We start from the raw sequence: 113,629 nt of genomic DNA on the forward strand, positions 1-113,629 counted from the left end.
CAGCAGATTATGGAAGCGGACCCGCTCCTGCGGGTCGAGGCCGGCCGTCGGCTCGTCGACGATGATCAGTTTCGGGTCGCCCAGCAGGGCTTGCGCGATGCCGAAGCGCTGGCGCATGCCGCCGGAAAAGCTGCCCAGGCGCTGGTGGCGCACGTCGAACAAATTGGTTTGCTGCAACAGGCCATCGACGACTTCGCGCCGGCGCGCCCGCTGCGACAGCCCTTTCAAGGTGGCGAAGTGGTCGAGCAGCTCGTAGGCCGTCACTTTCGGGTACAGGCCGAAGTCCTGCGGCAGGTAGCCCAGCATGCGGCGGATCTCGTCCTTGTCGTCGAGCACGTCGTAGTCGCCGAAGAAGATGGAGCCGGAATCGCATTCCTGCAGGGTGGCCAGGGTGCGCATCAGGGTCGACTTGCCGGCGCCGTTCGGGCCCAGCAAGCCGAACATCCCGGGCGGTATCGTCAGCGACACGTTATCCAGCGCTACCACGCCATTCGCGTAGGTTTTCGACAATTTGCGAATCTGCAATTCCATACAACTCCTGACTCATGCGTTGCAGCCCGATGGTGCAGGGCTTCTCTATGCTGGCATTGTATTGAATTTAAGACGTACTGGGCAGTTGCATGCGATACACGGCATTTTCGCGTGGCCAGAGTGCAATTGGCGGGAGTGGACGGCGCGCCGGAGGTGCTGTTTCCGGCGCGTCCTGCGAGTATCAGTTGCGGAACAATACCGATTCCCGGTTAAACCACCAGCGGCACAGCATCAGCAGCGCGCCAGCGATGACCGTGGTCGAGGCCAGGATGACGCCGAACATGCGGTAATCCATGGTGCCTTTCACGAGTTCCTTCATGGCCAGCGACACGTTGGTCAGCGGCACCATGGCCCACATCCAGTTCAGTTCGACGCCGGGCAGCATGGCCGCCACGGTGGGCAGGATGACGAACAGCATCAATGGCGTGATCATGCCGGCCGCTTCCTTGTAGCTTTTCGCGTAGATCGAGATCGACAGCAGCAGCGAGGCGAAGATGGCGGCCGTCGGCACCAGCATCAGGGTCACCATGGCCAGGTCGGGCAAGCCGATGCTGCGCACCATGACGGCCATGTTGCCTTCCAGCGAACTGCCGAAGATGGCCAGCAGGGCACCCATGCTGCCCACCATCAGCACGGCCGAAGTCATGCCGACGGTAAACAGCACGAGGAATTTGGCCAGTACGATGGCGCTGCGCGGCACGGGCGCCAGCAGCAGGGTTTCCAGCGTGCCCCGCTCCTTTTCGCCGGCGCCCAGGTCGATGGCCGGGTACATGGCCGCCGTCAGGCACACCATCAGCAGCAGATACGGCAGCATGCCGCCGACGATGGCGCCCATCTGCTCGCGCTCGTTGGCCGTCGATTGCTTGTCGAGCACGATGGGATTGAGGGCAAAGGCCAGCTGGGCCGGACTCAGGTTCAGGGCCGACAGCGCCCCTTCGCGCAGGCTGGCGTTATAGGTGTCGACGATCTCGCGCACCCGCTGCTGGGTCACGTCGACCGTGCTGGCGCTGTTGTAGTGCAGTACCACCTTGGCCTGTTGCCGTTGCTGCAGCGCCTCTTCAAAGCGGGGCGGGATGACGACGGCAAACTTGATGGTGTCGTCGCCGATGGCGCGGCGGATCTCCCCCTCGCTGGCCAGCGGCACTTCGCGCAGGTTGTGCTGCTGGGCAAAACGCGTGCTCAAGCCCGGCGAATGGTCCTTGCCGAACAGGGCGTAGCGCATTTCCGCCGTCTTGGCGTTCTTGAACATATTGTTCGAGACATAGGCAAAGCCGCCAAAGATCAGCGGCATGGCAAAGATGGGGATCAGAATGGTGAAGATCAGCGTCTTGCGGTCGCGCGTGAGCTCCAGCAACTCTTTCAGATAAATGGTCCACATGGCTCAGGTTCCCCGGTTGATGACGCTGACGAAGGCGTCGTACAAGTCTGCGCTGCCGCCCAGGTGGCGCAGCTCGTCGACGGTGCCGTTGAAGGCGGTGGTGCCGCGGTTGATGATGCAGACGCGGTCGCACAGCTTTTCCACCTCGTGCAGGTGGTGCGTGGAAAAGATCAGCGGCACGCGCAGCGCCTTGTAGCTGGCGATGAAGTCGAGCAGGATCTTGGCCGACATCACGTCCAGGCCCGTCGTCGGCTCGTCGAGGATGACCACCTGCGGCTCGTGCACGACGGTGCGGGCGATCGCACACTTCTGTTTCATGCCCGTCGACAACTGATCGGCCCGTTTGCCGCCGTATTCCTCCATCTGCAGCAGGGAAAACAGCTCGTCGCAGCGGCGTTTCAGCTTGTCGGCCGGCATGCCGTGCAGTCGGCCAAAGTATTCCACGTTCTCGCGCGCCGTCAGGCGGCCATACAAGCCTGTCGAGCCGGACAGGAAACCGATGCTTTGGCGCGCCACCAGCGGTTGCTGCAGCACGTCGACGCCGTTGACGAGGGCGCTGCCCGCGTCCGCCTGCAAGGCCGTCGACAGCAGGCGCAGGGTGGTCGTCTTGCCGGCGCCATTCGGGCCCAGCAGGCCCAGCACTTCGCCGGGCGCGCAGCTGAAACTGACGTCGCGCACGGCATGAAACCAGCCCTCGTGTTCGCGCGGATCGCTGACGTGCACGCCCTTGCCCTTGTGGGGCGGCATGCGGAAACGTTTTGCCAGGTGCTTGACCTCTATCATGTGCTTCATCCATTCAACGGTGAAGAAACAAGAGTAGCATGCAAAAAATGTAACTTGCAAGGTGGAAATATCGTTTGGTCTATTGAAAAAAACAGCATCTTCATGCAAGCTGGCCCGGTGGGCGCCGGCGGACGGCGCGGGAGAGCGCAATGCAAACGATCGATCAGGCGATGCAGGACAAGGTATTGGCCGTGGCCCGCGCCGGCATGACCAGCGCCGAAGCCATCGGTTTCTTCCGCGTCAGCCTGGGCCTGTACTACCTGGCCGGCCTGATGACGGAAGAAACCCTCGATTTCAAGCAGATCGACGCGCAATACAACCGTTTTATCTATCACTCGATAGGCGGCGGGCACAGCATCGCCAGCGTGCTGCAATTCATGAGCGGCGAGAAAGTCTTGCGTGTCTTGCAATCGGAGCGTTTTCGCGCCGCGTTTGCCGAATATTGCCCGGACATCCCCGTCGACAGCATTTCCTTCCTGATTTCATTGAACCTGGGCGTGGCGAAAAGCCTGTCCGGCCTCGATGCCGTCGGCCCCGTGGTGGACTGGATCGAGCAGGAAAAAGCGCGCACAAGTCAATAAAGCCCCGTTCGCCCTGCGCGCGGCGTGGGTACGGCCGGCCCTGATCGTCCTATAATTCATGTTTTACTACTCATGAGCATAGCCACGATGACCGCGAACCGCCATTTTGACCCCCTGGATCGTTTGATTGTCGGCGCCGACAAGGCCTTGCGCGTGATCGCGGGCGTGGCCTCGGCCTCGCGCCCCACGCCTGCCGCGCACGCGCCCGATGCGCAACTGAGCCCGGCTGAGCAGCGCCACAGCGCCGGCTTGATGCGCGTCAACCATGTGGGCGAAGTCTGCGCGCAAGCCTTGTACAACTCGCAGGCCCGCTATGCGCACAGCCCGGCCATCCGCGCCCAGTTCGACGAGGCGGGCCGCGAAGAGGAAGACCACCTGGCCTGGACGGCGCAGCGCCTGACGGAGCTGGGCTCGCGTCTGAGCCTGCTCAATCCCCTGTGGTATGCGGGTTCGTTTGCGCTGGGCACCATCGCCGCGCGCATGGGCGACGGCCGCAGCCTGGGTTTTGTGGTGGAAACGGAACGCCAGGTGGAAGCGCACCTGGCCAGCCATTTGCAGGAATTGCCCCCGCAGGACGCCAAATCGCGCGCCATCGTCAAGCAGATGGCCATCGACGAGGTGGAACACGGCGCCGCCGCCCAGCGACTGGGCGCCATCGATACCCCGGCGCCCGTGAAGGCGTTGATGGGCATCATGGGGAAAGTGATGACAAAAACGGCGTATTATATTTAAAACAAAGGCGCTCCGAAGAGCGCCTTTTTCATGCATGCCTGAGACGTGAAACGCCAGGCAAAACCGTAGCGAGCGGAAGGGAGAGGTGGTCGAGAAGCGCAACCGTGCTGGAGCACGGTGAGCATCGCAGGCCGCCTATACCGACGCGCAGTAGGTTTGGTCAGGCGCTTTCTTCGATGATCTCGAAGGAATGCGTAATTTCCGCGGTCTTGGCCAGCATGATCGACGCCGAGCAATATTTGTCATGCGACAAGGCCACGGCCCGTTCGACTGCGGTGGGTTTCAGGGCCTTGCCCCGCACGGTGAAGTGGAAGTGGATCTTGGTAAACACTTTCGGATCGGTATCGGCGCGTTCGGCCTTCAGGGTTACTTCGCAGCCATTGACGGCTTCGCGGCCCCGTTTCAGGATCAGCACCACGTCATAGGCGGTGCAGCCGCCCGTGCCCAGCAAGACCATCTCCATGGGGCGTGGCGCCAGGTTGTGGCCGCCGCCTTCGGGCGCGCCATCCATGCTCACCATGTGGCCGGAACCGGTTTCTGCCCGAAAACTCATGCCCGACGGGCCATTCCAGCTGACTTTGCATTCCATCGTACTCTCCGAAAATTGTAAGCGTTATTGTATTGTAATAGAGGAATGCCCGTCCATGTGCTGGCCGCCAGCCCGCAGCGGGTCTGCATTGCGGCTTGACGCGGCAGGGCAAAGCCGCTTATACTTGTCGGCTTTCCGTTCGCTCAGGAAAAGTAAATAAGGCAGAGTCCGCACAGCAACATCGGCGGAACCACCATTTGAGCGTGTAATCTATTAGGAAGTCAACATGAAAACATTTTCCGCTAAAGGACATGAAGTCCAGCGCGATTGGTTCGTGGTTGACGCGACGGACAAAGTCCTCGGACGTGTTGCCAGCGAAGTGGCACTCCGACTGCGCGGCAAACACAAACCAGAATTTACTCCTCACGTCGATACCGGCGACTTCATCGTCGTCATCAACGCAGGCAAACTGCGTGTGACCGGTACCAAAGCTACTGAGAAAATTTACTACCGTCACTCTGGTTATCCAGGCGGCATCTACGAAACCAACTTCCAGAAAATGCAACAGCGTTTTCCAGGTCGCGCGCTTGAGAAAGCGGTCAAGGGCATGCTGCCTAAAGGCCCACTCGGCTACGCAATGATCAAGAAGCTGAAAGTGTACGCGGAAGGTTCCCATCCGCACGCTGCTCAGCAACCTAAAGCACTTGTTCTCTAAGGAACTGACATGATCGGTAATTACAATTATGGAACCGGCCGTCGCAAAAGTGCAGTGGCTCGGGTTTTTATCAAAGTTGGCACAGGCTTGATCGTTGTTAACGGCAAACCAGCAAACGAATACTTTTCGCGCGAAACGGGTCTGATGGTCATCCGTCAACCTCTGGAACTGACCGGCAATGTCGAGCGTTTCGACATCAAAGTCAACGTCCATGGCGGCGGTGAGTCGGGCCAGGCTGGTGCAGTTCGTCACGGCATCACCCGCGCTCTGATCGACTACGATGCAGCGCTGAAACCGGAACTGGCGAAAGCCGGCTTCGTGACCCGCGATGCACGTGAAGTCGAGCGTAAAAAAGTTGGTCTGCGCAAAGCACGTCGCGCAAAGCAATTCTCGAAGCGTTAATTTCTACGCTACAGCGCCTTCCGGGGTGCTGGTCGAAAAGCCGCTGGACTTCGGTCCCGCGGCTTTTTTGCATTTCAGCGTGACTCTGCGTTGCGCTGTAAAATACGCGGAAAACCCGCAGGGGGAGCGTTTCCCTTCATCTTTATGCAATCTATACACAAGGAAAGAACATGATCAAAGTTGGCATCGTCGGCGGCACTGGATACACGGGCGTGGAGTTGCTGCGCTTGCTGGCTACCCATCCAGATGTCGAGTTGACGGCGATTACCTCGCGCAAGGAAGATGGCTTGCCCGTTGCTGACATGTATCCTTCCCTGCGCGGCCACGTGAAACTGGCATTTTCCTCGCCGGACAAGGCGAATCTGGAACAATGCGATGTGGTCTTCTTTGCCACCCCGCATGGTGTTGCGATGGCGCAAGCTCCAGCCCTGCTGGCCGCTGGCGTGAAAGTCATCGATCTGGCCGCCGACTTCCGCCTGAAAGACCAGGCCAAGTTCGAGCAGTGGTACAAGATTCCCCACACGGCACCCGAGCTGATCGAGCAGGCCGTGTACGGCTTGCCGGAACTGAACCGCGAAGACATCAAGCAGGCGAAGCTGATCGCCAATCCAGGCTGCTACCCGACCACCATGCAGCTGGGCTTCTATCCGCTGCTGAAGGCGGGCCTGGTCAACGCGGGCGGCTTGATCGCCGACTGCAAGTCGGGCGTGTCCGGCGCCGGCCGCAAGGCGGAAATCGGCATCCTGTTCTCGGAAAGCAGCGACAGCTTCAAGGCCTATGGCGTGGCTGGTCACCGCCACTTGCCGGAAACGACGGCGCAGCTGCAGCGTTTCACGGACGACAAGGTGGCGCTGACCTTCACGCCGCACCTGGTGCCGATGATTCGCGGCATGCATTCGACCCTGTACGCGCAGCTGAACAAGGACGTCAGCAATGAAGAATTGCAAGCCTTGTTCGAAGCGCAATACAAGGACGAGCCTTTCGTCGACGTGATGCCGTTCGGTTCGCACCCGGAAACCCGCTCCACGCGCGGCTCGAACATGCTGCGCCTGGCCTTGCACCGTCCCGAAGGCGGCAATACCGTCATCGTGCTGGTGGTGCAGGACAACCTGGTCAAGGGCGCTTCGGGCCAGGCCGTGCAATGCATGAACTTGATGTTTGGCTTGAAAGAAACGGCCGGTTTGCAACATATCGCCCTGCTGCCGTAAAAATAGGCACCAAGCTTGCGCAGGTCCGGCACCTTTTTGCCGGACCTGTGCTAAATTGGACTGCCACGTACACCGACAGGATGACGTTCATGTTCGAGCGCAACACGAAAAACCCCATCGACACCCTGATCGGCGCTTCCACGCGGATCGAGGGCGATTTGCTGTTTTGCGGCGGCTTGCGCATCGATGGCCATGTGCGCGGCAACGTCACGGGCGAGCCGGGCGACCCCACTTATGTGGTGCTGGGCGAGGCAGGGCGTCGATCGATGGCGAAGTGCGCTGCTCCAGCCTGGTCGTCAGCGGCGAGATCAATGGCCCCGTGTACGTGTCCGAAATGCTTGAAATCCAGCCAAAAGCCCGCATTGTAGGAGAGGTCTATTACAAGGTGCTGGAAATGCACAGCGGCGCCTTGGTGCAAGGCAAGCTCAGTCGCCACGACAGCGCCGACCCCGTGCTGCACCTGGCCGTGTCGGAAATGTGATCCGGAACAACAGTGGCGGCTGGCGGCGAGGGCTGGCAGAGCGAGAGTTGCGCCAACAGTCTATAATGACCGAATGTTTTCTGAGGAGTGCCTGATATGAATGCCGTCGCTGAAATGCAAGATGTGATCCCTTCCCCTATTATCTTTACCGATAGCGCCGCTGAAAAAGTCGCGCAGCTGATCGAAGAAGAAGGCAATCCCGACCTGAAATTGCGCGTCTTCGTGCAGGGCGGCGGCTGTTCCGGCTTCCAGTACGGCTTTACGTTCGACGAAAATCGTCAACGAAGATGACACCACCATGGTCAAGAACGGCGTCCAGCTGTTGATCGATTCCATGAGCTACCAGTATCTGGTCGGCGCGGAAATCGACTACAAGGATGACCTGGAAGGCGCGCAGTTCGTGATCAAGAATCCGACAGCGACGTCTACCTGCGGCTGCGGTTCGTCCTTCTCCGTCTAAGCTGGCACATCTGAGAAAACGTCCATGGCGGCGTTGCATTGCCTCGCCGTACTATTCGTACTGTCTTCGGCAATGCGCCTTGCCCTGAACGTTTTTCAGACGCGCCGGATTACAGGCGCAATATAAAAATAGCGGATCATCGATCCGCTATTTGTGTTTCTGGAGCAATTGTTTCATATCAACGTGGGTACAGCGCGCCCAGTACCCGTAAACCCTGCGCTCCCGTCACGGCCGGCAAGTTGCCCGGCTTGCGCTGCGTAAAGCGCCATGCCAGCCAGGCAAACGCCAGCGCTTCGACCTGGCTGGGCGCCACGCCCAGCGCTGCCGTCGATGCCACCGCCATGCCCGGCAATGCAGCGGCCAGGGCTGCCATCAGCGTGGCGTTCTGCGCGCCGCCGCCACATACATATACCGTTTCCGCCTGCGCCCCGTCGCGCGCGATGGCGTGCGCCAGGCTGGCGGCCGTCAGCTGCGTCAGGGTCGCCTGCACGTCGGCTGGCCGGGCGCCAAGGTGATTCGCCAGCTTGCCTTGCAGCCAGTCGGCGTGGAACAGGTCGCGCCCCGTGCTTTTTGGCGCCGGCAAGTCAAAATACGGATCAATGAGCAAATCCGCCAGCAGGGCAGGCAAGACCTGGCCCGTGGCGGCCCAGGCGCCGTTGGCGTCGTAGGGCTGGCCCAGGTGCCGCAAGACCCAGCCATCCATCAGCGCATTGCCGGGCCCCGTGTCGTAGCCAGTCACCGCGCCGTCCGCATGCAGCACGCTGATGTTGCTGATGCCGCCGATATTGGCCAGCACGCGCGTGTGGCCGGGCAAATTGAAGATGGCCTGGTGAAAAGCGGGCACCAGCGGCGCGCCCTGGCCGCCGGCCGCCACGTCGCGGCTGCGCAAGTCGGCGATGACGTCGATACCCGTCAGTTCCGCCAGCAGGGCCGGATTGTTCAACTGGCGCGTAAAGCCCAGTTCAGGGCGGTGGCGGATGGTCTGGCCGTGCGCGCCGATGGCGGCGATGGCGTCCGGGCCGATGCCCGCGTCGCTCAATAGCCGGGCGACGCAGTCGGCGTAATGGCGCACGAGTTGATTGGCCGCCAGTGCTTCGCGTTCGATTTCATTCTGGCCGGCACTTTGCAAGGCCATCAGGTCATCGCGCAGGCTGGCGGGAAAGGCAATGTAGGCATCGCCCAGGCTGCGCGTGCCGCCATCGTCGGCAAAGTCGACCAGCGCGCCGTCAACGCCGTCCAGGCTGGTGCCCGACATCAAACCGATATACAGCATGGGTGTTTCCTCGCGTGCGTAAGTGATGAATGCATTGTGCCGTATTTTCTCGTGCACATAAAACAAAGGCACCGGCCATCTGCATGGGCGGTGCCTTTATGTGTTGCCCGAAGGCAGTGTTGCTTAGCGCGAAGCCAGTGCCGTGTCGTTCGGACGCAGCAGGGTGAAGCGGTGCATCATGTCAGCGGAGACCATGCGGAAGCGGCTCAGCTCGGCTGCCGTCAGCGGCGCCTGGGCTTGGACGTTCAGCTTGCTTGGATCTTGCGCCACGCCGCCGACGCGGAATTCATAGTGCAAATGGGCGCCCGTGGACCAGCCGGTGGTGCCGACGTAGCCGATCACATCGCCCTGGCTTACTTTTTGACCTTTTTTCAGGCCCGAAGCGAAGCGGCTCATGTGCGCGTAGGCGGTGGTGTAGTTGGCCCAGTGTTTCAGAACAACAACATTACCGTAGCCGTTCTGGCTGCCGACGGAATCGACCACGCCGTCGCCGGAAGCGCGGATAGGCGTGCCCGTTGCCGCGGCAAAATCGATGCCCTTGTGCGCTTCCAGTTGCCGGAAATCGGGTGCACGCGCATGGAGAAGCCGGACGAGATGCGGGAGAATTCGAGGGGGGATTTCAGGAAGGCTTTTTTGAGGGACTTGCCGTCGAAACTGTAGTAACCGCCGCCTTGCTTGCTGGCTGGGTCTTCGAACCAAACGGACTGGTAAGTCGTGCCGCGGTTGGTGAATTCACCGGCCAGGATGCGGCCCGCTCGGACAAATTCGCCATCTTGCCAGAACGTTTCGTAGACCACATTAAACGAGTCGCCGCGTTTCAGGTCGGAACGGAAGTCGATATTGGTGGAGAACATTTCCACGATTTGCGCGGAAATCGAGTCTGGCAGGCGGGTGCCGTCCAGGCTGGAGTCGGTGGCGGCGAACAGGGTGGAAGTAATCTTGCGCGCATGCATTTCAACGCGGCGTTCCAGCTGGGCTGCCACTTCCGTGGCCACGAACTTGTCGCCCTTGCGGGTGATCAGGATGTTCTTGACCGATTTGTCGTTGCTGTCGACGAGGGTGGCGCGCATCCAGTTGAGTTCGCCAGTTTCGGACGTTTGCGCTTGCACGCGCTTGCCCGATTTCAGCAACATCACGCCGCGTGCGATCTTGTCGGTTTTGATGAAATTGGCAGCCGCCGTATCATCCACGCCGAGACGGGTCAGCAAGGTGGCGAGGGTATCGCCAGCGCGGACTTTTTCTTCGTGGGTGAAATTCTGGTCTACCTGTTCCATCGCGGAAATTTGCGAGGCAAGATCAGGCATTTCCAGGTTCTGGGCGATGGACGTGACCGGGAGGTCGGACGCATCGGGTGCCATGGGCGACACAGCGACCGCGCCGAAGGCGGCCACGGCGAGCAGCACTGCGGACGCGCCGATAATGCGTGCCTTGCGTGTCGTCGTCAGCTGTGTGTACAAGCGTGAGCCTGTGATTTTATGTATAGGGTTCATGCAATCAGTTAAAATTTGCCCTTGAACGATTCGTGAACTAGTGCTCTTTGTTATTGTTATTTTGGTTCGCTCATACGGCAAGATTGATGGGATCGAGCATTATAACAAACTCCGCAAACCTACTACCATTTTGAGATTTATAGTCAAATTTTATGGAAATCAACACCACCGCATCGCCTACAAAGGCTAACGCCGCTCAGACCGCGCTTGTGCTGTCGGACAGAGTACAAGAAGCCCTCGCGATTACCAAGCGTGGCGTCGACGAACTCTTGATCGAAAGCGAATTTGCGCAAAAATTAGCGCGTTCCGAGAAAACCGGTGTTCCACTGCGCATCAAACTGGGCCTGGACCCGACTGCACCCGACTTGCATCTGGGCCACACTGTCGTGTTGAACAAGATGCGCCAGCTGCAAAACCTGGGCCATCAAGTCATTTTCCTCATCGGCGACTTTACTTCCATGATCGGCGACCCTTCGGGCCGCAACGTCACGCGTCCGCCGCTGACGAAGGAACAGATCGAGATTAACGCGATGACGTATTTCGCGCAAGCATCTTTAGTGCTGGACGCCAGCAAGACGGAAATCCGCTATAACTCCGAATGGTGCGATCCGCTGGGCGCGCGCGGCATCATCCAGCTCGCTTCCCACTACACGGTGGCGCGCATGATCGAGCGCGACGACTTCACCAAGCGCTTCCAGGGCGGCATTCCTATTTCCGTCCACGAATTCCTGTACCCGCTGATGCAGGGTTACGACTCGGTGGCCCTGAAATCGGACCTGGAACTGGGCGGCACGGATCAGAAGTTCAACCTGCTGGTGGGCCGCGAACTGCAAAAGCAGTATGGACAGGAGCAGCAGTGTATTTTGACCATGCCGCTGCTGGAAGGTTTGGACGGCGTGGAAAAAATGTCCAAGTCGAAGAATAACTACATCGGCATCACGGAACCGGGCAACACCATGTTCGCCAAGCTGATGAGCATTTCCGACGTGATGATGTGGCGCTACTACGAGCTGCTGTCGTGGCGCTCGATCGCCGAACTGGCCCAGCTGAAGCGCGAAGTCGAAGAAGGCCGCAATCCGCGCGACGCCAAGGTTGCGCTGGCGCAAGAAATCGTCGCCCGCTTCCATTCGCAGCAGGCGGCCGAAGATGCGCTGGCCGACTTCGTCAACCGCTCGAAGGGCGGCATTCCCGACGATATCCCGGCAGTGACCCTGGCTGGCGCCCCTCTGGGCATCCCGCAATTGCTGAAACAGGCTGGCCTGTGCCCGTCGACGTCGGAAGCCATGCGCATGATCGAGCAGGGCGGCGTGCGCATCGACGGCACCGTCATCAGCGACAAGGGCCTGCAAGTGGCGGCTGGCGAATTCGTGTTGCAAGTTGGCAAGCGCAAATTTGCGCGCGTCACCTTGACGGCATGATCGCGCTGCTGCAGCGCGTTACCCAGGCGAAAGTCGACGTCGCCGGCGCCACCATCGGCGCCATCGACGCCGGCCTGATGGTGCTCGTGTGCGCCGAGCGGGGCGATACGGAGAAGGAAGCCGATGCTCTGCTGGCCAAGCTGCTTGGCTACCGTGTGTTTGCCGACGAGGCGGGCAAGATGAACCGCAGCGTGACGGACGTGGCCGGCGGCTTGCTGCTGGTGCCGCAGTTTACGCTGGCGGCCGACACCAAGTCCGGCACGCGTCCGTCGTTTACGCCGGCCGCCGCGCCGCAGGACGGCTTGCGCCTGTTCACGCATTTCGTGGACCAGGCGCGCAGCCGCCACGCGACCGTGCAAACGGGGCAGTTCGGCGCCGACATGCAGGTGTCGCTGACGAACGACGGGCCCGTCACCTTCTGGCTGCAAGTAAACGCAAAGCAATAACTAAAAAATATAAAGAGGAGCAAGCGATGAAATTGTGGAGCGAGACGTTTCGTGATGGCGGCCTGATGCCGGCCGACCATGCCTTTGCCGAGATCGATCCGGCCAGCCGCGTGCGCCTCGCCGGCAACCGCAATCCTCATCTGGCCTGGGACGAGGTACCGAACGGCACCGAGTCGCTGGCCCTGTTCTGCATCGACCCCGATGCGCCGCAGGACGCCAGCCTGGTCAATGTTGAAGGCCAGGTCTTGCCGCTGGCGGCGCCGCGCGGCGATTTTTATCACTGGAGCTTGCTCGACGTGCCGCCCGCCATGCGTTCCATTGCCGCCGGGGAATTTTCCAGCGGCATCACGGCACGCGGCAAGGCGGCCGCTACTGGGCTGCGCCAGGGCCTCAACGACTACATGGGCTGGTTTGCCAGCGATGCCGCCATGGCCGGCGATTATTACGGCTATGATGGCCCATGCCCGCCGTGGAACGACGAGCGCATCCACCATTACATTTTCCGCCTGTATGCGCTCGACGTGGCGCGCCTGGAGCTACCCGAGCGTTTTACGGGGCAGCAAGCGCATGCCGCTCTCTACGGCCACATCCTCGACGAAGCCCAGCTCGTCGTCGCCTACTCGCTCAACCCCGAGCTGGCACTTACCCTGAAGAAATAACGCATGAGCACCACGATTTTACTGATACGCCATGGCGAGACGGCCTGGAATGCGGGCCGCCGCCTGCAGGGCCATATCGACATCGCCCTCAACGAGGCGGGCCTGGCGCAAGCGGCCGCGCTGGGGCAGGCGCTGGCGGACGAGCCGCTGGCCGCCATCCTCGCCAGCGATCTGCAACGCGCGCAGCAGACGGCGCAAGCCGTTGCTAAATTGAAAGATTTGCCCGTGCAAACGGATCCCTTGCTGCGCGAGCGCTGCTATGGCGCCTTCGAAGGCTTGCTGTATGCGGATATCGCCGCGCGCTATCCGCACGAGTATGCGCAGTGGCAATCGCGCCAGATCGACGCCGTGATGCCGTCGGGCGAGCGCCAGGCCGAGAGCTTCCGCCAGTTCTATGCGCGCGCGAATGGCGCCATCGCCCGCTGGGCCGAACGCTATGATGGCCAGACGATCGCCATCGTGGCGCACGGCGGCGTGCTCGAGTGCGCCTACCGCGAGGCGGTCGGCATGACGCTCGACAGTCCGCGTGACTTCCAGGTCAAAAATGCCAGCGTCAACCGTTTTTCTTACGCCGACGGCAAACTGCATTTAGTGCACTGGGGAAATATCGAACACCTGAGCGCGCCCGCGATGGACGAGCTGGGCTAAGCGGCCCCATTGTCACTCTGACGCACTGATCCAAAAAAATAGTGCTTATTAATTAGGCAGGGAATCGGTTAAAATAGCAGGTTCCTCCGTCCATTCCAGGTTCTTCAGTGCAAATCGGCCCTCACATTCTGCGCAACAACGTTTTCGTCGCTCCCATGGCGGGCGTGACGGATCGGCCTTTCCGCCAGTTGTGCAAGCAGCTGGGTGCCGGCTACGCCGTGTCGGAGATGGCGGCGTCGAATCCGCGCCTGTGGGCGACGGAAAAAAGTTCGCGCCGCACGGACCACGCAGGCGAAATGGAGCCCAAAGCCGTGCAGATCGCCGGCGCCGACCCGCAAGACCTGGCCGACTGCGCCAGGTTCAACGTGGACCGGGGCGCGCAGATCATCGACATCAACATGGGCTGCCCCGTCAAAAAGGTGTGCAACAGCTGGTGCGGTTCGGCCCTGCTGCAAAACGAAAGCCTGGTCGAAAAGATTTTGCACGCCGTCGTCAATGCCGTCGACGTGCCCGTCACCCTGAAATTTCGCACGGGCTGGAACCGCGAAAACAAGAATGCCCTGAAAATCGCCCGCATCGCCGAGCAGGCGGGCATCCAGATGCTGACCTTGCACGGCCGCACGCGCGCCGATGGCTACAAGGGCGATGCCGAATATGAAACCATTGCCGCCGTGAAAGCATCGGTGGCCATCCCCGTGGTGGCCAATGGCGACATTACCAGTCCTGAGAAGGCCCGCTTTGTGCTGGATCAAACAGGCGCCGATGCCGTCATGATCGGCCGCGCGGCGCAGGGCCGGCCGTGGATTTGCCGCGAGATCGACCATTTCTTGCGCACCGGCACCTTGTTGCCGGCGCCCTACGTGGATGAAGTGCGTACCCTGATGGACGAGCATTTGCGCGCCCATTACGCGTTTTACGGGGAATTCCTCGGCGTGCGCACGGCGCGCAAGCACATCGGCTGGTATGTGAAGGATCTGGAAGGCGGCGAGGCGTTCCGCCAGGAAATGAACTTGCTGGAGTCGACGGATGCGCAATTGCTGGCCGTCGATCAATTTTTTGAGTCGCAATGGAAATTTGGCGAACGGTTACAATACCGCCTCTCCGAATCCAGTGAAAGTGGCCTAATAGAAACGGCCACGGCAGCATGAGCAGATAGCAACAAGCAGGGTAAATCAGTTAGCAGCAGTACAAGGGCGAGCGCCTATACAGAGCGTCATGCAATATTAATTACAACACCGAGGCAAGAGGGCAGCACGCGGACCGCATGAGCGGCGCGGCCCCGGATGGCCAGGTGTTCAGCCGGTTGAAGCATAAAAATGAGCAAAGAAAGCATTCAGGAAGTCGTACAGAAAAGTCTAGAAGATTACTTCAATGACCTGGGCGAACAGCAAGCATCGAATATCTACGACATGGTCGTACTGACCGTGGAAAAGCCCATCCTGGAAGTCGTGATGACACGCGCCGATGGCAACCAGTCGCACGCCGCGCAGATGCTGGGCATCAACCGCAATACCCTGCGCAAGAAATTGCAGGAGCACGGTTTGCTGTAATGCCGGCATGCAAGTGACGCCAAGATTTGAATCCGCCGCAGCGGGCCCAGCCTGATAGCTGACCGCTGCGCCATTCGCCAAGAACACTTAACCACCTAGCCACAGCCATGATCAAACAAGCTCTCCTCTCCGTTTCCGACAAGACCGGCGTTCTCGAATTCGCCCGCGCCCTGTCCGCCCTCGGCGTCAACCTCCTGTCCACCGGCGGCACTGCCAAATTGCTGGCAGACAACGGTGTTCCCGTCACGGAAGTTGCCGATTACACGGGTTTCCCGGAGATGCTCGATGGCCGTGTGAAGACCCTGCACCCGAAAGTGCACGGCGGTATCCTGGCGCGCCGCGATTTCCCTGAGCACATGTCGAAACTGGTCGAGCACGACATGCCGACCATCGACATGGTGGTGGTCAACCTGTACCCGTTCCAGGGCACGGTCGCCAAGGCCGATTGCACCCTGGAAGACGCGATCGAAAACATCGATATCGGCGGCCCGACCATGCTGCGTTCGGCGGCCAAGAATCACAAGGACGTGGTCGTCATCTGCGACCCGACCGACTACGACGCGGTGCTGGCGGAAATCCGCTCGGCCGACGGCAAGGCCGGCGACGTCAGCTATGACACCAAGTTCATGCTGGCGAAAAAAGTCTTTGCGCACACGGCGCAATACGATGGCGCCATCACCAACTACCTGACCAGCCTGGGCCCGACGAAGGTGCACGCCGAGCGCGGCGCCTATCCGCAAATCCTGAACGTTGCATTTGAGAAAGTGCAAGACATGCGTTACGGCGAGAATCCGCACCAGAGCGCCGCCTTCTACCGCGATCTCGTCACCACCGAAGGCGCGCTGGCCAACTACCGCCAGCTGCAGGGCAAGGAATTGTCGTACAACAACATCGCCGATGCCGATGCGGCCTGGGAATGCGTGAAGAGCCTGGGCGGCTTCGAGCAGAGCGCCGCTTGCGTCATCGTCAAGCACGCGAACCCATGCGGCGTCGCGCTGGGCAAGAATGCGGCCGAAGCGTACGCGCGCGCCCTGCAGACGGACCCGACCTCGGCATTCGGCGGCATCATCGCGTTTAATACCGAACTGGACGGCGCCACCGCCGGCGAAATCGCCAAGCTGTTTGTCGAAGTGCTGATCGCCCCGTCGTTCTCCGCCGAAGCGAAACAAATTCTGTCGAGCAAGCAAAACGTGCGCATGCTGGAAATTCCGCTGGGCAATGGCGTCAACGCCATGGACTTCAAGCGCGTCGGCGGCGGTCTGCTGGTGCAATCGCCGGACGCGAAAAACGTCGGTATCGGCGACTTGCGCGTGGTCAGCAAGCTGCAGCCTACGCCGCAGCAATTGTCCGACCTGATGTTCGCCTGGAAAGTGGCGAAATTCGTCAAGTCGAACGCCATCGTCTTCTGCGGCAATAACATGACCCTGGGCGTGGGCGCAGGCCAGATGAGCCGTATCGATTCGGCCCGCATCGCCTCGATCAAGGCGCAGAATGCGGGCCTGTCGCTGACCGGTTCCGTGGTGGCGTCGGACGCCTTCTTCCCGTTCCGCGACGGCCTCGACGTCGTCGTCGACGCGGGCGCGACCTGCGTGATCCACCCGGGCGGCTCCATGCGCGACCAGGAAGTGATCGATGCGGCGGACGAGCGCGGCGTTGTCATGTTGTATACCGGAACGCGTCACTTCCGTCATTGATATGGAACAGGCCGGGATTCAATACCCGGCCGGCAGTAACTCAGCGGCAGGCACCGGTTATTCACCGGTGCCTGCCGTATTCATTATAGAATCTGGCGATGATTATTCTTGGCATCGATCCTGCCTGCCTGCGCACGACCGGCTTTGGGGTCATTGAAAAACACGGCAACAAGCTGCGCTATATCGCGTCGGGAACCGTCAAGACGGGTTCCGAAGGGGAATTGCCGCCGCGCCTGAAGATCATCTTGCAGGGCGTGAGCGAAATCGTCGGCACCTACCAGCCCGATTGCGCGGCTATCGAAAAAGTGTTTGTCAACGTCAATCCCCAATCGACCTTGCTGCTGGGCCAGGCGCGCGGCGCGGCCATTTGCGCGCTCGTCCACGCCGACCTGTCGGTGGCCGAATACACGGCGCTGCAGGTAAAGCAGGCCGTCACGGGCCACGGCAAGGCGGCCAAGGAGCAGGTGCAGGAGATGGTGTCCCGGCTGTTGTCACTGCCCGGCTTGCCCGGCACGGATGCGGCCGATGCCCTGGGCGTGGCCATTTGCCACGCCAACAGCATCGATGCACTGGCCATGATCGGCGCGCTGGCGCCCCAGCTGCAGGGCTTGCGCATGAAGCGCGGCCGCCTGGTCGGATCGGATAAACACTCTGAAATTTAACATTAGGAACACGCGATGATAGGCCGTCTCTCCGGTATTTTGCTTGAAAAGAATCCGCCACAATTGCTGGTCGATTGCCAGGGCGTCGGCTATGAAGTCGACGTGCCGATGAGCACCTTTTACAACTTGCCCCACGTGGGCGAAAAAGTCGTGCTGTTCACGCACCAGGCCATCCGCGAAGATGCGCACCTGCTGTTTGGTTTCGGCAATGCGGCCGAGCGTGCCGTGTTCCGCCAGTTGATCAAGATCACGGGCGTGGGCGCGCGCATGGCGCTGTCGATCCTGTCCGGCATGACGATTGCCGACCTGGCGCAGGCGATCACGTTGCAGGATTCGGGCCGTCTGGTCAAAGTACCGGGCATCGGCAAGAAGACGGCGGAACGTTTATTACTGGAATTGAAGGGCAAGCTGGGAGCCGATATCGGCGCCGGCGGCGCGCATGCGGCGCCCGATGCGCAATCGGACATCCTCAATGCGCTGGTCGCGCTCGGTTATTCGGACAAGGAAGCGTTGGCGGCCGTGAAAAACGTGCCGGCCGGCAGCGGCGTGTCGGATGGCATCAAACTGGCGCTGAAAGCGCTGTCGAAAGGCTGATAGGGCATGAGCATTCAGACCGACAGCTTCACGGAACAGCGCATCATCGACGCGGCGCCCATCTCGCACAACGAAGAAGCGATCGAACGGGCCTTGCGCCCCAAGCAGCTCGACGAGTACGTGGGGCAGGAAAAGATCCGCGACCAGCTGGAAATCTTCATCACGGCCGCGCGCCAGCGCAAGGAAGCGCTCGACCATACTTTGCTGTTCGGCCCGCCTGGCCTGGGCAAGACGACCCTGGCGCACATCATCGCGCGCGAAATGGGAGTCAATCTGCGCCAGACCTCCGGCCCCGTGCTCGAACGCCCGGGCGACCTGGCGGCGATTTTGACGAACCTGGAAGCGAACGACGTCCTGTTCATCGATGAAATCCACCGCCTGTCGCCCGTGGTGGAAGAGATTCTGTATCCGGCGCTTGAGGATTATCAAATCGACATCATGATCGGCGAAGGCCCGGCCGCCCGTTCCGTGAAACTCGATCTGCAACCGTTTACATTAGTGGGCGCCACCACGCGCGCCGGCATGCTGACCAATCCGCTGCGCGACCGCTTCGGCATCGTGGCCCGGCTGGAGTTCTACAACACGGGCGAATTGACGAAGATCGTCACGCGCAGCGCCGCCTTGCTGAAGGCACCGATCGACCCGGAAGGCGCGCATGAAATCGCCCAGCGCGCCCGTGGCACGCCCCGCATCGCCAACCGCCTGTTGCGCCGCGTGCGCGATTTCGCGGAAGTCAAAAGCAATGGCGAGATCACCAAGGTGGTGGCCGACCGCGCGCTGGCCATGCTCGATGTCGATTCCGCCGGTTTCGACGTGATGGACCGTAAACTGCTCGAAGCCGTGCTGTTCAAGTTCGGCGGCGGCCCCGTCGGCATCGGCAACCTGGCCGCCGCCATCGGCGAAGCGGCCGATACCATCGAAGACGTGCTGGAACCTTACCTGATCCAGCAAGGCTTTTTGCAGCGCACGCCGCGTGGCCGTGTCGCCACGCCGGCCGCCTACCTGCACTTCGGCGTCAGCGCGCCGCGCATGGGCCCGGGCGGCGAAGCGTGGGAGCTGTGATGGCGGAAGGCAGCCAGCAGGCCATGCCCGGCATGCAGATCTGGATCGACGCCGATGCCTGTCCCGTCGTCATCAAGGAAATTTTGTACAGAGTCGCCGACCGCCTGGAGTTGCCGCTCACCCTGGTAGCCAACCAGGGTTTGAGGGTGCCGCCGTCGCGTTTTATCCGTACCGTGCAAGTACCATCGGGCGCCGACGTGGCCGACCAGGAAATCGTGCGCTTGCTCAATCCCGGCGACCTCGTCATCACGGGCGACATCCCGCTGGCTGCCGACGTGCTCACCAAGGGCGGTTTTGCGCTGAACCCGCGTGGCGAGTTTTATACGAAAGACAATATCGCCCAGCAACTGACGATGCGCGCCTTCATGGAAGAACTGCGCAGCGGCGGCGTCGACACGGGCGGCCCGGCCGCCTTCAGCCAATCCGACCGGCAACAGTTCGCCAACAGCCTGGACCGGCATCTGAGCAAGCATCACCGCAAGCCGGCAGCGCCGCAGACGTAAAAAAACCGGCTAACAAGCCGGTTTTTTTCCGCGCCAGTTTGATCTAGCGCATGACTTTGCGTGTCCCCACGACTTCCACCGTCACGCGGCGGTTCTTGGCGCGGCCGGCTGCACTCGTGTTGTCGGCCACGGGCTGCGTTTCTCCCTTGCCTTCCGTGTAGACGCGGCTCGTTTCCACGCCTTGCGCCACCAGGTAAGCCTTGACGGCTTCGGCGCGGCGCTGCGACAGTTTCTGGTTGTAGGCGTCGGAACCGACGGCATCCGTATGGCCGACCGTGACGATCACTTCCAGGTCCATGCCGGTCAGCTGGCCGACCAACTGGTCCAGCGCCGCCTTGCCTTGCGGCTTGAGCGTCGATTGATCGAAATCAAACAGCGCTTCGGAAGCAAACGACACTTTTTCCGAGACGGGCGCCGGCTTCACCTCGGCCGCAGGGGCCGGCATGGTTTCGCTGATGGGTGGCAATGCCACCGGCGCCGGCTGGTAGGCTGGCGTGGCGCTGGCCGGGCGGCCCAGTTTATACACGAGGCTGACGGAATACAGGTCCGCATCGCCGCGGTTGCCGACGGCGTCGTTCAGGCGGTAGCGCTCGACTTCGCCGCGCAGGGCCAGCGCTTCGCTGAACTTGTATTCGAGGCCCAGGCCCAGCTTGGCGTTGAGCTTGCGCTCGCTGGCATGCGTATTGGTCGAGCCCAGCAGGCGGTTGCCGCTGAATTCCGTGTTGGTCTTGGTGTAATGCATGCCGACACGGCCCAGCAGGGACAAACGCTGCGACAGCGGCAGCTGGCCCAGCAAGTCCAGGTTCACGCCGCGAAAGCCCGCTTCGCCGTTGAGTACGCCGTTGCCGCTGGTGGTCGACTTGAAGTCGAACTTGCCCAGGTCAAAGTAACCCCCTTCCACGGCGAAATACTGGTTCAGTTGCCGGCCAACAAACAATTTATAGCCGGTGTCGCGCTGGTCCTTGCTGAAACCGGTGACCGTTTCGCCGTTGGCGGCAAGGCTGGCGCGCAGGCGCGGCTCGTCGATGTTGGCGCGCGACTGGCCCACGCCCGCGCCGATGTACCAGGCGCTGTTGGCCCAGTCCGGGTTGATGAAGGTGTTGTCCTGCGCCTGTGCCGATTGTGCCGCCAGCAAGGCGCCGGCCATCACGCTCAGCGCGCCCAGTGTGTGTGCGATAGTCATGGTCATGTCCCGTTTATTTGGTGATCTGGTTGTTGCGCAGGGTGACGGCAGCAGCCGTCAGCACGCGGCCATTGAGCAGGGTCGTGTTGTCGCCCACCGTGATGGCGGCGGACTGGCCCAGGATATTGCCCTTGAAGACGCTGTTCGCGGCCAGGGTGGTCGGGCCGACGGGCAGCCAGCTGACGTTGTCGGCCGTGGCGCCATTGTTCAGGGCCACCACCGAATTGACGGTCGAATCGAGCGTCAACGCCGTGCGGAAGATGTACACGCCGGGACCGTTCAGGGTCAGGGTACCGGTGATGCTGATGGCGCCCGCATAGCAATACACGCCGGGACCGAAGGTCTGGCCGCCCAGGTCGATGCCGCCGGCAAAGCTGACGTCGCAAGTCCGGCTATTGCCGTCCGTGATCGCCGCTTGCAAATCCGTCATGGCGCCGGCCAGGATGGCGCCCGACTTGTAATTGGTAAAACCGGCCGCCTGGGTCGGATCGACCGTTTGCGATGGCGCACCGACGTCGCCCGTGATCAGGGTGGTGCCGCCCGAATTGTTGGTGATCGAGGTGCCGGCCAGCACGCCGAACGGCGCCGCGCGGCCCAGATTGATCGGGTTGAGGACGGGCGGGATGGCCACTGCCGTGACGGTCAACAGCGCGCGCTGCCTGACTGGCCGCCGGCCGTGGCCGTGATGCTGCTGGTGCCGGCGGCAACACCGGTGGCGATGCCCGTGTTCAGTACCGTGGCGTTGGCGACGCTGCCCGAAGTCCAGCTGGCGCTGTTGGTGATGATGGCATTCGAGCTGTCCGAATAGGTTGCCGTGGCAACGAATTGCTGCTGGGCACCGATAGCGACGCTGGCGGTGGCTGGCGTGACGGCGATGCTGACCAGGGTAAGGGCAGGGACTGTGACGGTGGTGCCGGCCGTCTTGCCGTTGAAGCTGGCGTTCATGGCACTGCTGCCGGCTGCAACGCCGGTGACCAGGCCGCCGCTGGCGACGGTGGCGAAAGCGGGCGTGGCGGCAAGGAAGCTGCTGCCGGCCGTGACGTCAGCCGTGCTGTTGTCCGAGTAGGTGGCAATGACGGCCAGCTGGCGCGTCGCGGCGACAGGGATGATCGGGTTTTGCGGCGTGACGGCGATCGACAGCAAGGTCGCCGGCGAGACGGTCAACTGGGCCGCCGCGCTCTTGCCGCCGAATGCGGCGCTGATGTTGCTGTTGCCGGCAACGATGCCGGTGCTCAAGCCCGTGGCGGCGTTGACGCTCGCGCTGGCCGGCGTGGCCGACGTCCAGGCCGCCTTGGCGCTGACGTCTTGCGAAGAACCGTCGCTATACGTGGCGATGGCCGTGAATTGCTGGCCAGCGCCGATGGCGACCGTTGCCGTGGCTGGCGTGACGGCCAGGCTGGACAAGGTGGCGGCCGGCAGGCCGAGGATGGGATCGCGTCCCTGGTCGCCGCCGCCGCAACCGGCAAGGGCCGCCATGGCCAGCAAACCGGCCGGGATGAGCAGCGGGCTCAAAAATCGCTTGAAGAGATTCATATAGTTCCTTTGTGCATGGCAATCATTGCCGGGCATCCGCGGATGAGGTCATCCGGCAGAGCCATGCCGCCCTTCGCTACAGGGCGATGGCGTCACAGGCATGCACTACTTTCATTTAGGAAACTTCAAGTATGTTCGGTGGCGCGCATAGGCTGCTGGCGCTTGCAGATAGGTTCAAAAGGGAGCGATTCGGCCTGAAAAACAACAGCAGGGCGGGCTTGCGGACGCAAAAAAGCCGGCGCATGGCCGGCTTCATCAGGGCAGGGCGTGCGTTGATTACTCTTCGCGCACCCACGTTTGCGAGCGGCCAAACATCGGCACGCCGACATAGCCGCGCACTTGCAGCTTGGTGCCGCCTTCAATCAGTTCGGCCTTGCTCTTGTAGACCTTGCCGCTGGCCGGGTCCGTGATTTCGCCGCCCGTCCATTCCTTGCCGTCATATTTCAGGCCGGACAGGATCACCAGGCCGATGATGGGCTGGTCCTTGTTGGCGCCCGTGCACTTGTCGCACTTGGGATTTTGCTCTTCGTTCGGGCCACGGAACAGCTTGTCGATCTTGCCTTGCAAGACGCCATTGTTTTCCGTGATGACGACGAGGGATTTCGGCTTGCCGCTGGCGTCGCGTCGTCGATGGTTTTCCACGTGCCGACAGGAGTGTAGTTGCCGTCGCGCGCGGCGGCGCTGCCGGCGATGGCCAGGGCGGCCATCATGATGCTTGCTGTGACGCTTGCTTTGAAAATTTTATGCATTGCTAGTCTCCAATGGTTTTTTTGATCGGGTCACGAACAGTTATATACCAAGGCAAGACCAGCGGTGCTGCGCGGCGTCACGGATGACGCCGCGCAATCCTTCCAAACCTGCCTTATGCGCTGGCTAGTTTAGCAAACTGTTCGCGCAGTTTTTCAATTGTCGCCGAAAAACTGAGCAAACGCTCGTTTTCTTGCGCAACGATGGCAGCCGGAGCGCGCGCGACGAAGCTTTCATTGCCCAACTTGCTGTTGACCTTGGCAATTTCCGCTTCGATGCGGGCGATTTCCTTGCCCAGGCGCTCGCGTTCGGCGGCCACGTCGATTTCCACTTTCAGCATCAGCTTGGTGGTGCCGACGATGGCGACGGCCGCAGGCGAGTCCGGCAGCGCATCGACGATCTGCACGTCGGCCAGCTTGCCCAGCGACTGGATGTACGGCGCGTACGAGGCCAGCGCGGCCTTTTCCGCCGCATTGCCCGCTTCGACGATCAGCGGCACGCGCACGGATGGCGAAATCTGCATTTCGCCGCGCAGGTTGCGCGTCGCATCCGTCAAGGCTTTCAGCTGCTGCATCCACGCTTCGGCCGATTCGTCGATCTTGCTGGTGTCAGCGATCGGATACGGCTGCATCATGATCGAATCACCTTCCGGCTTGAGCGTCTTGCCGGCCAAAGGCGCCACCGTCTGCCACAGCGCTTCCGTGACAAATGGGATGATCGGATGGGCCAGGCGCAGCACCACTTCCAGCACGCGCAGCAGGGTGTGGCGGGTGGCGCGCTGCTGGCCTTCCGTGCCTTGCTGTACTTGCACCTTGGCTACTTCCAGGTACCAGTCGCAATACTCGTCCCACACGAATTTGTAGATCGATGCGGCGATATTGTCGAAACGGAAGTCTTCAAAGCCCTTGGCCACGTCCAGTTCCGCCTTTTGCAGCAGCGAGATAATCCACTTGTCCGCTTGCGACAGATCAACATCGTTCGCCGTGCAATCCTTGCCTTCCGTGTTCATCATGACGAAACGGGTGGCGTTCCACATCTTGTTGCAGAAGTTGCGGTAGCCTTCGCAGCGGCCCAGGTCGAAATTGATGTTGCGGCCCAAGGACGCATAGCTGGCCATGGTGAAGCGCACGGCGTCCGTGCCGTAGGCCGAAATGCCGTCCGGGAATTCCTTGCGCGTCGCCTTGGTGATCTTTTCCGCGTCGCGCGGGTTCATCAGGCCCGTGGTGCGCTTGACGATCAAGCCTTCCAGGTCGATGCCGTCGATCAGGTCGATCGGGTCCAGGGTGTTGCCCTTCGACTTGGACATTTTTTGCCCCGTCGAGTCGCGCACCAGGCCGTGCACGTAGACGGTTTCAAACGGCACCTTGCCGTGAAGTGCGCCGTCATCATGACCATGCGCGCGACCCAGAAGAAGATGATGTCGAAACCCGTGACCAGCACGGACGAGGGCAGGAAAGCCTTCATGTCCGGCGTTTCTTCAGGCCAACCCATCGTCGAGAACGGCACCAGGGCCGACGAGAACCACGTGTCGAGCACGTCGTCGTCGCGCTTCAAGGGACCCGTGCTGCCGGCGGCCAGGGCCTTGGCTTCCGCTTCGGCTTGCGTTTTCGCAACAAAGATATTGCCCGCGTCGTCGTACCACGCCGGGATTTGATGGCCCCACCACAGCTGGCGCGAGATGCACCAGTCCTGGATGTTGTTGAGCCACTGGTTGTAGGTGGTGCTCCAGTTTTCCGGCACGAACTTGATTTCGCCGTTGGCGACCTTGTCCAGCGCCGTTTCCGCGATCGACTTGCCGGGGAAGAAAGTGCCTTCCGGGGCCGGCTTGCTCATGGCGACGAACCACTGGTCGGTCAGCATCGGCTCGATGACGACGCCCGTGCGGTCGCCGCGCGGCACCATCAGTTTATGCGGCTTGACCTGTTCCAGCAAGCCTTGCGCGTCGAGGTCGGCGACGATCTGCTTGCGGGCGGCAAAGCGGTCCATGCCGCGATACGCTTCGGGTGCGTCGTCCGTGATCTTCGCGTCCAGGGTCAGGATGACGATCTGCGCCAGTTTGTGGCGCTGGCCGACGGCGTAATCGTTCATGTCGTGCGCCGGGGTAATCTTGACGCAGCCCGTGCCGAATTCCTTGTCGACGTATTCGTCGGCGATGATGGGGATTTCGCGGTCCGTCAACGGCAATTTCAGCATCTTGCCCACCAGCGCCGTGTAGCGCTCGTCCGTCGGATCGACGGCCACGGCCACGTCGCCCAGCATGGTTTCAGGACGGGTCGTCGCCACCGTCAGGAAACCGCTGCCGTCGGCCAGCGGGTATTTGATGTACCACATGGAACCGTCTTCCTCCTCGGACACCACTTCCAGGTCGGACACGGCCGTGCCCAGCACGGGGTCCCAGTTGACCAGGCGCTTGCCGCGGTAGATCAGGCCTTGCTCGAACAGGCGCACGAAGACGTCGGTGACGACTTTCGAGCGCGGCTCGTCCATCGTGAAGTATTCGCGCTGCCAGTCGGCCGAGGCGCCCAGGCGGCGCATTTGCCCGGTGATGATGGAACCGGATTTTTCTTTCCATTCCCACACTTTTTCCACGAATTTCTCGCGGCCCAGGTCATGGCGCGAAATCTTTTGCGCGTCCAGCTGGCGCTGCACGACGATTTGCGTGGCGATGCCCGCATGGTCGGTGCCCGGTATCCAGGCCGTGTTGTGGCCCAGCATGCGGTGGTAGCGGGTCAGGCCATCCATGATGGTCTGGTTGAACGCATGGCCCATGTGCAGGGTGCCGGTGACGTTCGGCGGCGGCAACTGGATGCTGAAGGAAGGTTTTCCCGCATCGAGGGTGGCGGTAAAGTAACCGCGCTGTTCCCACTCGGTGCGCCAGAATTGTTCAATGTCGGCGGGCTCGAAAGACTTGGCTAATTCCATGATTTGGCGTGTGATTGGCAAAAGGAACCATTATAAGGGGTGCATAAAGCATGCGCAGCAAATAGCGGGCCTGGATGGCCCGAAAAGCCGCGCACGATTGCGCAATATTGCCTCATTGTATTTTTTTCAAGCTATCATCTTTGCAATATTATTTAAATATTCAGGCGATCATGAAAAAATTGTGGCAATTGGCCGTGTTCGGCGCAGGATTGGCTGCCGGAGGCGCGTGCGCCGGCGTTCCGGAGGGGATGGAGGCTCTGCAGGATGGGCGCTGCAGCAAGGCCGTGGCGCAATTGCGCGGACCGGCGCAGGGTGGCAATGTGGAGGCGCAGAAAGTCCTCGGCGATATCTACGGGGGCCGGAGCGAATGCCGGGACGTGGAGCGCAGCGAGGCTGAAGCGGAGCGCTGGTATCTGCTGGCGGCCAAGGGCGGCGATCGCGCCGCGCAGGAGGCGCTGGTTTTCATGTATGCATACGCGCCGGGCCGCATGCGCAATCCATCGCGCGCGCGGCCCTGGTTGGGCGTCATGGCGGCGCAGGGTGAAGGCAAGCCCCTGCAGGATCTGGCACAAATGCATGAACGGGGCGAAGGCGGGCCGGCCGACCGGGTGCTGTCATATGCACTCAACCTGCTGGCGCAGCAAGACAAGGAGTGGAGCGGCGCGGCCGCGATGGAGAAGTCCCTGCCGGCGCAGCGTGGCAGGATGTCGCCGGACCAGGTCGATGAAGCCGTGCGCCTGGCTGCCAGCTGGAAGCGGGGCGCGCCCCTGCCGACGACGTCGCTGACGGGACAGCGTTCGCCGCAGGACTGGTACCGCCGCGCCGCCGAGGCCGGCGACATGGAAGCCGCCTACCAGCTGGGCTTGCTGTGCTGGAAAGGCACGGGCGGCCTGGATGAAAAGCAGGCCGCCCGCTGGCTGCGCAAGGCCGCAGAAAGCGGCATTGCCAAGGCCCAGCTGCTGCTGGCCGTGCTGTATGGCGAGGAGGCGGGCGTGCCGCAGGACTATGTGCTCGCTTCCATGCTGAGCCAGTTGGCGGCGGCGGGCGGCGCTGCGGAGGCCGGCGACGCCGTGGCCCGCTGGGCAAAGAAACTGAATGCGGCGCAACAGGCCGAGGCGGATCAGCTGGCGCGGGCATGGAAGGTGGGCATGCCGTTGCCGCAGGTCTCCGTGCACGGCATGGAACGCTTGATCAATTATGTGCACGAGGCACGCAACAAGCTGCCGCCGACGCCAGAGGTGACGGCGCTGTTCAATGCTGCCAGAGAGGGCGATGAAGCGGCTTTCGGCAAGCTGCTTGCCGGCGTTGCCGAGCCGGGCAACTATGCGCTCGACAGGCTTCCCTTGCTGAACTATTTGATCTTGCCTCCATCCAGCATGTTCGAAGCCGAAGCGGCATGGCTGAAGGCGCAAACGTGGCGGGACGACGATCAGGAGCGACTGGCGCAGGCCTCGCAGCCGGCTCGCCGCCAGGCGCTGCGTGAGCGGCACGCCGCGCTGTTGCCCACCAAGCTGCGCATGATGACGCTGCTGTTGCAACGCGGCGTGCCGCTCGGCGAAGGCGATACGCTGTACCACGCCGCGCCCCTGCACCTGGCTGCCCTGTATGGCAATGCCGCGATGGTGCGCCTGTTGCTGGCGCATGGCGCCGATGTGCGGCAATACGGCGGCGAAAACCAAACGATGGCGCCGCTGGAATACGCCTTGCAGCAAGAGGATGCGGGCATCTTGCCGGAATTGATAGACGCGAATGAACGGACGGCCAGCATGATCGCCATGCTCGACGCAGGCGCGGGCCGGCCATATTTGCTGGTAGACCAGTATCTGGCAGAGAAAAAAGCCAAGAAAGGCGGGGCTGCGCAGCCAGCCGAACGGCCGCTGGCCGATTCGTTGATATGGGGGCGCTTGCTGCGCCTGACGCGCGGCACCGAAGTGCTCGATAAAATGCTGGCCACCGGCACCACGCCGAATGTTGATGAGCAGGACAAGTCGCTGTACGCCTATGCCGCCGAAGCGGGCAACGCCGGCGCGCTCGATTGGCTCAAGCAGCGCGTGCCCCGGCATGATGCAAAGGGAGAGGATCGCTGGCTCGACGCGGCGATGCGCGCCATGTACAACCATCAGCCGGCGTCCGACGACGTGCTGCGCCAGCTGGTGGTGCCCGGCATGCCATGGCAGCAAGTCGGCCCCGCCGCCGAAGTGTCTTACCAGGGACAGCAGGCGGCGCTCGATTCGCGGCGTCTGGAAAAGGAGACGCTGCTGTGGCATGCGGTGCGCAGCCAGCGGCACGACTGGGTCGCCCGCCTGGCCGCGATGGGCGCGCCTATCGTCAACGACGGTTATCGTCCGCCCTTGCTGGCGGCCGTCGAAAATAGCGACGCGGCGATGGTCAAGCTGTTGCTGAGCCTGGGCGCCGATCCGCAGGGCGGGGAATTTTCCGTGTTGAAGATGGCGCAGGAACGGGCGTCGACACCGGAAAGCAAGGCCGTGCTGGCCTTGCTGAAGGCGGCAGCCAAGGCGCGCTAGATTCCGGCAGCCGCACCGCCCTGCAAGGATCAGGGCAAGGCCGCCGGCCTGGCGCTGCCGCAGTGTTGGCCTGGACGGCATGCGCCATCTTGCGCGGCGGAATGGCCGTGTTTTGGCGGCCTGGCGAGTCGTTTTCCTGCAACAGAACGGGAATAAGGGCGCTGCCGATGCTACAATGCCGGCCTCGGCGCCTCCTGCCCCACCCTTGCGGACGGCGCCTGCAGACGCGGTTGTATAACGTTTCATATCCAGCACTCGTCCGCGTCTCAAGGCCAGCGCATCAGCGATGCCAGCCACCTTCAGAGCGTCCCCTCCGGGCCGGGCGCCTGAGCCACGCGCACCGCCAGCGGTGCACCATTCACGGCGGAATCAAAGCGGCGCCTCCATTGCACGCCGCTGCCGCCACAGCTTAGCCAGGATCTGTTGTCCGGCGCGTCGTCTTTTGATACGGCATCCCCCGCATGGCGCCTTGCCGCCTGTGGCCTTGCCGTGGCCGCCGCTTTCCTGGTGTCGCTTTTACAAGGAAATCATCATGAAAAAAATCGCCATCGTTGCCGGCCTTGCCACCACCCTGGGCGCCTTGCCTGCCGCCCACGCCCAGTCGTCTGTTGAAGTGTATGGCCTGATGGATGCGGGCCTGGTGCAGGAAGGCGGCGTCAGCAAGCTCACCAGCGGCATCTCGGCCGGTTCGCGCCTGGGCTTGCGCGGCACGGAAGCGCTGGGCAATGGCTTGCAAGCCGTGTTCACCCTGGAAGCGGGCGTCCTGAGCGACACGGGCCGCTCGGACCAGGCGGGCCAATTGTTCGGCCGCCAGGCCTTTGTCGGCCTCAATAGCCCGCTGGGCATGCTGACCGTGGGCCGCCAGTACAACCTGCAAAGCCAGGCGCTGACGGACGTGGCCGACCCCTTCGAAGGCGGCTTTGCCGGCGCGGCGACCAACCTGGCCGGCTACTCGGCCACGCGCATCGACAATACCGTGCGCTACACCTCGCCCGAGCTGCGCGGCGTGACGGGCACCGTCATGTATGGCGCCGGCGAACACACGGGTGTGGCGGCGGATCAGCGTTCGCTGGGCCTGTCCCTGGGCTATGTCAACGGTCCTTTGACCCTGCGCCTGGCGCGCCAGAGCCGTGCCGGCGAGCCGGGCAAGGCCGACGCGAACAACACCATTCTGGCGGGTAACTACAACTTCGGCGTGGCCACGGCGTTTGCCGGCTATGGCCGCAACACGGGCGAGGGCAGCTCGATGTTCTTCGCGGAAAACCCATATGGCGCGGCGCAGGCGCCCACCGCGTCGAACGACAGCCGCGATGCCATTGTCGGCGTGTCCGTGCCGCTCGGCGCGACGACCTTGCTGGCCTCGTATGTGCGCAAGGATGACCGCGATGCGGCCAACCGCGACGCGCAGCAGCTGGCCATCGGCGCCACGTACGCCTTGTCCAAGCGCAGCAAGGTATATGTTGCTTACGCGCACATCCGCAACCGCAACGATGCCGCCTACATGGTGGGCAACGCCACGGAAGTGGGCACGGGCAACCGCGCCTTCAACGTCGGCTTGCGCCACGCGTTTTAAGGCCTGCTCAACCCATCGCCAGGGCAGGCAAGGTGCTGCCCTGGCGTAATAATTCTTCGAAGGCGGGCGCGGCCAGCGGACGGCAGAACAGATAGCCCTGCATCTGGTCGCAGCCGTGCTGGCGCAGGAAGGCCAGCTGCTGCGCCGTTTCCACGCCTTCGGCAATCACTTTCAGGCGCAGGCTGTGCGCCAGCGCGATGATGGCTTGCACGATGGCCGCGTCGTCGTCGCTGTGCGTGAGGTCGCTGACGAAGGATTTGTCGATTTTTAATACGTCGATGGGGAAGCGGCGCAGGTAGGCCAGGCTGGAATAGCCGGTGCCGAAGTCGTCGATCGACAGCTGCAAGCCCAGCGCCTTGAGCTTGTCCATGGTGGCGATCGCCTGTTCCACATCCTGCATCATCATGCTTTCCGTCAATTCCAGCTCCAGGAAACGCGCTTCCAGGCCCGTCACGGCCAGTATCTCCCGCACCGATTGCAGCAAGCCGCTTTGCCGGAATTGCCGCGCAGACAAATTGACGGCCAGGCGCAAGCCGCCCAGTCCCTCCCGTTGCCACGCCCTTGCTTGCGCGCACGCCGTGTGCAGCACCCAGGCGCCGATGGGCACGATCAAGCCCATTTCTTCGGCCAGGTGGATGAATTCGCCGGGCGCGATGGCGCCCAGGGTGGGGTGGCGCCAGCGCAGCAGCGCTTCCATGCCGACGATCTTGCCGCTGTCGAGCTCCACCTGCGGCTGGTACACGAGGTGGAACTGGCCACGCTCGAGCGCATGGCGCAACTCGCTTTCCAGGTTCAGCCGGGCCAGCATGCTGGCATTCATGGCCGGCGCGTAGCTTTGCCAGTGGTTGCGGCCTTGCTCCTTGGCCCGGTACATGGCGATGTCGGCATGCTTGATCAGGGTTTCCGCGCTGTCGCCATCGTCGGGATAGGTGGCCACGCCCATGCTGCACGTGAGAAAGAATTCATGGCCGCCCACCAGCAGCGGCTGGGCCACGGCGTCCAGCACGCGCTGCAGGATGAGCTGGCCCGGGTCGCTGTTGGCGTGTTGCGGCAGCAGCAGGACGAATTCGTCGCCGCCGAGTCGCGCCACCGTATCGACTTCGCGCGTGGCGGCGCGCAGGCGGTCGGCGATCAGTTTCAGCAGGGTATCGCCCGCGTCGTGGCCCAGGGTGTCGTTGACGAATTTAAAGCGGTCGAGGTCGATGAAGACCACCCACAGGGGCAGGGTGCTGCGGCGCGCCACGGCCATCGCCTGTTCCAGCCGCTCGCGCAGCAATAAACGGTTGGCCAGGCCCGTGAGGATATCGTGGCGCGACTGGAATTCCAGTTCCTGCTCGAAGCGCGCATGACGGTGCTGATGTCGTATTGCGCTACGACAAAGTGGCTGACGGCGCCATCGCCATCGTCGCGCACGGGCGCGACAAACAGCTCGCTCCAGTACGTGCTGCCATCCTTGCGGAAATTGCGCACGATGGCCTTGCCTTCGCGCTGTTCGTTCAAGGCCGCGCTGATGGCATGCATGTCCTGGCGCGCATGTTCCGGCCCCTGCAAGTCTTCCAGTCGCTGTCCGATGACTTCGCCGGCCGCATAGCCGGTGATGCGCTCGAAGGCGGGATTGACGTATTCGATCAGGTAGCCTGGCGCGTCGGCGCTGCACAGGATGATGGCATTGGCCGACACTTCGATGATGCGTTCGCGCAAACGCAGCGACTTTTCATTGCGCATGCGCGCGGCGATATCCTCGGACAGGCGTAAATTGGCAAACTGCAAGGCTGCCGTGCGTTCGCCCGTGATGCGGGCAATCACGGAATTGCGCGACACCAGCTGGTACACATAGGCCGTGGCCAGCAGGCTCGATAATATTCCACCCAGCAACACGTACAGCGAGCCGCGGCGGTTCGCATCCAGGGTCAGCCCATGCGCGGGCAGCATGGCCGCACTCAGCGCATGGCCGCTGGCGTGGTATTGCAGCAGCACCCTGGCGCTTTCCGCTTCGATCTGCCGCGCCGAGACATAGCACAGCGCCGTCAGGCACAGGCCGACCGCCAGGGTGATCAGGGCCGAGGTGGAGACGGAAATGGAGATGCGCTTGAAGAATGATTGCATGATGGCGTCCGGTAAGCAGCGCCGGCACCGATCCGTGATCGGGCAGCCCTGGCAGTGATTGACTGTAGGGCGCGCAGCGATTCAGCGTCCGTTCGCTACCGAACGGACATTCATGCCAGCAAGAAATATAGTCGGTCCACCGTGCAAGCAGTGTGTTACGCTGCACACCATGGCGACCCTCGTTCGGACGCCTTTCATACACCCCCTAGCTGACGACTGGAAACCAGGAAACCTGCCCATGTCGAGTCCGCATGCCCAGCTGCACAACCCGAATCAAAACCATTTGCTCGCCGCCATGCTCGACGCCGATTTCGCGCGCCTGGCTCCCCATCTGGAGCAAGTCTCCATGCTGCTGGGCGACGTGATCTACGACTCGGGCGACAAGCTGCTGCATGTGTACTTCCCCACCACGGCCATCGTTTCCATCCATTACCTGCTGGAAAACGGCAGCTCGTCGGAAATTGCCGGCGTCGGCAACGAGGGCATCGTGGGCGTGTCGCTATTTATGGGCGGCAACTCGACGCCGAGCCGCGCCGTCGTGCAGACGGGCGGCGTCGGCTACCGGCTCAAGGCCCATCTGCTGATGGAAGAATTCGACCGCGCCGGCCCCGTCATGCGCTTGCTGCTGCGCTATACGCAAGCCCTGATCACGCAAATGTCGCAGACGGCAGTATGCAACCGCCACCATACGGTGGAACAGCAATTGTGCCGCTGGCTGCTGCTGACCATGGACCGCCTGCCAACCGCGAGCTGACCATGACGCAGGAACTGATCGCCAACATGCTGGGCGTGCGCCGCGAAGGCGTGACGGAAGCGGCGGGGCGCCTGCAGCAGCGCGGCCTCATCAGTTATCGGCGCGGCCATATCACGGTGCAGGACCGCGCCGGCCTCGAAGGCAATGTGTGCGAATGCTATGGCGTGGTGAAGAAGGAATTCGCGCGCCTGCTGTCGGACGTGCGCCAGCGCCAAGGCCGCTAGGCGCCGCATTTCCGTCTCCTTTATTGTTGTCATAGCCCAGGCTACCCATGCACTCAGTTGAAAATAACCCTAACCGCGCCCCGTCGCGCTGGCCCATGGCATTGGCGTTTTCGTTCAGCGCCATCGCCCTGCTGGCCGTCGGCGCGCTGGCCTGGCGCGCGCCGTTCGAGACGGCCTGCGTCATCGACGCACTGGTCTTCCTGCTGCTGATGCTGCTCGTGGCGCTGTACCGGCGCACCGTGGCGGCCAGCCTGCCGCGCCAGCTGCTCAAGGCGGGCGCCCTGCAGGATGCCATCTTTAACAGCGCCAATTTCTCGTGCATCGCCACCGATGCGCAGGGCGTGATCCAGATTTTCAACGTGGGCGCCGAACGCATGCTCGGCTATGCGGCCAGCGACGTGGTGGACAAGCTGACGCCGGCCGGTATTTCCGACGCGCAAGAAATCGTCGCCCGCGCGGCCGCCCTCAGCGCCGAACTCGACACGCCCATCACGCCGGGCGTGGAAGCGCTCGTGTTCAAGGCCACGCGCGGCATCGAAGACATTTATGAACTGACGTATATCCGCAACGATGGCAGCCGTTTCCCCGCCATCGTTTCCGTGACGGCCTTGCGCGATGCGCAGAGCAAGGTCATCGGCTATCTGCTGATCGGCACCGATAACACGGTGCGCAAGCAGGTCGAGGCGGAACAGGCGCTGCTGGACCAGCGCCTGCGCGAACAGCAGGCGTATACGCGCTCGCTGGTCGAGACCAATAATGCCGAGCTGAAGAAGGCGCGCCTGGTGGCGGAAAAGGCCAACCGCGCCAAGTCCGAATTCCTCTCGAGCATGAGCCATGAATTGCGCACGCCCCTGAACGCCGTGCTGGGTTTCGCCCAGCTGATGGCGTCCGACGTGCCGCCGCCGAGCCCGCCGCAGCAGCGCTCGATCGAGCAAATCCTCAAGGGCGGCTGGTATCTCTTGCGTTTGATCAATGAAATCCTCGACCTGGCCATGATCGAATCGGGCAAGGTCACCCTGTCGCAGGAAGCGATGTCGCTGCTCGACGTGCTGCAGGATTGCCAGGCCATGATCGCGCCGCAGGCGGAAAAGCGCGGCATCCGCATGCATTTCCCCCGCTGCGGCAAGGCCTTTTATGTGCATGCGGACCGCACGCGCGTGAAACAGGTGATGATCAACCTGCTGTCGAACGCCATCAAGTACAACCAGGGCGGCGGCGCCGTCACCGTCGAATGCAGCGGGCATGGCGACAAGGTGCGCGTGAGCGTGCGCGACAGCGGCGCCGGCCTCGACGCGGCCCAGGTGGCGCAGCTGTTCCAGCCGTTTAATCGCCTGGGACAGGAAAACAGCACGGAAGAGGGCACGGGCATCGGCCTCGTCGTTACCAAGCAACTGGTCGAATTGATGGGCGGCACCATCGGCGTCGACAGTGCCGTCGGCGTGGGCACCACGTTCTGGTTCGAGCTGGCCGCCAGCAGTGCGCCGAAACTGGTGCTGGGCGACGGCGACGCGCTGCCGCAGGTGCAGGAGCCGCAGGAAAGCCTGCGCACCTTGCTCTACGTGGAAGACAATCCCGCCAACCTGGCGCTGGTCGAGCAATTGATCGCCCGCCGCAGCGACTTGAAGTTGCTGACGGCCATCGATGCGCACCTGGGCATCGACCTGGCGCGCACCTACCAGCCGGACGTGATCTTGATGGATATCAACTTGCCCGGCATCAGCGGCTACGGCGCGCTGCACATCCTGCATGATGATCCCCTCACCAGCCACATTCCCGTCATGGCCCTGTCGGCCAACGCCGTGCCGCGCGACATCGAAAAAGGCTTGCAAGCGGGCTTCTTCCGCTATCTGACCAAGCCGATCAAGGTCGTCGAATTCATGGACGCGCTCGACGTGGCCCTGCACCATGCAGCCGCGCACGGCCTGGCCGACGACACTCACGCAATACGCTAATTCAGCACTCAATTTTAGGAATACCGCCATGCTTCAAGCCACCGAGATCCTGAACGCCAGCATCCTCATCGTCGATGACCAGGAGGCCAACGTCATGCTGCTGGAACAGGTGCTGCGCAATGCCGGCTACACGCGCATCACGTCCACCATGGACCCGCAAGCCGTGCGCGCGCTGCACCAGCAGCACCGCTACGACCTGATCCTGCTCGACTTGCAGATGCCGGAAATGGATGGTTTCGAAGTCATGGAAGGCTTGCGCGACCTCGAGGCGGGCAGCTACCTGCCCGTGCTGGTGATTACGGCCCAGCCCGGCGGCCACAAGCTGCGCGCCCTGCAGGCGGGCGCCAAGGATTTCGTCAGCAAGCCCTTCGACCTGGTGGAAGTCAAGACGCGCATCCACAACATGCTGGAAGTGCGCTTGCTGTACCAGAAGCTGGCCGAATACAACAAGTCGCTGGAACAGATGGTGGAAGACCGCACGGCGGAATTGCGCGAAAGCGAAGCGCGCTTCCAGCGCTTCACGGAACTGTCGTCCGACTGGTACTGGGAGCAGGATGCGCAGGGCAATTTGACGCGCTTTTCCGGCCCCGTGGCTGAAATGCTGGGCATCGGCAGCGAAGAAGAGCCGCAGCGCTGGAACGCCGCCGAGCGCGCCTTGCTCGACGCCAAGATCGCCGCGCGCGAACCGTTTCTCGATTTCATCTACAGCCGCGCCAACCTGGACGGCAGCACGCAGTATCTGCAGGTCAGCGGCGAACCGATGTTCGACAATGGCAGCCGCTTCATCGGCTACCGCGGCATCGGCCTCGATGTCACGGAGCGCCATCGCAGCGCCTGATTTATACTTGGTGCCATCGATACAGACCAGGAAAAATCATGACTGACAAATCTCCCTCCTACTGGTTCCCCGCCAAGACCTATGGCTGGGGCTGGGGCTTGCCCATCACCTGGCAGGGCTGGCTGGTGTTCCTGGCCGCGCTGGCGCTGTTCGCCTGCGGCGCCTTCCTGTTCCCGCCGCAAACCATGCTGGTCGCTTACATCGTGTATGAAGCGGCCATCGTTGCCGTGCTCATTTTCATCTGCCAGCGCAAGGGCGAACCGACCAGCTGGCGCTGGGGCAAGAAGAAATAAGCGTGACGCCGTCTGCTGCATTGCAGCAGATGCGCAAACACGACACCGGCAAGAAATCATCTGGCCACGCGGCGCGAACCGCGTATAATTGGCTCGCTGCCGCAAGGCGGCAAACGCTAGGGGTCCTGCCTTTCGCTGTGGAAACACAGTGCAAGCGCGGGTGAGAAATACCCTCCGAACCTGATCTGGATAATGCCAGCGAAGGGAAGCTTTAGGATGACTGCACCCCGCTTTTCCGCGTGCGTAATTCCGAACCTCCTTAGCTGGCTCCAGGCTTAAAAATAGTCTAGCCAAGGAGCCAAAATGAACGCCAACCCGAAATTCCTCTCCGCCACCGCCACGGTCGACGAAGCCGCCATCGCGCCGCTGCCCAATTCGCGCAAGATCTACGTCGAAGGCAGCCGTCCCGACATCCGCGTGCCCATGCGCGAAATCAGCCAGTCCGACACGGAAGCGTCGTTCGGCGGCGAAAAGAATCCGCCGATCTACGTCTACGACACCTCCGGCCCGTACACGGATCCGGACGTGAACATCGACATCCGCTCGGGCCTCGATACGCCGCGCCTGCCATGGATCATGGAGCGGGCCGACACGGAAGAATTGCCCGGCCCCACCTCCGACTATGGCATCGCCCGCCTGGCGGACCCGAAGCTGGCCGAACTGCGTTTCAACTTGCACCGCAAGCCGCGCCGCGCCATTGCCGGCAAGAACGTGACGCAAATGCATTACGCGCGCCAAGGCATCATCACGCCGGAAATGGAATTCGTCGCCATCCGTGAAAACATGCGCCGTCAGGAGTATTTGCGCGAACTCAAGGCTTCCGGCCCCATGGGCGAACGCCTGGCCGACCTGATGGGCCGCCAGCATCCGGGCCAGTCGTTCGGCGCCAGCATCCCGGCCGAGATCACGCCGGAATTCGTGCGCGAGGAAATCGCCCGCGGCCGCGCCATCATTCCTGCCAACATCAATCACCCGGAAGTCGAACCGATGATTATCGGCCGCAATTTCCTCGTGAAAATCAACGCAAACATCGGCAATTCCGCCGTGACGTCTTCCATCGGCGAGGAAGTGGAAAAGATGACCTGGGCCATCCGCTGGGGCGGCGATAACGTGATGGACTTGTCCACCGGCAAGCACATCCACGAAACGCGCGAATGGATCGTGCGCAACACCCCGTACCGATCGGCACCGTGCCCATCTACCAGGCGCTGGAAAAGGTCAACGGCAAGGCCGAAGATTTAACTTGGGAAATCTTCCGCGACACCCTCATTGAACAGGCCGAGCAGGGCGTCGATTACTTCACCATCCACGCGGGCGTCTTGCTGCGCTACGTGCCGATGACGGCCAAGCGCCTGACGGGCATCGTTTCGCGCGGCGGCTCCATCATGGCGAAATGGTGTTTGGCGCACCACCAGGAATCGTTCCTGTACACGCATTTCGAAGAAATCTGCGAAATCATGAAGGCCTACGACGTGTCGTTCTCGCTGGGCGACGGCTTGCGCCCCGGCTCCATCTACGACGCCAATGACGAAGCGCAGCTGGGCGAACTGAAGACCCTGGGCGAGCTGACGCAGGTTGCCTGGAAGCACGATGTACAGGTAATGATCGAAGGCCCGGGCCATGTACCCATGCAACTCATTAAAGAAAACATGGACTTGCAGCTGGAACAGTGCGGCGAAGCACCGTTCTACACCCTGGGACCGTTGACCACCGACATCGCGCCCGGCTACGACCACATCACTTCGGGCATCGGCGCGGCCATGATAGGCTGGTACGGCACGGCCATGCTGTGCTACGTGACGCCGAAGGAACACCTGGGCTTGCCCAACAAGGCGGACGTCAAGGATGGCATCATCACCTACAAGATTGCGGCGCATGCGGCCGACCTGGCGAAAGGCCATCCGGGCGCGCAGATCCGCGACAACGCCCTGTCTAAAGCCCGCTTCGAATTCCGCTGGGACGACCAGTTCAACATCGGCCTGGACCCGGACAAGGCGCGCGAATTCCACGATGAAACCTTGCCCAAGGATTCGGCCAAGGTGGCGCATTTCTGCTCCATGTGCGGCCCCCATTTCTGTTCGATGAAGATCACGCAGGAAGTGCGCGAATATGCGGCCGGCATGGGCATCGCGGAAGACAAGGCGCTCAAGCAGGGCATGGAAATCAAGGGCCATCGAATTCATCAAGAACGGCGCCGAGCTGTACCGCAAGGTCTGAAGGAGAGCGTGATGCCTGCATTGATATCCATCACGCTCAACGGCGCGCCGCACCAGGTGCCGCCGGGGCAAACCCTCGATCAACTGATCGCCGCGCTGTCGCTAGAAAACCAGGCGCTGGCGCTGGCCGTCAACCGCAACGTCGTGCCGCGCAAGGCGTGGCCGGGACAGGTCTTGCAAACGCAAGACCAAGTGGAAATTGTACGCGCCATCGGCGGTGGCTGAGAACGTCCAAGCAAACCTACTGCGCGTCGCGCTTTGCGGCCTGTGATGCTCACCGTGCTCTAGCACGGTTGCGCGTCTCGGCCACAAATCATCGTCGCTCGCTACGGTTTTCTTCGGACGTTTAAAAACTTAAGGAAAAGCACATGAATACCGCAACACATGACGACCTGCTGACCATCGCAGGCAAACAGTATCAATCGCGCTTGCTGGTGGGCAGCGGCAAGTACAAGGACTTGCCGCAGACGCGCGAAGCGACGGATGCGGCCGAGGCGCAGATCATCACGGTGGCGATTCGCCGGGTCAACATTGGCCAGGACCCGAACGCGCCCAGCCTGCTCGACTTCGTACCGCCGGACCAGTACACGATTTTGCCGAACACGGCCGGCTGCTACAACGCAAAAGATGCCGTCTACACGCTGCAGCTGGCGCGCGAGCTGCTGGGCGGGCGCAATCTGGTGAAACTGGAAGTGCTGGGCGATGAAAAGACCCTGTTCCCGCACATGCCGGAAACGTTAATTGCGGCCGAGGCGCTGGTCAAGGATGGCTTTGACGTGATGGTCTACTGCAGCGACGACCCCATCCAGGCGAAAATCCTGGAAGACATCGGCTGCGTGGCCGTCATGCCGCTGGCCTCGCTGATCGGCTCGGGCATGGGCATCCTGAATCCGTGGAATCTGTCGCTGATCATCGACCAGGCCAAGGTGCCCGTGCTCGTCGACGCGGGCGGCGTGGGCACGGCGTCGGATGCGGCCATCGCCATGGAACTCGGTTGCGATGGCGTGCTGATGAATACGGCTATCGCCGGCGCGGGCGACCCCGTGCGCATGGCGCGTGCCATGAAACTGGCCGTGCGGGCCGGGCGCGAAGCGTTTCTGGCGGGCCGCATGCCGCGCAAATTTGCCGCTTCCCCATCGTCGCCGATGGCGGGCCGCCTGGCGTGATGGTGCCAACGTTGCCGACAGTGCTGGTGTTTGCCGGCGTCGATCCTTCGGGCGGCGCCGGCATCGCCGCCGATATTGTCGCCATTGCGGCGCAGGGCGCGCATGCGCTGCCCGTCGTGACGGCGCTGACGGTGCAGGACAATGACCGCGTGTTTGCTGTCGAGCCTGTGGCGCCGGAATTGCTGCGCCGCCAGGCGCAGGCGCTGATCGACAAGATGGCGATTCATGCCGTGAAAATCGGCATTCCCGGCAGCGCCGCGAACGCGGCCGTCATCGCGCAACTGATCGCGCAAAATTGCGCCAAACCCGGCCGGACTTGCCCGTCGTGCTCGATCCCGTGCTGGCCAGTGGCCATGGCGACGTGCTCAGCCGGGACGACGCCGTGCTGGCGCTGGCGCCCTTGCTGCCGGTGACGACCGTGATGGTGCCGAACGGGCCGGAAGCGGCGGCCCTCGGTGGAGCAGACAACCTGCTTGCGCAAGGCTGCCGGCACGTGCTGGTGACGGGCGGCCATGGCGAAGGCGCGACGGTCGTCAACCGCTGGTTTGACGCCGGTGGCGGCGAGCGCGAGTGGCGCTGGCCCCGGCTGCCCGGCGAGTTTCACGGCAGCGGCTGCACCCTGGCCTCCGCCATCGCGGCGCAACTGGCGCTGGGGCAGGCGCTGCCGGAAGCGCTTGATCTGGCGCAAGCCTATTGCCATGCGGCCTTGTCCCATGCGTATGCGATTGCGCCCGGTCAACGCATGCCGCAACGATTCATTCAATAAGGAAAACATCATGCGTGGACTGTATCTGGTCACCCCGAACTGGGACGACACCGACCGCCTGCTCGACATCACGGAACAGGCCTTGCACGGCGGCGTGGCCCTGCTGCAATACCGCCACAAGAGCGCCGACGCGGAGCAGCGGCGCGAGCAGGCGGGCGCCCTGCTGGCCCTGGCGCGCAAGTATGGCGTGCCCTTCATCATCAACGATTTTATCGCGCTGTGCGAAGAGCTCGACGCGGACGGCGTGCACGTGGGCGGCACGGATGCGTCCGTGGCGCAGGTGCGCGCCCGGCTGGGCAAGGACAAGATCGTCGGCGCTTCCTGCTATGGCGACATGGCCCTGGCACGGACGGCCGAGGCCGGCGGCGCCAGCTACGTGGCCTTCGGCGGCTTTTATCCCTCGCTGGTGAAAAAGTATCCGGTTACGACACCTTTGGACATCGTGCTGCAGGCCAAACGCGAGATCGTTTTGCCCTGCGTGGTGATCGGCGGCATGACGCCGGACAACGCGGCGCCGCTGGTGGCGCGCGGCGCCGACATGGTGGCGGCCATCAGCAGCGTATTTAACAATGGATACGAGGCAGATGATGTGAATATTGCAGTGCAGCAATTCAATCAATTATTTGCGGCGTGAGCATGGGAGTGCGGGGCTGATTTGGGGCAATAATCGGCATATAATAAGAGCATCATTCATTACCGAGGTCCCCCACCCATGAGTCAGCCAGCCGCCGCGAAACGCCTTATCCTGATCGTTGACGATGACCAGCTGCTGTTGGAATTCCTCGGCGAAGTCCTGCGCCATGCCGGCTACGAGACGGCCCTGGCCCATTCGGCCGAAGTGGCGCTGCAGCTGATCGCCCAGCGCGAGCCGGACCTGGCCTTGCTCGACATCCACATGCCCGGCATGTCCGGCCTGGAATTGGCCAAGCGCCTGCATGGCGAGACGGGCGTGCCCTTCATGTTCCTGTCCGGCAGCGGCGACAGCGAATCGGGCAAGCAGGCGGCCGCCTATGGCGCCGTCGGCTACGTGGTAAAACCCGTCGATGAAGGCCGTTTGATGCCCGCCTTCGAAGCGGGCCTGGCGCGTGCGGACGAGATCCGCCAGCTGCGGCGCACCGAGCTGAACCTGAACGCGGCCCTGGCCGCCGGCCGCGAAACGAGTTTGGCCGTCGGTTTGCTGATGGGCAAGTTCCAGACGGACCGCAACACGGCGTTCGAAGTGTTGCGCGACCACGCCCGTTCCAGCCGCCGCAAGATCAATGAAATCGCCAGCCAGCTGCTGCTGGCCGAGGAAACCCTGAACGGCCTGCACGGTGCATTTTTGAACCGGGCAAAGAAGAACGTCTGAGAAAATCTACTGCGCGGTGCGATTTGCGGCCGGCGATGCTCACTGTGCATGCGCACAGCTGCGCTTCTCGGCCACAACTCACATCCGCTCGCTACGATTTTGTCAGACGTCGTGGCGTTCCGAACGGGCGTGCACTCGTCATCGGCGAATTGTCTTGCTATCATGGTTAATGCTGGCGCGCTGTAGCGCACCTTAAAATTTTGACAGGACACACATGAAAACCAAAGCAGCGATTGCCTGGAAGGCGGGCGCCCCGTTGACCATTGAAGAAGTCGACCTGGCCGGCCCGCGCGAGGGCGAGGTCTTGGTCGAGATCAAGGCCACGGGTATTTGCCATACCGATTACTACACCTTGTCGGGCGCCGATCCGGAAGGCATCTTCCCGTCCATTCTGGGACATGAAGGCGCCGGCATCGTCGTCGACGTGGGCCCGGGCGTGAAAAGCCTGAAGAAGGATGACCACGTCATCCCCCTGTACACGCCGGAATGCCGCCAGTGCAAATTCTGCCTGTCGCAAAAAACGAACTTGTGCCAGTCGATCCGCTCCACGCAGGGGCGCGGCCTGATGCCGGACGCCACCTCGCGCTTCTCCATCGACGGCAAGCCCATCTTCCACTACATGGGCACCTCCACCTTCTCGAACTACATCGTCGTGCCGGAAATCGCCCTGGCGAAGATCGCGCGAAGACGCACCGTTCGATAAGGTCTGCTACATCGGCTGCGGCGTCACCACCGGCGTGGGCGCCGTGTTGTTTACGGCCAAGGTCGAGGCGGGCGCGAATGTCGTCGTGTTCGGCCTGGGCGGCATCGGCCTGAACGTGATCCAGGCGGCGAAGATGGTCGGCGCAGATAAAATCATCGGCGTCGACATCAACCCGGCGCGCCAGGCCATCGCGCGCAAGTTCGGCATGACGCATTTTGTCAACGCCAACGAAGTGGAAAACGTTGTCGACACCATCGTGCAGCTGACGGACGGCGGCGCCGACTATTCGTTCGAATGCATAGGCAACACCACCACCATGCGCCAGTCGCTCGAGTGCTGCCACAAGGGCTGGGGCCAGTCCATCATCATCGGCGTGGCGGCGGCCGGCCAGGAAATTTCCACCCGTCCATTCCAGCTGGTGACGGGGCGCGTGTGGAAGGGTTCCGCCTTCGGCGGCGCGCGCGGCCGCACGGACGTACCGAAGATCGTCGACTGGTATATGGAAGGCAAGCTCAATATCGACGATTTGATCACACACAGGCTGAAGCTCGATGATATCAATCAAGGTTTCGATCTGATGAAGAGCGGCGAATCGATCCGCTCCGTCGTGCTGTACTAATAAATTACGAATTACGCCGTACCACGGCGTTTTTGCGGAGGCTTAGGCCTCCGTTTTTTTGCCCGCTTGCCATCCATCGCCCATGTTTGCCATCCAGTCGGGTCTTTTTGCAGCCTGTCGCAGCGCGCTGGAGGCCAGGTCCGGTTGCCGCTACAGTCAACGCTCCACTACTTTTGCGACGAGGCAGCCATGTCCACTTCCCACCGTTTGATCCTCAGCCTGGCCGGTATCCTGCTTGGCGGCAGCGCGCTGGCCGTACAGCCGCCGCAGCCTCCTGCGCCACCGGCCCCGCCTGCCGCGCCCAGCGTGCAGGTCAGCCGTTCGCTCGACAAGGGCGAAAGCTATGCGCTGGTCGACACGGCACCAGGGATGGCGAGGGTGTCATCGTCGTCGACAGCGATATGCACTCGCAACAGGTGGAAAAGCTCAAGCGCACGATCAAGGGGCCATTCCTGTGGTTCCGCGACCAGGGGCAGGCCTACGTGCTGCAGGATGCTGACTTGCTGGGCAAGGTGCGGGCGGCATGGCAGCCCTCGAAACAGCTCGGCAAGCAGATGGGCGCGCTCGGCGATCAAATGGGCGCGCATGGCAAGGCCATGGGCGAAATGGGCCGCAAGATGGGCGCCCGCAGCCTGGCGAACGGTAATTCGCGCGAGTCGGAACAGCTGCGCGTGCTGGGGCGCCAGCAGCAGGAGCTGGGCCGCAAGCTCGGTGACGCCTCGCGCCGCCAGGCGCTGGCCACGAGCGACACGGCGCGCCGCTCGGCCGAGCGCGATGTGGAACGCCTGCAGCAGCAGATGGAAGATGCGCAGGAAGAGATGGAAGAGGTCAACGACCGCATCGCCGACGTGCATGAGCGCGAGGCGGAGAAAATGGAGCAGATATCGCGCCAGATGGAGCAGCGCAGCAAGCCGATGGATGCGCTGGGCAAGCAGATGGGCGACCTGGGCCGCCAGCAGGAAGCCGTCGTCAAGATCGCCGACAAGACCACGCGCCAGGTGATCGCCCAGGCGCTCAGCGAAGGCAAGGCAAAACTGGTGCGCTAGGATCCGTGCCAGGCGGCAGCCACGGCGCGGTATTGTGCCGGCAGCTGCTCCCTGGCCTCGTCTTCGCCGGCATACACCTCGTCCTGCAGCGTTTCCCATTGCGCATCGCAGCTGAAACGGTAGACTTGCGCCTCGTCGCCGTAGCGGCACACGGCCAGGCCGTGGATGGCGACGGGGCCGGCGCCATGCGCATCGGTGACGTGGCCGAAGGGCAGGTCGGACCAGGCCCAGGCCAGTACGCGGGCGCCGTCGAGGTGGCTGGGAGGTGTCATGGGCGTTGTTTCCATCGGCTGTGCAGTGATGCCGATTGTAGCGCGCACGCGGCGAATCCGGCGCGACCGCTGGACAAATGCACAGTATTTTTAGCCATGCCGGTATAATCACGGGATGCAAAATCTTCTTCACAACCTCAATCCCGAACAATTGGCCGCCGTCACCTTGCCGGCGCAGCATGCGCTGATCCTGGCCGGCGCCGGTTCGGGCAAGACCCGCGTGCTGACCACCCGCATCGCGTGGCTGATCCAGACCCAGCAGGTATCGCCGCCCGGCATCCTGGCCGTGACGTTTACCAATAAAGCCGCCAAGGAAATGCTCACGCGCCTGTCGGCCATGCTGCCGATCAATACGCGCGGCATGTGGATCGGCACCTTCCACGGCCTGTGCAACCGCTTGCTGCGCACGCACTACCGCGACGCGGCCCTGCCGCAGACGTTCCAGATCCTCGATTCGCAGGATCAGCTATCCGTGATCAAGCGCTTGTTGAAGGCGAACAATATTGATGATGAGAAATTCCCGCCGAAGACGGTGATGTATTTCATCAACAACGCCAAGGACCAGGGCTTGCGCGCCACGGACGTGGAAGCGTACGACGCGCACGAGCGCAAGATGGTCGAGCTGTACCAGCTGTACGACGACCAATGCCAGCGCGAAGGCGTCGTCGATTTTGCGGAACTGCTGCTGCGTACGTATGAATTGCTGAGCCGCAACCAACCGTTGCGCGAGCATTACCAGGCGCGCTTCCGCCACATCCTCGTGGACGAGTTCCAGGATACGAACAACCTGCAATACAACTGGCTTAAATTGCTGGCCGGCCACGGCAGCCGCGATGGCGGCGCCCTGTTTGCCGTCGGCGACGATGACCAGAGCATCTACGCGTTCCGCGGTGCGAATGTCGGCAATATGAGCGCCTTCGAGCATGAGTTCCAGGTCAAGAACTTGATCAAGCTGGAGCAGAACTACCGCTCGCACGGCCACATCCTCGACAGCGCCAACGTGTTGATCGCGAACAATAGCAAGCGCCTGGGCAAGAATCTGCGCACGGATGCGGGCCATGGCGAACAGGTGCGCGTGTACGAAGCCAGTTCCGACTTGCAGGAAGCGCAGTGGATCATCGACGAGGCGAAGAGCCTGATCGCCGATGGCGCCTCGCGCAGCGAAATCGCGATTCTGTACCGTTCGAACGCGCAGTCGCGCGTGATCGAGCACGCGCTGTTTTCAGCCAGCATTCCGTACCACGTGTATGGCGGCCAGCGCTACTTCCAGCGCGCCGAGGTCAAGCATGCGATTGCTTATTTGCAACTGATGGACAATCCGCACAACGATTCCGCTTTCTTGCGCGTCGTCAACTTCCCCACGCGCGGCATCGGCATGCGCTCGATCGAGCAATTGCAGGCTGCGTCGGAACAGTACGGCATTTCGCTGTACGCGTCCGTGCCCTACGTGGCGGGCAAGGCGGGCAGCGTGCTGGCCGGCTTCGTCAAGCTGATAGAGGGCGTGCGCTTTGAAACCCAGCAATTGTCTCTGCCGGAATGGTCAGAGTCGTGCTGGAAGCGAGTACCTTGCTCCAGCATTATCAGAATGAAAAGGAAGGCGCCGACCGCATCGAGAATCTGGAGCAGATGGTCAGCGCGGCCAGCCAGTTCATTTCCGAGGAAGGTTTTGGACAGGGCGCACCGGCCCACCTGGGCCCAAGCGCCCAGGCGCAGTCGGGCGCACCCGTCGTCAACCAGGATGGCATCGAAATTCTGGATGCCGACGCGCCGCTGCCGGCCGTGATGTCGCCGCTCTCCGCATTTTTATCGCACGCATCGCTGGAAGCGGGCGACAACCAGGCGCAGGCGGGCCAGGATGCGCTGCAGATGATGACGGTGCACTCGGCCAAGGGCCTGGAATTCGACAACGTCTTCATTACGGGCCTGGAAGAGGGCCTGTTCCCGCACGAAAGCAGTTCGAAGGAAGACAATGGCGTGGAAGAGGAACGCCGGCTGATGTACGTGGCCATCACGCGCGCGCGCAAGCGCTTATATATGAGCTTTTCGCAGACGCGCATGCTGCACGGCCAGACGCGCTACAACATGAAGTCGCGCTTCTTCGACGAATTGCCGGAAGAATCGCTGAAATGGCTGTCGCCGAAGGTGCAGGCGAACTGGTTCGGCAACCGCAAGTCGGCCTGGGACGAGGCCCCCAAGGTGGCCAGCCTCGGTTTGGACAATGCTATAGCGCAAAAGATCGCGCAAAAAGCCACGGGCGGCGGCTGGCGCATCGGCGAATCCGTGGCGCACGCCAAGTTCGGCGAAGGCGTGATCGTCAATATCGAAGGCGGCGGCGGCAATGCGCGCGCGCAGATCAACTTCGGCCAGCACGGCATGAAGGTGCTGGATCTGGGCATCGCCAAATTGGAACGCTTGGGCCGCTAGTTTGCTGAGCAGCAATAAGAAAGGGCAGCCTGCGCAGGCTGCCCTTTTTTTGTGCAGAATCGAAATCAGTCGTTCGGCTTATCCAGCGACACCGTCTTGCTTTCATCGGCGGGCACGCCGAAGATCTGGCGGTAGGCGGCGTAGAACGAGCAATGCATGATGATGGTCAATATCATCGACAGGGGCATCATCATCTGCATCATCAGCGGCGTGCGGCCAAAGATGACGGCCAGCAACTGGCTGGTGACGACGCTGATGGCGAACCAGGTGGCGGCGAAGACGATGAAGGCCGACAGCGAGCGCCAGACGGCGAAAAAGCTGAAGAACAGCGCCTTGCCCAGGCCGGTTTGGCGCCAGTAGATCAGCGGCGCGGCAAAGCAGAAGGCCATGGCTGCCGGCACGTACAGCGCGATGGCCAGCAGGATGCCCAGACCCAGGCGCGATTCGGGGATGGCGGCGCGCGCCGCTTCTTCCGTCAGCTGGCCCGTGACAAGCTGCCACAGCAAGCCATCATCGACCAGGGTCGAGGCGCCGATGGCAACGATGGCCATCAGGATGTACAGTACGCCCAGGCCGAACAGGGACGGAAAGGCCGGCTTGCGGAAGCCCGAAATCAAGAGGCTGGGCAAGACGCGCTTGCCCTGGTCGATATTCAGGCAGCCTTGCACGAAGGCGACGGAAAACACGGGCACCAGGATGACGGGCAGCATTTGGCCCAGCACGGGCACGATGCTGACGGCCAGCATGCAGAACATATAGCCGAGAAACAGCATCGACATGCCGCCAGGTTGCTGGCGAAACAGGGAAAATCCCTGTTTCACCCATTGCCAACCTGTACTTGCAGGTAATTTTTCCATGTTTAAAACAGTTCCGGGGCAGGTGTGGCGATACGTTCGCGCAGAATGCGTTCGAAATGCGTGGGATCGTGCGGGGTCAGCATTTCCGCTTCGCGCGGCTGGTAATAATCGTACAGGCGCGACAGCCAGAAGCGCAGCGCGGCAGCGCGCAGCATCGGTTGCCATGCCGTCTGTTCTTCATGCGTAAACGGACGCACGGCCCGGTAGGCGTCGAGCAGGGCGCGCACTCTTTCCTTGTCGAGCACGCCCGTGGCCAGGTCCACGCACCAGTCGTTGATGGTGACGGCCACGTCGAACAGCCAGGTATCGCAGCCGGCAAAGTAAAAGTCGAAAAAGCCCGTCAGGCGCTCGCCGTCAAACATGACGTTGTTGCGGAACAAGTCGGCATGCACGGGACCGCGCGGGATGGCTTTATAGGTATCGCAGGCAGCAAAGGCGTCCTGGAAATGGATTTCCGCGCGCAGCAAATGCGCTTTGGCATCGTCGAGGTGGTGCAAGACCAGCGGCGTGGTGCTGTTCCACCAGTCCAGGCCCCGCAAATTCGGCTGCTGCAGGGGGAAGTCCTGCGCCGCCAGGTGCATTTTCGCCAGCATGGCGCCCACGGCCGCGCAATGCACGGCTTGCGGCGCCATCTGCGAGCTGCCGTCGAGTTTGCTGACGATGGCGGCCGGCTTGCCTTGCAGGGCCGTCACCAGTTCGCCGTCCGCATTGGCGATCGGCGCGGGCACCAGCACGCCCCGGTCCGCCAAATGGCGCATCAGTTGCAGATAGAACGGCAATTGCTCGAAGCTGAGGTTTTCAAAGATCGTCAGCACATACTCGCCGCGCTCCGTGCTCAGGAAGAAATTGCTGTTTTCGATGCCGGACGCGATGCCCTTGAGCGCCAGAGGTTTGCCGAGTGGAAACTGCGTGATCCACTGGCCGATATCGTCCAGGTGTAGCGCGGTAAAAACTGCCATGGGAAAGAGGGGAATGGTCTAAAAGGTCAAAAAAAGCCGGCTGCCCCCGCGCATGGCCGGGGCAGGGCAGAAGAGAGTGGCTGCTTACTTCGCTGGTGCGGGCGGCGCTGGCGCGTCCGCGGCCTCTTCGTCGCGTTGCTTCTGTTTCTTCTTGCCCAGATCAAATTCCAGCACTTTCCATTGCGGGCCGCGCAGGGCGCCGCCGTGGGCCTGGTCGGCGCCGGCGGCAGGCTTCATGTAATAGGTGCTGCCGCCGCTGGTGACTTTCACCTCGCTGGTGACGCCCGCTTCGCGTTTTTCGGTAATCTGCTGCTTGGCGGCGGCCGGCGCCACGGTGATGGGCGCTTCGCCCATTTCCTCGATACGTTCGAGCTGGGGTGGCGCGTCGCTCGGTTTGGCCGGCGTCTGGGCGCTGGCAATGGCTGAACATGCCAGCAGGGGCAGGGCGAGGAATGTCCAGAGTGTCGATGTACGCATCATGATGGGTTCGCTTCCATGTGTGGGACTGCAGCGCGTGCAGTGGTGTAATGCCGTCAATTTATCTATAAGGCATTGTAACAAACTGGTAGGCAATGCTGCTTAATACGGCTGATTAAATGCGGCGAAATGGCTGGCAGCGGCTGCCCGCGCGCCCGCACGGGGCCGCCAGGGTGGCAAAAACAGCAAGAACGGCGCGCGTTGCGGCCGGTGGCGCGGCCCTAAACTCTGCGATAATTGGGCGAACTTCCACCCGCCCGCCGCTCTGCTCCCTGGGCGGGCGCGCTCACCTTATTTTATTGGCATTATGCAAAACACCCTGCTGCTGTTAGTCGACGGTTCCAGTTACCTTTATCGCGCCTTCCATGCGCTGCCCGACCTGCGCAGCCCGGACGGCTATCCCACGGGCGCCATGCACGGCATGGTCAACATGCTGCGCCGCCTGCGCGCCGATTACCCGGCCGCCTACATCGCCTGCGTCTTCGATGCCAAGGGTAAAACTTTCCGCGATGACATGTATCCTGAATACAAGGCCACGCGCGCCTCGATGCCGGACGATCTGCGCCTGCAGATCGAACCGATCCACGAAGCCGTGCGCGCCATGGGTTGGCCGATTCTGATGGTCGACGGCGTCGAAGCGGACGACGTGATCGGCACCCTGGCCGTGCAGGCGGCCGCCGCCGGCATGAACGTGGTGGTGTCGACGGGCGACAAGGATCTGGCGCAGCTGGTCAACAGCCAGGTGACCCTGATCAATACCATGAGCAACGAAAAGCTCGACGAGGCGGCCGTGCTGGTCAAGTTCGGCGTGCCGCCCAACCGCATCATCGATTATCTGTCGCTGATCGGCGATACGGTCGACAACGTGCCCGGCGTGTCGAAATGCGGCCCGAAGACGGCCGTCAAATGGCTGACCCTGTACGACAGCCTGGAAGGCGTGATGGAAAACGCGGCCAATGTGGGCGGCGCCGTGGGGGAAAACCTGCGCACGGCCCTGCCATGGCTGCCGCAGGCGCGCGCCTTGATCACCGTCAAGACCGATTGTGATTTGTCGCAACACATGACGACCATCGCCGACTCGCTGGTGGCGAAGCACGAAGACAAGGAAGCCTTGCTGGCCTTTTTCCAGCGCTACGGCTTCAAGGCCCTGCTGCGCGAACTGGGCGCCACGCCGCCGCCGATGTCGCCCGTTGGCGCACCGCCTGCCGCCGGCGTTTCCGCCGTCAACACGACGGGCGACATGTTCGCCGACGCGGCCCCAGCAGTCGAGGCCGTGTATGAAACCGTGTTGACGGATGAACAGCTCGATAAATGGATCGCCCTGATCGATGCCGCTGCCCTGACGGCCGTCGACACGGAAACCACCTCGCTGGAACCGATGACGGCGCAAATGGTCGGCATTTCCCTTTCGGTCGCCGAACACAGCGCCTGCTACATCCCGCTGGCGCACGACTACGCGGGCGCGCCCGAGCAGTTGACGCGCGAACACGTGCTGGCGAAATTGCGCCCGTGGCTGGAAGACGCGAACAAGCCCAAGCTGGGCCAGAACCTCAAGTATGACAGCCACATCTTCGCCAACCATGGCGTGACCCTGCGCGGCATCGCCCACGATACCTTGCTCGAATCGTATGTGTTCGAGTCGCACAAGAAACACGACATGGACAGCCTGGCCCTGCGCCACCTGAACTACACGACGATCCCGTTCGAGGACGTGTGCGGCAAGGGCGCCAAGCAGATCACGTTCAATCAGGTCGAGGTGGAGCAGGCGGCGAAATACGCGGCCGAGGATGCCGACGTGACCTTGCGTTTGCACAATGCCATGTGGGGCAATGTGGCCAATGATGAGAAGCTGACCTTCATCTATGAAAAGATCGAGATGCCGACGGCCGTGGTCTTGCAAAAGATCGAGCGCAACGGCGTGCTGATCGATGACGAATTGCTCAACATCCAGTCGGCCGAGCTGGCCGTCAAAATCCTGGAGCTGGAAAAGAAGGCGTATGAACTGGCCGAGCAGCCGTTTAATTTAGGCTCGCCCAAGCAGATCGGCGAAATCTTCTTTGAAAAGCTGAAGTTGCCAGTGGTCAAGAAAACCCCGACGGGCGCGCCGTCGACGGACGAGGAAGTGCTGCAAAAGCTGGCCGAGGATTATCCGCTGCCGAAAGTGCTGCTGGAATACAGGGGCATGGCCAAGCTGAAGTCGACCTACACGGACAAATTGCCGAAGATGATCAACGTCACCACGGGCCGCGTGCACACGAACTATGCGCAAGCCGTGGCCGTGACGGGGCGCCTGGCGTCGAACGACCCGAACTTGCAGAACATTCCCATCCGCAGCGCGGAAGGCCGCCGCATCCGCGAAGCCTTCATTGCGCCGCCGGGCAGCCACATCGTTTCGGCCGACTATTCACAGATCGAATTGCGCATCATGGCGCATATCTCGGGCGATGAAGCCATGCTGCGCGCGTTTGCCGACGGCATCGACATTCACCGCGCCACGGCCGCCGAGATCTTCGGCGTGCCGGCCGCGGAAGTGCAGAGCGAACAGCGCCGCTATGCCAAAGTGATCAACTTTGGTTTGATCTACGGCATGAGCGCATTCGGCCTGGCCGGTAATCTGGGCGTGGACCGCACGGCCGCGCAAAGCTATATCGACCGCTACTTTGCCCGTTTTTCCGGCGTGAAACAGTACATGGAAGACACGCGCCAGCAAGCGAAGGCGCGCGGCTACGTGGAAACCGTGTTCGGCCGCCGTTTGTGGTTGCCGGAAATCAATTCGCCGAACGGCCCGCGCCGCCAGGGCGCGGAACGGGCGGCGATCAACGCGCCGATGCAGGGCACGGCCGCCGACCTGATCAAGCTGGCCATGATCGCCGTGCAAGGCTGGCTGGAAACGGATGGCTTGCAAACGAAGATGATCATGCAGGTGCACGACGAACTGGTGCTGGAAGTGCCGGACGCGGAGCTGGAACTGGTCAAGCGCAAGCTGCCGGAACTGATGGCGGGCGTGGCCGCGCTGAAAGTGCCGTTGACGGCCGAGGTGGGAGTAGGACGCAACTGGGACGAAGCGCACTAATTTATAAACGCAACATTTTCAGGAGAAGCGCATGAGCGACATGATCACCGATTGTGAAAGTTTGCTGGGCCAGAGCAGCGTGTCCGGGCCGGACGGCCGGCGTGGTTTCCTGAAGGTGGCGCTGGGGGCGGGCTTTGCCGTGGCCGTGCTGCCCGTGGCGGCGCAAAACGTCATCAAGACGGATTCCGCCGGCCTCGTCACGGGCACCATGTCGGTGATGGTCGATGGCCAGGCCGTGCCCGTGTACGCGGCCCAGCCGGAAGGCAAGACGGGTTTGCCCGTGGTATTGGTCATTTCGGAAATCTTTGGCGTGCATGAACATATCGCCGATATGGCGCGCCGCTTCGCCAAGCAGGGCTACCTGGCGCTGGCGCCCGACCTGTTCGTGCGCCAGGGCGATCCCACCAAGGTGGCCAGCATTCCGGAATTGATGAAAAGCATCATCGCCCGGACGCCGGACGCGCAAGTGATGGCGGACCTCGATGCGGTTGTTGCGTGGGCGAAACAGAATGGCGGCGATACGAGCCGCCTGGGCATCACGGGTTTTTGCTGGGGCGGCCGCATCACGTGGCTGTACGCGGCGCACAATCCGGCCGTCAAGGCGGGCGTGGCCTGGTATGGCCGCCTCGTGGGCGAACCGACTCCCTTGCAGCCGAGCAACCCCATCGACGTCGCCGGCACCTTGAAGGTCCCTGTGCTGGGCTTGTATGGCGGCAAGGATACGGGCATTACGCAGGAATCGATCGGCAAGATGAAAGACGCGCTGGCCAAGGGCGGCAACAAGTCGGAATTCGTCGTCTATCCCGATGCGGGCCACGCCTTCAATGCCGATTACCGCCCCAGCTACGTGGCGGCCGATGCGAAAGACGGCTATGCGCGCTGCCTGACCTGGTTCAAGGCACACGGCGTGGCGTAATACCGCAACAGAAAATACCTGCATTTTCCAGAAGTTGCCGCGAAAAGCGCACCGGGCTGTAAAATGCCCGGTTCGAGTAAATGCAGTACAATTGCATCTTCATCGCGCTACGCTGCCGCCAGACGCGCAAATGTAAATAATAAGCAATAGTCATCAGGCCAGACGCCAGCATCGCGGGCGCCCATGACCCGGCGCCATTTTGAGGTAAGAAAATCATCGATCCCGTCCTTTTATCCATTTTGCTCGCGACCACGATCGCGGGCGTGTTGAGCATTACCGCGGCGGCGATCTTTTCGTTTGCATTCCTGTCCAAGGTGGTCGAGCGCATGGTCAGCTTGTCCGTCGGCATCATGTTGTCGACGTCCTTGCTGCACGCCTTGCCGGAAGCGTTCGAGTCCCAGGCGGATCCGCGCAGCCTGTTCGCCACCCTGCTGGCGGGCTTGCTGGCCTTTTTCATGCTGGAAAAGTTCGCGATTTTGCGCCATTCGCACCACCACGAAGGCGATGGCCACCACCATGCGCACGGCCACGACAAGCACGAGGCGGGCAAGGCCGGCTGGATGATCCTGGTCGGCGACGGCATGCACAACTTTACGGACGGCATTTTGATCGCGGCCGCCTTCCTGGCCGACCCGAAACTGGGCCTGGTAACGGGCCTGGCCATCATCGCGCATGAAATCCCGCAGGAAATCGGCGACTTCATCGTGCTGCTCAACGCCGGTTTTTCGCGCCTGCGCGCCTATGTGTTCAACTTGCTGTGCAGCATGATGGCGGTGGCGGGCGGCCTGCTCGGCTATTTCACCCTGGACCGCGCCAGCAATCTGATTCCTTACGTGCTCGTGTTCGCCTCGTCCGGCTTCATCTATATTGCCCTGTCCGACCTGATGCCGCAGATGCAGCGCCGCGCCACCTTGCGTGAAACCATCCCGCAAGTGCTGCTGATCGCGCTGGGCGTGTGCATCGTGCTGTTTTTGACGCACAAGCGCCACGGCGGTTGATACGCCGTTCTGTCGGCGCAGTGCCACCTATGCTATATTGCCTTTCTGACTAACTTGCCCAGAAAGGAGGAAAATATAATGGAAGAAAACTTGTTGCTCGCCTTGTGGCGCGCACGCTCATTTAGCGCATTTGCCAGCTCTTGCCCACGTTCTATCGCGCTGCGATAACCTGGCCAGAGCAAAGTTACCCTCCTCTACGAGTCCTTTCCTGGTACTCCGTTGTCGTTAGCGCTCCTGTTAACGCGGATGCTTGCATCCCGAACAAAGACAAGAGCCATGACTACCCTTATCTCGACACAAGCTTTACAACTGGATACCCACGACGGTTTCCTCTTCAATGAACTCGCCTTTACCTTGCGCCAGGGCGACCGCATCGGCCTGATCGGCCACAATGGCTGCGGCAAATCCACCTTGCTGGGCTTGCTCAGCGGCACGCGGGAAGCCACTGCCGGCACCATCCACTATTCTCGTGCCTGCCGCTTGCAGCACGTGGAGCAACACTTGCCGCCGGAACTTGCCAAGCTGAGCCTGTACGACGCCTTGCTGGCGCCCGTGCTGGACCAGCCCGAGCTGCATTGGCGCGTCGACAGCCTGCTGGCCGAGCTGGGCTTCGAGCACGAGACGGCGCAAGTGCCCGTGCATTCCCTGTCCGGCGGCCAGCACACGCGGCTGCTGCTGGGGCGCGCCCTGCTGCAGGAGCCGAACGTGCTGCTGCTCGATGAACCGAGCAATCACCTGGATTTGCCGTCGCTGCTGTGGCTGGAGCAATTCCTGCTGCGCTGGCGCGGCGCCTTCATCCTCGTCTCGCACGACCAGCGCCTGCTCGACAACGTGGCCACGCGCAGCTGGATCTTGCGCGATAGCCGCCTGTACGACTTCGACTTGCCGTGCGGCCCCGCGCTGGCGGCGCTGGCCGAAGCCGATGTGGCCGCTGCCGCCCGGCATGCGGCGGAACAGAAGGAAATCGACCGCCTGGCCGTCAGCAGCACCCGCCTGGCGCTGTGGGGCAAGATCTACGATAACGTCGGCATGGCGCGCAAGGCCAAAAGCATGCAGCGGCGCATCGACAAGCTGCAGGACGAGCAATCGTTCGTCAGCGATGGCGCACCCTGGCGTTTGAGCCTGCGCGGCAAGGCGCTGGCGGCCGACCAGCTGCTGGCGCTCGACGGGCTGGACGTGCGCGCCGTGCCCGCTTCTCCCGTGCTGTTCCAGGCCGGCCAGCTGTGGCTGAAGCCGGGCGACCGGGTCGCCTTGCTGGGCGCCAACGGCAGCGGCAAGTCGTCGCTGCTGCGCCTGTGCTGGCAAGCGATCCAGGCGCAGGAGGAGCGCAGCGACTTGCGCTACCACAAGGCGGCCAATATCGGCTATTACGACCAGTCGCTCAGGCAACTGGCCGATACGGCCGATTTGTCCGACGCGCTGTACCCGTTTGCCGTGCAAAACGAAGCTGCGCGCAGCCAGGTGGCGCGCAAGCAAGCCTTGATTGCGGCCGGTTTCCCGTATGCGCGCCATGGCCAGACGGTGGCGACCCTGAGCGGCGGCGAGCGGGCGCGGCTGCTGTTCCTGGGGCTGTCGCTGGCCAGCTATCATTTATTGTTGCTCGATGAACCCAGCAACCACCTGGACATGCAGGGCAAGGCGGAGCTGGGGCAAGCCTTGCGCGGCTTTGCAGGCGGCTGTCTGCTGGTGTCGCACGACCGCGACCTGATCGAAACGGCTTGCAACCGTTACTGGGTGGTGGCCGATGGCCAGCTGGAAGAGTGGCCGGACGCGGCCAGCGCGTATGCACGGCTGAGTGTGGAAGATGGGCAAGCGTTGACGCCAGTGGCGCGCGTGGAGCATGCGTCCGTGGTACTGACGGACATCGACCTGCAGCTGGAACGCTTGTGCGAACTGGAGCAATTGCTGGCGGAAGACCTGGCGCGAAAACCGCGCCACCAGAAGCCGGCCAGCCAGCAGGCGTGGCAGGCGGAGCTGGAGCAGTTGAATCAATCGCTGGGGATAACGTCATAGTTATCCACCGGGCATGAAAAAGCGGACCGAGGTCCGCTTTTTTTTTTTTAGTCGCCCGTCGCCACCGGCCGCGCCGGATCGGCGCACCACTCGCTCCACGAGCCAGGATACAGGGACGCGCCTTTCAAACCGGCCACTTCCAGGGCCAGCAGGTTGTGGCACGCCGTCACGCCGGAGCCGCATTGCATGACGGCCGCTTGCGGTGCATCAAACAGGGCGCCGAAGTCGCGCCGCAGTTCTTCCGCGCTTTTAAAGCGGCCATCCGCTTGCAGGTTATCCTTGAAGAAACGGTTTTTCGCGCCGGGGATATGGCCGCCCACACGGGGTCGATGGTTTCGTTCTCTCCCCGGTAGCGGTCGGGGGCGCGCGCGTCGATCACGGTCAAGGCCTGGGTTTCCAGGTTGGCAACGACGTCTTGCACGCTGACCGTGCGCACCAGGCTGGCTTTTTCCGTCAGCTTGCCGACAGGGCGCGGTGCCACGGGCGTAACCAAGGGTAAACCTTGCGCCTGCCAGGCGGCCAGGCCGCCGTCGAGCACGGCCACATTCGGGTGGCCGAGCCAGCGCAACAGCCACCACAAACGGGCGGCGAACATGCCGCCCTGGCCATCGTACGCCACCACTTGCGTATCGTCATCGATGCCCCAGCCGCGCAGGGCGGCCAGCAGGACGTTGCGGTCGGGCAATGGATGCCGGCCCGTAAATGCCGGGCCGCGCGCCGTCTTGGGGCCGGACAGGGCCGTATCGATATCGGCAAACTGCGCATTCTGGATGTGGCCGGCGGCAAACGCATCGCTGCCGGCTGTCGGGTTGAGCAAAGTCGTGGCGGCAATCGAGGATGACCCAGTTGCTGTCATTCAGGTGGCTGGACAAATCATTGCTGTTGATCAAGGTCGTATACAAGGTCATGACTCCTTACACTTCGCTGGCGATGGGATCCGTGCGCGCAATGGCCGCGCCACGGGCCGTGTTGCGGGTATTGTAATAGGTTGCCGCGATGCCCGAGGCGAGAATGATGCCGATGCCGGTCCAGCCATGCCAGTCGAACAAGTCGCCAAAGATCACCACGCCCCAGAAGCTGGAAAAGACGATGCCTGTGTATTGCAAATTAGCAACAACGAGGGTCTTGCCCAGGCGATAGGCGCGCGTCATGGCCATCTGCGCCATGGTGGCGCACAGGCCGATGGCGGCCAGCAAGCCAATGCCGTAGGCGCTCGTGTGTGCATGCCAGACGACGGGGCCGCCGCCGGCGCTGGCCACGTGGCCAATCACGCCGGCCAGGAAATTGACGACCGAGAAATAGAACACGACCCGGTATTCGGGTTCGCCCAGCAAGCCCAGTTTGCGTACCTGCAGGTAGGCGAGGGCGGACAGCATGCCGGAAATCAAGGCCGTGATGGCGCCGGCCGCCTGCTCCGTCTCAAACACGGGTTGCAGCAGCAGGGTCACGCCGACAAAGCTCATGGCAATCGCCGCCACCAGCGGCCACTCGACCTGTTTCATGCCTTTCCACCAGCCGCCGGCGAGCAGGATCACGGCGATCCAGATGGGCGCCATGTAATTGAGCGTCATGGCCGTGGCCAGCGGCAGGATGGCGATCGCATAAAACCACAGCCATAGGGCGATCACGCCCACCACGCCGCGCCACAGATGCTGGCCCGGCATCGTGGTCTTAAAGCTGCCGCCCTGGTACAGAATCGTGCAGCTCATGACGAGCATGCCGATGATGCCGCGGTACATGACGATTTCGGAGGTCGAATACAGATCCGACGCCAGCTTCACGCACACGCCCATGATGGCGAACATAAAACTTGCAAAAAGCATCCACAACGATTGCATTGGATTCCTGAAAAAATGAGAGGATAAAAAAAGGGCCGCGCAATGCGGCCCTTCTGCTAATTACAGTTCGATATTGCTGCGGTACCACTCGTGGAAATGCTGCATGCCGTCTTCCATGGGCGATTGGTAAGGGCCCACTTCGCTCACGCCGCGCGCCATCAGGGCCTTGCGGCCCGCATCCATGCGTTGGGCGATTTCATCGTCCTCGACGCAGGTTTCCATGTAGGCAGCCCGTTCCGCTTCGACGAAGTCGCGCTCGAACAGCACGATTTCTTCCGGGTAATAGAACTCCACCACGTTGCGCGTCTTTTGCGGACCATCGGGCCACAGGGTCGAGACGATCAGAACGTGCGGATACCATTCCACCATGATGTTCGGATACAGGGTCAGCCAGATGGCGCCATACGGTGGCGCTTCGCCGCCGCGGAATTGCAGTACCTGCTCCTGCCATTTCTTGTAGGCAGGCGAGCCGGCCTGCTGCAGGCCGCGGTGCACGCCGACCGTTTGCACGCTGTAATCCTTGCCGAATTCCCAGCGCAGGTCATCGCAGCTGACGAAGCTGCCCAGGCCCGGGTGGAACGGTTCCACGTGATAATCCTCAAGGTAGACTTCGATGAAGGTCTTCCAGTTGTAGTCGCACTCGTGGATTTCCACGTGGTCGAACATGTAGCCGGAAAAATCGAGGTCTTTCGAGACGGACAAATCTTTCAATTTTTCCATCACGTTGTAGCCATTTTGCTCGAACAGCAAGCCATTCCAGCTTTGCAGCGGCGTTTTCGACAGGTTCAGGCACGGCGTCTCGGGGAAGTGCGGCGCGCCGATCAGTTCACCCTTGAGGTCGTAGGTCCAGCGGTGCAGCGGGCAAACGATGTTATTGGCATTGCCGCGGCCATTGAACATCAGCGCCTGCCGGTGGCGGCACACGTTGGACAGCACTTCGATGCCATTGGCGTTGCGCACGAGCATGCGCCCTTCGTTCTCAGACGCCAGGGTCGCAAAATCGCCGGTTTCCGGCACCATCAGCTCATGCCCGACATAGCGCGGGCCGGCTTGGAACAATTGCTGCATTTCACGCTGCAACAGCGTTTCGTCAAAATAGACGTGGACCGGAAGTTGCGCGTTTGAACGCGCCAGCTTGGCGTGAGTAGCCAGATCGGACATCCCAACCCCCCATAAATGTACAACGGTCAGCAGTGCCCCAGGCCATTCCTTGGCAGCCGCTACAGAGAGAAAGAATCCGCAAAGACCTGAATTCAAATTTGTTGAAACGGTATTTCGGACAGAACCGGCGATTATAGCGCGGATCGGCCTCGGCATTGCCAAAACCCCCCGGCAAATAGGGTACTTTAATGAGAAACATTGTCATTTGCCGTGTCATTTCCGGCGAATGGGGGCGATTGCGCTAAAATCCACTGACAAGCTGGCAACGTCTTCCCCTTTGAGCACGCCGATTGCGCTTTAGTTTTCACTTAATAGTGTGGTTTGTTCTAAAATAACGCTTCTATGCTGGCCGGGAGTCCCCGGCGTCTCCCTACAAGCCCCTCGTGCCACGAAGAGATCTGAGTCTATGTCGAAGAAATTAACTGCCGCTGCCGCAGCGCCGGCCTCGTTTGAAGAGGCAATGGCGGAACTGGCGCAGCTGGTAACGCAAATGGAAGCGGGCCAGTTGCCGCTGGAAGCATCGGTCGCGGCGTATCAGCGCGGCTCGGAACTGGTCAAGTATTGCGCAAGCCAGCTCGACAGTGTCGAAGCGCAGGTGAAAGTATTGGAAGGCGACATGTTGAAACCGTTCGTCGATGCCGGCGAGGCCGCACAATGATGGCCAGCGTACAAGATAACACCGGCGTGACCTTCGGCGACTGGATGCAAGCCACCCAGTCCGGCGTGGAAGGCCGGCTCGACCAGTTCCTGCCGGCGGCAGACGTGGTGCCGCACAAGCTGCACGCGGCCATGCGCTATGCGCTGCTGGGCGGCGGCAAGCGCGTGCGCCCGCTGCTGGTGATGGCGGCTGGCGAACTGTTTGATGCCGATCAAGATACCCTCGCGCGCGCTGCTTGCGCGCTGGAAATGATTCACGTGTATTCGCTCGTGCATGACGATATGCCGTGCATGGATGACGATGCCTTGCGCCGTGGCAAGCCCACCGTGCACATCGCCTACGATGAAGCGACGGCCCTGCTGGTCGGCGACGCGCTGCAATCGCAAGCGTTCATGCTGCTGGCCGACGGCGCGGCCATTCCTCCAGCGCGGCAAATGGCCATGATCAAGCTGCTGGCGCACGCCTCCGGTTCGGCAGGCATGTGCGGCGGCCAGGCGATCGACCTCGACAGCGTCGGCCTGGCCTTGACCTTGCCGCAGCTGGAACAGATGCATCAACTCAAAACGGGCGCCTTGCTGCGCGCGGCCGTGATCCTCGGTGCGCTGGCTGGCAAGGACTTGACGGCAGACGAGATGACGGCGCTGAACGCCTATGCGCGCGCCGTTGGCCTGGCCTTCCAGGTGGTCGACGACGTGCTCGACGCGACGGCCGATTCGGCCACCCTGGGCAAGACGGCGGGCAAGGATGCGGCCGCCAACAAGCCCACTTACGTATCGATACTGGGGCTGGAACCATCGCAGGCCCTGGCAGAACAATTGCGGTGCGACGCCCATGCGGCGCTGGCGCCATTCGGGGACAAGGCACGCCGTCTGCGCGAGCTGGCAGACCTGGTCGTGCAGCGGAAGGCATAAATGAAACTGTTAGAAACCATCAATGAACCAGCGCAAGTGCGCAAGCTGGCCCGCTCGCAACTGGTGCCGCTGGCGCAGGAATTGCGCAGCTTCCTGCTCGATTCCGTTTCCAAGACGGGCGGCCACCTGTCGTCCAACCTGGGCACGGTCGAGCTGACCGTTGCGCTGCATTACGTGTTCAACACGCCGCACGACCGCATCGTCTGGGATGTGGGCCACCAGACCTATTCGCACAAGATTCTCACCGGCCGGCGCGAGCGCATGCATACCTTGCGCCAGAAAGACGGCATTTCCGGCTTCCCCAAGCGCGACGAGAGCGAATACGACACCTTCGGCACGGCGCACTCGTCGACGTCGATTTCCGCCGCGCTGGGCATGGCGCAGGCCGCCAAGATCAAGGGCGACCCGCTGCACGCGATCGCCGTGATCGGCGACGGCTCGATGACGGCCGGCATGGCTTTCGAGGCGATGAACAATGCTGGCGTGCAGGAAGACGTCAATTTGCTGGTGATTTTGAACGACAACGACATGTCGATCTCGCCGCCCGTGGGCGCGCTGAACCGCCACCTGGCGCGCCTGATGTCGGGCCAGTTCTATGCGGCGGCGAAAAATGTCGGAAAGTCCGTCTTGCCCGGCCCCGTGCTGGAACTGGCGAAGCGCTTCGAAGAGCACGCCAAGGGCATGGTGGTGCCCGCCACCATGTTCGAGGAATTCGGTTTCAATTATATCGGCCCCATCGACGGCCACGACCTCGATTCGCTGATCCCGACCTTGCAAAATATCAAGCAATTGAAGGGTCCGCAATTCCTGCACGTGGTGACCAAGAAGGGGCAAGGCTACAAACTGGCCGAGGCGGAACCGATCTTGTACCACGGCACGGGCAAGTTCAATCCGCTTGAAGGCATCAAGCCGGCCACGGCGCCGGCCAAGATGACGTACACGGAAGTGTTCGGCAACTGGCTGTGCGACATGGCCGCGCACGACAAGCGCCTGGTGGGCATCACGCCCGCCATGCGCGAAGGCTCGGGCATGGTCAAGTTCGAACAGCAATTCCCGACCCGGTATTTCGACGTTGGTATTGCCGAACAGCATTCCGTGACCTTCGGCGCGGGCCTGGCCTGCGAAGGCTTGAAACCCGTCGTGGCCATCTATTCGACCTTCCTGCAGCGCGCCTATGACCAGCTGATCCACGACGTGGCCCTGCAAAACCTGGACGTGACGTTCGCGCTGGACCGCGCCGGCCTCGTGGGCGCGGACGGCGCCACGCACGCGGGCAATTACGACATGGCGTTCCTGCGCTGCATCCCGAACATGGTCGTCATGGCCGCGTCGGACGAAAACGAATGCCGCCAGATGCTGACGACGGGTTACCACTACCCGGGTCCGGCCGCCATCCGCTATCCGCGCGGCGCCGGCGCCGGCGTGGCCATCGTGCCGGAACTGACCAGCATCGAGATCGGCAAGGGCGAACTCAAACGCCACGGCAAGCGCATCGCCATCCTGGCCTTCGGCTCGATGGTGGCGCCGAGCGTGGCGGCGGGCGAGAAGCTCGACGCGACGGTGGCCAACATGCGTTTCGTCAAGCCGCTCGACGTGGCGCTGGTGAAGCAGCTTGCTGCCGAGCATGATTATCTGGTGACGGTCGAAGAGGGCTGCATCATGGGCGGCGCCGGTTCGGCCGTGGCCGAAGCCCTGGCGGCGGAAGGGGTCGTCAAGCCGATTTTGATGCTGGGCTTGCCCGACGTCTTCATCGACCACGGCGACCCCGTGCAACTGCTGAAAAGCGTGGGCCTGGACGCTGCCGGTATCGCGGCCTCGATCGAGCAGCGTTTCCCGGCAGCCGGACCGCGCCTGGCGATGGTCAGCTAAGATTGCTTGTCCGCATGAAAAGCGGCACTGCGGTGCCGTTTTTTTTCTTCCGCAGGGATTTTACGCTGCACTGCAACATTTTTCGTCCGGGAATGCTACGATGACGCTTTGATACCCTTTCAAAGCCGATCTTGCATTTCAGGAAACTCCACCGCCGTTCGCGCATGCTGGCAAGCCGCTGGCTGACGGGCATGCACGCCTACACCGATACCCTGGCGCAGCGCCGACCCCTGTGGATGGTCAGCCTGGCCATCGACGAAACGAACTTGTCCGAAGGCTTGCGGGCCGCCTGCGCTTCCAGCGCCATGCTGCTGCTGGGCTTGCTGTTCGACCATCCCGATTTTTCCTGGGCCGCCATCGGCGCCTTCTGGACTTGCCTGGCCGACGCGGCGGGCACGCGGCGCATGCGTTTCGTCTCGATGGTGGGCTTCGGCCTGCTGTCGACGGTGGCCGGCGGCCTGACGGCGCTGGCGGCCGGCCACGGCATGGCGGCGGCAGCCATCGCCGTGCTGCTGTTTTCCTGGGCCGGCGCGCTGGCGCGCATCTGGGGCGCGGCCACGGCGCAGGTGGCCATTCTGGCGGCCACGGCCTGCGTCGTGATGGTCACCCACCCATTGGCATCGATGACGCAAAGTGCGCCTTTCCTGGGCCTGTACATGTTCGGCTGCCTGTTCGCCACCGTGCTCAGTTTTACCATCTGGCGCATCCACCCGTTCAGCCCCGCCCGGCGCGCCATCCGCGCCGCGTATTCGCGCCTGGCCGGCATCGCGCGCGACAATGCGCGCTTCCTCGAACATGACGCGCCGCAGGCGGACGCCGCTGCGCATGGCGCCAGCTACCGTTCGCAAGCGCGCGCCTCGCTGGAAGCGGCGCGCGTGGCGCTGGGCCGCCGTGCCGCCCGCGCGCGCCGGGCGCAGCGCCCTGTACGACAACCTGCTGCTGGCGCTCAGCGACGCCGAGCGCATCTTCGCCTATCTGATCGCCGTCACGCATACGTGCGAGCGCGAGCAGCAGCGCCTGCGCCAGGACCCGCGCGCGCGGCGCAGCCTGGAAGTGATGGCCGTGTTGCTGCGCCGCCTGGGGCAAGCCGTGCAGCGCCAGCCGGAAACGCCGCCCTTGGAATTGCAGCGCCGCCTGGCCGGCTGCGGACGGCGCCTGGAAGCGGCGCTGGGCGCCTTGCTGCCGCTGCGCCTGAATGTCGACTTCATGGAACTGGGCTTGCCGCGCGCGGCGCAACTGCCGTGGCGCGAGGCGGCTTTCCTGGCGCTGGGGCAGGCGTGGCAGACGGCGAAAGTCAACGCCACGCCGCGGTCGCTGAGCTGGCGCCATGCGGCGCGCGTGTCGCTGGCGACGACGGCCGGCTTCCTGCTGGTCGAGGCGCTGCACATTCCCTTCGGCTACTGGGCCACCATGGCAACCTTGTTGATACTGCAGCCGTCGGTGTCGACCACCTGGCCGCGCGGCATCGAACGCGTGGCGGGCAGCGTGCTGGGCGCCGTGCTGGCCGTGCTGATCGGCCTGGCCGTGCACACCCCGCTGGCGATTTCGCTGGTGGTGTTTCCCCTGATCGTCGCCACCATGGCCTTGCGCCGCGTCAGCTACAGCCTGCACGTGCTGTTCATGACGCCCGCCTTCGTGCTGGTGGCCGACTATGCGGCGCCAGCCAGCGAGATGGTGTATGCGATGAGCCGCCTGGGCAACAATGTGCTCGGTTGCGTGCTGGCCCTGCTGGCCACGTTCTTCCTGTGGCCGGACCGCGAGGCGGACGACCTGGACCAGCGCCTGGCAAAAGCCGTGTCAGCCAACCTGAAATATTTGCTGGCCGTGCTGGCGGCCGGCGGTAAGTGGGATAGCGCGATTGCGCGCCTGCGCCGCGAGGCGGGGCTGGCTGGCCAGCAATAACGCGGAACAAGTCTTGCAGCGCTTGCGCATCGAGCGCCGCCTCGACCGCAGCAGCGGCGTGGGCCTGGCGGCGCTGCGCACCTTGCCGCTGCTGCGCCGCGTGGCGGGCAGCACGGCGCGCATCAGCCTGAGTCCCCAGGCCGAGCCGGCCACGCCCGAGCTGCAGCAGTGGATTGCCGAAGTCAGTGCTGAAATTGATGCCTTGCTGCGCGGTGTCCCTCCGGCATCTGCGCCCGGGCCCTGTGCGGCCGAGGGGTTGACTGCCTTGCAGGCCGACGCCGTGGGGCAAGTGCAGTTGCTGCGCGGCTTGCTGCGCGAGCATGTGCATGCGCAGCCGTCCACGGTGGCGGCTCCCGCATAAGCGAGCGGCGTGACGCAGATGCGACAGGCTGCCCGAAATTTTTACGCACGTCAAAAAAACAGCCGAGTTTTGATCTTCCTGTCTTGTAAATGCGAATAGTAATAGTTATCATTTACAATTGGCAGCATGCATGAGAAGACGACACTGGAGGACCAAGTGAAGGGCGGCATCATGAGACTGCCCCTTTCCCATCCGTAGTTGAAGGTTCTTCATGTCTTCCATTCTTACCCTGCGCCAGTCCGTGCTGGCCATCGGCCTGGCCTTTGGCGCCGGCGCCGCCACGCCATCTGTTGTTGCCGCCGAAGCCAAGCCCGACGACGCCGCAGCGCAAGTGCTGCCCGAAGTGCGCTTGCAAGCCGAGCGCGTCTCCGTCGGCGAACAGCGCCTGGACCGGCGCCAGATCGAAGCGATGAATGGCATTGACGGCAATGTCACGAGCTTGTTGCGCATCAACCCCAGCGTGCAATTCGATAACAAGCAGCAAGCGTCTGCCACCCAGGGCGAGCTGGCGCCGGCCGATATCAGCATCAATGGCGCCAAGTTCTACGACAATCTGTACCAGATGGATGGCATGTCGCTCAACAACGATATCGGCCCCACCAACCATCCCGGCAAGAGCGTCGGCAACACCAACAACAATACCACGCCACCGTCGGCCAGCCAGGGCTTTGCCGTCGACACCAGCCTGCTATGCGACGTGACGGTGCTCGACGCGAACATCGGCGCCGAGTATGGCCGCTTCAAGGGCGGCGTCGTAAAAGCCAATACCTGCGCGCCCACGCGCAAGCTGTCCGGCCAGGTTTCCGTGGAAAGCACGCGCTCGTCGTGGATGCAATACAAGCTCAACGACAGGCAGCGCGACAGCGCAGCCAATTCGGCCACGGCCGATTTGCAGCCCGAATTCGAGAAATGGACGTACCGCGCCGCGCTGCAGGGCAAGGTGACGGAGAATTTCAGCCTGATCGGCAGCCTTGTCCGCAAGACCTCGGAAATCCCCCTGAACGCCTATGTCAACGGCTTGCAAAGCGCCGGCGACGCCAATCGCAAGGTACAAAAGCGCGGCAGCGACAATGCCTTCGTGCGCGGTTTCTGGACCATCCGCCCCGGCGTGCTGGCCGATTTCTCGCTCATGCATGCGCCGGCCAGCGGCGATTATTTTCTTGCTAACTCGAAAAACAGCGACTTCCACCTGCAGAGCGGCGGCAATGGCGTCAACCTGGGTTTGACGCACCCGCTGGCGCTGCTGGGCAACGCCACGGCGGAACACCGTTTGAGCTGGAACAGGATGGACAGTTCGCGCCGCGCCGATGCCAGCATCTGGAAATTGTGGCGCTACTCGAATGACAAGAACTGGGGCGTGAAGACGACCGGTTCGACATGGAATAGCGGCGAGGGCGGCTATGGCGACGTGGATCAGGAGCAGGAAAACGCCCAGTACCAGGGCAAGCTGAAGTGGGAACCCGTCGACTGGCTGGGCATGTCGCACACCTTCCAGGCGGGCCTGGAATTGGGTACGCAGCGTTCGAGCTACCGCCGCAACACCCAGTATGAACAATACACGGGGTCGCGCGATATCAATTCCTGCAATATGGCGGGCGGCGGGGTGGATGCGCAGTTTTGCTCCCTGGCCAGGCCCTGGAACGCGGCGCCGAACGTGCGCGGCCAGTACCTGGAGCAGCGCATCATTTTTTACGCGGGCGCCTATGAACTGAGCAACAAGATGCGTGGCGCCTTCCTGCAGGATGACGTCAGGCTGGGCGACGTGCGCCTGCGCCTGGGTGCGCGCTACGATGCGGACGACCTGTCGCCGAAGTCCAGCATCGCGCCCCGCCTGTCCGCCTTCTGGGACGTGGCCGGCAAGGGCACGACGCAGATCGAGGTGGGCGCCAACCGCTACTATGGCCGCAATTTCTTCGATTTCTATGCGCTCTCGAAACGCCTGACACTGCAGACCGCTGCGCAAAAGCGTACCGTGGCGGGCGGCCTGCTGAAGGATTGGGCGGCGCCCGCGATGGCCACCAACTGGGCCTGGTACAAGACGGGCGAGATGAAGGTGCCGTACACGGATGAAAAAATGCTGGGCATCAGCCAGCAATGGGGTGGCGTGAAGTGGAGCGCCAAGCGCGTGCTGCGCGAAGGCCGCGACGAGATGGTGCAGCACCTGGAATCGGCCGCGAATTACCGCTGGGACAACATCGGCCGCAGCGACAGCAAGGTGTGGACCCTGGCCGCCGAAACGGCGCGCCCGCTGCGCTGGGGCGGCAGCGCCACGCAGCTGCACTTCGGCTATGACCGCACGCGCACCACCAGCACGCATGCCGATTACGACAACACCCTGAACGAACTGTCGGACGACCTGGGCAAATACATCTATTACCAGGGCAAGTTCATGCGCTGGATCGATCGTCCCGCCAACAATTACAACCGGCCATGGACGGCGCGCCTGCTGCTGTCGACGGACCTCCCCGCCTACCGCCTGAAGGTGGATAACTTCTTGCGCGTGCGGGGGCCGGAAACGGGCATGGTGGCGACGGGCGAGGCCAAGCTGTTCGACGGCGAGGAGGCCAACGTCTTCAAGGACATTACGGTGGGCAAGTCGATCACCTGGGACTTGCGCGTGCAGTACGCGCTGCCGAAGACGGGGCCGGGCGAGGGCTTCGTGAACCTGGGGATAGAGAACGTAAGCAACCGCAGCAATCCGCTGTTCCAGTCGACGACCGATGTCGTGTATGAAAAAGGCCGCCAGTTCACGCTGGAACTCGGCTACCGATTCTAATGAATGCATGGGCAGGCGCATGAAAACTGTATCCCACCTGAAAAAAACCACGGCCGCCCTGGCCGCCTTGCTGGCGGGCGGCGCCCTGTTGCTCAGCCTTGATGGCCAGGCGCACGAAGGCGCGGCGGCCAGCGTAGAACCTTGCGCCAGCGCAAGCGGCTGGGACCTGGCCTGTCTGCGCCAGATCTATGTCCGGCCTATTGCCGGCTGGCCTCGCCCGCACGTGCCTGAAGGCGTGACGCCGCAGGAAATGGCGCCCGTGTCGGCCATGCCCGCGCCGCTGGTGGCGCCGGCCGTGGCGGCGCTGGGGCAGCGCCTGTTCAACGACCCGCGCTTGTCGCGCTCGAACGCGGTGGCTTGCCTCAGCTGCCACAGCCCCGCGCACAGCTTTGCCGACAGCAAGCGTGTTTCCGTCGGGCATGAGGGCCGGCTGGGACAGCGCAATACGCCGGGCTTGCTGGGCGTGGCGCAGATCAAGCCGCTGTTCTGGGATGGCCGCGCCAGCACCCTGGAAGAGCAGGCGCTGGGCCCCTTGCAGCATCCGGACGAGATGGCCATGGACGTGCCGGCCCTGGCGGCCAAGCTGGCCGCGCTGGACGATTACCCGGCGCAATTCAATGCTGCTTTCGGCAAGAAAGATGGCGTGACCTTGCCGCGCATCCTGACGGCGCTGGCCGACTACCAGCGCACGGTGTTGCCGCCCGTCACGCGTTTCGATACCTTTCTGGAGGGCGAACGCACGGCCCTGAACGACCGTGAACTGCTGGGCCTGCACCTGTTCCGCACCAAGGCGCGCTGCATGACCTGCCACAGCGGCGCCCTGCTGACGGACCAGCAATTCCACAACCTGGGTTTGACGTATTACGGGCGCAAGAAATATGAAGACCTGGGACGCTACCTGGTGACGGGCAAGGATGAGGACGTGGGCAAGTTCCGCACGCCCGGTTTGCGCGGCGTGGCGCAATCGGGGCCGTGGATGCACAACGGCCTGTTTCCGCAGATGGTGGGTTTGCTGAACATGTATAACGCGGGCATGTCGCGCCCCGTGCCGCACAACGCGCAGCAGGCGGCCGATCCGAAGTTTCCCGTCACCTCGCCCCTGCTGCAGCCATTGCAGCTGACGTCCGGGGAAATCATCGCGCTGAAGAGCTTTCTGGAAGCCCTGTAGCCGCTCGGCCGGTTGCGCCCGCAACCGGCCTTTATCTGCTTGCGGCGCCGATATTGTATAGACGTTTGGCGCCTCCTAATCTCTCCAAATTCCACATTTCAGGGGCTTCCCCGATATATTTTCCAAATTGGAAATTTATCGGAAGGAAACGTTGACTCTAAAATAAGTGCGGTCTATATTCGATTTTGTAGTAGCAAGCAAAGATGAAATTTCTTACGACTGGTCTGACGCGATTGCCTGAGGCAATGGCTAACATGGAGAGTAGTAAATGAAAAAGATTGCAGCATTTATTTTTACCCTGGGATTGAGTGCTTCCTATGCCTTCGCTTCGGATATCGGCTGCTCTGTCTGCGAGGAAGAATGGCGGGAATGCACGATGCAAAATGGCGACAGGTCCCCATTTTGCATAGGCAGCTACAAAAACTGTCTGAAAGTCTGCGAGATCGGCGCCTGATATCCGTTTTTTTGTATTGCAAGGCGGCCGGTAGCCGTATTTTTCACTGGCCGCCCCTCGATCATCCACGCCTCCGATAACACCTATGATGCAGAAAAAAATTAAAACCATCGCCATGTATGGCTTGATCCTGGCGGCCGGCCTGGGCAGCGGTTACGGCCTGTCCTTGCTGCCTGGCTTGCTCAAAGCGGATTACACGGAAGGCAATTACGCCGCGTATTTCCCGAATGCGCAAGCCCAAGGTGGTGCTGTACGGCACGGACTGGTGCGCTTATTGCGCCAAGACGCGCGCGTATTTCAAGGAAAACAAGATCGAATTCGTCGATCTCGATATCGAGAAATCGCCGGCAGCGAAACAAGCCCATGAAGCACTCGGCGGCGGCGGCGTGCCCGTGGTGCTGATCGGCAACCGCAAGATCCAGGGCTTCAATACGGGTGCGCTGGAAGCGGCGCTGAAGAAAATCTGATTGCCGGATGGCGCGTAAGAGACGGCGCGCCATGGATGTACGTCATCGTCTGTCAATTCAACAGGAGTACTTATGTTCAAGAAACTGGGTTTCTTTTTGTTTGCCATGGGCGTCAGCGCCTCGTACGCGATCGCCGGCGGCGAACCGGAATGCTATATGCAGTGTGACGACGCTCTGGACCAGTGCGTGATCGCCCGTCCAGGGTCGGCAGGCGCCTGCACCAAGGTTCATCAGCTCTGCTATAACCGCTGCGCTCAAGACTAGCATCAAATCAAATTCACCGGCTGGCCAGTACGCTGACCAGGCCGGCTGAGTCACCTCATCCGTCCTGCAGTCTTTCCACAAAGGAGTACTTATGTTCAAAAAACTGGGTTTCTTTTTGTTTGCCATGGGCCTCAGCGCCTCGTACGCCATGGCCAGCAGTAGCGCCGATATTTCGGAATGCCAATCCGAGTGCTATATGGCGCTCGATGCCTGTGTCATGGAGTTCAGTGTCCCTTCATGCGTCCGTGCCAATAAAGCGTGTCTGCAGCGCTGCGGCTAGCATGCGCTTGTCAGCGGGATAAAGCACGGCGATGCTGTTGACAGGCATCGCCGTTTTTTATTTTATCCCCGCGTGCGGTCATGCCGCCACAGCACGTCGCTGCCGCCGGCGAAGCGGTTGAGCACGCGCGACAGCACGAACAGCAGGTCCGACAGGCGGTTCACGTACTGGCGCGGATGTTCGTGCAGGGGTTCCGCATTGGCCAGGGCGACGATGCTGCGCTCGGCGCGGCGGCACACGGTGCGGCACACGTGCGCCAGCGAGGCGGCGCGCGAACCGGCCGGCAGGATGAATTCGGAGAGGGCCGGCAAGTCCGCATTGTATTTCGCCAATAACGCATCGAGGCGCAGCACATGCTCCTCCTTGATCAGCTGGTAGCCGGGAATGCAGATTTCTCCGCCCAGGTCGAACAGGTCGTGCTGGATGGCCACCAGCTCCTCGCGCAAGGCGTCGGGCATGGCTTCGCACAGCAGCAAGCCGATGTTGGAATTGAGTTCGTCCACGTCGCCCATGGCGTGGATGCGGGCGCTGTCCTTGCTGGTGCGGCTGCCGTCGCCCAGGCCGGTGCTGCCATTGTCACCCGTGCGCGTGGCGATTTTCGAAAGTCGGTTGCCCATGATGTCGATCCTGTCAAGAAGAATGGGGGCAGCATACGACACTGCGCGCCGCCTGGCCGCGGATTTGCCTGCAAATCGGACAAAAAATGCGCTGCGCGCCACTTTTGTGCTTACAATCGTTGCACGCCCACGCCCTTTTGTTCATTTTTTCTATGCTCAATGCCGCCCCCGAATCCGGATTGACCGCCGCGCGCCAGCAAACCGTCGTCGCGGCCCTGCTGGCCGTGCTGCCGGCCCGCTGCGTGCTGTCCGACGCGGAAGATACGCGCCCCTACGAATGCGACGGCCTGGCCGCCTACCGCCAGCTGCCGATGGTGGTGACCCTGCCCGACACGGAGGAACAGGTGATCGCCATCCTCGGCGTCTGCCGCGAACTTGGCGTGCCGATCGTGCCGCGCGGCGCCGGCACGGGCTTGTCGGGCGGCGCCTTGCCGATTGCCGACGGCGTGGTGCTGTCGACGGCGCGTTTGAACCGCATCGTGCGCCTCGATGCCTATGCGCGCACGGCCGTGGTGCAGCCGGGCGTGCGCAATCTGGCCATTTCCGAAGCGGCGGCGCAATATTCGCTGTATTACGCGCCCGACCCCTCGTCGCAGATCGCCTGCAGCATCGGCGGCAACGTGGCGGAAAACTCGGGCGGCGTGCATTGCCTCAAATACGGCTTGACCGTGCACAATGTGCTGCGCGTGCGCGTTGTTACCATTGATGGCGACGTGCTGGAACTGGGCGGCGAATGCCTGGACTCGCCCGGCCTCGACCTGCTGGCCGTCTTCATCGGCTCCGAAGGCATGCTGGGCATCGTCACGGAAGTGACGGTCAAGCTGATACCGAAACCGGCGACGGCGCGGGTCATCATGGCCTCGTTCGGCGACGTCGTCACGGGCGGCAATGCCGTGGCCAACGTGATCGCCGCCGGCATCATCCCGGCGGGGCTGGAAATGATGGACCAGACCTCGTCGCGCATGGTCGAACCGTTCGTCAAGGCCGGCTACGACACGGATGCGGCGGCCATCTTGCTGTGCGAAGCGGACGGCACGCACGAGGAAGTGGAAGAGGAAATCGCCCGCATGACGGCCGTGCTGGAAGGGGCGGGCGCCAGCGCGATTGCCCGTGTCGCAGTCGGAAGCGGAGCGCATGAAATTCTGGTCCGGCCGCAAGAACGCGTTTCCCGCCGCGGGGCGCATCTCGCCCGATTACTACTGCATGGACGGCACCATCCCGCGCAAGCGCCTGGCGGAAGTCCTGACGGGCATCGCCGCCATGGAAACGACGCATGGCTTGCGCTGCGCCAATGTGTTCCACGCGGGCGACGGCAATTTGCACCCGCTGATCCTGTTCGATGCCAACATGCCCGGCGAATTCGAGCGCGCCGAAGCGTTCGGCGCGGACATCCTCGCCCTGTGCGTGGCCGTGGGCGGCACGATTACGGGCGAACATGGCGTGGGTATGGAAAAGATCAATTCCATGTGCGTGCAGTTTACGCGCGCCGAACTCGATGCCTTCTTTGCCGTCAAGCGCGCCTTCGATCCCCATACCCTGCTGAACCCGGACAAGGCGATTCCCACCTTGAACCGCTGCGCCGAATTCGGCAAGATGCATGTGACGGCGGGGCGCCTGCCGTTCGCCAACCTGCCCCGTTTTTAACCGCCGGAGACTCCTTTGCAAGCGATAGTGGAACAATTCAGGCAGCAGATCCTCGCTGCCGGCGCGGCGGGCAAGCCCTTGCGCCTGCGCGGCGGCGGCACGAAAGACTGGTATGGCCAGCAGTTCGATGGCGAGGTGCTCGACACGCGCGCGTATGCGGGCATCATCGACTATGAACCGACGGAGCTGGTGATCACGGCCCGCTGCGGCACGCCGCTGGCCGAGATCGAGGCGGCGCTGGCCGCGCGCAATCAGATGCTGGCTTTCGAGCCGCCGCACTTCGGCCCCGGCGCCACGCTGGGCGGCGTCGTCGCCTGCGCGTTGTCCGGCCCGCGCCGGGCCAGCGCGGGGGCCTTGCGCGACTTCGTGCTGGGTGCCGTGCTGCTGGATGGCCACGGCGAACGCCTGGCCTTTGGCGGGCAGGTCATGAAAAACGTGGCCGGCTACGATGTCTCGCGCCTGCTGGCGGGGTCCATGGGAACCCTGGGCCTGATCCTGGAAGTGTCGCTGAAGGTGCTGCCCCTGCCGCTGCGCGAAGCGACCTTGCGCGTGGCGTGCGCGGAAATCGCCGCCTTGCGCTTGCTCAATGAATGGGCCGGTCAACCGCTGCCGATATCGGCCAGCTGCTGGCACGATGGCGTCTTGAGCGTGCGCCTGTCCGGCGCCGAGGCGGCCGTGTCGGCGGCGCTGCAGTCGCTGGGCGGCGAGCTGCTGGCGCCCGATGACGCGGCCGCCTTCTGGCTGTCCTTGCGCGAGCAGACGCACGACTTTTTTGCGGGCGCGGGCAGCCTGTGGCGGCTGTCGCTGCCGCCGCACGCCAGCGCCGTAATCGTCAAGGGGCGCCAGCTGATCGAGTGGGGCGGCGCGCAGCGCTGGCTCAAGCTCGACGGCGACGCCGATGCGGCCGGCGCGCAAGACATCCGCCAGGCGGTGGCTGCCGCTGGCGGCCACGCCACCCTGTTCCGCGGCGGCGACAAGGCCGTGGGCGTGTTCCACCCGCTGGCGCCGGCCGTTGAGAAAATCCACCAGCGTCTGCGGCAGGCGTTCGACCCGGCCGGTATCTTCAACCCGCACAGAATGACTTGAGCGCATGCAAACCAATCTCGCCGATTTCATCAAGAATACGCCGGCAGGCGACGAAGCCGAAGCCATCCTGCGCGCCTGCGTGCATTGCGGCTTTTGCACGGCCACCTGTCCCACCTACCAGCTGCTGGGCGATGAACTCGACGGCCCGCGCGGACGCATCTACCTGATCAAGCAGGTATTGGAGGGCGCGCCCGTCACGGCCAAGACGCAGACGCACCTGGACCGCTGTCTGACCTGCCGCAACTGCGAGTCGACCTGTCCCTCCGGCGTGCAGTACGGGCGCCTGGTCGACATCGGCCGCAACGTCGTCGAGCAGCGCGTGCAGCGCCCCTTGCGCGAACGGGCCTTGCGCTTCGCCCTGAAGGAAGCCTTGCCGCGCCGCTGGCTGTTTACGCCCGTGTACAAGGCGGGGCAGGCGCTGCGGCCCTTGCTGTCAAAAGGCTTGCAGGACAAATTGCGCCCCGGTGCCGCCGCCGGCGCATGGCCCGCGCGCCAGCATGCGCGCACCATGCTGCTGCTCGACGGCTGCGTGCAGCCGGCCATGTCGCCCAACATCAACGCGGCCACGGCGCGCGTGCTCGACGCGCTGGGCGTGCAATTGATCGTCGCGCCCAAGGCGGGCTGCTGCGGCGCGCTGCGCCATCACCTGAACGACCAGGAAGCGGCGCTGGACGACATGCGCCGCAATATCGACGCCTGGTGGCCGTACGTCGACAGCGCCGAAGCCATCGTCATGACGGCCTCCGGCTGCGGCGCCACGGTGAAGGAATACGGCCACCTGCTGGCGCACGATGCGCAATATGCGGACAAGGCGCGGCGCATCGCGGCACTGACGCGCGACTTGTCCGAGATCCTGCCCGCGTTTGAAGCGGAACTGGTGGGCGCTGCTGCAAGGGCGCATACTGAAAAAAGTGGCGTACCATCCGCCATGCACCCTACAGCACGGCCAGCAGGTGCGCGGCAAGGTGGAGCAGGTGCTGCGCGCCGTCGGCGTCGACGTGCGCCTGTGCGCCGACAGCCATCTGTGCTGCGGTTCGGCCGGTACGTATTCGATCCTGCAGCCGGCCCTGTCGCAGCAGCTGCGCGACAACAAGCTGGCGAACCTGGAAGCGTGCGAGCCGGACGAGATCGTATCGGCAAATATCGGTTGCCTGAGCCATCTGCAGTCGGGCACGGAGACGCCCGTGCGGCACTGGATCGAGCTGATCGATTCAGCCTTGATCCCCGTCAAATAGGCGCTTCGCTGTACTGGGCGATGCGCCATTGCGGCGCTGGCACGAAGTTGGCCGCCCACTCCAGCACGGCGTCGGCCGGCATGGGGCGGGCGATGCCGTAGCCTTGCGCCAGGTCGCAGCCCAGCTGGATCAGGCGCGCGCCATGCTCGACGCTTTCCACGCCTTCGGCGATCACCGTCAGGGAAAACGAACGGGCCAGGCCGATGACGGCGCGCACCAGGTGCAGGTCGTCGCGGTCGTTGAGCATATTGCGCACGAAGCTCTGGTCGATCTTGACGATGTTCGCCGGCAGGCGTTTTAAATATGACATCGACGAGTAGCCGGTGCCGAAATCGTCGAGCGCGAAGGTGATGCCCAGCGCCTGGCAGGCGCGGATGATGCGGCGCACGTCTTCGATGTCGTGCAGGGCCGACGATTCGAGGATTTCCAGTTCCAGCATGCTGGCGCGCACGCCGGGAAATTCGCCGAGGATGGTTTCCAAGCGCGAGACGAAGTCCGGTTGCTGGAAGTGGCGCGCCGCGATGTTCACGCTGACCACCCAGTGCTTGCCGCTTGCCGTCCAGCGCTGCATCTGCCACAGGGCCTGGCGCAGTACCCATTCGCCGATATCGATGATCAGGTCCGTCTGTTCCACCAGCGGCAGAATTGCGCGGGCGCCAGCACGCCGCGGCGCGGATGCTGCCAGCGCAGCAGCGCTTCCATGCCCACCACCGTGCCGGCGCGCATGTTCACCTTGGGCTGGTAGTACAGCCGCAGTTCGCCGTTGATCAGGGCCTGGCGCACTTCCGTGCGCTGGTTGTGGTGGGTGCGCACTTCCTCGTCGAGATTGGTGTCGAAGAAGTGGTACTGGTTGCGCCCCGTCAGTTTCGCCTGGTAGACGGCGTGGTCGGCGTGGCGCAGCAGGCTTTCCGTATTCAGGTCCTTGCCCGCGTAGACGGCGATGCCGGCGCTGGCCGTCATGTGCAGCGCCTGCTGGTCGCACTGGTAGGGGCGGTCCAGCTCGGCCATCAGCTGCGTGACGTTCTGTTCGATGCTGGCGATGCTGGCCTGGCCGCACAGCAGCATGACGAATTCATCGCCGCCCAGGCGCGCCGCATAATGGACCTGGCCCGCAAAGCCGTGCAGGCGGCCGGCCACCTGCTTAGGATTTCATCGCCCGCCTCGGCGCCGTAGCGGTCGTTGATGGCCTGGAAGTGGTCGAGGTCGAACAGGCAGACGGCCAGCAGGCGCTGGCGTTCGCGCGCGAGGAACAGTTCCTGTTCGAAGCGGGCGGCCAGCGCGGCACGGTTGGGCAAGCCCGTCAGCACATCATTGTAGTTTTGCCACGACAGCTTTTGCAGCGCCTGCTGCATGTGCACGGTTTCGTTCAGTTGTTCGCCAAGCTGGCGCTGGCTGGTCTTGAGCGAGATCAACAGCTCTTCGATATCGCCGGCCATGCCGTTGAACGATTGCGACACGGCTTGCGCCTCGGGCGTGGCGCCGGCCGCCAGGCGCACGGCGAAGTTGCCATCGCGGAAGCGGTCGGTCGCTTGCACGAAGCGCGCCAGCAGCCGGCGGTGCGTCGCCAGGATCAGGCCCAGCAAGAGGAAGACGAGCACGATATTGATGCTGCTGAGGATGGCCTGTTCGCGCACCTTGTGCCACACCTGCGCCAGGGGCAGGCCGGGCGTGTAGTGCAGGTCGAGGATGCCGTCGCCGCCGTCCGGCAGCGCCACCGTCAGGCGGCTGCGGATGGCCGTGATGCCGGCCAGGCGCTCGAACCATGCCGGCACCGTGGCCCGTGTGCCGGCCAGCTTGTTGTCGGCCAGCACTTCGACATGCGCGCCAGCCGTGTCCCAGCGGGCGGAAACGAGGCTGCGGTTCAGCGGCAGGGCGCTGCGCAGCACTTGCCGCACGCTGTCGCGCATCGCCTGACTGTCCGTATGCACGGCCAGCGGCAGCACGCTATTGGCGAGGAACAGGTCGAGTTGCCGGGCATCGCTCTGGTAGCGCGCCTTGGCCAGCGCCGTTTCCGTACCGAGCAGGGCGTGATAGCGGACGGCGGAAACGGCGAGTATCAGGAAGATAATAGGGATGAAGAGGCGGGAATAAATACCCATCCGCATCCATGAAGATAATATTTTCCCAAAGACTGGCATCGTTTTTTGATCGATATCTGCGAATAATTATGTAAACATTATCACCGATATTTGCTATTTGAAACACAATATTGATATCAAGCATGAAATAAATACGCTTTTGCCGATTTCACATGATTATTGTCTTAAATCAAAGTATTGAGTTTCTATTCCTGTAGCAATTGCCGTATGTCGGCCGCCAGGCTGGCCGGTTTGCTGGCCGTCGCGTAGCGGCGAAATACGCTGCCATCCTTGCGCACCAAAAACTTGGTGAAATTCCATTTGATCGATTGCGTGCCCAATATGCCGGGCGCCGCCTGTTTTAATTGCGCAAACAGGGGATGCGTATGCGGGCCATTCACGTCGACCTTGGCAAACAGGGGAAAGGTGACGCCGAAGTTCTTTTCGCAAAAGGCGCCGATCTCGGCATGCGAGCCCGGTTCCTGCTGGCGGAATTGATTGCAGGGAAAACCCAGCACGACCAGCCCCTGCTCGTGGAATTCGCGGTACAGCGCTTCCAGTCCCGCATATTGGGGCGTGAAGCCGCAGGCGCTGGCCGTGTTAACGATCAGCAATACCTTGCCTTTGTAGCGCGCCAGGTCGACGGGCGTGCCGTCCAGCGCGGTGGCCTGGAGATCGTGGATGTTGCTCATGTCAGAGGAGTCCCAGCTTGGTGGCGGTTGAGGGCGGCGCCGCGTCCGGCGCCGTTGCGCCCTTGAGCTTGATCGCCAGGCGCAGGTCGTTGACGGAATCCGCATTGCGCAGCGCATCTTCATAGCTGATGGCGCCCGCCTCGTGCAGGTCGAACAGGGCCTGGTCGAAGGTCTGCATGCCATGCTCGCGCGATTTTTTCATCAATTCCTTGATCTCGTGCACCTGGCCCTTGAAGATCAGGTCGCTCATCAGCGGCGAATTGAGCAGGATTTCCAGCGCCGCCTTGCGTCCGCCTCCTTCCTTGTTGGGGATCAAACGCTGCGAAATCATGCCTTTTAAATTCAGCGACAGATCCATCAGCAGTTGCTGGCGCCGCTCTTCCGGGAAGAAATTGATGATGCGGTCCAGCGCCTGGTTGGCGTTGTTTGCGTGCAGGGTCGCCAGGCACAGATGGCCCGTCTCGGCGAATGCGATGGCGTGGTCCATGGTGTCGCGGTCGCGTATCTCTCCGATCTGGATCACGTCGGGCGCCTGGCGCAGGGTGTTTTTCAGGGCCGTGGCCCAGTCGTCCGTATCGACGCCCACTTCGCGCTGGGTGACGATGCAGTTGCCGTGCGGATGGATGAATTCCACGGGGTCTTCGATGGTGATGATGTGGCCATGGCTGTGCGCGTTGCGGTGGCCCACCATCGCCGCCAGGGTGGTCGACTTGCCGCAGCCCGTGGCGCCCACCATGATGACGAGGCCCCGCTTGCTCATCACCACGTCCTGCAGGATGGCGGGTAAACCGAGCCCATCCAGGGTAGGGATGGCGGTATTGATCAATCGTAAGACCATGCCCGCCTGGCCCATCTGCACGAAGGCGGACACGCGGAAGCGCCCGAGGCCCTCCGGGCTGATGGCGAAATTGGCTTCGCGGCTCGATTCGAACTCGGCCGCCTGGCGTTCGTTCATGACGGCGCGCACGTAGCCGGCCGCCTGCTGCGCGGCCAGCGCGGCGCCCGGCAGCGGCGTCAGCTTGCCGTCGAGCTTGATGGCGGGCGGAAAGCCGGCCGTGATGAACAGGTCCGAGCCGCCCCGCGCGCGCATCTGCGCCAGCAGCGCGTGCATGGCGCCATAGTGTTCGTGCTTGGTCTGCATGACTTATCCGGGGAAGTTTTCGGGCGCCTTGGCGGCCGAGCGGGCCGTTTCCGCCGAGATCGTGCCGCGCCGCACCAGGTCGGACAGGCACTGGTCCAGGGTCTGCATGCCCACGTTGCTGCCCGTCTGGATGGCCGAATACATTTGCGCCACTTTCGCTTCGCGGATCAGGTTGCGCACGGCCGGCGTGGCCAGCATGATTTCATGCGCGGCCACGCGGCCCGCGCCATCCTTGGTTTTAAGCAAGTTTTGCGAAATCACGGCTTGCAGCGATTCGGACAGCATGGCGCGCACCATTTCCTTTTCCTCGGCGGGAAAGACGTCGATGATGCGGTCGATGGATTTGGCCGCCGACGAGGTGTGCAGGGTGCCGAACACGAGGTGGCCCGTCTCGGCCGCCGTCAGCGCCAGGCGGATGGTTTCCAGGTCGCGCAATTCGCCCACTAAAATGACGTCCGGGTCTTCGCGCAGGGCCGAGCGCAGCGCGTTGCTGAACGAATGCGTGTGCGAGCCCACCTCGCGCTGGTTGATCAGGCATTTTTTCGGCTCATGCACGAATTCGATCGGGTCTTCGATGGTCAATATATGGTGGTTGAGGCGCTCGTTGACGTGGTTCACCATCGCCGCCAGGGTGGTCGACTTGCCCGAACCCGTCGGCCCCGTCACCAGCACGAGTCCCCGCGGGCGCATGGCCAGTTCGCCGAAGATGCGCGGCGCGTTCAGTTCATCAGGGTCAGCACTTTCGAGGGAATCGTGCGCAGCACGGCCGAAGCCCCCCGTTCCTGGTTGTAGGCGTTGACGCGGAAACGGGCCAGGCCGGGAATTTCGAACGAGAAATCGCATTCCAGCGCCTCTTCATACGCCTTGCGCTGGCTGTCGTTCATGATGTCGTAGATCATGCTGTGCACTTCCTTGTGCTCGAGCGGCGCCACGTTGAGGCGGCGCACGTCGCCATGGACCCGTATCATCGGCGGCAGGCCGGAAGACAGGTGCAGGTCGGAAGCCTTGTTGCTGACGGAGAAAGCGAGTAGTTCGGAGATGTCCATTTATAATCCCTGTGCCTGCATTGATGGGCTGGCGCACCGTGCCGCCGCCCCTATACACTAGAAAATGATTATGTCCACAATCGAACAGAACTTGCAAGCCGTGCGCGACAGTATTGCGCAGGCCGCCCTGGAGGCGCAGCGCGCGCCCGAGGACGTGACCCTGCTGGCCGTCTCGAAAACTTTCGGCGCGGATGCCGTGCTGGCAGCCATGCGCGCGGGCCAGACGGCGTTTGGCGAAAATTATCTGCAGGAAGCGCTCGACAAGATCGCGGCCGTCAAACTTGCGCTGCCGCAAGCCGGGCCTGCCTGGCACTTCATCGGCCCCATCCAGAGCAACAAGACGCGCCCCATCGCCGAGCATTTTGACTGGGTGCATACGGTGGAGCGGGAAAAGATCGCCGTGCGCCTGTCCGAGCAACGGCCGGCCGGCTTGCCTGACCTGAATATCTGCCTGCAAGTCAATATCAGCGGCGAAGCGAGCAAGAGCGGCGTGACGCCCGCCGAATTGCCGGCGCTGGCGCATGCCGTGGCGCAGCTGCCGCGCCTGCGCTTGCGCGGCCTGATGGCGATTCCCGAGCCGGAAACGGATGTCAAGCGCCAGCGCTTTGCGTTTGCGCAAGTGCGTACGCTGTACGAACAATTGAAGGCGGACGGCCTGGCGCTCGATACCTTGTCGATGGGCATGTCGGCCGACTTGCGCGCCGCCGTGCTCGAGGGCGCCACCATCGTGCGCGTGGGCAGCGCCATCTTCGGTTCCCGCAACTATTCCTGATGAAGAGAGAACAAGCATGACGACAGAATTGAATATCGCCTTTGTAGGCGGCGGCAACATGGCCGCGGCCCTGATCGCCGGCCTGGCGGGCAAATTGACCCTGGGCGGCAACATCCACGTGATCGACCCGCATGCGCCCGCGCTGGAAAAACTGCAGGCGCAGTTCGGCGTGACGACGGCGACGTCTGCGGACGACGCGCTGCGCGGCGTGGACGTGATCGTGCTGGCCGTGAAACCGCAAAGCATGCGCGAAGTGGCGGCGCAATTGCTGCCCTTCCTCGACGCCGAGCGGGCGCCATTGATCCTGTCGATCGCGGCCGGCATCCGCGCCGCCGATTTGTCGCGCTGGCTCGGCGATTACCCTGCCATCGTGCGCTGCATGCCGAACACGCCGGCCCTGATCGGCATGGGCATCACGGGCATGGTGGCCAGCGGCGGCGTCAGCGAAGAACAGAAAAAGACGGCGGACGCCATCCTGCGCGCCGTCGGCCAGACCGTCTGGCTCGACGACGAAGCGAAGATCGACCCCGTCACGGCCGTGTCCGGCAGCGGTCCCGCCTACGTGTTTTACTTTATCGAAGCGATGCAGCAGGCGGCCGCCGAACTGGGCTTGACGCCGGAACAGGGCACGCAGCTGGCCATTGCCACGTTTACGGGCGCGGCGCAGCTGGCGGCGAACTCCAGCGAACCCGTGTCCCTGCTGCGCGAGCGCGTCACGTCGAAAGGCGGCACGACGTATGCTGCACTCACCAGCATGGAAGAGAGCGGCGTGAAGGCGGCCATCGTCAAGGGCATCAAGGCGGCCGCGCAGCGCGGGCGCGAGATGGGGGACGAGCTGGGCAAGTAAGGCGACGCGGTTGACGGCGCGGCCCATGCCGGGAAGCGGCTTGGGCCGGCCTGGCGCGTGTTTATGCGGCTTTCCAGAAGATGTAGTCGGCCTGGTAGGGCACCCATAATTTGGCGCCGACGGTGTCCATGCCGCATGGGCTGCTTGGCGCCACGCCGCCGCTGGTGGCCACGCGCTGGATGTAGCTGACGCCCTGCATGGCGCCGCTGCCCGTGGCCGGATTGGCTTTTACCAGTTGATACGGGATATTGCCCGCCCCGGCCGGCGCTACGGCCACTTGCGTGGCAGTCACTTTCGAGCCGTCCAGGCTGGCCCAGGTGGCCGGTGGGCCCGCATACGTGCCCACTTGCATGCCGCTGCGGTCGTTCAGGGCCGCGTCCGGTCCCACGAAGGCCCATTCATGGCCGGAGCTATCTTTCTTTGCCTTGCATTCATAGGCGATCTTGCCCACGCCCACCGTCTGCATGGCCACCTGGTGGCCATCGGGCACTTGCACGGCGTTCGGCAATTGTTGCTGCGAATAGCGCGCGCCCATGGGAGCGCAGGCGCTCAGCAGCAGGGCGGCGCACAGGACGGTGAGCGAGGGGGCGGTATGGCGTGGGGCGATGAAGGCATGCATGGCGAACTCCTGGTCGTTGGCTCAACCGGCTGGTTGATATCCTACATACGCACGGGCTCGCCATTTGGATGCAGCCAGGAACAAAAATAGTTACGGCGGCGTTTCTTTCTTGCTGAAACGCCGCGCCAGCGCCAGCACGACGGGCAGGGCAGTGGTGGCGTGCTTGAGCAGCGCGCCGCTGGCCCGCAGCAGCGGCAGGAAGCGGCGCGGCCGTACCAGCACCAGGCCCAGCACGGCGCCGCCTATCATCAGGGGAATTTTGAAACGCGTGGCCAGCGTGTGGCGCAGGTTGCCGCCCGTCAATGGTTCCAGCAGCTGCCGCGTCTGCACGCCCAGGGCCAGGCGCTGCAGCGCGCATTCGGCCAGCAGCGCGTCGCGCCGCTGCGCCAGGCTGGCGGCCGTGTGCACGTGGGCCAGTTTGGTGGGATGCGTGGTCATGGCCGCTCGATCCCCGGCGGGCCAGCAATTGCAGCTCGTCCAGGTCTTTATTCAGTTCGGAAAGTGTGAAGGACAGCAGTTTCGGCTTGCTGCGGAAACTGGCGCGCACGCCCAGCAGGGTGGCGAGGGCGGCAGCGATGAAAACGGCGGCCGTGACGGCGATGGCGGCGATGCGGTGCGTATCCCAGAACAGCACGATGACGAGGAATACGATCAATACCAGGCCGACGAACAGGCATAGCAGCGCCAGCATGGCCAGCGCCAGATAGGACAGGAAGCGCAGCGACTCTTCTTCCATTTCCACGGCCGCCAGGGCCAGACGGGTCTGGACGATGGCGGCGAGGGTCGCTGCGACTTGGGCGACATGGTGCATGATAGCCATATGCTGCCTTTCGCGTCAGGAGACGGCGAACGCCGTCAATACTGTCTAGCGGCGTGACGAGGAAAGCAGCAGGCCGAACAGTACGCCGACGACGGCGCCCGCGCCCACGGCTTTCCATGGATTGTCCTGCACGTATTCATCGGTGGCCTTGGCCGCCTTCTTGGTGCGTTCGAGCAAGTCTTCTTCCAGCTTGATCAAGTCTTTCTTGGCCGTTTCCAGGGTGGCGATGAACTTGTCCTTGACGGCTTTGACATTCTCGCCCGTCTGATCCTTGGCGCCATCGAGCCAGCCTTCCGCTTCATTGATGACGTTTTTCAGGTCGCCGACCAGTTTGTCGCGGGCCTTGTCGGCGTCCGCGAGAACGCTGTCGTTGCTGGATTTGCCGGTATGTATCGAGCTCATGTATTACCTCATGGAAGTGAAACTGCACAGTGAAATACCAGTGTAGGCAGCTGCGGCCAGGCTTGTCTTGCGCCGCCTCAAGGGCTGCAGCGGCGCAAGGATCATTGCTTAACGGAAAGCAAAGTCCAGCACCACGCCCGCAAACACCGCCGCTCCTAGCCAGTTATTATGCCGGAATGCCGCAAAACACGGCATACGCTCGCGTGCGCGGATCAGGGTGTAGTGATAAACGGCGCAACCGGCCGCCACCAGCAAGCCCGCGACGAACCAGTAGCGCAAGCCCAGGTACCAGCCGCATGCCAGCCACAGCAGCAGGAAAACGGCATAGCAGAACATGACGATGGCCACGTCGTAGCGGCCAAAGGTGATGGCCGAGGTCTTGATGCCGATCTTCAGGTCGTCGTCGCGGTCGACCATCGCGTATTCCGTATCGTAGGCCACGGCCCAGAAGACATTGCCCAGCAGCAGCAGCCAGGCCACGACGGGCACGGAATCCGTGATGGCGGCAAAGCCCATGGGAATGCCGAAGCCGAAGGCGATGCCCAGATACGCTTGCGGAATCGCAAAGAAACGCTTGAAGTACGGGTAGGTGCCGGCGATGATGACGGCGGCCACCGACAGTTGCTTGGTCAGCGCATTCAGGGGCAGGATCAGGCAAAAGGCCAGCACGGTCAGCACGCCGGCCACGGCCAGCGCTTCCTTGCCGCTGATGCGTCCGCTGGTGATGGGGCGGTCCATCGTGCGCTTGACGAATTTGTCGATATCCTGGTCGGCGTAGTCGTTGATGGCGCAGCCGGCCGAGCGCATCAGGAAAGTGCCGAGGGTAAAGATGAGCAGCAACCGCCAGTCCGGCACGCCCTGCTGCGCCAGCCACAGCGCGCACAGGGTAGGCCACAGCAGCAATACGGTACCGATAGGCTTGTCCAGCCGTATCAGGCGGAAATACAGCGCCAGCTTGTTCATGGAAGACTCGATCTTGTTGAAGAGAAAGGTCGATTATCGCAAATAGTATGTAAATGTACTATTCGTCGTCTTCGCACAAGGGGGTGATGCCAGGCAAGTTGCAGCTGGCGATGGCCGCGCACAGGGCGTCGATGGCGGCCTTGCGCGTAAAACTCTTGCGCCACAGCATCACCACCCGGCGCGACGGCACGGGGGCGGCGAAGGGCCGGTATTCGAGCATGCCGTCGGTGGCGTGCATATTGGCGACCGAGGCGCGCGGCAAGACCGTCAGGCCGATGCCGCTGGCCACCATGTGGCGGATGGTTTCCAGCGAGGAACCTTCAAACGTGCGCTGCATGCCATTGCCGGGCGAGGAAAAACGCGCCATTTCCGGGCACACTTCCAGTACCTGGTCGCGGAAGCAGTGGCCATTGCCCAGCAGCAGCATGGTTTCCGATTTCAGATCTTGCGCGGCGATTTTGTCGCGCGCCCTCCACGGATGCTGGCGCGGCATGGCGACGACGAACGGTTCGTCATACAGTTCCTGCATGGCCATGCCGTGATCGGGCAGGGGCAGGGCCATGATGGCCACGTCCAGTTCGCCCTGGCGCAGCAATTCGAGCAGGCGAACCGTGAAGTTTTCCTGCAATATCAAAGGCATTTGCGGCACCTGGTCTATCATGGCCTTGACCAGCGGCGGCAGCAGGTAGGGGCCGATCGTGTAGATCACGCCCAGGCGCAGGGGGCCGGCCAGCGGGTCCTTGTTTTGCTTGGCGAGTTCCTTGATGGCGGCCGTCTGTTCCAGCACGCGCTCGGCTTGCGCAATGATCTGCGCGCCCAGGGGCGTGACGGAGATTTCCGCGCCGCCCCGTTCGAACAGGACCACGCCCAATTCGTCTTCGAGTTTCTTGATGGCCACTGACAGGGTGGGCTGGGCAACGAAACAGGCTTCGGCGGCATGGCCGAAGTGCTTCGCTCGCGCGACTGCAACGATATATTTCAGTTCAGTCAGTGTCATAGGTTGATTGAAACACAGGAAGTACTTACTTGCAATGAATGAAAGGTGGCGCAAACGTGAAACTGTGGCGCCGATGGCGTATTGTAGCGGATCGCCCCCTATAATGCGGGAGCGGGCGGCAGAAGGAGACGGCGATGGAACTGCGGATGCAGGCGCTGGAAGCGGCGATTAATTACTGGCGTGCCAGGCAACCGGCGCGCGGCAATGAATATGCGCTGTCGCCGCCCGTCAGCCGCCTGGCCGGCGTGTATGCGCTGATGATTTACTACCGGCAAGATCGCATCGCCGAAGAGACCCTGGAACCGGCCGTCGTGGCCCTGATCGATGCCTGGCGCCGGGATGCCGGCGGCATCCAAGGCGATAGCCACGCCTGAGTACGACCATAGCGTGACCCCATTTAACCCAACCAGAGATATCCATGCCTGATTTTGAAAACAAACTGTGCGGCCGTGACGAACTGCGCGCCCGTGCCGCGGCGCTGCCGAAACCGGTGGTGGTGACGAACGGCGTGTTCGACATTTTGCACCGCGGCCACGTGACCTACCTGGCGCAGGCGCGCGCGCTGGGCGCCTCGCTGATCGTTGCCGTGAATACTGATGCCTCGGTGAAACGCCTGGGCAAGGGCGACGACCGTCCCCTGAACAGCTGCGAAGACCGCATGGCCGTGCTGGCCGCGCTGGAAGCGGTGAGCCTGGTCGTGCCGTTCTCGGAAGACAGCGCCCTGGAAGTGGTGCAGGATATCGAGCCGGAAATCTATGCCAAGGGGGCGGCGACTACGACATGGCGGCCATTCCCGAAGGCAAGGCCGTGCTGGCGTACGGCGGCCAGGCCGTGGCCATCGATTTCGAGCATGACCGTTCGACCACCAAGCTGTTGACGAAAGTGCGGACGCAGCAAGGCTGAGGAAGCTCGTCAATGTTTCCATACAGATAAAAAGACGTTACTATGAGAACTGCCAGGGTTGCGACCTCGTTGCGTCAGCCCCAGCACGTTACACCGTCTGATATGCATTGCTAGTCATAGAAAATAAATGGATCATAAAACTTCTGGGGATTGGCCACTGCCTTCCGGCGCCTGGCACGTGGATGACGAGGGCGCGTGGAGCATGCAGCGCAGCGCGGACGGCCAGAATGTCTCGCCCTTGGTGAGCCATGCCGATATCGGCAAGCTGATGCATGCGCGGCGCCTGCCCGCAGCCGCCGGTGCGCCCGTGCGGCAGTTTCCGCCCGAATTTGCGTTCGACCCCGCCTCGGGCGCGGCCTTGCAAGTGCCGCCCGCTACGTCCGCTACGCCGCCCTGGGTGCCGCCCTACGGCGCATCTCCCGTCAGCGACGTGCCGCCAACCGGCCCGGCCGGCTTGCGCCAGGCCAGCGCGCCCCTGAAACTGGCGGACCAGCGCGCGCGCGAAGAGCATGCGCAGGCCGACGTCTCGCTGCCCATGCCGCCGCCTGGCGAATACGAATTCTTTTCCGCCCAGTTCGGCACCAGCGCGCCCGCGCTGCTGGCGCTCGACCCGCGCAAGGCCGTCTTGCACGCCTGGCTGCCCGCCTCGAAGCGCTGGCTGGCGCTGGACCCCGACTATGGCAGCTTGCTGGCCGAATCGGACCTGGCCCACGGCGCCTGGCGCGCCGAGCTGGTGCCGGAGTTCAATAGCGTGCTGGTCTTGCCGACCAGCCATGGCCTGGCCTGCATCCGTCCCGACGTGCCGTCGCTGACCTATGTGGTCGAGCACGTGGGCGGCGCGCCGTGCGCGGCCGCGCCTCTGGTTCCAGAGCCGTTTGTGGGCGCCGCTGCGCGACGACGATGGCCGCATCCGCTTCGTCAACCTTGATGCGCAACAAAAGCCGGGCAGCGACGTGCTGCTCGACGGCCTGTTTGACCTGGGCGCCGTCAGCGCGCCCGTCGCCTACAACCGCATGGCCGTGTGGCCCTGCGCCAACGGCCAGCTCCGGCTGCAATTGCAGCCGGACGGCAACGTGGCCGCTTCGTTCACCCCCTGGCCAGAAGGGCTGGTGCCGCATTTCGAGTTCGGCAGCCCGTACGTGTCGCGCGACGGCGGCCTGTGGCAGCTGTGCTTCGAGCGCAGCCGCGGCACCTATGTCTACGTGAAACTGGGCGCGCAGTCCGAACGGGCCGACGCGCTGGCGCCGCGCCTGTGCTCGGGCAGCTTCAATTACCGCTTCGCCGCCAAGCTGAAAACGGCGCCGTGGGAAGAGCCGGAACACGGCGACGATGGCGGCAAGAACCAGGCCGTCATGCCTGCTGGAATCGAATGCCGGCAACAGCGTCTTCGGCGTGAAGTTTGCCACCAGCGCCGGCCTGTCGAGCGTGCTGCGCTCGAGCGATCGCCTGGCGGCACAGCTGGTGCAGGACGACGAATTGCGCGAAAACGTGTTCCATACCTTTGCCGTCAGCGAACCGTGGCGCGTGCGCCTGTTTGTGCATGAAGGTACGCTGTGGGCTTACCACCCGCTGCTGTCGCGTATCGATGGCTGGGCCTTGCAGGCATGAAGGCGCGCTTACTGACCGTGGCTTGCGCCGCGTTTTTCAGCGCTGCCGCTGCGCACGCGGCCGGCATCCAGCAAGCGTTTCTCGTGCAAAATTCGGGCTGGATGGAGCCGTTTTACACGGATGAGCATTCCCAGCTGAAAGCCCTGGTGGGCGCGGTGGCGCAGGCCGCTACAAACCCGTCCGATAAAGTGTATACCCTGGCCTTCAGCCAGAGCAGCGGCGCGCACGTGTCGCCGTCGCTGCTGGGGCAAGGGCAGGGCGGCGCCGGCGTGGCGGGCCAGTTGGCCAGTCTCGGCCTGGCGCGCAAGGGCGCCGGCGGCGCGCTGGCCGACACGGATTTCCAGGAAGCCGTGACAAAAACCATCACGGGCCCGTTCCAGTCCGCGTCCGGCATCGTGTGGATTTTTACGAATAACAAGAACAGCCCGAACAACGACAGCCAGACGGCCGAGCGCAACCGCGACTTTTACCGCCTGCTGCACCTGGAACCGTCGATCACCAAGACGGTGGTGTTTCCGCTGCGCATGCCCGTACAGGGCAAGCTGTACAGCGCCAAGGGCTTGATGGTGTATGCGCTCGCGTATGGCCAGCCCGCATCGGAGGCCTTGAACCGTATCCTGGCCGAAGGGCGGCTGTCGCAAGTGCTGACGCGTCCGCCCGCGCGATTGAAACCGGTGGACCAGGATGCCGTGCGCATCGTGCCGCAATCCGTCAAGAACAGCGCCAACGTGCACGCCAGCCTGGGCCGCGACGGGCGCACCATCGTGCTCGACGTCGATGCGGCGAACCTGGTGCCGCAAGTGGTGCTGCAGGCGTCCCTGCAAAACATGTTTTTCCCATATGTGATCGACAGCGCCAAGGTGCACGCCAGTCTGGCGGGCCAGAACGCGCCGCTGCACGTTGCGCCAGATCAAATCCGCCAGCTGCAGCCGGGCGCCAGCCAGTCCGTGCAGGTACAGTTCGCGTTGCCGATGGCGCAGATCCCGTCGCCGTGGTCGGCGCAGGCGATCGCCGCCATGGGCAAGCAGGTGATGCTGCCGATGCAGGCGCAAGTGGGCCTGTCGGAACAGCGGCTGGCGCTGGCATCCAGCTTCGGCAAGGATTTGCAGGAACTGTTCCCCGGCGACCCGATTTCCGGCATGTTTACGCCGCCCGACAGCGTGCGCGCCTCGCAGGCGACGATCCCGCTGCTGGTGCGCATCCAGTATCCGCTCTTGCCCGTGCTGGTGATCCTCGGCGGCGTGCTGGCGCTCGCTCGTGCTGGGCTTGCTGGCGCTGGGCCTGGTCGGCACGCGCGCCACGCGCTACAAGGTGATGGCCGACGGCGTGCAGCGGCAAGTGTTGTTAAAACCGTTCAAAAGCGTGCAGATCCGCGACGATGACGGCCGCGATATTGGCGAACTCAAGCGCGGCCTGGGCAAGCCGGTCGTCGTGCGCGTGGCCGAAGGCCATACCCTGAGCCTGGCCTGATAACGATTTCCTTTTAAACTATTCAAATCCACCAGAGGCATACCATGGCGCAAGAGACTCCCAAAGACAACAGCGGTTTTACCCTGCCGGCCCCCGCATCCGCGCCGCCGGCCGCAGACGCACCGGCGGCCAGTGCAGCCACCACGGCCACGACCGAAGCTGCGCCCGCGCTCGATCCTGTCAGCACGACCGATACCTCGTCGCGCGACACCCTGGTCGGCGGCGTGGTGCTGTTGCTGCTGTTCATCGCCTTTTTCTTTGCCAAGAATGCCTATGCGAATGGCCTGGTGGCCAAGCGCGTGCCGCCGAACAAGGCCAATGCCTCGGGCTGGTGGCTGTTCATCTTCCTGGCCAGCCTGGCGACGGGCGTCGTGCTGGCCGCCGTGAATGCGCATAAATTCCTTGCGCCACTGTTCATGGGACCGCTGGTGCTGGTGGGCCTGGTTGCACTGTTGTTGACCTTTACTTCCAGCCGCCGCTAAGCGCACGCCGTTGCACGCATCATCGAAGGAATCACCATGGCAGAGAACCTGAACCAAACCATCACCGGCGGCGCCAGCGAGCGCAAGCAGGACAAGATCATCGAACTGCGCCCGACCCTGTTCATCGGCATCGGCGGCACGGGCATGCAGGTGCTGATGCGCGTGCGCCGGCGCATCCTCAACACCTTGTGGGGCGGCGCGGGCAACCGCACGCGCATCGAGGGGCTGGCCGACTTTCCCATTGCGCAATTCATCCATTTCGACCTGGACAATGGCGCCGTGATCGAAAGCGGCGAGTCGCAGGCGAAGGACTTGCAGTTCGACCAGGTGAAGTTCACGGATGATGACAAGGTGGTCGAATCGTTCGACATGGACAAGTACAGCCGTGATGAAGATTCTCTGGAGAAATATCCACACATCAAGGAATGGCTGCCGCTGACGCCGCAGCGCATCCGCGAGCTGCGTTTCGACATGAGCAGCGGCGCCGGCCAGATCCGCGCCGTGTCGCGCCTGTATTTCTTCGACAAGTACGCGAAGATCCGCGACAAGATCCGCTTGAAGCTGAAGGCGCTGAAGGCGGGCCTGTCGCACGAGCGCCAGCTGGCCGAACTGGGCTTGCGCATGGAAACGAACCGTTTCCGCATCGTCATCGTCGGTTCCGTCGCGGGCGGCACGGGTTCCGGCTCCTTCCTCGACATGGGCTTGCTGGCGCGCTGGCTGGCGCGCAGTGAAGTGGGCGCGGCCGACGTCGAGCTGATGCTGTTCTTGCCGACCGGCTACACCAAGGCCAACAAGGACCGGGTCGAGGCCAACGGTTACGCGGCGCTGATGGAGCTGGAATCGGCCATGATGGGCAACAAGGGCTATGTGGGCCGCTGGGATGCGTATGACCGCCCGGAACTGACGCGCGAACCGTACAGCGAGGTTTACCTGATCGATTCGGGCAATCTTGCCCAGCAGCACACCAAGGATGTCAGCGACGTCTACCACATGGTGGCCGATTCGCTGTTCGAGGATTTCGCCTCGGCCGATTTCGCCCGCGCCAAGCGTTCGATCGCCGTCAACCAGGCGCAGCACAAGAACTCGCTGTACAACGCGCCCGTGCCGCAAGACCGCTTCGGCGACATGCGTTTGTATTTCTCGAAGCGCTTTTCCTCGTTCGGCATGGCCGTGCTCGATACGCGCCAGGAAGCGGCGCGCGATGAGCGGGCCCACCGCTGGGCCGGCGCCATGCTGCAAGCGTTCTTTGGCGTGGGCGGCACGGATGCGGGCGCCAACCGCGCCACGGATACGCAGCGCGATAATTTCCTCGCCGCCAATATGTTCCTGAAGGGCACGCCGTTCAGCGATTTCCCCGAGTTTTCCGACAAGAGCATCGAACTGAAGCGCTCCAGCGGCGACTTCATCGATTTCCGCGTCGTCGACGAATTGCTGGAAGACCGCCACGGCCACTTGCTGGCCGGCGTGGAAAACCGGGTCAATACGCGCATCAACGATATCCGCACGGGCTTTGACCGCAGCGAATGGCCGGCGCAGGTGCGCGACGCCATGAAGCACCTGGAACGCGACGCCGTGCGCGACCAGGATTCCACGGCCGACACGACGGAAGACCGCATCAGCAAGCGCCGCCGCGAAGTGCTGGAAGACGTCAAGAAAGTCGTGCGCGATCAGCTGTATGGCTATCTTGATAATAAAGAATTCGGCGGCCTGGAATACGTGCTGTCGCTGGTGGAACAGATCAAGGACCGCATCGAGGCGCCGGGCAGCGGCTTGACGGCGCAGATCGGCAACAATGCCGAGCGCTACCGCGAAATCAAGGAAGCCGTGCGCTCGCGCGAGTACGAGCGCCTGCTGAACAACCTGGAACAGACGCGCAGCACCTTCGGTTTCCTCAGCAATGGCGAAAAGCAGGCGGGCGTGGTGATGGATCATTTGCGCACGGAAATGGCGAATGCGCTGAAATTCCATCTGCGGGCCAAGGCGGCGGACGAGTCCGTCCTCCTGCTGGGCGAGCTGTCGCGCTGGCTGGGCAACCGGGTCGGCGTCGATGCGCAAGGCCGCGCGCAGTGGAATGGCCTGGTGGGCGAGCTGCAAACGGGCCGCGAGGGCGTGCTGGCCATGCTGGCGGAACTCAAAACGGCCAATACCATCCTGCAAAAGGACCTGGACAAGGAACACGCGACCCTGATCGTCATTCCCGTCACGGAAAAAGACATTGCGCTGCCCTCGGCGGCCACCTTGCGCCAGTGGGCCGATGAAGCGTTCAAGGACATGGGCGGCTCGAAAGCGCTGTTCCCCATGTTGGCCGAACCGGCGCAGCGCGGTTTGATCCTGGCCAAGGTTACGCGCATGGCGGAAAACATGATCGCCACGGCGGGCCTGACAGAAGGCGCGACGAGCACGCCCGACCCGCTGTTCGAGGCGCTGGAACAGATGGATGTATCCGAACGCCTGGACCGCTTCCGCAAGCTGCTGGCCTGCTCCATGCCGTGGATCGACGCCAACATGGCGGGCGACTTCACGGTCGTGTCGGACCAGTTCAAGTGCGTGATCGGCGTGGCCAACGCGGCTGCCTTCAAGGCGAAGTTCGGCGCCGAGCTCGAATCGTGCGTGCCGACCCAGGTGGGCATCACGGTGAGCCAGCTGGAAATCGTCGAGACGGGCATCCGCGGGCGCGCCGTCTGCTATTGCGAACTGGCCGGCGTGCCGATGACGGTGCTGCGCGGGCTGGAAGGCTGGCGCACCAGCTACCGCAAGGAAGGCGACAATGACAAGGCGCCGACCCACACGCATATTGATCCGACGCAATTTACGCACCCGATCGCGCCGAACACGGACGAGATGAAGCGCCTGGCGGAAGACTTCGGCGAATTCCTGCAAGCGATCATGCTGGGCGTGCTGACGCGCCACACGGGCCGGGTCGTGCCGCCGGGCCAGTACCAGTTTGCCGTCGAACCGGGCGACTTGCGCCGCATCGGCAACGAACGGGCCATCCGCCAGAACGGCATGCCCGCCTCGTATGAGAAAAATATCGCCCTGCGCATCGAAGAAAAATTGACGGCGCTTGACGCTGTGCAGACGGCGGCCATGGCGGCGCTGGCAAAATACTATGAGCGGGGCGTGTATGCGCCCAAGCTGGTGGCGCAGGCCGATGGCTCGCAGCTGCCCTACATCGGCTTTGGCAGCGCCATTTCCGCCGAAGTGGGCACGCGCCTGCGCGAGTCGGCGCGCCGCAAGGGCATGGCCAGTGATGAGCTCGACCGCACGGTGCAAGCCTTGCTGGGACGGCTGCTGAAGGAGTGGGCGAACGTCATCGGCGACTCCGACGGCGATGCCTACGACTGGGAAGTGCGCGAGCCGGAAGCGGACGGCCAGCCGCGCCTGAAGTATGCGATCAAGCCGGAAATGCTGGAAGCGGGCCGCCTGGAGCAATTGCTGCGTCCGGCCGGTGCGGCGGCTGCGCCGGCGACGGCCGTTTTCGGCATGGCACCGCCACCGCTGGGCGGCATGCCGCCGCCGCTGGTGGAGTACCAGTATTTCCTGGGCATTAACGGCCAGCAGCAGGGACCGTTCACGGCCCAGCAGATCGTGCAGTACGTGCAGGCGGGACAGGTTGTGCCGGCCACCACCAAGGTGTGGCGCGCCGGTTTGCCGGCCTGGGCCGACCTGGCCCAGTTCCCCGAGCTGGCGCCCTTGTTCCTCGGCGCGCCGCCACCGTTGATGCCGCCGCCGTTGTGAACGCTGGAATGACGTTGGAATGAAGGATTAGTTTTGGATATCTGCAACAAATGCAAGACGGGCCTGTGGACCGTTGTCAGCCATTGCCCGTACTGCGGCCAGGCGCAGGCAGGCGCGGCCCGTCCCGCTGCGGCCGTGCCGCCGCCGCTGCCCGTCCCCACGCCCATGCCGGCGCCTGCGCCGGTAGCGCCGCCACCTGCGCCCAAGCCGCCGCCCGTGCCGGTGACGCCTGCGCCTGCGCCGAAAGCGCCGCCGAAGCCGGCGCCAGTACCGCCACCCAAGCCGCCGCAGGCCGCGCCGAAGCCCGTGCCCGCGCCTGTGCTTCCACCGGCGCCTGCCCCGGCAACACCGGCAACACCGGTACCGCCGCCACCGCCGCGCAAATGGCTGCGCTGGCTGGGCGCCGCCGCCGTGCTGGCGGCCGTCATCGTCTACATGAATGGCAAGCCGGGCGGCAAGAATGAATCGGCTTGCAACGACGCCATCGACAGCGGCTTGAAACTGGTGGCAAATGGCAGCCTGGACGGCGCCCGGCAAAAGCTGGCGACGGCAAAGCAAAGAATGTATGCACGGGCACGGGCAAGTCCAGCGCCAAGGCCGACGATCTGCAGGCGGCGATCGGCAAGGCCGGCGCCGCATCGGGCAGTTGCCAGCGCGGCGTGCGCGCCATCGAGCGCAGTATTGATGGTCATCAATTGCAAAGCGCCGCAAGGGGCATCGCCGCGCTCGACGCCGATTGCGCGGGCGCCTCCAGCGTGGATTCCCTGCGCAAGCAGCTGGCGCGCCAGCAGGCGGCAGCCGCGTCCGTGCTGGTGGGCGTGCGCCAGGCGCTGGACGGCAAGGATGCGACGGCGGCAAGGAATGGCATCGCCAGGCTGGAAGCGATCGACCGCGAAGCGGTGGAATTGCCGCAGTTGAAGGCCGACGTGCAAGCGCTGTCGGCGGCCGCTGTGGCTGCCCCCGCTCCTGTCTCTGCACCGGCCCCCGCCCCTGCGGCACTGGAACCGGCGCCTGCGCGCGCGGTCGAACGTTCAGCGGTGGCCGAACGCCGCCCGCAGGAAACGGCGCCCGTCGACAGCGGCGCGGCCATGCGCAACGAGATGGCGCAATCATTCCTGCGCGATGCCGAGCGTTCTTTGCTGGAAGGTAAGTTCGATGCGGCCAAGACGTATCTGGAAAGCGCGCGCCGCGTCGATCCGGGCAATGCGCGCATCGATAATCTGTCGCGCCGCATCCGCGAGCGCGAACGGCAAGTGTTGCAGACGGAAACAACGATCAATTAGTCATCTGGAGAGTCACCATGCTGAATCACACCACCTTGCGCGCGGCCGCCGCGCTGACCATCGCGGCCCTGCTGGCCGGTTGCGCCACGGCGCCGATGAGTCCGAACGGCGTGCGGCAGGACAGTTCCTACCCGCAAGGTGGCGCCCAGGCGGCCACGGATGAGGACCCGTGCAGCGTGGGCGCGACGGCTGCGGCCGGCGCGGCCGTGGGGGCATTGCTGGGTGCGCTGGCGGGCGGCAAGAATGGCGCGCTGAAAGGGGCCGCCATCGGCGGCGGCCTGGCGGCGGCCGGTTGCCTGGCGATCAATGTCAATTCGCGCCAGACCAAGACGGCGGCGCAGGCGGACCGCGACTACATCCGCACGCGCGGCGCGCTGCCGCGCGAGCCGCAAGTGGTGTCGTACACCCCGCAGCTGAGTGCGTCGACCGTCAAGCGCGGCCAGCCGTTCAAGGTCAATTCCGTGGTGGAGCTGGTCAACGGCAGCGCGCAAAGCGTCAACGACGTGCGCGAAGAACTGGTGGTGCTCGACCCGCAAGGCCAGCCGTTCAAGTCCGGTTCGAAAGCCCTGGCCAGCAACAATAAATCGGGCGGGCGCTTCGAGAACTCGTTCGAGCTGACCTTGCCGCCCGGCGTGTCGCAAGGCGTGTACGGCGTCAAGACGAATCTGTACGTGAACGGCAAGCTGGCCGCCACGCGCGACTTGCGCACGCAGCTGGTGATGCTGGACGACAATAGCGGCGCGGCGCGGCAATTGGCGCTGCGGTAAAGGGAGATTGCAGGAGTATCAACATCTCATCCAGTCGTAGCGAGCGGCGATGATTTGTGGCCGAGAAGCGCAGCGCTACTTTAGTAGCGTGAGCATCGCCGGCCGCAAAGCGCGCCGCGCAGTAGACTGGGTGAGGTGTCAGCTACGCGCCGCCGGCGTATCCATGCTGGCGCCAGGCCTCGTAGACGACGACGGCCACCGTATTCGACAGATTCAAACTGCGGTTGTCCGGGCGCATGGGCAGGCGGATGCGTTGCTCTGCCGGAAAACCGTCGCGCAGGGCCGGATCCAGGCCTTTTGTTTCCGAGCCGAACACGAACACGTCGCCGGGCAGGAAAGCCACGTCGCCGAACGGGCGCGAGCCGCGCGTCGTCATGGCGAACATGCGGGCCGGGTCGGGCTGGGTGTCGGCCAGGAACGCTGCCCAGTTCTTGTGTACCTTCATGTTGGCGTAATCGTGGTAATCGAGGCCGGCGCGCTTCATCTTGGCATCGTCGAGGGGAAAGCCCAGCGGTTCGACAAGGTGCAGCTGCGCGCCCGTGTTCGCGCACAGGCGGATGACGTTGCCCGTATTGGGCGGGATTTCAGGTTCTACCAAAACAACGTGAAACAAAATGCTCTCCTCATATATATAGCAAATCTGATGCGGTTCTAGTGCGGCGGCGTGCGCGCCACGACCAGGATGCTGACCCTGGCCGCCCCTGCTCGCTTGCAGGCAGCCGCCAGGGCGTTGACGGTGTGGCCGCTGCTCATCACGTCGTCGACGATGCCCACATGGCATCCTGGCAATAACGGCGCATGGTCCGGCGCGATGGCGAACGCGTGCGCCAGGTTGGCTTGCCGTTCCTGCGGCGCCACGCCGCTTTGCGCCCGCGTTTCGCGCACGCGCAGCGCCAGGCGGGGCTGTAAAGGCACGTCCAGCAGGTGCGCCAGAGGCCGGGCAATTTCCAGCGCCTGGTTAAAACCCCGCTCGGCCAGACGGGCCGGGCCCAGCGGCACCGGGCACAGCAGTTGCGGCGCTTCCCACGCTTGTTGTTGCTGAATGGCAACATACAACAGTTCTGCCAACAGGGGCGCCAGCGCCAGGCGCGCGCCGAATTTCAGCTGCAGCAGCAACTGGTCGACGGGTGCCGCATAGTCGAACGCCGTGACGGTGGCGTCATACGCGGGCCGCTGGCGCAAACAGCGCCCGCACAGTTGAGCCATCTCAATGTCAGCGAGCGGATTGGCGCACTGGCGGCAGCGGTGGCGCAGTTGCCCGCGTCCTTGCCCCAGGTACTGCGCGCGGCAGGGCGAACACAGCACTTGCGGGCAGCCCATGCCGCACAGCGCGCATTGCGCCGGCAGTACCGTGGCGCCCAGCCACAGGCGCAGCGCCTGCCAAGCGGCCTCAAGGCGGTGCCGGGTGGCGGTCCGCATCGCGATGGCGTCGTTCCATGTACACTGCCGACATTATCTCACCTCACCGGTTTCAACATGCCAGTTCCCGCCAATCCACCCAAAATGAGTGCGCCCATCGATGCGGTGCAAGTACGCGATTTCTTTTCCCGTCCCGCGCGCGTCGCGGCGTCGGATTTCCTGCGCCGCGAAGTGTCGGCACGCATGCACGAGCGCCTGGAGCTGGTGAAAATCACGCCGCACCGTGTGCTCGACGCCGGCTGCGGTCCCGGCGCGGATTTGGCACAGTTGCAAAAGGATTATCCCGCAGCGCAGATTATCGGTCTCGATGCAGCGCAAGCGATGATGCAGGCGGCGCGCGCGCCCGCGTCGAAACTGGCCAGCCTGAACCAGTTCCTCAGCAAACTCTTGCCGGCCAAGGCGGGCGTGGATTTATTGTGCGGCGACCTGGGCGATCTGCCGCTGGCCCAGGGCAGCATCGACCTCGTGTGGTCCAATCTGGCGCTGCACTGGCATGCCCAGCCCGACCGCGTGTTTGCCGAATGGCGGCGCGCGCTGCGCCTCGATGGCTTGCTGATGTTTTCCTGTTTCGGCCCCGACACCTTCCGCGAAGTGCGCGACGCCTTCGCCGAGGCTGATTTGTATCCGCACGCCTTGCCCTTTGTCGACATGCACGACTTTGGCGACATGCTCGTCGAGACGGGCTTTTCCACGCCCGTGCTGGACATGGAGATCATTACCGTCACCTACGATACGGCGGAAAAACTGCTGGCGGATGTGCGCGCCTTCGGCGGCAACCCGCTCACCACGCGCCGGCGCGGCCTGATGGGCAAGGCGGCCTGGCAGCGCATGCTCGACGCGCTGGAAAAGAGGCGCCGTCCCGATGGCAAGCTGGGCCTGAGTTTCGAAGTGATCTATGGCCACGCCTTCCGTCCCGCGCCGCGCGTGACGCGCAATGGCGAAGCCATCATCCGCTTCGATCTGCCGCGCAAGCCTAAATAAAAGGGCAAAGAAACCGACACTTGGTCGCATTCGCGCGCGATGTGGCAGCTTGGCGTTGCAAAGCGCGCGGCGGCCGGGAGACGGGCGCGCACAAAGCCGATTATTGCTTGATGGATTCAAGTTTACTTGATTATAATCGTTGATTGTTTGTCAGCTTGCTAATTGAAAAAAACAAGGGCTGCATACAAAATAAAAAAAACAAAGCAAGACTAATTCGAAGTTACTGCATTAGTATAGTAACCATCTTCCACACGAGGCCATTTCAGTGTGGGGAAGAAAAACAGGGTTCCAGCATGGTTGCGCGCCGCCGTTTTTGCTGCCGCAGCCAGCATGGAATTCGCTGGTGCTTGACGCACATGGCCGCATTCCGGCCGTGTTGCTTTCATGGAGGAGCGGCAGCGGTCCAGTACGGAGAAGTCCGCAGCCGTTTAAAATATCATTATTTTTGGGTGGTTGGGGAAAACATGACACATGCAAAGCGACTTCAATCGTTGCTGCTCGGGCTGTCTTTGACAGCGTTTGGCATCGGGCGATGGGCCACGGCGGCACCGGCTGCCGGCACCTATCCCGGCACCGGCGGTCCCGTGCCGTTCGAAATGAATCTGCAACCGCCGGCGACACAGATCGCCCATGAAATCTACGATTTGCACACCCTGATGATGATCATCTGCCTGGTGATCTTCGTGGCCGTGTTCGGCGTCATGTTCTATTCCATCTTCAAGCACCGCAAGTCCCTGGGCCACAAGCCGGCCACTTTCCACGAAAGCACCACCGTCGAGATCGCCTGGACCGTCGTGCCTTTCCTGATCGTCATCGGCATGGCCCTGCCTGCCACGCGCACCGTCGTCGGCATGAAAGACACCTCGAACGCCGACATCACCATCAAGGCCACCGGCATGCAGTGGAAATGGGGCTATGACTACCTGAAAGGCGAGGGCGAAGGCATTTCCTTCCTCTCCAACCTGGCCACGCCGCGCTCGCAAGTGGGTGCGCCAGGCGCGCCGCCGACGGAAAAACGGGGCGAAAACTACCTGATCGAAGTCGACAATGAAGTCGTCGTGCCGGTCAACAAGAAGATCCGCGTGGTGCTGACGGCCAACGACGTCATCCACGCCTGGTCCGTGCCCGCCTTTGGCGTCAAGCAGGATGCGATTCCCGGTTTCGTGCGCGACACCTGGTTCAAGGCCGACCATATCGGCACCTTCCGCGGCAATTGCGCCGAGCTGTGCGGCAAGGAACATGCCTTCATGCCCATCGTCGTCAAGGTCGTATCCAACGAGGACTACAAGGCCTGGGTTGATGTAAAACAAAAGGAAATGGCCGCATTGGCCGATGATCCAAGCAAGGTGTGGACCATCGATGAATTGAAGGTCAAGGGCGAGAAAGTGTATGCGGCCAACTGCGTGGTCTGCCACCAGGCAACAGGCAAGGGCGTGCCCGGTGCGTTTGCGCCGCTGGACGGCTCGGCCGTGGTGAACGGCCCGAAAGCGGATCAGATCCACGTCTTGCTGAACGGGCAAAAGAGCGGCAAGTATCCCGCTGAAATGCCGGCATGGAAACAGCTGTCCGACACGGAAATTGCCGCAGTGATCACTTACACGCGCAATTCCTGGTCGAACAAGGCCGCAGAGAACATCGTTCAACCAGCCGAAGTCGTGGCTGCACGCAAGTAATTAGGAGCCGTACATGAGCACTAGCACCTTGGACCACGCCGGTCACGATCACGACCATGCCCACGACCACCCGACCGGCTACCGCCGCTGGCTGTTTGCCACCAACCACAAGGATATCGGCACCCTGTACCTGTGGTTTTCGTTCATCATGCTGCTGTCGGGCGGCGTGCTGGCCCTGATGATCCGTACGGAACTGTTTCATCCAGGCTTGCAATTTTTCCACCCTGAATTTTTTAATCAACTGACCACCATGCACGGCCTGGTGATGGTGTTTGGCGCCATCATGCCGGCCTTCGTCGGCTACGCCAACTGGATGATCCCGCTGCAAGTGGGCGCGTCCGACATGGCGTTTGCCCGCATGAACAACTTCTCGTTCTGGCTGCTGCCGCCGGCCGCGCTGCTGCTGGCCACGTCCTTCCTCGTTCCGGGCGGCGCCACGGCCGCCGGCTGGACCCTGTATGCACCGCTGTCGACGCAGATGGGCCCCGGCATGGACATGGCCATTTTCGCCATGCACCTGATGGGCGCCTCGTCCATCATGGGCTCGATCAACATCATCGTCACCATCCTGAACATGCGTGCCCCTGGCATGACCCTGATGAAAATGCCGATGTTCTGCTGGACCTGGCTGATTACCGCGTATCTCTTGATCGCCGTCATGCCGGTGCTGGCTGGCGCGATTACCATGACCCTGACGGATCGCCATTTCGGCACGTCCTTCTTTAACGCGGCAGGCGGCGGCGACCCCGTCATGTACCAGCACATCTTCTGGTTCTTCGGCCACCCCGAGGTCTACATCATGATCTTGCCGGCTTTCGGCATCGTCTCGCAGATCCTGCCAGCGTTTGCCCGCAAGCCATTGTTCGGCTATGCGTCGATGGTCTACGCTACCGCTTCCATCGCGATCCTGTCCTTCATCGTCTGGGCGCATCACATGTTTACTACCGCATGCCGGTGACGAGCCAGCTGTTCTTCATGTACGCGACCATGCTGATCGCCGTGCCGACGGGCGTGAAAGTGTTCAACTGGATCGCCACCATGTGGAAGGGTTCGATGACGTTCGAAACGCCGATGCTGTTCTCGGTCGGCTTCATTTTCGTCTTCACCATGGGCGGTTTCACGGGCCTGATCCTGGCCGTCACGCCGATCGACATCCAGCTGCAGGATACCTATTATGTGGTGGCGCACTTCCACTACGTGCTGGTGGCCGGTTCGCTGTTCGCCCTGTTCGCCGGTTTCTACTACTGGTCGCCGAAATGGACGGGCCATATGTACAACGAGACGCGCGGCAAGATCCACTTCTGGCTGTCGCTGATCACGTTCAACGTGACCTTCTTCCCGATGCACTTCCTGGGCCTGGCCGGCATGCCGCGCCGCTACGCCGACTATCCGGCGCAGTTCACGGACTTCAATATGATCGCCTCGATCGGCGGCTTCGGTTTCGGCCTGATGCAGGTGTACTTCCTGTTCTTCGTTGTCTTGCCGACCATCCGCGGCGGCAAGGCTGCGCCAGCGAAACCATGGGAAGGCGCGGAAGGCCTGGAATGGACTGTGCCGAGCCCGGCGCCGTTCCACACGTTTGAAACGCCGCCTACCGTCAAGTAATGTCAGTGTCACGGGCCGGCGTGTTGCGCGGCCCGCCTTGAATAAAGTTGCTGCCATGACCGAAGTGAAAACTGAGCGTAAAAAACCGAACAACCTGCGTACCGGGCTGATACTGGGGGCCCTGGCGGCCTTCTTCTTCCTGTCCGTGTTCGTCAAGCGCATGTGGCTCTGACGTGACGACGCCCCACCAACAGGAAACACGCGGCCTGAACCGCAAGATGCTGGGCAAGCTGCTCGTCATTGCCGTGCTGATGTTTGGCTTTGGCTATGCCCTGATTCCCGTCTACAAGCAGATTTGCGAAGTGATGGGCATCAACGTGCTGACGCAGAAGGATGGCACGTGGCCTACGACAACAATACGCAAGTCGATACGACGCGCAGCATCACCGTCGAGTTCGACGGCAATGCGCAGGGACCCTGGCGCTTCCGCCCGACCGTCTCGAGCATGCAGGTGCATCCGGGCGAGCTGGTGACCGTCATGTATGAAGTGGTCAACACGCAAAACCGCGTCGTCAACGCGCAAGCCATCCCCAGCTACGCGCCGCAGAGCGCCACGCCGCATTTCAAGAAGGTCGAGTGCTTCTGCTTCAAGCAGCAAACCTTGAAACCGAAGGAAGCGCGGCAGATGCCGGTGGTGTTTTTCCTCGATCCGGCCCTGCCGAAAGAGGTGAAAACCATCACCCTGTCGTACACGTTTTTCGAGATTGCCGGTCTGAGCCAGGCTCAGACGCCGGCCGTCCAATAGGAGAGTGCCATGGGCGAATCCGCCAAGCCGGAAAAAGCGTCGTTCCTGTATTCGCTGCGGGCCGTCGTCTGGTCATTCACGGGCTTGCGCCGCAAGAGCGATTTCGACACGGATTCGGCCAAGCTCAATCCCGTGCACATCGTCATCGCCGGCTTCCTAGTGGTGGCTTGCCTGATCGGCATCCTGATTTCAATTGTTAAATTCGTCGTTTTATAAATTATAAAAAACCACCCTATAAGTTTTTGAGGAGATGATGATGAGTTCCAACCACGCCGCCGTACCTTATTATTTCGTGCCCGGCCCGTCGCGCTGGCCCATGCTGGGCGGCGCCAGCCTGCTGCTGACCATGATCGGCGCCTCGGCCTGGGTCAACGACGTCTCCTGGGGCCCGTACGTGAATTACCTGGGCCTGGCCGGCATCCTGCTGGTGCTGTACTTCTGGTTCGGCGACGCCATCAGCGAATCGGAGCAGGGCCTGTACAGCGAGCGCATCGACCACTCCTTCCGCTGGAGCATGAGCTGGTTCATCTTTTCGGAAGTCATGTTCTTCGCCGCCTTCTTCGGCGCCCTGTTCTATGCGCGCAGCATCTCGATGCCGTGGCTGGCCGACCTCGATCACAAGGTGATCTGGCCCGATTTTGCCGCCCACTGGGGCAATACGGGCCCGGCCGGCACGGTGCAGGAATTTACCACCATGACGCCGTTCTGGATTCCGACGATCAACACGGCCTTGCTGCTGACGTCGGGTGTCACCCTGACGATTTCCCACCACGCGCTGCGCGCCGGCCACCGCGCCATGACGGCCCTGTTCCTGTTCGCCACCATCGTGCTGGGCGCCATCTTCATGGGCTTCCAGGTCTATGAATACATCCACGCCTACAGCGAACTGAACTTGAAATTGACGTCCGGCATCTACGGCGCCACCTTCTTCATGCTGACGGGCTTCCACGGCTTCCACGTGACCCTGGGCGCCATCATGCTGTCCGTCATTCTGTACCGCGTGCTGAAAGGCCACTTCACGCCCGACCACCACTTCGGCTTCGAAGGCGCCGCCTGGTACTGGCACTTTGTCGACGTCGTCTGGCTGGGCCTGTACGTGGTCGTGTATTGGTTATAATGGCGGGGCAGGGCGCGCGCCGTTGACGCCTGCGCCTGCAGCATGAAAAAAGCCGTACCGGGAGATCCTGGGTACGGCTTTTTTCTTAGCGTGAAGAATTTGCCAATCAGGCAAGAAGAAGCTTAATGTATGCCCGTCGGCTGGATGTAACCGAGATGATGCGCCAGCAGGATCAGCAAAAACAGGGTGATCGACAAGCCCACGCGCAAGGCCAGCGCCTGCACGGTGCGGTTGCTCTTGCCCTTGTCGCGCATGAGGAAGAACAGGGCCGAGCCCAGGCTGCCCAGGATCAGGATGAAGGCGATGGCAACGAGGATTTTCATGGATGGTAGCGCCAGGCTTGAGGAGGTTTCATTGTAATGCGTATCCGCTTCCATTTTAGATGGATTCCATTTGTTGTATTGCTGCTACTGGTGGCGCTGGGGATCTCTCTGGCGCAGTGGCAGCAGCGCCGTGCCGACGAGAAAGTCGCGCGTGCCGCCCGGCTGGAAGCGGGCAACCAGGCCGCGCCGCTGGCCTTGACGGCCGCGCCCCTGCTGCCGGCCGATGCGCAAGCGATCGAATACCGGCGCGTTACCGTCACGGGCCGTTTCGTGCCCGCCTGGACGGTGTACCTGGACAACCGCCCCTACAAGGGCCAGGCCGGTTTTCACGTGCTCACGCCATTTCAAATAGACGGCTCCCCCATGCACGTGCTGGTGGCGCAGGGCTGGTTGCCGCGCAACAATGCCGAGCGCACGCGCATTCCCGACTACGCCACGCCGGCCGGCACCGTCACCATTAGCGGCATCGCGCGCCTGAACGCGGGCCATGTGATGGAACTGGGCACGGCGCCGACCCTGGCGCCGCACGCCATCGTGCAAAATGCCGATATCGGCCAGCTGGCCCGGGCCAGCGGCCTGGCCTTGCAGCCATTTATTCTCGAACAAACAGCCGATGCAGTTGATCCGCCAGCGTCCAGCCAGCTTCCCGTGCGCGACTGGCCGGCGCCCGACCTGGGTGCCGACAAGCACCGCGGCTATGCCTTCCAGTGGTATGCACTGGCACTGATGGCTTTTTTATTTTTTGTCTTTACAGGATTTCGACGTGCAAACAAACAGCCCTGAAGCAACGCAAGACAACAGCAACAAGCAGGCACAGAATACGGGACGGTGGAAACTATTGGCCGTGGTGGCCGTGTGCGCCTTTCCCATCATCGCCTCGTATTTCACGTATTACATCATCAAGCCCACGGGCCGCAACAATTACGGCGCCCTGATCGACCCGCGCTTGCATCCGATACCCGAAGAACAATTACAGGTGACGGAACTGGACGGCAAGGCCGCGCCGCTGGCGCAATTCAAGGGCAAGTGGGTACTGCTGCAAACGGGACCATCCGATTGCCAGGAAGCATGCAAGAAGCAATTGTTTGACATGCAACAACTGCGTTTGATGCAAGGCAAGGAACGCGAACGCCTGGAACGGGTCTGGCTGGTGACGGATGCCCAGCCGCTCGACACGCTCGTGATGCGCGAATTCGACGGCACCAGCATGCTGCGCGTCAATAACGACGCCCTGAAGGCGTGGCTGCCCGTGGAGCCGGGCGGCAAGACCAGCGACCACCTGTATTTGATCGATCCGCTGGGCAATCTGATGATGCGCTTCCCGAAAGACGCGGACCCGAACAAGATCAAGAAAGACATCGCCAAGCTGCTCAAAGCTTCGGCGATCGGTTGAGGAGTCTGCATGCCGACGATGCATCTCTCCGCGCTGGCCCAGCTGGGCTTGACGGGTCTGCTGGTGGCGCTGCTGCCTTTGACCATGGTCTGGGTGTCCGCGGACGCCAATAAATACCGCAAGCTCGTATGGATCGCCGTCTTCCTGACGGTCGACCTGATCATGTTTGGCGGCTTTACGCGGCTGTCCGATTCCGGCCTCGGCTGCCCGGACTGGCCTGGTTGTTATGGTTCTGCCAATCCTTTCCTTGCGCACGAGCACATCGTGGCGGCGGAAACCCTGATGCCGACGGGCCCCGTGACGGTGGTCAAGGCTTGGATCGAAATGACGCACCGCTACCTGGCCATGGCCATCGGCGTCTTGATCGTGGCGATGATGGTGCAGGCATGGCGCCAGTGGAAGAAAAACAAACGCGAGGAATTTGCTCCCGCGCTGCCGACGGCGCTGTTTTTGTTCGTCTGCCTGCAGGGCGCGTTCGGCGCCTGGACGGTGACATTAAAACTGCAGCCGGTGATCGTCACCATCCACTTGCTGCTGGGCATGGGGCTGCTGGCCATGCTGACGTGGCTGGGCGGGCGCCAGGATCATGCCGTCAAACCCTTGCTGCGCGCCGACGCGGATGCGTCCGTGCTGCGCCCCGTGCGCGCGCTGGCCGTCATGTCGCTCGTGCTGCTCACCGTGCAGATCGCGCTGGGCGGCTGGGTGAGCACCAACTACGCCACCCTGGCCTGCACGGATTTCCCCCTGTGCGGCGGCAAAGTCATTCCGGAAATGGATTTCGAGCATGGTTTCCATCTGTGGCGCGAGCTGGGCAAGACGGCCGCCGGCCACTATTTGCCGTTTTCCGCGCTGACGGCCATCCACTGGGTGCACCGCAATTTCGCCTTCATCGTGCTGGCCGGCATCGGCTATACGGTGTTGCGCGCGTGGAAACTGCCATCCCTGCGCGGCACGGCGCGCTGGGTGGCGCTGGTGCTGGCCCTGCAGGCGGCCACGGGCCTTGCGACGATTTACCTGAGCTGGCCATTGTCGATTGCCGTCCTGCATAACGGCGGGGCGGCGCTGCTCGTGTTATTGCTGACCATGTTAAACTACAAGGCTAAATTCCAACTCGATGTAGCGCGGAAATCTGCTCCCGCCGCCGCGCCAGTGCCCTCGGCACCAGCCAGTCCTTCCCGTATCGCATAAATGACTACTCAGACCATCAGCCGTAAACCTTCCCCCCGCATCGCCCAGTACTGGGCGCTGACCAAGCCCCGCGTGACGCAACTGGCCGTGTTTTGCGCCGTCATCGGCATGTTCCTGGCCAGCGAAGAGTTGCCTGACTGGCGCGCGGTGGTGTTCGGCACCATCGGCATCTGGCTGCTGGCCGGCGCCGCGTTTGCCGTCAATTGCCTGGCCGAGCGCGAAATCGATGCGCGCATGGCCCGCACGGCGCGCCGCCCCATGGCCATGGGCGACATCACGGTAAAACAGACGGTGGTGTTCGCGCTCGTGATCGGCGGCCTGGGCATGGCGATTCTGTATCACCTCGTCAATCCGCTGACCATGTGGCTGACTTTTGTCACGTTTGTCGGCTATGCCTTGATCTACACCATGGTGCTCAAGCCTGCCACGCCGCAAAATATCGTCATCGGCGGCCTGTCCGGCGCCATGCCGCCCGCGCTGGGCTGGGCGGCCGTCGCCAACGACGTGCCGATGCAGGCGTGGCTGCTGGTCCTGATCATTTTCGTGTGGACGCCGCCGCACTTCTGGGCGCTGGCCATGTACCGCCGCGACGATTACGCGCGCTCGGGCCTGCCCATGCTGCCCGTCACGCATGGCATGCAATTTACGCAATTCCACGTGTGGCTGTATTCGATCGCGCTGGCCGCCACCACCTTGCTGCCGTACGCCGTGCGCATGAGCGGCCTGATCTACCTGGCCTCGGCCGTGCTGCTCAATGCGGGCTTCCTGTATTACGCGTGGAAGATGTACCGCCACTACACGGACTTGATCGCGCGCAAAGCTTTTACGTTTTCCATCATCTACCTGGCATTGCTGTTCGCGGCCTTGCTGGTCGATCACTACATTCCCCTCGGAACATGAAAAAATACCTGACCTTGTTGTTGGCGGCCGCCCTGGCCGTCGTCCTGGCCGGCTGCGGCAAGCCTGTTGCACCGAAGCTGGCATTCAAGAACACGGACGTGACGGGCCTGGGCTACGCGCGCGAATTCGCGCTGACGGATCACACGGGCCACCCGCGCACTCTGGCCGACTACAAGGGCAAGCTGGTGCTGATGTTCTTCGGCTACACGCAATGTCCGGACGTCTGTCCCACCACCATGGCCGACATGGCCCAGGTGATGCGGGAAATGGGCCCGCAGGCGGACCAGGTGCAAGTGCTGTTCGTCACGGTCGACCCCGAGCGCGACACGCAGGCCTTGCTGGCGCAATATGTGCCCGCTTTCGACAAGCGTTTCGTGGGCCTGTATGGCGACGCGGCTGCCACGGCCAGGGTGGCCAAGGAATTCAAGGTGTATTACGCCAAGGTCGAGGGCGAGACGGACAACGGCTACACGGTCGACCACACGGCCGGCACCTATGTGTTCGACCGCGAAGGCAAGATCCGCCTGTTCGTGCGCCACGGCGAAAAGCCTGCCGCCATCGCGCACGATCTTAAACTTCTGCTATCCTGACCCGGTCGCGCCCCCGGGCGCCATCTTCAGGATACGCAGTACATGGATAAACGTTTCGAGCCGCACGCCCGCCTGGCAGCCGTCATCTTCTTGCTGATCGGCTGCTTTTTCGTCTTGCGGCCCTTCCTCGCCGCCATGCTGTTTGCCGCCTGCGTGGGCATTTCCAGCTGGCCCCTGTACCTGCTGCTGCTCGAACGCCTGAAAGGCCGGCGCAACCTGGCGGCCGCCATCATGACCCTGTCCCTGATCCTGGTCATCGTGCTGCCGCTGGCCCTCGTCACCTACAACCTGGCCGACAATGTCTCGCGCATCTATGAACAGCTGCGCACGGCGCTGGAATCGGGCGGCCTGCATCCACCGGCCTGGCTGGCCAACATTCCCGTGGTGGGCGAAACCATCGCCGGCTACGTGGAGCGCCTGCTTGCCGACCGCGAGGAATTATTGAATTTGGGTAAGACCATGCTGGAGCCGGCGCGCCACTTCCTCGCTTCCGGCGGCATCCTGCTGGGCACGGGCCTGGCGCAGACCAGCCTGGCCGTGTTCGTCAGCTTCTTCCTCTACCGCGACGGCCAGCAACTGAGCCGTGCCCTGATGACGGGCGCCGGCCGCATCATCGGCGACAGCGCGCCGGGCGTGGGCCTGACCATCAGCCGCACCGTGCGCGGCGTCATGTACGGCTTGCTGGGCACAGCGCTGGCGCAGGCCCTGGTGGCCGTGGTCGGCTTCCTGATCGCCGGCGTGCCGGCCGTCGCGCTGCTGGGCGTGGCCACCTTCATCTTTTCGCTGATTCCCGTCGGCCCGCCATTGATCTGGGGCGGCGCCGCCATCTGGCTGTTTTCAGACGGCCAGACGGGCTGGGGCATTTTCATGCTGGTGTGGGGCGCGCTGCTGATCAGCGGCGTGGACAACGTGGTCAAACCCATGCTGATCAGCCGCGGCAGCAGCCTGCCGTTCTTGCTGGTGCTGCTGGGCGTGCTGGGCGGCGTGCTGGCCTTCGGCTTCGTCGGCATCTTTATCGGCCCGACCCTGCTGGCGGTGCTGTACAGCCTGCTGCAAACGTGGACGGTGGGCGAAACCACCGTGCCGCAGGGCAAGGATACGATTACGTTGAAGAAGTAATCAGTCGCGCAAGTCCGCATCGAGATCGCGTTCCTGCTTCGGAATCACCTTGATCAGCACGATGCGGGGCCCGTTCATCTTCTTGACGACGATGTCGAAGTCGACGAAGGTGATGCGCTGGCCCTGCTTCGGGATGTCACCGAGCTTGACCATGATCAAGCCGCCCACCGATTCCACGTCGTCCAGCCCCAGCTCCTCGTTTTCGATATCGATGCCGAGGATGCGTTCGAGCGAGAAGATGGGCAGGCTGGCCTTGCCGATCAGGGTGCCGTCGCTTTGCTTGAGCCAGTCGTTTTCATTGCGGCGGAATTCATCGCGGATTTCGCCCACCATGGCGCCGAGCAAGTTATCGAGCGTAATAAAACCCAGCGGACGCTTGCCCTTCTCGCCGATCAGGGCGAAGTGGGGCGCGCCGTCGCGAAAGCGCCGGAACAGTTCCAGGGCCGGCGTGCGCGCGGAAATGATGTCGACGGGACGCAGGAACGGCGTGAGCGAGGTGATCGGTTTGCCCGCCTGCTGGGCAAAGAACAGATCCTTGAGGTGCACCACGCCCAGCACGTCGTCTTCATTCGTGTCGAAATACGGGTAGCGGCTGAAGCGGTTGCGCAGCACCGTGTCGAGGTTTTCTTCCAGCGTGTTCGAGGCGTGCAGGGCGATCACTTCATTGATCGGGCGCATCAGATCCGACACGGTCATTTGTTCGAAATCAAGCGACTGCGCCAGGATGTTGCGCTCGTCGCGCGTAAACTTCTCGCCGGGCTGGCTGGTGCGCAGGATCAGTTTCAATTCTTCGGACGAGTAATGGGCATCGTGGCCGCCCTTGCCGGACAGGCCCGCCAGGCGCAGCACCCAGTTGGCGCTGGCGTTGAGCAGGTAGATGGCCGGGTACATGGTCCAGTAAAAGCCGTACAGGGGAATCGCGCTCCACAGGCCGACGGCTTCCGGGTTGCGGATGGCCATCGATTTGGGGGCCAGTTCGCCCACGACGATGTGCAGGAAGGAAATCACGCTGAAGGCGACGACGAAGGACACGCCGTGGATCAGCTCTTGCGAGGTGACGCCGATGGCGCCGAACAGCGGCTCGAGCAGGCCGGCAAACGCCGGTTCGCCGACCCAGCCCAGGCCCAGCGACGCCAGCGTGATGCCCAGCTGGCAGGCGGACAGGTAGGCGTCCAGCTGGCCATGCACCTTGGCCAGGATGCGGCCCCGTAGTCCCTGCGTCTTGGCGATGGCGCGGATGCGCGTGCGGCGCAAGGTGACAATGCCAAACTCGGCGGCAACAAAAAAACCGTTCAGCGCGACCAGGAAGAGGGCGAGCAGGACTAGCAAGACATTGTGCATGGGGGCGCGGAAGATGGGCTGTAAAAACGACATCTTAAACGACGAAGGCCGGCATAGCCTAATTTAGCCGCGCGCCCCGCCCGTGCAGGCGGGCGCGCGCGCCCGGTTTTCCACGCTTTTTCAGCCTTTGGCGGCCGTTTGCGGCCCGCCGCGCATGGCGAAGACCATGACGGCCGAGACGATGGCGGGAATGGCGACGACGAGGAAAATTGTGCTGTTGGGCCAGTTCAGGCGGATCAGCTCGCCACCGAGCACGGGACCGATGATGGAACCGATGCGGCCCACGCCCAGGCTCCAGCCGATGCCCGTCGAGCGCAGGGTGGTCGGGTAGTAGCTGGCCGCCAGGGCGTTGACGGCCGGCTGGCCGCCCACCACGCAGAAACCGGCGATGAAGATGGTAATGAACAGGAAGGCCAGCGACACGTCCGGACGGCCGATCAGGGCAATGGCGACTGCCGCGACCAGGAAGCATGGCAGCAGGATGCGGCGGAAGCTGGAGCGGTCGATCAGCTGGCCCATGACGAGGGTGCCGATGGTGCCGCCCACTTGCAGGGCCGTGCCCGCCAGCACGGCGTTGGCCGTCGACAGGCCCGCTTCCTTGGCGATGGTCGGCAGCCAGTTGGACAGGAAATATAAATTGAGCAAGTTCATGAAGTTGATGACCCACAACAAAATCGTCATCTTCGCGCGGCCGCCCGTAAACAATTGCAGCACGGGCGCGCCCTTGTGTTCCTTTTCATGCACGACGTATTGCGTGTCGGCCGTGATGTTGACGGTGGGATCGATGCGTTTCAGCCACTTGGCGACTTTATCCAGCTTGCGTTTCTTCAATACCAGAAATTGCATCGATTCCGGCAGCAGGAAGAACATCAGCACGCCGATCACCAGCGGCACCACGCCGCCCACGTAAAACACGGATTGCCAGCCGAAGGCGGGAATCAGCGCGGCGGACAATAATCCACCGAGCACGGCGCCCAGGGTAAAGCCGCACGAGACGAGCATCATCAAGGTAACTTTCTTGCGCAGGGGGCTGTATTCGCCGGCCAGCGCCATGGCGTTCGGCATCACGGCGCCCAGGCCCAGTCCGGTAATGAAGCGTATCAGCTGCAATTGCTCGATGGTCGTTGCCAGCGGCGTGACCAGCATGCACAGGGAAAAGAAGATGGTCGAGCCGATCAGCACGGGACGGCGGCCGAACTTGTCGGCCGTGATGCTGAAAACGAGCGAACCGACCAGCATGCCCAGCAAGCCCGCGCCGAAGACGGGGCCCAGGTTGGCCTTGCTCACATGCCAGTCGGCAATGATGGCCGGCGCCACATAGCCCATCGCCTGCACGTCGAAGCCATCCATGATGACGCATAGCCCGCACAGGATCAGCATGCCGATCTGGAAGGAGCCGATCTTGTTGTTATTGATGAGATCGGGAATATCGATCGTCTTGCCTGCCGTGGACATGGTGCCGCTCCTGTTTTTTTTTATGGTGGTCGCGCCCTGCCGGCGAGGGAGGGGCGCGTGTTTGTCTCAGGCTTCATTACAATCGCTTTTGATTGATTATTCAAACGTTATTTTCGAATGGATTTATCAGGTTTCCTTGTGAATCTTCGGGTGCCCCTGGATGGCGGCCAGGATCACATCGAGGGCCGGATGCATGATCTTGCGCTCGTTGGAAATCACATAAAACTGTTCGCGCAGGGACGAGGCATCGCCCACCAGCACGGCACCGAATTGCTCCTCGATCTCGCCCGCCAGGCTGGCCGAGGCGAAGAACAGGCCCAGGCCCTTGCGGCCAAACGCGTTGAGCATGGCGTTATCCTCGAATTCGCCGACCACGTCGGGGCGCACGCCTTGCTGCACCATCCATTCGTCGATGCGCCCGCGCAAGGCGTTGTTGCGCGCCGGCAGCAGAAATGGCGCGCCGTGCAGGCTGTGGGGGAAATTGCCGCGGTACTGTTCCGCCAATGCGGGGATGGCGAACAGCTTCATGGCGCTCTCGCCCCACAGGTGGCTGGATACGCGCAGGCTGGCGCCGGCCGGCACGGCGCGGTCCGTCAACACCAGGTCCAGCTTGTGCAGGGCCAGGTCGGCCAGCAAGGATTCGAATTCATCCTCCAGGCACACGAGCTTGACGGGCTTGTCCAGGCTGCGCGTGGCGTCGAGCATGCGGTAGGCCATCAGTTTCGGCAAGGAATCGGAAATGCCCACCGTCAAACGCATCTTTTCCGCATCCGTGTCGGCCAGCGCTTCCTGCATCTGTTCGCCGAGCAAAAAAATCTGGTCCGCATAGCCGAGCGCGAGGCGGCCCGCCTCCGTTGGCACCAATCGCCGTCCCTGCGGCTGCAGCAGCGACTTGCCCAGTTCCTTTTCCAGCAGGGCCAGCTGGGTGCTGATGGTTTGCACGGCCAGTCCCAGCCGTTCGGCCGCGCGCGTCACGCCGCCTTCCTTGGCGACCACCCAAAAGAAGTACAAATGGCGGTAATTGAAGCCCGTGGTTTTCATCGCTGCATCCTCTATCTTCTGTTTTTACGAAGTAATACTTCCATTATCTTCCATTTTTAAATGCGTCACACGTCCCTATACTACGTTCCATTGAATTTGGATAAAGGGGAACTATCGATGAAGCATTTCAGAGTGTCATTTCTAGTGACATTTATCTGCCTGGGCATTTCCGCCTGGTGGGGTTATACGCACGGTGGCGTGCAGACGATGCTGGCGGCGCTCGGTATCGCGGTAATCCTCGGCGTGATGGAAGTCTCGCTGTCGTTCGACAACGCGGTGGTCAACGCCTCGGTGCTGAAGAACTGGGACAAGTTCTGGCAGAACCTGTTCCTCGGCGTGGGCATCATCATCGCCGTGTTCGGCATGCGTTTGCTGTTCCCGCTGGTCATCGTGGCGCAAGCGGCGGACCTGGGCTTGATGGAAGTATGGAATCTGGCCCTGAGCAATCCGGAACAGTATTCGATGCACCTGACGAATCACCACGCGGAAGTGGCGGCCTTCGGCGGCATTTTCCTGCTGCTGGTTTTCCTGAACTTCCTGCTGGACTCGGAAAAAGAAACGCACTGGCTGGGCCGTATTGAAGAAAAACTGGGCGCGCTGGGCAAGATCTCGTCGATTTCCGTGATGATCGCCCTGGGCACGCTGATGGTCAGCCTGTCGATGATCGAAGAAGGCCAGAAGCTGGTAGTCCTGACGGCCGGCCTGTGGGGCATCCTGACCTACGTGGGCGTCGATGTGATCAGTGGCTTGCTGGAAGGCGATAACGGCGACGGCAACATGGGCGACATCATCAAGCGCGGCGGTATTGGCGGCTTCCTGTACCTGGAAGTGCTCGACGCCTCGTTCAGCTTTGACGGCGTGATCGGCGCGTTCGCCATCACCAAGGATGTCGTGATCATCATGCTGGGCCTGGCAATCGGCGCGATGTTCGTGCGTTCGATGACGGTGTTCCTGGTGCGCAAGGGCACGCTCGACGAGTTCGTTTATCTGGAGCACGGCGCGCACTATGCGATCGGTATCCTGGCCGTGATCATGTTGGTCAGCATGAAGTTCCACATTCCCGAGATCTTCACGGGTCTGATTGGGGTAGCCTTCATTCTCGCCTCGCTGTGGTCGTC

At 62.7% G+C, this 113,629-nt stretch carries 97 protein-coding genes, 20 pseudogenes and 1 riboswitch (2 of these 118 cut by a window edge); of the genes and pseudogenes, 76 read left to right on the forward strand and 41 right to left on the reverse strand.

The window, feature by feature from the left end; genetic code table 11:
• The 3 genes from ACQVLG_RS11740 to ACQVLG_RS11750 form a co-directional block, all read right to left on the reverse strand.
• Positions 1-531: the 5' portion of an ABC transporter ATP-binding protein gene (locus ACQVLG_RS11740; protein ID WP_035824559.1), read on the reverse strand. 363 nt of this gene lie to the left of the window's left edge; the window shows 531 of its 894 coding nt (coding positions 1-531); the start codon lies at positions 529-531; the stop codon falls past the left edge of the window.
• A gap of 181 nt (positions 532-712) precedes the next feature.
• Positions 713-1,909, reverse strand: a complete 1,197-nt coding sequence (locus tag ACQVLG_RS11745) for an ABC transporter permease (protein WP_230541588.1) — start codon at positions 1,907-1,909, stop codon at positions 713-715.
• 3 nt (positions 1,910-1,912) lie between these two features.
• Entirely contained in the window at positions 1,913-2,692 is a 780-nt protein-coding gene (locus ACQVLG_RS11750; protein ID WP_230541587.1) for an ABC transporter ATP-binding protein, read from the reverse strand.
• A 149-nt stretch (positions 2,693-2,841) separates the two neighbouring features.
• Between ACQVLG_RS11750 and ACQVLG_RS11755 the strand changes: the two genes are divergently transcribed.
• Both ACQVLG_RS11755 and coq7 read left to right on the forward strand, forming a co-directional pair.
• Positions 2,842-3,273: a hypothetical protein gene (locus ACQVLG_RS11755; protein WP_230541586.1), complete on the forward strand. Its 432-nt coding sequence runs from the start codon at positions 2,842-2,844 to the stop codon at positions 3,271-3,273.
• Between the two features lie 87 nt (positions 3,274-3,360).
• A complete protein-coding gene (coq7, locus tag ACQVLG_RS11760; protein ID WP_230541585.1) occupies positions 3,361-4,005 on the forward strand; it encodes a 2-polyprenyl-3-methyl-6-methoxy-1,4-benzoquinone monooxygenase in 645 nt (214 codons plus the stop codon).
• Between the two features lie 160 nt (positions 4,006-4,165).
• Here coq7 and ACQVLG_RS11765 read toward each other — a convergent pair whose 3' ends face one another.
• Positions 4,166-4,594 carry an OsmC family protein gene (locus ACQVLG_RS11765; RefSeq protein WP_474294669.1) on the reverse strand — a complete coding sequence of 143 codons (429 nt, stop codon included), beginning with the start codon at positions 4,592-4,594 and terminating at the stop codon, positions 4,166-4,168.
• A 226-nt stretch (positions 4,595-4,820) separates the two neighbouring features.
• Between ACQVLG_RS11765 and rplM the strand changes: the two genes are divergently transcribed.
• The 5 genes and pseudogenes from rplM to erpA all read left to right on the forward strand — a co-directional run bounded on the left by rplM (position 4,821) and on the right by erpA (position 7,800).
• Positions 4,821-5,249: a 50S ribosomal protein L13 gene (gene rplM, locus ACQVLG_RS11770; protein ID WP_010393282.1), complete on the forward strand. Its 429-nt coding sequence runs from the start codon at positions 4,821-4,823 to the stop codon at positions 5,247-5,249.
• Between the two features lie 9 nt (positions 5,250-5,258).
• Positions 5,259-5,651 carry a 30S ribosomal protein S9 gene (gene rpsI, locus ACQVLG_RS11775; protein WP_010393285.1) on the forward strand — a complete coding sequence of 131 codons (393 nt, stop codon included), beginning with the start codon at positions 5,259-5,261 and terminating at the stop codon, positions 5,649-5,651.
• 170 nt (positions 5,652-5,821) lie between these two features.
• Complete coding sequence (argC, locus tag ACQVLG_RS11780; RefSeq protein ID WP_230541583.1) at positions 5,822-6,859, forward strand: N-acetyl-gamma-glutamyl-phosphate reductase; 1,038 nt, start codon at positions 5,822-5,824, stop codon at positions 6,857-6,859.
• 89 nt (positions 6,860-6,948) lie between these two features.
• Positions 6,949-7,340: pseudogene (locus ACQVLG_RS11785) on the forward strand (bactofilin family protein).
• 96 nt (positions 7,341-7,436) lie between these two features.
• A pseudogene (gene erpA / locus ACQVLG_RS11790) lies at positions 7,437-7,800 on the forward strand (iron-sulfur cluster insertion protein ErpA).
• Between the two features lie 178 nt (positions 7,801-7,978).
• Here erpA and ACQVLG_RS11795 read toward each other — a convergent pair.
• A complete protein-coding gene (locus ACQVLG_RS11795) occupies positions 7,979-9,073 on the reverse strand; it encodes an anhydro-N-acetylmuramic acid kinase (RefSeq protein ID WP_474294673.1) in 1,095 nt (364 codons plus the stop codon).
• Positions 9,074-9,196: 123 nt separating this feature from the next.
• A pseudogene (locus ACQVLG_RS11800) lies at positions 9,197-10,563 on the reverse strand (peptidoglycan DD-metalloendopeptidase family protein).
• A 152-nt stretch (positions 10,564-10,715) separates the two neighbouring features.
• Between ACQVLG_RS11800 and tyrS the strand changes: the two are divergent.
• The 11 genes from tyrS to ACQVLG_RS11855 all read left to right on the forward strand — a co-directional run bounded on the left by tyrS (position 10,716) and on the right by ACQVLG_RS11855 (position 19,799).
• Positions 10,716-11,981, forward strand: a complete 1,266-nt coding sequence (tyrS, locus tag ACQVLG_RS11805) for a tyrosine--tRNA ligase (protein ID WP_230541579.1) — start codon at positions 10,716-10,718, stop codon at positions 11,979-11,981.
• Positions 11,978-12,427 carry a D-aminoacyl-tRNA deacylase gene (dtd, locus tag ACQVLG_RS11810; protein ID WP_034784767.1) on the forward strand — a complete coding sequence of 150 codons (450 nt, stop codon included), beginning with the start codon at positions 11,978-11,980 and terminating at the stop codon, positions 12,425-12,427. Before tyrS ends, dtd begins: the two co-directional genes overlap by 4 nt.
• Before the next feature lie 26 nt (positions 12,428-12,453).
• Complete coding sequence (locus ACQVLG_RS11815; protein WP_474294675.1) at positions 12,454-13,086, forward strand: YbhB/YbcL family Raf kinase inhibitor-like protein; 633 nt, start codon at positions 12,454-12,456, stop codon at positions 13,084-13,086.
• Positions 13,087-13,089: 3 nt separating this feature from the next.
• Complete coding sequence (locus ACQVLG_RS11820) at positions 13,090-13,734, forward strand: histidine phosphatase family protein (RefSeq protein ID WP_474294677.1); 645 nt, start codon at positions 13,090-13,092, stop codon at positions 13,732-13,734.
• Positions 13,735-13,841: 107 nt separating this feature from the next.
• The gene (gene dusB, locus ACQVLG_RS11825) at positions 13,842-14,882 is read left to right on the forward strand and encodes a tRNA dihydrouridine synthase DusB (protein ID WP_474294679.1); all 1,041 of its coding nucleotides are present in this window, start codon (positions 13,842-13,844) and stop codon (positions 14,880-14,882) included.
• A 168-nt stretch (positions 14,883-15,050) separates the two neighbouring features.
• Positions 15,051-15,284, forward strand: a complete 234-nt coding sequence (locus tag ACQVLG_RS11830) for a helix-turn-helix domain-containing protein (protein ID WP_008445162.1) — start codon at positions 15,051-15,053, stop codon at positions 15,282-15,284.
• Positions 15,285-15,391: 107 nt separating this feature from the next.
• Entirely contained in the window at positions 15,392-16,978 is a 1,587-nt protein-coding gene (gene purH, locus ACQVLG_RS11835; protein WP_474294683.1) for a bifunctional phosphoribosylaminoimidazolecarboxamide formyltransferase/IMP cyclohydrolase, read from the forward strand.
• Positions 16,979-17,076: 98 nt separating this feature from the next.
• The gene (gene ruvC / locus ACQVLG_RS11840) at positions 17,077-17,640 is read left to right on the forward strand and encodes a crossover junction endodeoxyribonuclease RuvC (RefSeq protein ID WP_474294685.1); all 564 of its coding nucleotides are present in this window, start codon (positions 17,077-17,079) and stop codon (positions 17,638-17,640) included.
• 15 nt (positions 17,641-17,655) lie between these two features.
• Positions 17,656-18,234 carry a Holliday junction branch migration protein RuvA gene (gene ruvA / locus ACQVLG_RS11845; protein WP_070222695.1) on the forward strand — a complete coding sequence of 193 codons (579 nt, stop codon included), beginning with the start codon at positions 17,656-17,658 and terminating at the stop codon, positions 18,232-18,234.
• A 6-nt stretch (positions 18,235-18,240) separates the two neighbouring features.
• Positions 18,241-19,296 carry a Holliday junction branch migration DNA helicase RuvB gene (gene ruvB, locus ACQVLG_RS11850; protein WP_034749202.1) on the forward strand — a complete coding sequence of 352 codons (1,056 nt, stop codon included), beginning with the start codon at positions 18,241-18,243 and terminating at the stop codon, positions 19,294-19,296.
• 32 nt (positions 19,297-19,328) lie between these two features.
• Positions 19,329-19,799 (forward strand): YaiI/YqxD family protein, encoded by a 471-nt coding sequence (locus tag ACQVLG_RS11855; RefSeq protein ID WP_077399560.1) that lies wholly within the window; start codon positions 19,329-19,331, stop codon positions 19,797-19,799.
• A 43-nt stretch (positions 19,800-19,842) separates the two neighbouring features.
• Here ACQVLG_RS11855 and ACQVLG_RS11860 read toward each other — a convergent pair whose 3' ends face one another.
• The 6 genes and pseudogenes from ACQVLG_RS11860 to ACQVLG_RS11885 all read right to left on the reverse strand — a co-directional run.
• Positions 19,843-20,982: an OmpA family protein gene (locus ACQVLG_RS11860; protein ID WP_474294688.1), complete on the reverse strand. Its 1,140-nt coding sequence runs from the start codon at positions 20,980-20,982 to the stop codon at positions 19,843-19,845.
• 13 nt (positions 20,983-20,995) lie between these two features.
• Positions 20,996-21,628, reverse strand: coding sequence for an ice-binding family protein (locus tag ACQVLG_RS11865; RefSeq protein ID WP_474294690.1), 633 nt, complete (start codon positions 21,626-21,628; stop codon positions 20,996-20,998).
• Positions 21,625-22,515: an Ig-like domain-containing protein gene (locus tag ACQVLG_RS11870; RefSeq protein WP_474294691.1), complete on the reverse strand. Its 891-nt coding sequence runs from the start codon at positions 22,513-22,515 to the stop codon at positions 21,625-21,627. Before ACQVLG_RS11870 ends, ACQVLG_RS11865 begins: the two co-directional genes overlap by 4 nt.
• A gap of 276 nt (positions 22,516-22,791) precedes the next feature.
• Positions 22,792-23,264: pseudogene (locus tag ACQVLG_RS11875) on the reverse strand (DUF2147 domain-containing protein).
• A 113-nt stretch (positions 23,265-23,377) separates the two neighbouring features.
• Positions 23,378-24,379 carry a class I tRNA ligase family protein gene (locus ACQVLG_RS11880; RefSeq protein WP_474295627.1) on the reverse strand — a complete coding sequence of 334 codons (1,002 nt, stop codon included), beginning with the start codon at positions 24,377-24,379 and terminating at the stop codon, positions 23,378-23,380.
• A gap of 18 nt (positions 24,380-24,397) precedes the next feature.
• Positions 24,398-26,184, reverse strand: a pseudogene (locus tag ACQVLG_RS11885) (valine--tRNA ligase); the annotation flags it as partial.
• Positions 26,185-26,354: 170 nt separating this feature from the next.
• Here ACQVLG_RS11885 and ACQVLG_RS11890 point away from each other — a divergent pair.
• A complete protein-coding gene (locus ACQVLG_RS11890; protein ID WP_474294693.1) occupies positions 26,355-28,709 on the forward strand; it encodes an ankyrin repeat domain-containing protein in 2,355 nt (784 codons plus the stop codon).
• Positions 28,710-29,241: 532 nt separating this feature from the next.
• Positions 29,242-30,282, forward strand: coding sequence for a porin (locus ACQVLG_RS11895; RefSeq protein ID WP_474294695.1), 1,041 nt, complete (start codon positions 29,242-29,244; stop codon positions 30,280-30,282).
• Positions 30,283-30,289: 7 nt separating this feature from the next.
• On the opposite strand, the gene ACQVLG_RS11900 is transcribed toward ACQVLG_RS11895, so the two are convergent.
• Together ACQVLG_RS11900 and ACQVLG_RS11905 are read right to left on the reverse strand one after the other, a co-directional pair.
• Positions 30,290-31,558: a putative bifunctional diguanylate cyclase/phosphodiesterase gene (locus ACQVLG_RS11900; protein ID WP_474294697.1), complete on the reverse strand. Its 1,269-nt coding sequence runs from the start codon at positions 31,556-31,558 to the stop codon at positions 30,290-30,292.
• Positions 31,559-31,692: 134 nt separating this feature from the next.
• Positions 31,693-32,388 (reverse strand): annotated as a pseudogene (locus tag ACQVLG_RS11905) (PAS domain-containing protein); the annotation flags it as partial.
• A 238-nt stretch (positions 32,389-32,626) separates the two neighbouring features.
• Between ACQVLG_RS11905 and ACQVLG_RS11910 the strand changes: the two are divergent.
• The 12 genes and pseudogenes from ACQVLG_RS11910 to ACQVLG_RS11965 all read left to right on the forward strand — a co-directional run bounded on the left by ACQVLG_RS11910 (position 32,627) and on the right by ACQVLG_RS11965 (position 44,313).
• Positions 32,627-33,366, forward strand: a pseudogene (locus ACQVLG_RS11910) (Crp/Fnr family transcriptional regulator).
• A 95-nt stretch (positions 33,367-33,461) separates the two neighbouring features.
• Entirely contained in the window at positions 33,462-35,318 is a 1,857-nt protein-coding gene (locus ACQVLG_RS11915) for a hybrid sensor histidine kinase/response regulator (RefSeq protein ID WP_474294699.1), read from the forward strand.
• Positions 35,319-35,346: 28 nt separating this feature from the next.
• Entirely contained in the window at positions 35,347-36,156 is an 810-nt protein-coding gene (locus ACQVLG_RS11920; protein WP_474294701.1) for a response regulator, read from the forward strand.
• Between the two features lie 38 nt (positions 36,157-36,194).
• The gene (locus ACQVLG_RS11925; protein ID WP_230541563.1) at positions 36,195-36,449 is read left to right on the forward strand and encodes a hypothetical protein; all 255 of its coding nucleotides are present in this window, start codon (positions 36,195-36,197) and stop codon (positions 36,447-36,449) included.
• Positions 36,450-36,557: 108 nt separating this feature from the next.
• Positions 36,558-36,673, forward strand: a riboswitch (TPP riboswitch).
• Between the two features lie 79 nt (positions 36,674-36,752).
• A pseudogene (gene thiC / locus ACQVLG_RS11930) lies at positions 36,753-38,666 on the forward strand (phosphomethylpyrimidine synthase ThiC).
• Positions 38,667-38,677: 11 nt separating this feature from the next.
• Complete coding sequence (thiS, locus tag ACQVLG_RS11935) at positions 38,678-38,890, forward strand: sulfur carrier protein ThiS (RefSeq protein WP_170846499.1); 213 nt, start codon at positions 38,678-38,680, stop codon at positions 38,888-38,890.
• Between the two features lie 143 nt (positions 38,891-39,033).
• Positions 39,034-39,831, forward strand: coding sequence for a thiazole synthase (locus ACQVLG_RS11940; protein ID WP_474294704.1), 798 nt, complete (start codon positions 39,034-39,036; stop codon positions 39,829-39,831).
• Positions 39,831-40,597: pseudogene (thiD, locus tag ACQVLG_RS11945) on the forward strand (bifunctional hydroxymethylpyrimidine kinase/phosphomethylpyrimidine kinase). The gene ACQVLG_RS11940 and the pseudogene thiD overlap by 1 nt, the downstream one beginning before the upstream one ends.
• Before the next feature lie 10 nt (positions 40,598-40,607).
• Positions 40,608-41,231: a thiamine phosphate synthase gene (thiE, locus tag ACQVLG_RS11950; RefSeq protein WP_474294706.1), complete on the forward strand. Its 624-nt coding sequence runs from the start codon at positions 40,608-40,610 to the stop codon at positions 41,229-41,231.
• A gap of 78 nt (positions 41,232-41,309) precedes the next feature.
• On the forward strand, positions 41,310-41,945 hold the full coding sequence (locus ACQVLG_RS11955; RefSeq protein WP_070290035.1) for an ANTAR domain-containing response regulator: 636 nt from the start codon (positions 41,310-41,312) through the stop codon (positions 41,943-41,945).
• 214 nt (positions 41,946-42,159) lie between these two features.
• Positions 42,160-43,267: pseudogene (locus ACQVLG_RS11960) on the forward strand (S-(hydroxymethyl)glutathione dehydrogenase/class III alcohol dehydrogenase).
• 401 nt (positions 43,268-43,668) lie between these two features.
• Positions 43,669-44,313 carry a hypothetical protein gene (locus ACQVLG_RS11965; RefSeq protein WP_474294708.1) on the forward strand — a complete coding sequence of 215 codons (645 nt, stop codon included), beginning with the start codon at positions 43,669-43,671 and terminating at the stop codon, positions 44,311-44,313.
• Here ACQVLG_RS11965 and ACQVLG_RS11970 read toward each other — a convergent pair.
• Positions 44,310-44,585: a hypothetical protein gene (locus ACQVLG_RS11970; protein WP_474294710.1), complete on the reverse strand. Its 276-nt coding sequence runs from the start codon at positions 44,583-44,585 to the stop codon at positions 44,310-44,312. The genes ACQVLG_RS11965 and ACQVLG_RS11970 overlap by 4 nt on opposite strands.
• Positions 44,586-44,700: 115 nt before the next feature.
• On the opposite strand from ACQVLG_RS11970, the pseudogene ACQVLG_RS11975 reads away from it, so the two are divergent.
• A pseudogene (locus tag ACQVLG_RS11975) lies at positions 44,701-47,009 on the forward strand (UvrD-helicase domain-containing protein).
• A 65-nt stretch (positions 47,010-47,074) separates the two neighbouring features.
• Here ACQVLG_RS11975 and ACQVLG_RS11980 read toward each other — a convergent pair.
• The 3 genes from ACQVLG_RS11980 to ACQVLG_RS11990 all read right to left on the reverse strand — a co-directional run bounded on the left by ACQVLG_RS11980 (position 47,075) and on the right by ACQVLG_RS11990 (position 49,305).
• The gene (locus ACQVLG_RS11980; protein WP_474294712.1) at positions 47,075-47,866 is read right to left on the reverse strand and encodes a BPSS1780 family membrane protein; all 792 of its coding nucleotides are present in this window, start codon (positions 47,864-47,866) and stop codon (positions 47,075-47,077) included.
• 2 nt (positions 47,867-47,868) lie between these two features.
• Positions 47,869-48,825, reverse strand: a complete 957-nt coding sequence (locus ACQVLG_RS11985) for a homoserine kinase (RefSeq protein ID WP_474294714.1) — start codon at positions 48,823-48,825, stop codon at positions 47,869-47,871.
• A gap of 84 nt (positions 48,826-48,909) precedes the next feature.
• The gene (locus tag ACQVLG_RS11990) at positions 48,910-49,305 is read right to left on the reverse strand and encodes a hypothetical protein (protein ID WP_211551790.1); all 396 of its coding nucleotides are present in this window, start codon (positions 49,303-49,305) and stop codon (positions 48,910-48,912) included.
• Between the two features lie 304 nt (positions 49,306-49,609).
• On the opposite strand from ACQVLG_RS11990, the gene polA reads away from it, so the two are divergent.
• Positions 49,610-52,375 (forward strand): DNA polymerase I, encoded by a 2,766-nt coding sequence (gene polA, locus ACQVLG_RS11995; protein ID WP_474294716.1) that lies wholly within the window; start codon positions 49,610-49,612, stop codon positions 52,373-52,375.
• 31 nt (positions 52,376-52,406) lie between these two features.
• Positions 52,407-53,291: a dienelactone hydrolase family protein gene (locus ACQVLG_RS12000; protein ID WP_474294718.1), complete on the forward strand. Its 885-nt coding sequence runs from the start codon at positions 52,407-52,409 to the stop codon at positions 53,289-53,291.
• On the opposite strand, the gene ACQVLG_RS12005 is transcribed toward ACQVLG_RS12000, so the two are convergent.
• The gene (locus tag ACQVLG_RS12005; protein WP_474295934.1) at positions 53,269-53,619 is read right to left on the reverse strand and encodes a hypothetical protein; all 351 of its coding nucleotides are present in this window, start codon (positions 53,617-53,619) and stop codon (positions 53,269-53,271) included. The two genes, ACQVLG_RS12000 and ACQVLG_RS12005, sit on opposite strands and share 23 nt — an antisense overlap.
• On the opposite strand from ACQVLG_RS12005, the gene ACQVLG_RS12010 reads away from it, so the two are divergent.
• On the forward strand, positions 53,531-54,289 hold the full coding sequence (locus ACQVLG_RS12010) for a ZIP family metal transporter (RefSeq protein WP_076568336.1): 759 nt from the start codon (positions 53,531-53,533) through the stop codon (positions 54,287-54,289). The two genes, ACQVLG_RS12005 and ACQVLG_RS12010, sit on opposite strands and share 89 nt — an antisense overlap.
• Positions 54,290-54,565: 276 nt before the next feature.
• On the forward strand, positions 54,566-56,302 hold the full coding sequence (locus ACQVLG_RS12015) for an ABC-F family ATP-binding cassette domain-containing protein (RefSeq protein WP_474294720.1): 1,737 nt from the start codon (positions 54,566-54,568) through the stop codon (positions 56,300-56,302).
• 47 nt (positions 56,303-56,349) lie between these two features.
• Here the strand turns inward: ACQVLG_RS12015 and ACQVLG_RS12020 are convergent.
• The 3 genes and pseudogenes from ACQVLG_RS12020 to ACQVLG_RS12030 form a co-directional block, all read right to left on the reverse strand.
• Positions 56,350-57,210, reverse strand: a pseudogene (locus ACQVLG_RS12020) (sulfurtransferase).
• 6 nt (positions 57,211-57,216) lie between these two features.
• Complete coding sequence (locus tag ACQVLG_RS12025) at positions 57,217-58,140, reverse strand: DMT family transporter (protein ID WP_230541553.1); 924 nt, start codon at positions 58,138-58,140, stop codon at positions 57,217-57,219.
• Between the two features lie 60 nt (positions 58,141-58,200).
• Positions 58,201-59,301: an aromatic ring-hydroxylating oxygenase subunit alpha gene (locus ACQVLG_RS12030; RefSeq protein ID WP_152284338.1), complete on the reverse strand. Its 1,101-nt coding sequence runs from the start codon at positions 59,299-59,301 to the stop codon at positions 58,201-58,203.
• 406 nt (positions 59,302-59,707) lie between these two features.
• Here ACQVLG_RS12030 and ACQVLG_RS12035 point away from each other — a divergent pair, with 406 nt between their 5' ends.
• From ACQVLG_RS12035 to dxs, 3 genes are read left to right on the forward strand one after another with little or no spacing between them, the layout of a single operon-like run.
• The gene (locus ACQVLG_RS12035) at positions 59,708-59,959 is read left to right on the forward strand and encodes an exodeoxyribonuclease VII small subunit (RefSeq protein ID WP_034784821.1); all 252 of its coding nucleotides are present in this window, start codon (positions 59,708-59,710) and stop codon (positions 59,957-59,959) included.
• Positions 59,959-60,870 (forward strand): polyprenyl synthetase family protein, encoded by a 912-nt coding sequence (locus ACQVLG_RS12040; protein WP_474295629.1) that lies wholly within the window; start codon positions 59,959-59,961, stop codon positions 60,868-60,870. Before ACQVLG_RS12035 ends, ACQVLG_RS12040 begins: the two co-directional genes overlap by 1 nt.
• Positions 60,871-62,739: a 1-deoxy-D-xylulose-5-phosphate synthase gene (gene dxs / locus ACQVLG_RS12045; RefSeq protein ID WP_230541550.1), complete on the forward strand. Its 1,869-nt coding sequence runs from the start codon at positions 60,871-60,873 to the stop codon at positions 62,737-62,739. It begins immediately after the preceding gene.
• A 199-nt stretch (positions 62,740-62,938) separates the two neighbouring features.
• Here the strand turns inward: dxs and ACQVLG_RS12050 are convergent, their stop codons facing one another.
• Positions 62,939-63,346 (reverse strand): hypothetical protein, encoded by a 408-nt coding sequence (locus tag ACQVLG_RS12050; RefSeq protein WP_474294724.1) that lies wholly within the window; start codon positions 63,344-63,346, stop codon positions 62,939-62,941.
• Positions 63,347-63,516: 170 nt separating this feature from the next.
• Here ACQVLG_RS12050 and ACQVLG_RS12055 point away from each other — a divergent pair, with 170 nt between their 5' ends.
• From ACQVLG_RS12055 to ACQVLG_RS12070, 4 genes are all read left to right on the forward strand, one after another.
• Positions 63,517-64,641, forward strand: coding sequence for an FUSC family protein (locus ACQVLG_RS12055; RefSeq protein ID WP_474294726.1), 1,125 nt, complete (start codon positions 63,517-63,519; stop codon positions 64,639-64,641).
• Positions 64,598-65,002: a hypothetical protein gene (locus tag ACQVLG_RS12060; RefSeq protein ID WP_474294727.1), complete on the forward strand. Its 405-nt coding sequence runs from the start codon at positions 64,598-64,600 to the stop codon at positions 65,000-65,002. The genes ACQVLG_RS12055 and ACQVLG_RS12060 overlap by 44 nt, the downstream gene beginning before the upstream one ends.
• Positions 65,003-65,213: 211 nt before the next feature.
• Positions 65,214-67,778, forward strand: a complete 2,565-nt coding sequence (locus ACQVLG_RS12065; RefSeq protein ID WP_474294729.1) for a TonB-dependent receptor — start codon at positions 65,214-65,216, stop codon at positions 67,776-67,778.
• A 19-nt stretch (positions 67,779-67,797) separates the two neighbouring features.
• Positions 67,798-68,946, forward strand: a complete 1,149-nt coding sequence (locus tag ACQVLG_RS12070) for a cytochrome-c peroxidase (RefSeq protein WP_474294731.1) — start codon at positions 67,798-67,800, stop codon at positions 68,944-68,946.
• 157 nt (positions 68,947-69,103) lie between these two features.
• Here ACQVLG_RS12070 and ACQVLG_RS12075 read toward each other — a convergent pair whose 3' ends face one another.
• Positions 69,104-69,517: a hypothetical protein gene (locus ACQVLG_RS12075; RefSeq protein ID WP_474294733.1), complete on the reverse strand. Its 414-nt coding sequence runs from the start codon at positions 69,515-69,517 to the stop codon at positions 69,104-69,106.
• A gap of 110 nt (positions 69,518-69,627) precedes the next feature.
• Here ACQVLG_RS12075 and ACQVLG_RS12080 point away from each other — a divergent pair, with 110 nt between their 5' ends.
• The 3 genes from ACQVLG_RS12080 (at position 69,628) to ACQVLG_RS12090 (ending at position 70,411) form a co-directional block, all read left to right on the forward strand.
• The gene (locus ACQVLG_RS12080; protein WP_474294735.1) at positions 69,628-69,867 is read left to right on the forward strand and encodes a glutaredoxin family protein; all 240 of its coding nucleotides are present in this window, start codon (positions 69,628-69,630) and stop codon (positions 69,865-69,867) included.
• Positions 69,868-69,939: 72 nt separating this feature from the next.
• Positions 69,940-70,131: a hypothetical protein gene (locus ACQVLG_RS12085; protein ID WP_077399646.1), complete on the forward strand. Its 192-nt coding sequence runs from the start codon at positions 69,940-69,942 to the stop codon at positions 70,129-70,131.
• Between the two features lie 91 nt (positions 70,132-70,222).
• A complete protein-coding gene (locus ACQVLG_RS12090) occupies positions 70,223-70,411 on the forward strand; it encodes a hypothetical protein (protein WP_474294737.1) in 189 nt (62 codons plus the stop codon).
• A gap of 62 nt (positions 70,412-70,473) precedes the next feature.
• Here the strand turns inward: ACQVLG_RS12090 and ACQVLG_RS12095 are convergent, their stop codons facing one another.
• Positions 70,474-71,028, reverse strand: a complete 555-nt coding sequence (locus ACQVLG_RS12095; RefSeq protein ID WP_230541544.1) for a cob(I)yrinic acid a,c-diamide adenosyltransferase — start codon at positions 71,026-71,028, stop codon at positions 70,474-70,476.
• A 152-nt stretch (positions 71,029-71,180) separates the two neighbouring features.
• On the opposite strand from ACQVLG_RS12095, the pseudogene ACQVLG_RS12100 reads away from it, so the two are divergent.
• The 3 genes and pseudogenes from ACQVLG_RS12100 to glcF all read left to right on the forward strand — a co-directional run bounded on the left by ACQVLG_RS12100 (position 71,181) and on the right by glcF (position 74,993).
• A pseudogene (locus ACQVLG_RS12100) lies at positions 71,181-72,672 on the forward strand (FAD-linked oxidase C-terminal domain-containing protein).
• A gap of 15 nt (positions 72,673-72,687) precedes the next feature.
• A complete protein-coding gene (gene glcE, locus ACQVLG_RS12105; protein ID WP_474294739.1) occupies positions 72,688-73,758 on the forward strand; it encodes a glycolate oxidase subunit GlcE in 1,071 nt (356 codons plus the stop codon).
• 4 nt (positions 73,759-73,762) lie between these two features.
• Positions 73,763-74,993, forward strand: a pseudogene (gene glcF, locus ACQVLG_RS12110) (glycolate oxidase subunit GlcF).
• Here the strand turns inward: glcF and ACQVLG_RS12115 are convergent.
• The 4 genes and pseudogenes from ACQVLG_RS12115 to ACQVLG_RS12130 form a co-directional block, all read right to left on the reverse strand.
• Positions 74,986-77,131: pseudogene (locus tag ACQVLG_RS12115) on the reverse strand (putative bifunctional diguanylate cyclase/phosphodiesterase). The pseudogenes glcF and ACQVLG_RS12115 overlap by 8 nt on opposite strands.
• A 146-nt stretch (positions 77,132-77,277) precedes the next feature.
• The gene (locus tag ACQVLG_RS12120) at positions 77,278-77,763 is read right to left on the reverse strand and encodes a glutathione peroxidase (RefSeq protein WP_230541539.1); all 486 of its coding nucleotides are present in this window, start codon (positions 77,761-77,763) and stop codon (positions 77,278-77,280) included.
• A gap of 1 nt (position 77,764) precedes the next feature.
• Positions 77,765-78,904 (reverse strand): PilT/PilU family type 4a pilus ATPase, encoded by a 1,140-nt coding sequence (locus ACQVLG_RS12125; RefSeq protein WP_474294742.1) that lies wholly within the window; start codon positions 78,902-78,904, stop codon positions 77,765-77,767.
• Between the two features lie 3 nt (positions 78,905-78,907).
• Positions 78,908-79,950, reverse strand: a pseudogene (locus ACQVLG_RS12130) (type IV pilus twitching motility protein PilT).
• Between the two features lie 70 nt (positions 79,951-80,020).
• Here ACQVLG_RS12130 and ACQVLG_RS12135 point away from each other — a divergent pair.
• The gene (locus ACQVLG_RS12135) at positions 80,021-80,722 is read left to right on the forward strand and encodes a YggS family pyridoxal phosphate-dependent enzyme (RefSeq protein WP_474294744.1); all 702 of its coding nucleotides are present in this window, start codon (positions 80,021-80,023) and stop codon (positions 80,720-80,722) included.
• Positions 80,723-80,738: 16 nt separating this feature from the next.
• A complete protein-coding gene (gene proC, locus ACQVLG_RS12140) occupies positions 80,739-81,569 on the forward strand; it encodes a pyrroline-5-carboxylate reductase (RefSeq protein WP_474294746.1) in 831 nt (276 codons plus the stop codon).
• A gap of 61 nt (positions 81,570-81,630) precedes the next feature.
• On the opposite strand, the gene ACQVLG_RS12145 is transcribed toward proC, so the two are convergent.
• From ACQVLG_RS12145 to ACQVLG_RS12170, 6 genes and pseudogenes are all read right to left on the reverse strand, one after another.
• Positions 81,631-82,188: a DUF3455 domain-containing protein gene (locus ACQVLG_RS12145; protein ID WP_230541535.1), complete on the reverse strand. Its 558-nt coding sequence runs from the start codon at positions 82,186-82,188 to the stop codon at positions 81,631-81,633.
• A gap of 90 nt (positions 82,189-82,278) precedes the next feature.
• Positions 82,279-82,626: a hypothetical protein gene (locus ACQVLG_RS12150; protein WP_230541534.1), complete on the reverse strand. Its 348-nt coding sequence runs from the start codon at positions 82,624-82,626 to the stop codon at positions 82,279-82,281.
• Positions 82,627-82,717: 91 nt separating this feature from the next.
• Positions 82,718-83,008, reverse strand: a pseudogene (locus tag ACQVLG_RS12155) (phage holin family protein); the annotation flags it as partial.
• Between the two features lie 45 nt (positions 83,009-83,053).
• On the reverse strand, positions 83,054-83,410 hold the full coding sequence (locus ACQVLG_RS12160) for an ElaB/YgaM/YqjD family protein (protein ID WP_230541532.1): 357 nt from the start codon (positions 83,408-83,410) through the stop codon (positions 83,054-83,056).
• 108 nt (positions 83,411-83,518) lie between these two features.
• A complete protein-coding gene (gene ubiA / locus ACQVLG_RS12165; protein ID WP_474294749.1) occupies positions 83,519-84,373 on the reverse strand; it encodes a 4-hydroxybenzoate octaprenyltransferase in 855 nt (284 codons plus the stop codon).
• Positions 84,374-84,431: 58 nt separating this feature from the next.
• A complete protein-coding gene (locus ACQVLG_RS12170; RefSeq protein WP_474294751.1) occupies positions 84,432-85,370 on the reverse strand; it encodes a hydrogen peroxide-inducible genes activator in 939 nt (312 codons plus the stop codon).
• Between the two features lie 134 nt (positions 85,371-85,504).
• On the opposite strand from ACQVLG_RS12170, the gene ACQVLG_RS12175 reads away from it, so the two are divergent.
• The 10 genes and pseudogenes from ACQVLG_RS12175 (at position 85,505) to ACQVLG_RS12220 (ending at position 95,621) form a co-directional block, all read left to right on the forward strand.
• Entirely contained in the window at positions 85,505-85,744 is a 240-nt protein-coding gene (locus ACQVLG_RS12175) for a DUF3717 domain-containing protein (protein ID WP_077399697.1), read from the forward strand.
• 44 nt (positions 85,745-85,788) lie between these two features.
• Positions 85,789-86,273 (forward strand): annotated as a pseudogene (gene rfaE2, locus ACQVLG_RS12180) (D-glycero-beta-D-manno-heptose 1-phosphate adenylyltransferase).
• A 178-nt stretch (positions 86,274-86,451) separates the two neighbouring features.
• Positions 86,452-87,201 carry a hypothetical protein gene (locus tag ACQVLG_RS12185; RefSeq protein ID WP_474294753.1) on the forward strand — a complete coding sequence of 250 codons (750 nt, stop codon included), beginning with the start codon at positions 86,452-86,454 and terminating at the stop codon, positions 87,199-87,201.
• Positions 87,149-87,817 (forward strand): hypothetical protein, encoded by a 669-nt coding sequence (locus ACQVLG_RS12190; protein ID WP_474294754.1) that lies wholly within the window; start codon positions 87,149-87,151, stop codon positions 87,815-87,817. The genes ACQVLG_RS12185 and ACQVLG_RS12190 overlap by 53 nt, the downstream gene beginning before the upstream one ends.
• Before the next feature lie 60 nt (positions 87,818-87,877).
• On the forward strand, positions 87,878-89,263 hold the full coding sequence (locus ACQVLG_RS12195; protein WP_474294756.1) for a hypothetical protein: 1,386 nt from the start codon (positions 87,878-87,880) through the stop codon (positions 89,261-89,263).
• A gap of 132 nt (positions 89,264-89,395) precedes the next feature.
• Positions 89,396-89,833, forward strand: a complete 438-nt coding sequence (locus ACQVLG_RS12200; RefSeq protein WP_077399709.1) for a hypothetical protein — start codon at positions 89,396-89,398, stop codon at positions 89,831-89,833.
• A 36-nt stretch (positions 89,834-89,869) separates the two neighbouring features.
• Positions 89,870-93,571 (forward strand): tubulin-like doman-containing protein, encoded by a 3,702-nt coding sequence (locus ACQVLG_RS12205; protein WP_474294758.1) that lies wholly within the window; start codon positions 89,870-89,872, stop codon positions 93,569-93,571.
• A 50-nt stretch (positions 93,572-93,621) separates the two neighbouring features.
• Positions 93,622-94,035, forward strand: coding sequence for a hypothetical protein (locus ACQVLG_RS12210; RefSeq protein WP_474294760.1), 414 nt, complete (start codon positions 93,622-93,624; stop codon positions 94,033-94,035).
• 6 nt (positions 94,036-94,041) lie between these two features.
• Positions 94,042-94,854, forward strand: coding sequence for a hypothetical protein (locus ACQVLG_RS12215; RefSeq protein WP_474294762.1), 813 nt, complete (start codon positions 94,042-94,044; stop codon positions 94,852-94,854).
• Between the two features lie 17 nt (positions 94,855-94,871).
• Complete coding sequence (locus tag ACQVLG_RS12220; RefSeq protein WP_474294764.1) at positions 94,872-95,621, forward strand: hypothetical protein; 750 nt, start codon at positions 94,872-94,874, stop codon at positions 95,619-95,621.
• Between the two features lie 142 nt (positions 95,622-95,763).
• Here the strand turns inward: ACQVLG_RS12220 and trmL are convergent, their stop codons facing one another.
• Together trmL and ACQVLG_RS12230 are read right to left on the reverse strand one after the other, a co-directional pair.
• Positions 95,764-96,234 carry a tRNA (uridine(34)/cytosine(34)/5-carboxymethylaminomethyluridine(34)-2'-O)-methyltransferase TrmL gene (trmL, locus tag ACQVLG_RS12225; RefSeq protein WP_077399720.1) on the reverse strand — a complete coding sequence of 157 codons (471 nt, stop codon included), beginning with the start codon at positions 96,232-96,234 and terminating at the stop codon, positions 95,764-95,766.
• A gap of 38 nt (positions 96,235-96,272) precedes the next feature.
• Entirely contained in the window at positions 96,273-97,040 is a 768-nt protein-coding gene (locus tag ACQVLG_RS12230) for a ComF family protein (protein ID WP_474294766.1), read from the reverse strand.
• A gap of 84 nt (positions 97,041-97,124) precedes the next feature.
• Between ACQVLG_RS12230 and ACQVLG_RS12235 the strand changes: the two genes are divergently transcribed.
• The 7 genes and pseudogenes from ACQVLG_RS12235 (at position 97,125) to ACQVLG_RS12265 (ending at position 103,161) form a co-directional block, all read left to right on the forward strand.
• A complete protein-coding gene (locus tag ACQVLG_RS12235) occupies positions 97,125-98,021 on the forward strand; it encodes a methyltransferase domain-containing protein (RefSeq protein ID WP_474294768.1) in 897 nt (298 codons plus the stop codon).
• 464 nt (positions 98,022-98,485) lie between these two features.
• Entirely contained in the window at positions 98,486-99,694 is a 1,209-nt protein-coding gene (gene coxB, locus ACQVLG_RS12240) for a cytochrome c oxidase subunit II (RefSeq protein ID WP_077399729.1), read from the forward strand.
• Positions 99,695-99,707: 13 nt separating this feature from the next.
• A pseudogene (gene ctaD / locus ACQVLG_RS12245) lies at positions 99,708-101,299 on the forward strand (cytochrome c oxidase subunit I).
• A 55-nt stretch (positions 101,300-101,354) separates the two neighbouring features.
• A complete protein-coding gene (locus ACQVLG_RS12250; RefSeq protein WP_216350353.1) occupies positions 101,355-101,471 on the forward strand; it encodes a cytochrome oxidase small assembly protein in 117 nt (38 codons plus the stop codon).
• A gap of 46 nt (positions 101,472-101,517) precedes the next feature.
• A pseudogene (locus tag ACQVLG_RS12255) lies at positions 101,518-102,044 on the forward strand (cytochrome c oxidase assembly protein).
• Between the two features lie 9 nt (positions 102,045-102,053).
• Positions 102,054-102,260, forward strand: coding sequence for a DUF2970 domain-containing protein (locus ACQVLG_RS12260; protein ID WP_077399736.1), 207 nt, complete (start codon positions 102,054-102,056; stop codon positions 102,258-102,260).
• Between the two features lie 40 nt (positions 102,261-102,300).
• Positions 102,301-103,161: a cytochrome c oxidase subunit 3 gene (locus ACQVLG_RS12265; RefSeq protein ID WP_474294771.1), complete on the forward strand. Its 861-nt coding sequence runs from the start codon at positions 102,301-102,303 to the stop codon at positions 103,159-103,161.
• 122 nt (positions 103,162-103,283) lie between these two features.
• Here the strand turns inward: ACQVLG_RS12265 and ACQVLG_RS12270 are convergent, their stop codons facing one another.
• On the reverse strand, positions 103,284-103,484 hold the full coding sequence (locus ACQVLG_RS12270; RefSeq protein ID WP_046683386.1) for a twin transmembrane helix small protein: 201 nt from the start codon (positions 103,482-103,484) through the stop codon (positions 103,284-103,286).
• A gap of 36 nt (positions 103,485-103,520) precedes the next feature.
• Here ACQVLG_RS12270 and ACQVLG_RS12275 point away from each other — a divergent pair, with 36 nt between their 5' ends.
• The 6 genes from ACQVLG_RS12275 to ACQVLG_RS12300 are packed head-to-tail and all read left to right on the forward strand — an operon-like array spanning position 103,521 to position 108,674.
• On the forward strand, positions 103,521-104,267 hold the full coding sequence (locus ACQVLG_RS12275; RefSeq protein ID WP_474294773.1) for an SURF1 family protein: 747 nt from the start codon (positions 103,521-103,523) through the stop codon (positions 104,265-104,267).
• A complete protein-coding gene (locus ACQVLG_RS12280) occupies positions 104,248-104,877 on the forward strand; it encodes an SCO family protein (RefSeq protein ID WP_474294775.1) in 630 nt (209 codons plus the stop codon). Before ACQVLG_RS12275 ends, ACQVLG_RS12280 begins: the two co-directional genes overlap by 20 nt.
• Before the next feature lie 18 nt (positions 104,878-104,895).
• A complete protein-coding gene (locus ACQVLG_RS12285; protein WP_474295631.1) occupies positions 104,896-106,065 on the forward strand; it encodes a COX15/CtaA family protein in 1,170 nt (389 codons plus the stop codon).
• On the forward strand, positions 106,066-106,965 hold the full coding sequence (gene cyoE, locus ACQVLG_RS12290) for a heme o synthase (RefSeq protein WP_230541515.1): 900 nt from the start codon (positions 106,066-106,068) through the stop codon (positions 106,963-106,965).
• Entirely contained in the window at positions 106,962-107,555 is a 594-nt protein-coding gene (locus tag ACQVLG_RS12295; protein WP_474294778.1) for an SCO family protein, read from the forward strand. The genes cyoE and ACQVLG_RS12295 overlap by 4 nt, the downstream gene beginning before the upstream one ends.
• A gap of 42 nt (positions 107,556-107,597) precedes the next feature.
• A complete protein-coding gene (locus ACQVLG_RS12300; RefSeq protein WP_474294780.1) occupies positions 107,598-108,674 on the forward strand; it encodes an AI-2E family transporter in 1,077 nt (358 codons plus the stop codon).
• Here the strand turns inward: ACQVLG_RS12300 and ACQVLG_RS12305 are convergent, their stop codons facing one another.
• The 3 genes from ACQVLG_RS12305 to nhaR all read right to left on the reverse strand — a co-directional run bounded on the left by ACQVLG_RS12305 (position 108,675) and on the right by nhaR (position 112,511).
• Positions 108,675-110,015 (reverse strand): hemolysin family protein, encoded by a 1,341-nt coding sequence (locus ACQVLG_RS12305; protein WP_034749482.1) that lies wholly within the window; start codon positions 110,013-110,015, stop codon positions 108,675-108,677.
• Between the two features lie 120 nt (positions 110,016-110,135).
• Positions 110,136-111,470, reverse strand: coding sequence for an MFS transporter (locus tag ACQVLG_RS12310; RefSeq protein WP_474294782.1), 1,335 nt, complete (start codon positions 111,468-111,470; stop codon positions 110,136-110,138).
• Positions 111,471-111,596: 126 nt separating this feature from the next.
• Positions 111,597-112,511, reverse strand: a complete 915-nt coding sequence (gene nhaR, locus ACQVLG_RS12315) for a transcriptional activator NhaR (RefSeq protein WP_474294784.1) — start codon at positions 112,509-112,511, stop codon at positions 111,597-111,599.
• Between the two features lie 117 nt (positions 112,512-112,628).
• On the opposite strand from nhaR, the gene ACQVLG_RS12320 reads away from it, so the two are divergent.
• A protein-coding gene (locus ACQVLG_RS12320) for a DUF475 domain-containing protein (RefSeq protein WP_474294785.1) crosses the window boundary here: on the forward strand, positions 112,629-113,629 show its 5' portion. Its footprint extends 73 nt past the window's final position; the window shows 1,001 of its 1,074 coding nt (coding positions 1-1,001); it begins with the start codon at positions 112,629-112,631; its stop codon lies off the right edge, out of view.

The sequence above is a fragment of the Janthinobacterium sp. TPC_1 genome, from assembly GCF_056037845.1.

Coding starts and splice junctions, on each gene's coding strand:
- ACQVLG_RS12265 (WP_474294771.1), top strand. CDS start 102,301: ATGAGTTCCAACCACGCCGCCGTACCTTATTATTTCGTGCCCGGCCCG.
- ACQVLG_RS12230 (WP_474294766.1), bottom strand. CDS start 97,040: ATGCGGACCGCCACCCGGCACCGCCTTGAGGCCGCTTGGCAGGCGCTG.
- ACQVLG_RS12120 (WP_230541539.1), bottom strand. CDS start 77,763: ATGAGCAACATCCACGATCTCCAGGCCACCGCGCTGGACGGCACGCCC.
- ACQVLG_RS11980 (WP_474294712.1), bottom strand. CDS start 47,866: ATGGAAAAATTACCTGCAAGTACAGGTTGGCAATGGGTGAAACAGGGA.
- ACQVLG_RS12300 (WP_474294780.1), top strand. CDS start 107,598: ATGGATAAACGTTTCGAGCCGCACGCCCGCCTGGCAGCCGTCATCTTC.
- ACQVLG_RS11745 (WP_230541588.1), bottom strand. CDS start 1,909: ATGTGGACCATTTATCTGAAAGAGTTGCTGGAGCTCACGCGCGACCGC.
- proC (WP_474294746.1), top strand. CDS start 80,739: ATGACGACAGAATTGAATATCGCCTTTGTAGGCGGCGGCAACATGGCC.
- dtd (WP_034784767.1), top strand. CDS start 11,978: ATGATCGCGCTGCTGCAGCGCGTTACCCAGGCGAAAGTCGACGTCGCC.
- ACQVLG_RS12305 (WP_034749482.1), bottom strand. CDS start 110,015: ATGCACAATGTCTTGCTAGTCCTGCTCGCCCTCTTCCTGGTCGCGCTG.
- purH (WP_474294683.1), top strand. CDS start 15,392: ATGATCAAACAAGCTCTCCTCTCCGTTTCCGACAAGACCGGCGTTCTC.
- ACQVLG_RS12000 (WP_474294718.1), top strand. CDS start 52,407: ATGAGCGACATGATCACCGATTGTGAAAGTTTGCTGGGCCAGAGCAGC.
- ACQVLG_RS12270 (WP_046683386.1), bottom strand. CDS start 103,484: ATGAAAATCCTCGTTGCCATCGCCTTCATCCTGATCCTGGGCAGCCTG.
- ACQVLG_RS11880 (WP_474295627.1), bottom strand. CDS start 24,379: ATGGCCAGCTATGCGTCCTTGGGCCGCAACATCAATTTCGACCTGGGC.
- thiE (WP_474294706.1), top strand. CDS start 40,608: ATGCGTGGACTGTATCTGGTCACCCCGAACTGGGACGACACCGACCGC.
- ruvC (WP_474294685.1), top strand. CDS start 17,077: ATGATTATTCTTGGCATCGATCCTGCCTGCCTGCGCACGACCGGCTTT.
- ACQVLG_RS11915 (WP_474294699.1), top strand. CDS start 33,462: ATGGCATTGGCGTTTTCGTTCAGCGCCATCGCCCTGCTGGCCGTCGGC.
- ACQVLG_RS12055 (WP_474294726.1), top strand. CDS start 63,517: ATGCGCGCTTCCTCGAACATGACGCGCCGCAGGCGGACGCCGCTGCGC.
- ACQVLG_RS12075 (WP_474294733.1), bottom strand. CDS start 69,517: ATGGCGATGGTTTTAATTTTTTTCTGCATCATAGGTGTTATCGGAGGC.
- coxB (WP_077399729.1), top strand. CDS start 98,486: ATGACACATGCAAAGCGACTTCAATCGTTGCTGCTCGGGCTGTCTTTG.
- ACQVLG_RS12090 (WP_474294737.1), top strand. CDS start 70,223: ATGTTCAAAAAACTGGGTTTCTTTTTGTTTGCCATGGGCCTCAGCGCC.
- ACQVLG_RS11830 (WP_008445162.1), top strand. CDS start 15,051: ATGAGCAAAGAAAGCATTCAGGAAGTCGTACAGAAAAGTCTAGAAGAT.
- ACQVLG_RS12285 (WP_474295631.1), top strand. CDS start 104,896: ATGCATCTCTCCGCGCTGGCCCAGCTGGGCTTGACGGGTCTGCTGGTG.
- ruvB (WP_034749202.1), top strand. CDS start 18,241: ATGAGCATTCAGACCGACAGCTTCACGGAACAGCGCATCATCGACGCG.
- ACQVLG_RS12145 (WP_230541535.1), bottom strand. CDS start 82,188: ATGCATGCCTTCATCGCCCCACGCCATACCGCCCCCTCGCTCACCGTC.
- nhaR (WP_474294784.1), bottom strand. CDS start 112,511: ATGAAAACCACGGGCTTCAATTACCGCCATTTGTACTTCTTTTGGGTG.
- ACQVLG_RS12275 (WP_474294773.1), top strand. CDS start 103,521: ATGCGTATCCGCTTCCATTTTAGATGGATTCCATTTGTTGTATTGCTG.
- ACQVLG_RS12205 (WP_474294758.1), top strand. CDS start 89,870: ATGGCAGAGAACCTGAACCAAACCATCACCGGCGGCGCCAGCGAGCGC.
- ACQVLG_RS12260 (WP_077399736.1), top strand. CDS start 102,054: ATGGGCGAATCCGCCAAGCCGGAAAAAGCGTCGTTCCTGTATTCGCTG.
- ruvA (WP_070222695.1), top strand. CDS start 17,656: ATGATAGGCCGTCTCTCCGGTATTTTGCTTGAAAAGAATCCGCCACAA.
- ACQVLG_RS11985 (WP_474294714.1), bottom strand. CDS start 48,825: ATGGCAGTTTTTACCGCGCTACACCTGGACGATATCGGCCAGTGGATC.
- ACQVLG_RS11925 (WP_230541563.1), top strand. CDS start 36,195: ATGACTGACAAATCTCCCTCCTACTGGTTCCCCGCCAAGACCTATGGC.
- tyrS (WP_230541579.1), top strand. CDS start 10,716: ATGGAAATCAACACCACCGCATCGCCTACAAAGGCTAACGCCGCTCAG.
- ACQVLG_RS12135 (WP_474294744.1), top strand. CDS start 80,021: ATGTCCACAATCGAACAGAACTTGCAAGCCGTGCGCGACAGTATTGCG.
- ACQVLG_RS12080 (WP_474294735.1), top strand. CDS start 69,628: ATGCGCAAGCCCAAGGTGGTGCTGTACGGCACGGACTGGTGCGCTTAT.
- ACQVLG_RS12085 (WP_077399646.1), top strand. CDS start 69,940: ATGTTCAAGAAACTGGGTTTCTTTTTGTTTGCCATGGGCGTCAGCGCC.
- ACQVLG_RS11965 (WP_474294708.1), top strand. CDS start 43,669: ATGCACTCGCAACAGGTGGAAAAGCTCAAGCGCACGATCAAGGGGCCA.
- ACQVLG_RS12200 (WP_077399709.1), top strand. CDS start 89,396: ATGGCGCAAGAGACTCCCAAAGACAACAGCGGTTTTACCCTGCCGGCC.
- ACQVLG_RS12235 (WP_474294768.1), top strand. CDS start 97,125: ATGAGTGCGCCCATCGATGCGGTGCAAGTACGCGATTTCTTTTCCCGT.
- ACQVLG_RS12040 (WP_474295629.1), top strand. CDS start 59,959: ATGGCCAGCGTACAAGATAACACCGGCGTGACCTTCGGCGACTGGATG.
- polA (WP_474294716.1), top strand. CDS start 49,610: ATGCAAAACACCCTGCTGCTGTTAGTCGACGGTTCCAGTTACCTTTAT.
- ACQVLG_RS12310 (WP_474294782.1), bottom strand. CDS start 111,470: ATGTCCACGGCAGGCAAGACGATCGATATTCCCGATCTCATCAATAAC.
- ACQVLG_RS11755 (WP_230541586.1), top strand. CDS start 2,842: ATGCAAACGATCGATCAGGCGATGCAGGACAAGGTATTGGCCGTGGCC.
- ACQVLG_RS11955 (WP_070290035.1), top strand. CDS start 41,310: ATGAGTCAGCCAGCCGCCGCGAAACGCCTTATCCTGATCGTTGACGAT.
- ACQVLG_RS12295 (WP_474294778.1), top strand. CDS start 106,962: ATGAAAAAATACCTGACCTTGTTGTTGGCGGCCGCCCTGGCCGTCGTC.
- ACQVLG_RS11970 (WP_474294710.1), bottom strand. CDS start 44,585: ATGACACCTCCCAGCCACCTCGACGGCGCCCGCGTACTGGCCTGGGCC.
- ACQVLG_RS11890 (WP_474294693.1), top strand. CDS start 26,355: ATGAAAAAATTGTGGCAATTGGCCGTGTTCGGCGCAGGATTGGCTGCC.
- ACQVLG_RS11870 (WP_474294691.1), bottom strand. CDS start 22,515: ATGAATCTCTTCAAGCGATTTTTGAGCCCGCTGCTCATCCCGGCCGGT.
- ACQVLG_RS12070 (WP_474294731.1), top strand. CDS start 67,798: ATGAAAACTGTATCCCACCTGAAAAAAACCACGGCCGCCCTGGCCGCC.
- ACQVLG_RS11860 (WP_474294688.1), bottom strand. CDS start 20,982: ATGACTATCGCACACACACTGGGCGCGCTGAGCGTGATGGCCGGCGCC.
- ACQVLG_RS12160 (WP_230541532.1), bottom strand. CDS start 83,410: ATGAGCTCGATACATACCGGCAAATCCAGCAACGACAGCGTTCTCGCG.
- ACQVLG_RS12030 (WP_152284338.1), bottom strand. CDS start 59,301: ATGTCCGATCTGGCTACTCACGCCAAGCTGGCGCGTTCAAACGCGCAA.
- ACQVLG_RS12005 (WP_474295934.1), bottom strand. CDS start 53,619: ATGCGCTCGACCACCTTGGACAGGAATGCAAACGAAAAGATCGCCGCC.
- rplM (WP_010393282.1), top strand. CDS start 4,821: ATGAAAACATTTTCCGCTAAAGGACATGAAGTCCAGCGCGATTGGTTC.
- ACQVLG_RS12195 (WP_474294756.1), top strand. CDS start 87,878: ATGAAGGCGCGCTTACTGACCGTGGCTTGCGCCGCGTTTTTCAGCGCT.
- ACQVLG_RS11920 (WP_474294701.1), top strand. CDS start 35,347: ATGCTTCAAGCCACCGAGATCCTGAACGCCAGCATCCTCATCGTCGAT.
- thiS (WP_170846499.1), top strand. CDS start 38,678: ATGCCTGCATTGATATCCATCACGCTCAACGGCGCGCCGCACCAGGTG.
- ACQVLG_RS12065 (WP_474294729.1), top strand. CDS start 65,214: ATGTCTTCCATTCTTACCCTGCGCCAGTCCGTGCTGGCCATCGGCCTG.
- ACQVLG_RS11750 (WP_230541587.1), bottom strand. CDS start 2,692: ATGATAGAGGTCAAGCACCTGGCAAAACGTTTCCGCATGCCGCCCCAC.
- ACQVLG_RS12095 (WP_230541544.1), bottom strand. CDS start 71,028: ATGGGCAACCGACTTTCGAAAATCGCCACGCGCACGGGTGACAATGGC.
- ubiA (WP_474294749.1), bottom strand. CDS start 84,373: ATGAACAAGCTGGCGCTGTATTTCCGCCTGATACGGCTGGACAAGCCT.
- ACQVLG_RS11765 (WP_474294669.1), bottom strand. CDS start 4,594: ATGGAATGCAAAGTCAGCTGGAATGGCCCGTCGGGCATGAGTTTTCGG.
- ACQVLG_RS12035 (WP_034784821.1), top strand. CDS start 59,708: ATGTCGAAGAAATTAACTGCCGCTGCCGCAGCGCCGGCCTCGTTTGAA.
- ACQVLG_RS12150 (WP_230541534.1), bottom strand. CDS start 82,626: ATGACCACGCATCCCACCAAACTGGCCCACGTGCACACGGCCGCCAGC.
- ACQVLG_RS11895 (WP_474294695.1), top strand. CDS start 29,242: ATGAAAAAAATCGCCATCGTTGCCGGCCTTGCCACCACCCTGGGCGCC.
- ACQVLG_RS12175 (WP_077399697.1), top strand. CDS start 85,505: ATGGAACTGCGGATGCAGGCGCTGGAAGCGGCGATTAATTACTGGCGT.
- ACQVLG_RS11855 (WP_077399560.1), top strand. CDS start 19,329: ATGCAGATCTGGATCGACGCCGATGCCTGTCCCGTCGTCATCAAGGAA.
- cyoE (WP_230541515.1), top strand. CDS start 106,066: ATGACTACTCAGACCATCAGCCGTAAACCTTCCCCCCGCATCGCCCAG.
- ACQVLG_RS11820 (WP_474294677.1), top strand. CDS start 13,090: ATGAGCACCACGATTTTACTGATACGCCATGGCGAGACGGCCTGGAAT.
- ACQVLG_RS11815 (WP_474294675.1), top strand. CDS start 12,454: ATGAAATTGTGGAGCGAGACGTTTCGTGATGGCGGCCTGATGCCGGCC.
- dxs (WP_230541550.1), top strand. CDS start 60,871: ATGAAACTGTTAGAAACCATCAATGAACCAGCGCAAGTGCGCAAGCTG.
- ACQVLG_RS12250 (WP_216350353.1), top strand. CDS start 101,355: ATGACCGAAGTGAAAACTGAGCGTAAAAAACCGAACAACCTGCGTACC.
- ACQVLG_RS12210 (WP_474294760.1), top strand. CDS start 93,622: ATGCAAGACGGGCCTGTGGACCGTTGTCAGCCATTGCCCGTACTGCGG.
- ACQVLG_RS11990 (WP_211551790.1), bottom strand. CDS start 49,305: ATGATGCGTACATCGACACTCTGGACATTCCTCGCCCTGCCCCTGCTG.
- rpsI (WP_010393285.1), top strand. CDS start 5,259: ATGATCGGTAATTACAATTATGGAACCGGCCGTCGCAAAAGTGCAGTG.
- ACQVLG_RS12170 (WP_474294751.1), bottom strand. CDS start 85,370: ATGACACTGACTGAACTGAAATATATCGTTGCAGTCGCGCGAGCGAAG.
- ACQVLG_RS12220 (WP_474294764.1), top strand. CDS start 94,872: ATGCTGAATCACACCACCTTGCGCGCGGCCGCCGCGCTGACCATCGCG.
- ACQVLG_RS12015 (WP_474294720.1), top strand. CDS start 54,566: ATGACTACCCTTATCTCGACACAAGCTTTACAACTGGATACCCACGAC.
- ACQVLG_RS12025 (WP_230541553.1), bottom strand. CDS start 58,140: ATGCAATCGTTGTGGATGCTTTTTGCAAGTTTTATGTTCGCCATCATG.
- ACQVLG_RS11795 (WP_474294673.1), bottom strand. CDS start 9,073: ATGCTGTATATCGGTTTGATGTCGGGCACCAGCCTGGACGGCGTTGAC.
- coq7 (WP_230541585.1), top strand. CDS start 3,361: ATGACCGCGAACCGCCATTTTGACCCCCTGGATCGTTTGATTGTCGGC.
- argC (WP_230541583.1), top strand. CDS start 5,822: ATGATCAAAGTTGGCATCGTCGGCGGCACTGGATACACGGGCGTGGAG.
- ACQVLG_RS12125 (WP_474294742.1), bottom strand. CDS start 78,904: ATGCAGACCAAGCACGAACACTATGGCGCCATGCACGCGCTGCTGGCG.
- ACQVLG_RS11940 (WP_474294704.1), top strand. CDS start 39,034: ATGAATACCGCAACACATGACGACCTGCTGACCATCGCAGGCAAACAG.